This is a genomic window from Pseudomonas halotolerans (assembly GCF_039581215.1).
GTDB lineage: Bacteria > Pseudomonadota > Gammaproteobacteria > Pseudomonadales > Pseudomonadaceae > Aquipseudomonas > Aquipseudomonas tehranensis.
Window position 1 is genome coordinate 1 of record NZ_JBCNTJ010000007.1, and the last position, 111,602, is coordinate 111,602.

The 111,602-nt window shown below is 61.0% G+C and carries 106 protein-coding genes and 2 pseudogenes (1 of these 108 running past the window's edge); 53 read left to right on the forward strand and 55 right to left on the reverse strand.

Features of this window, described 5'->3' with window-relative positions:
- Window positions 1-171 precede the first annotated feature (171 nt).
- Window positions 172-555 (forward strand): helicase, encoded by a 384-nt coding sequence (locus AAIS01_RS11385; RefSeq protein WP_343469050.1) that lies wholly within the window; start codon window positions 172-174, stop codon window positions 553-555.
- A 196-nt stretch (window positions 556-751) separates the two neighbouring features.
- On the opposite strand, the gene AAIS01_RS11390 is transcribed toward AAIS01_RS11385, so the two are convergent.
- From AAIS01_RS11390 to exbB, 6 genes are all read right to left on the reverse strand, one after another.
- Window positions 752-2,152 carry an aminoacyl-tRNA deacylase and HDOD domain-containing protein gene (locus tag AAIS01_RS11390; protein WP_343469051.1) on the reverse strand — a complete coding sequence of 467 codons (1,401 nt, stop codon included), beginning with the start codon at window positions 2,150-2,152 and terminating at the stop codon, window positions 752-754.
- Between the two features lie 78 nt (window positions 2,153-2,230).
- Window positions 2,231-4,306 carry an ATP-dependent DNA helicase RecG gene (gene recG / locus AAIS01_RS11395; protein ID WP_214914000.1) on the reverse strand — a complete coding sequence of 692 codons (2,076 nt, stop codon included), beginning with the start codon at window positions 4,304-4,306 and terminating at the stop codon, window positions 2,231-2,233.
- A 9-nt stretch (window positions 4,307-4,315) separates the two neighbouring features.
- A complete protein-coding gene (locus AAIS01_RS11400; RefSeq protein WP_092394970.1) occupies window positions 4,316-5,236 on the reverse strand; it encodes a hydrogen peroxide-inducible genes activator in 921 nt (306 codons plus the stop codon).
- A gap of 228 nt (window positions 5,237-5,464) precedes the next feature.
- Window positions 5,465-6,220, reverse strand: coding sequence for an energy transducer TonB family protein (locus AAIS01_RS11405; RefSeq protein WP_343469052.1), 756 nt, complete (start codon window positions 6,218-6,220; stop codon window positions 5,465-5,467).
- Entirely contained in the window at window positions 6,217-6,645 is a 429-nt protein-coding gene (gene exbD / locus AAIS01_RS11410; RefSeq protein ID WP_186657878.1) for a TonB system transport protein ExbD, read from the reverse strand. Before exbD ends, AAIS01_RS11405 begins: the two co-directional genes overlap by 4 nt.
- Before the next feature lie 6 nt (window positions 6,646-6,651).
- Window positions 6,652-7,629, reverse strand: a complete 978-nt coding sequence (exbB, locus tag AAIS01_RS11415) for a tonB-system energizer ExbB (RefSeq protein ID WP_343469053.1) — start codon at window positions 7,627-7,629, stop codon at window positions 6,652-6,654.
- A gap of 188 nt (window positions 7,630-7,817) precedes the next feature.
- Between exbB and AAIS01_RS11420 the strand changes: the two genes are divergently transcribed.
- Entirely contained in the window at window positions 7,818-8,675 is an 858-nt protein-coding gene (locus tag AAIS01_RS11420) for an NAD-dependent epimerase/dehydratase family protein (protein WP_343469054.1), read from the forward strand.
- A 143-nt stretch (window positions 8,676-8,818) separates the two neighbouring features.
- On the opposite strand, the gene AAIS01_RS11425 is transcribed toward AAIS01_RS11420, so the two are convergent.
- The 6 genes from AAIS01_RS11425 to AAIS01_RS11450 all read right to left on the reverse strand — a co-directional run bounded on the left by AAIS01_RS11425 (window position 8,819) and on the right by AAIS01_RS11450 (window position 14,114).
- On the reverse strand, window positions 8,819-9,559 hold the full coding sequence (locus tag AAIS01_RS11425) for a hypothetical protein (RefSeq protein ID WP_343469055.1): 741 nt from the start codon (window positions 9,557-9,559) through the stop codon (window positions 8,819-8,821).
- A gap of 54 nt (window positions 9,560-9,613) precedes the next feature.
- The gene (locus AAIS01_RS11430) at window positions 9,614-9,994 is read right to left on the reverse strand and encodes a RidA family protein (RefSeq protein WP_003229509.1); all 381 of its coding nucleotides are present in this window, start codon (window positions 9,992-9,994) and stop codon (window positions 9,614-9,616) included.
- A 27-nt stretch (window positions 9,995-10,021) separates the two neighbouring features.
- The gene (spoT, locus tag AAIS01_RS11435; protein WP_047226172.1) at window positions 10,022-12,127 is read right to left on the reverse strand and encodes a bifunctional GTP diphosphokinase/guanosine-3',5'-bis pyrophosphate 3'-pyrophosphohydrolase; all 2,106 of its coding nucleotides are present in this window, start codon (window positions 12,125-12,127) and stop codon (window positions 10,022-10,024) included.
- A gap of 60 nt (window positions 12,128-12,187) precedes the next feature.
- A complete protein-coding gene (gene rpoZ, locus AAIS01_RS11440; protein WP_003177259.1) occupies window positions 12,188-12,451 on the reverse strand; it encodes a DNA-directed RNA polymerase subunit omega in 264 nt (87 codons plus the stop codon).
- Window positions 12,452-12,617: 166 nt separating this feature from the next.
- Window positions 12,618-13,238, reverse strand: coding sequence for a guanylate kinase (gene gmk / locus AAIS01_RS11445; RefSeq protein WP_047226171.1), 621 nt, complete (start codon window positions 13,236-13,238; stop codon window positions 12,618-12,620).
- A 12-nt stretch (window positions 13,239-13,250) separates the two neighbouring features.
- Window positions 13,251-14,114: a YicC/YloC family endoribonuclease gene (locus AAIS01_RS11450; protein WP_343469056.1), complete on the reverse strand. Its 864-nt coding sequence runs from the start codon at window positions 14,112-14,114 to the stop codon at window positions 13,251-13,253.
- 278 nt (window positions 14,115-14,392) lie between these two features.
- Here AAIS01_RS11450 and rph point away from each other — a divergent pair, with 278 nt between their 5' ends.
- Window positions 14,393-15,115 carry a ribonuclease PH gene (gene rph, locus AAIS01_RS11455; protein WP_343469057.1) on the forward strand — a complete coding sequence of 241 codons (723 nt, stop codon included), beginning with the start codon at window positions 14,393-14,395 and terminating at the stop codon, window positions 15,113-15,115.
- 30 nt (window positions 15,116-15,145) lie between these two features.
- On the forward strand, window positions 15,146-15,514 hold the full coding sequence (locus tag AAIS01_RS11460) for a DUF4870 domain-containing protein (RefSeq protein WP_343469058.1): 369 nt from the start codon (window positions 15,146-15,148) through the stop codon (window positions 15,512-15,514).
- A gap of 177 nt (window positions 15,515-15,691) precedes the next feature.
- On the opposite strand, the gene crc is transcribed toward AAIS01_RS11460, so the two are convergent.
- Complete coding sequence (gene crc, locus AAIS01_RS11465; protein ID WP_003177265.1) at window positions 15,692-16,471, reverse strand: catabolite repression control protein Crc; 780 nt, start codon at window positions 16,469-16,471, stop codon at window positions 15,692-15,694.
- Window positions 16,472-16,553: 82 nt separating this feature from the next.
- Between crc and pyrE the strand changes: the two genes are divergently transcribed.
- Window positions 16,554-17,198, forward strand: coding sequence for an orotate phosphoribosyltransferase (gene pyrE, locus AAIS01_RS11470; RefSeq protein ID WP_343469059.1), 645 nt, complete (start codon window positions 16,554-16,556; stop codon window positions 17,196-17,198).
- Between the two features lie 194 nt (window positions 17,199-17,392).
- Here pyrE and argB read toward each other — a convergent pair whose 3' ends face one another.
- From argB to coaBC, 4 genes and pseudogenes are all read right to left on the reverse strand, one after another.
- Entirely contained in the window at window positions 17,393-18,298 is a 906-nt protein-coding gene (argB, locus tag AAIS01_RS11475; RefSeq protein WP_092394989.1) for an acetylglutamate kinase, read from the reverse strand.
- A 26-nt stretch (window positions 18,299-18,324) separates the two neighbouring features.
- A pseudogene (locus AAIS01_RS11480) lies at window positions 18,325-19,728 on the reverse strand (phosphomannomutase/phosphoglucomutase); the annotation flags it as partial.
- A gap of 251 nt (window positions 19,729-19,979) precedes the next feature.
- Complete coding sequence (gene dut / locus AAIS01_RS11485; protein ID WP_092394996.1) at window positions 19,980-20,435, reverse strand: dUTP diphosphatase; 456 nt, start codon at window positions 20,433-20,435, stop codon at window positions 19,980-19,982.
- A gap of 5 nt (window positions 20,436-20,440) precedes the next feature.
- On the reverse strand, window positions 20,441-21,649 hold the full coding sequence (coaBC, locus tag AAIS01_RS11490; protein ID WP_343469060.1) for a bifunctional phosphopantothenoylcysteine decarboxylase/phosphopantothenate--cysteine ligase CoaBC: 1,209 nt from the start codon (window positions 21,647-21,649) through the stop codon (window positions 20,441-20,443).
- Window positions 21,650-21,794: 145 nt separating this feature from the next.
- On the opposite strand from coaBC, the gene radC reads away from it, so the two are divergent.
- Window positions 21,795-22,469 (forward strand): RadC family protein, encoded by a 675-nt coding sequence (gene radC / locus AAIS01_RS11495; protein ID WP_343469061.1) that lies wholly within the window; start codon window positions 21,795-21,797, stop codon window positions 22,467-22,469.
- A gap of 141 nt (window positions 22,470-22,610) precedes the next feature.
- Here the strand turns inward: radC and AAIS01_RS11500 are convergent, their stop codons facing one another.
- The gene (locus AAIS01_RS11500) at window positions 22,611-24,197 is read right to left on the reverse strand and encodes an ABC transporter substrate-binding protein (protein WP_343469062.1); all 1,587 of its coding nucleotides are present in this window, start codon (window positions 24,195-24,197) and stop codon (window positions 22,611-22,613) included.
- A 436-nt stretch (window positions 24,198-24,633) separates the two neighbouring features.
- On the opposite strand from AAIS01_RS11500, the gene rpmB reads away from it, so the two are divergent.
- Together rpmB and rpmG are read left to right on the forward strand one after the other, a co-directional pair.
- Window positions 24,634-24,867: a 50S ribosomal protein L28 gene (gene rpmB, locus AAIS01_RS11505; RefSeq protein WP_003177273.1), complete on the forward strand. Its 234-nt coding sequence runs from the start codon at window positions 24,634-24,636 to the stop codon at window positions 24,865-24,867.
- A gap of 11 nt (window positions 24,868-24,878) precedes the next feature.
- The gene (rpmG, locus tag AAIS01_RS11510) at window positions 24,879-25,034 is read left to right on the forward strand and encodes a 50S ribosomal protein L33 (protein WP_003177274.1); all 156 of its coding nucleotides are present in this window, start codon (window positions 24,879-24,881) and stop codon (window positions 25,032-25,034) included.
- 191 nt (window positions 25,035-25,225) lie between these two features.
- Here the strand turns inward: rpmG and AAIS01_RS11515 are convergent, their stop codons facing one another.
- Window positions 25,226-25,588 carry a cupin domain-containing protein gene (locus AAIS01_RS11515; RefSeq protein ID WP_343469063.1) on the reverse strand — a complete coding sequence of 121 codons (363 nt, stop codon included), beginning with the start codon at window positions 25,586-25,588 and terminating at the stop codon, window positions 25,226-25,228.
- A 243-nt stretch (window positions 25,589-25,831) separates the two neighbouring features.
- On the opposite strand from AAIS01_RS11515, the gene AAIS01_RS11520 reads away from it, so the two are divergent.
- Entirely contained in the window at window positions 25,832-27,325 is a 1,494-nt protein-coding gene (locus tag AAIS01_RS11520) for an aldehyde dehydrogenase (protein ID WP_343469064.1), read from the forward strand.
- A gap of 150 nt (window positions 27,326-27,475) precedes the next feature.
- The gene (locus AAIS01_RS11525) at window positions 27,476-28,618 is read left to right on the forward strand and encodes an MFS transporter (protein ID WP_343469065.1); all 1,143 of its coding nucleotides are present in this window, start codon (window positions 27,476-27,478) and stop codon (window positions 28,616-28,618) included.
- Between the two features lie 45 nt (window positions 28,619-28,663).
- Here the strand turns inward: AAIS01_RS11525 and AAIS01_RS11530 are convergent, their stop codons facing one another.
- Both AAIS01_RS11530 and AAIS01_RS11535 read right to left on the reverse strand, forming a co-directional pair.
- Entirely contained in the window at window positions 28,664-30,232 is a 1,569-nt protein-coding gene (locus tag AAIS01_RS11530; RefSeq protein WP_343469066.1) for a phospholipase D family protein, read from the reverse strand.
- A gap of 61 nt (window positions 30,233-30,293) precedes the next feature.
- A complete protein-coding gene (locus AAIS01_RS11535; RefSeq protein ID WP_343469067.1) occupies window positions 30,294-31,727 on the reverse strand; it encodes an aminotransferase-like domain-containing protein in 1,434 nt (477 codons plus the stop codon).
- A 179-nt stretch (window positions 31,728-31,906) separates the two neighbouring features.
- Between AAIS01_RS11535 and AAIS01_RS11540 the strand changes: the two genes are divergently transcribed.
- A complete protein-coding gene (locus AAIS01_RS11540) occupies window positions 31,907-32,152 on the forward strand; it encodes a DUF1127 domain-containing protein (protein ID WP_092395024.1) in 246 nt (81 codons plus the stop codon).
- Between the two features lie 116 nt (window positions 32,153-32,268).
- Here the strand turns inward: AAIS01_RS11540 and AAIS01_RS11545 are convergent, their stop codons facing one another.
- Complete coding sequence (locus AAIS01_RS11545; protein WP_343469068.1) at window positions 32,269-33,582, reverse strand: NAD(P)/FAD-dependent oxidoreductase; 1,314 nt, start codon at window positions 33,580-33,582, stop codon at window positions 32,269-32,271.
- A 146-nt stretch (window positions 33,583-33,728) separates the two neighbouring features.
- On the opposite strand from AAIS01_RS11545, the gene AAIS01_RS11550 reads away from it, so the two are divergent.
- The gene (locus AAIS01_RS11550) at window positions 33,729-34,082 is read left to right on the forward strand and encodes a YkgJ family cysteine cluster protein (RefSeq protein ID WP_003206850.1); all 354 of its coding nucleotides are present in this window, start codon (window positions 33,729-33,731) and stop codon (window positions 34,080-34,082) included.
- Window positions 34,083-34,095: 13 nt separating this feature from the next.
- Here AAIS01_RS11550 and AAIS01_RS11555 read toward each other — a convergent pair whose 3' ends face one another.
- Window positions 34,096-34,584, reverse strand: a complete 489-nt coding sequence (locus tag AAIS01_RS11555; protein ID WP_003206849.1) for an Lrp/AsnC ligand binding domain-containing protein — start codon at window positions 34,582-34,584, stop codon at window positions 34,096-34,098.
- Window positions 34,585-34,739: 155 nt separating this feature from the next.
- On the opposite strand from AAIS01_RS11555, the gene dadA reads away from it, so the two are divergent.
- The 6 genes from dadA (at window position 34,740) to AAIS01_RS11585 (ending at window position 40,868) form a co-directional block, all read left to right on the forward strand.
- On the forward strand, window positions 34,740-36,044 hold the full coding sequence (gene dadA, locus AAIS01_RS11560) for a D-amino acid dehydrogenase (RefSeq protein WP_343469069.1): 1,305 nt from the start codon (window positions 34,740-34,742) through the stop codon (window positions 36,042-36,044).
- Complete coding sequence (locus tag AAIS01_RS11565) at window positions 36,016-36,369, forward strand: RidA family protein (protein ID WP_092395033.1); 354 nt, start codon at window positions 36,016-36,018, stop codon at window positions 36,367-36,369. Before dadA ends, AAIS01_RS11565 begins: the two co-directional genes overlap by 29 nt.
- Before the next feature lie 94 nt (window positions 36,370-36,463).
- Window positions 36,464-37,537 (forward strand): alanine racemase, encoded by a 1,074-nt coding sequence (gene alr, locus AAIS01_RS11570; RefSeq protein ID WP_343469070.1) that lies wholly within the window; start codon window positions 36,464-36,466, stop codon window positions 37,535-37,537.
- Window positions 37,538-37,665: 128 nt separating this feature from the next.
- Complete coding sequence (locus tag AAIS01_RS11575; RefSeq protein ID WP_135847759.1) at window positions 37,666-38,214, forward strand: cupin domain-containing protein; 549 nt, start codon at window positions 37,666-37,668, stop codon at window positions 38,212-38,214.
- 182 nt (window positions 38,215-38,396) lie between these two features.
- On the forward strand, window positions 38,397-38,807 hold the full coding sequence (locus AAIS01_RS11580; RefSeq protein ID WP_343469071.1) for a c-type cytochrome: 411 nt from the start codon (window positions 38,397-38,399) through the stop codon (window positions 38,805-38,807).
- Window positions 38,808-38,942: 135 nt separating this feature from the next.
- Complete coding sequence (locus tag AAIS01_RS11585) at window positions 38,943-40,868, forward strand: acetyl-CoA hydrolase/transferase C-terminal domain-containing protein (RefSeq protein ID WP_343469072.1); 1,926 nt, start codon at window positions 38,943-38,945, stop codon at window positions 40,866-40,868.
- 34 nt (window positions 40,869-40,902) lie between these two features.
- Here the strand turns inward: AAIS01_RS11585 and AAIS01_RS11590 are convergent, their stop codons facing one another.
- Both AAIS01_RS11590 and rep read right to left on the reverse strand, forming a co-directional pair.
- Entirely contained in the window at window positions 40,903-41,475 is a 573-nt protein-coding gene (locus AAIS01_RS11590; protein ID WP_186655254.1) for a xanthine phosphoribosyltransferase, read from the reverse strand.
- Window positions 41,476-41,544: 69 nt separating this feature from the next.
- Window positions 41,545-43,554, reverse strand: coding sequence for a DNA helicase Rep (rep, locus tag AAIS01_RS11595; RefSeq protein WP_047226146.1), 2,010 nt, complete (start codon window positions 43,552-43,554; stop codon window positions 41,545-41,547).
- 275 nt (window positions 43,555-43,829) lie between these two features.
- Here rep and AAIS01_RS11600 point away from each other — a divergent pair, with 275 nt between their 5' ends.
- On the forward strand, window positions 43,830-45,500 hold the full coding sequence (locus AAIS01_RS11600; protein ID WP_343469073.1) for a putative bifunctional diguanylate cyclase/phosphodiesterase: 1,671 nt from the start codon (window positions 43,830-43,832) through the stop codon (window positions 45,498-45,500).
- A 108-nt stretch (window positions 45,501-45,608) separates the two neighbouring features.
- Here the strand turns inward: AAIS01_RS11600 and AAIS01_RS11605 are convergent, their stop codons facing one another.
- A complete protein-coding gene (locus AAIS01_RS11605) occupies window positions 45,609-47,003 on the reverse strand; it encodes a NorM family multidrug efflux MATE transporter (RefSeq protein WP_343469245.1) in 1,395 nt (464 codons plus the stop codon).
- Window positions 47,004-47,161: 158 nt separating this feature from the next.
- Here AAIS01_RS11605 and AAIS01_RS11610 point away from each other — a divergent pair, with 158 nt between their 5' ends.
- From AAIS01_RS11610 to AAIS01_RS11620, 3 genes are all read left to right on the forward strand, one after another.
- Entirely contained in the window at window positions 47,162-48,082 is a 921-nt protein-coding gene (locus AAIS01_RS11610) for a LysR substrate-binding domain-containing protein (RefSeq protein WP_343469074.1), read from the forward strand.
- Between the two features lie 188 nt (window positions 48,083-48,270).
- On the forward strand, window positions 48,271-50,247 hold the full coding sequence (locus tag AAIS01_RS11615; protein WP_343469075.1) for a methyl-accepting chemotaxis protein: 1,977 nt from the start codon (window positions 48,271-48,273) through the stop codon (window positions 50,245-50,247).
- Window positions 50,248-50,630: 383 nt separating this feature from the next.
- Window positions 50,631-51,845, forward strand: coding sequence for an aldose 1-epimerase family protein (locus AAIS01_RS11620; protein ID WP_343469076.1), 1,215 nt, complete (start codon window positions 50,631-50,633; stop codon window positions 51,843-51,845).
- 6 nt (window positions 51,846-51,851) lie between these two features.
- Here the strand turns inward: AAIS01_RS11620 and AAIS01_RS11625 are convergent, their stop codons facing one another.
- Both AAIS01_RS11625 and AAIS01_RS11630 read right to left on the reverse strand, forming a co-directional pair.
- Window positions 51,852-53,345, reverse strand: a complete 1,494-nt coding sequence (locus AAIS01_RS11625; protein WP_343469077.1) for a YifB family Mg chelatase-like AAA ATPase — start codon at window positions 53,343-53,345, stop codon at window positions 51,852-51,854.
- Window positions 53,346-53,501: 156 nt separating this feature from the next.
- A complete protein-coding gene (locus AAIS01_RS11630) occupies window positions 53,502-53,762 on the reverse strand; it encodes an accessory factor UbiK family protein (RefSeq protein ID WP_214913945.1) in 261 nt (86 codons plus the stop codon).
- Between the two features lie 412 nt (window positions 53,763-54,174).
- On the opposite strand from AAIS01_RS11630, the gene glnK reads away from it, so the two are divergent.
- The 4 genes from glnK to sutA all read left to right on the forward strand — a co-directional run bounded on the left by glnK (window position 54,175) and on the right by sutA (window position 56,936).
- Window positions 54,175-54,513 (forward strand): P-II family nitrogen regulator, encoded by a 339-nt coding sequence (glnK, locus tag AAIS01_RS11635; protein WP_002555808.1) that lies wholly within the window; start codon window positions 54,175-54,177, stop codon window positions 54,511-54,513.
- A 33-nt stretch (window positions 54,514-54,546) separates the two neighbouring features.
- The gene (locus tag AAIS01_RS11640; protein ID WP_343469078.1) at window positions 54,547-55,872 is read left to right on the forward strand and encodes an ammonium transporter; all 1,326 of its coding nucleotides are present in this window, start codon (window positions 54,547-54,549) and stop codon (window positions 55,870-55,872) included.
- A 213-nt stretch (window positions 55,873-56,085) separates the two neighbouring features.
- The gene (locus tag AAIS01_RS11645) at window positions 56,086-56,511 is read left to right on the forward strand and encodes a secondary thiamine-phosphate synthase enzyme YjbQ (protein WP_092395986.1); all 426 of its coding nucleotides are present in this window, start codon (window positions 56,086-56,088) and stop codon (window positions 56,509-56,511) included.
- Between the two features lie 101 nt (window positions 56,512-56,612).
- Window positions 56,613-56,936 (forward strand): transcriptional regulator SutA, encoded by a 324-nt coding sequence (gene sutA / locus AAIS01_RS11650; RefSeq protein WP_092395066.1) that lies wholly within the window; start codon window positions 56,613-56,615, stop codon window positions 56,934-56,936.
- Between the two features lie 209 nt (window positions 56,937-57,145).
- On the opposite strand, the gene AAIS01_RS11655 is transcribed toward sutA, so the two are convergent.
- The 6 genes from AAIS01_RS11655 to lptM are packed head-to-tail and all read right to left on the reverse strand — an operon-like array spanning window position 57,146 to window position 61,747.
- A complete protein-coding gene (locus tag AAIS01_RS11655) occupies window positions 57,146-57,850 on the reverse strand; it encodes an HAD family hydrolase (protein WP_343469079.1) in 705 nt (234 codons plus the stop codon).
- Window positions 57,847-58,746 (reverse strand): tyrosine recombinase XerC, encoded by a 900-nt coding sequence (gene xerC / locus AAIS01_RS11660; protein WP_343469246.1) that lies wholly within the window; start codon window positions 58,744-58,746, stop codon window positions 57,847-57,849. The genes AAIS01_RS11655 and xerC overlap by 4 nt, the downstream gene beginning before the upstream one ends.
- A 2-nt stretch (window positions 58,747-58,748) precedes the next feature.
- Window positions 58,749-59,471: a DUF484 family protein gene (locus AAIS01_RS11665; protein WP_092395072.1), complete on the reverse strand. Its 723-nt coding sequence runs from the start codon at window positions 59,469-59,471 to the stop codon at window positions 58,749-58,751.
- Window positions 59,472-59,484: 13 nt separating this feature from the next.
- Entirely contained in the window at window positions 59,485-60,315 is an 831-nt protein-coding gene (gene dapF / locus AAIS01_RS11670; protein WP_343469080.1) for a diaminopimelate epimerase, read from the reverse strand.
- 4 nt (window positions 60,316-60,319) lie between these two features.
- Window positions 60,320-61,567, reverse strand: coding sequence for a diaminopimelate decarboxylase (gene lysA, locus AAIS01_RS11675; protein WP_343469081.1), 1,248 nt, complete (start codon window positions 61,565-61,567; stop codon window positions 60,320-60,322).
- 9 nt (window positions 61,568-61,576) lie between these two features.
- Window positions 61,577-61,747 (reverse strand): LPS translocon maturation chaperone LptM, encoded by a 171-nt coding sequence (gene lptM, locus AAIS01_RS11680; RefSeq protein ID WP_047226132.1) that lies wholly within the window; start codon window positions 61,745-61,747, stop codon window positions 61,577-61,579.
- A gap of 202 nt (window positions 61,748-61,949) precedes the next feature.
- Here lptM and cyaY point away from each other — a divergent pair, with 202 nt between their 5' ends.
- The 3 genes from cyaY to rnk all read left to right on the forward strand — a co-directional run bounded on the left by cyaY (window position 61,950) and on the right by rnk (window position 63,138).
- Complete coding sequence (gene cyaY / locus AAIS01_RS11685) at window positions 61,950-62,282, forward strand: iron donor protein CyaY (RefSeq protein ID WP_047226131.1); 333 nt, start codon at window positions 61,950-61,952, stop codon at window positions 62,280-62,282.
- A gap of 4 nt (window positions 62,283-62,286) precedes the next feature.
- Entirely contained in the window at window positions 62,287-62,502 is a 216-nt protein-coding gene (locus tag AAIS01_RS11690) for a DUF1289 domain-containing protein (RefSeq protein ID WP_092395084.1), read from the forward strand.
- A 225-nt stretch (window positions 62,503-62,727) separates the two neighbouring features.
- On the forward strand, window positions 62,728-63,138 hold the full coding sequence (gene rnk / locus AAIS01_RS11695) for a nucleoside diphosphate kinase regulator (protein WP_047226129.1): 411 nt from the start codon (window positions 62,728-62,730) through the stop codon (window positions 63,136-63,138).
- 5 nt (window positions 63,139-63,143) lie between these two features.
- Here the strand turns inward: rnk and AAIS01_RS11700 are convergent, their stop codons facing one another.
- From AAIS01_RS11700 to AAIS01_RS11710, 3 genes are all read right to left on the reverse strand, one after another.
- Window positions 63,144-65,987: a class I adenylate cyclase gene (locus tag AAIS01_RS11700; RefSeq protein WP_343469082.1), complete on the reverse strand. Its 2,844-nt coding sequence runs from the start codon at window positions 65,985-65,987 to the stop codon at window positions 63,144-63,146.
- Window positions 65,988-66,166: 179 nt separating this feature from the next.
- Complete coding sequence (locus tag AAIS01_RS11705; RefSeq protein ID WP_047226127.1) at window positions 66,167-66,415, reverse strand: TIGR02647 family protein; 249 nt, start codon at window positions 66,413-66,415, stop codon at window positions 66,167-66,169.
- Between the two features lie 276 nt (window positions 66,416-66,691).
- Window positions 66,692-66,976, reverse strand: a complete 285-nt coding sequence (locus AAIS01_RS11710) for a hypothetical protein (protein WP_343469083.1) — start codon at window positions 66,974-66,976, stop codon at window positions 66,692-66,694.
- Window positions 66,977-67,101: 125 nt separating this feature from the next.
- Here AAIS01_RS11710 and AAIS01_RS11715 point away from each other — a divergent pair, with 125 nt between their 5' ends.
- Window positions 67,102-67,761 carry a glutathione S-transferase family protein gene (locus tag AAIS01_RS11715; RefSeq protein WP_343469084.1) on the forward strand — a complete coding sequence of 220 codons (660 nt, stop codon included), beginning with the start codon at window positions 67,102-67,104 and terminating at the stop codon, window positions 67,759-67,761.
- Window positions 67,762-67,897: 136 nt separating this feature from the next.
- On the opposite strand, the gene argH is transcribed toward AAIS01_RS11715, so the two are convergent.
- The gene (argH, locus tag AAIS01_RS11720) at window positions 67,898-69,292 is read right to left on the reverse strand and encodes an argininosuccinate lyase (RefSeq protein WP_343469085.1); all 1,395 of its coding nucleotides are present in this window, start codon (window positions 69,290-69,292) and stop codon (window positions 67,898-67,900) included.
- A 458-nt stretch (window positions 69,293-69,750) separates the two neighbouring features.
- On the opposite strand from argH, the gene AAIS01_RS11725 reads away from it, so the two are divergent.
- The 7 genes and pseudogenes from AAIS01_RS11725 to AAIS01_RS11755 all read left to right on the forward strand — a co-directional run bounded on the left by AAIS01_RS11725 (window position 69,751) and on the right by AAIS01_RS11755 (window position 76,173).
- Window positions 69,751-70,497 carry a LytR/AlgR family response regulator transcription factor gene (locus AAIS01_RS11725; RefSeq protein WP_305386801.1) on the forward strand — a complete coding sequence of 249 codons (747 nt, stop codon included), beginning with the start codon at window positions 69,751-69,753 and terminating at the stop codon, window positions 70,495-70,497.
- A 145-nt stretch (window positions 70,498-70,642) separates the two neighbouring features.
- Window positions 70,643-71,584, forward strand: a complete 942-nt coding sequence (gene hemC, locus AAIS01_RS11730) for a hydroxymethylbilane synthase (protein ID WP_343469086.1) — start codon at window positions 70,643-70,645, stop codon at window positions 71,582-71,584.
- Window positions 71,581-72,327: pseudogene (locus AAIS01_RS11735) on the forward strand (uroporphyrinogen-III synthase); the annotation flags it as partial. The gene hemC and the pseudogene AAIS01_RS11735, both read left to right, overlap by 4 nt.
- Before the next feature lie 36 nt (window positions 72,328-72,363).
- Window positions 72,364-73,494: a uroporphyrinogen-III C-methyltransferase gene (locus AAIS01_RS11740; protein WP_343469247.1), complete on the forward strand. Its 1,131-nt coding sequence runs from the start codon at window positions 72,364-72,366 to the stop codon at window positions 73,492-73,494.
- Window positions 73,491-74,738, forward strand: coding sequence for a heme biosynthesis protein HemY (locus tag AAIS01_RS11745; protein ID WP_343469087.1), 1,248 nt, complete (start codon window positions 73,491-73,493; stop codon window positions 74,736-74,738). The genes AAIS01_RS11740 and AAIS01_RS11745 overlap by 4 nt, the downstream gene beginning before the upstream one ends.
- Window positions 74,739-74,994: 256 nt before the next feature.
- Window positions 74,995-75,537, forward strand: a complete 543-nt coding sequence (locus AAIS01_RS11750) for a disulfide bond formation protein B (RefSeq protein WP_343469088.1) — start codon at window positions 74,995-74,997, stop codon at window positions 75,535-75,537.
- A gap of 177 nt (window positions 75,538-75,714) precedes the next feature.
- Window positions 75,715-76,173: an Rsd/AlgQ family anti-sigma factor gene (locus AAIS01_RS11755; protein WP_047226119.1), complete on the forward strand. Its 459-nt coding sequence runs from the start codon at window positions 75,715-75,717 to the stop codon at window positions 76,171-76,173.
- 60 nt (window positions 76,174-76,233) lie between these two features.
- Here the strand turns inward: AAIS01_RS11755 and AAIS01_RS11760 are convergent, their stop codons facing one another.
- Window positions 76,234-76,899: an FKBP-type peptidyl-prolyl cis-trans isomerase gene (locus AAIS01_RS11760; protein WP_343469089.1), complete on the reverse strand. Its 666-nt coding sequence runs from the start codon at window positions 76,897-76,899 to the stop codon at window positions 76,234-76,236.
- 193 nt (window positions 76,900-77,092) lie between these two features.
- Here AAIS01_RS11760 and AAIS01_RS11765 point away from each other — a divergent pair, with 193 nt between their 5' ends.
- Window positions 77,093-78,205, forward strand: a complete 1,113-nt coding sequence (locus AAIS01_RS11765; protein ID WP_343469090.1) for an AlgP family protein — start codon at window positions 77,093-77,095, stop codon at window positions 78,203-78,205.
- Here AAIS01_RS11765 and AAIS01_RS11770 read toward each other — a convergent pair.
- A complete protein-coding gene (locus AAIS01_RS11770; protein ID WP_343469091.1) occupies window positions 78,202-78,666 on the reverse strand; it encodes a TIGR02444 family protein in 465 nt (154 codons plus the stop codon). The genes AAIS01_RS11765 and AAIS01_RS11770 overlap by 4 nt on opposite strands.
- Window positions 78,667-78,716: 50 nt before the next feature.
- On the opposite strand from AAIS01_RS11770, the gene AAIS01_RS11775 reads away from it, so the two are divergent.
- From AAIS01_RS11775 to rhtB, 3 genes are all read left to right on the forward strand, one after another.
- Window positions 78,717-80,627 carry an ATP-binding cassette domain-containing protein gene (locus tag AAIS01_RS11775; protein ID WP_343469092.1) on the forward strand — a complete coding sequence of 637 codons (1,911 nt, stop codon included), beginning with the start codon at window positions 78,717-78,719 and terminating at the stop codon, window positions 80,625-80,627.
- A complete protein-coding gene (locus tag AAIS01_RS11780) occupies window positions 80,627-81,208 on the forward strand; it encodes a mechanosensitive ion channel family protein (protein WP_047226114.1) in 582 nt (193 codons plus the stop codon). The genes AAIS01_RS11775 and AAIS01_RS11780 overlap by 1 nt, the downstream gene beginning before the upstream one ends.
- Window positions 81,209-81,295: 87 nt before the next feature.
- Window positions 81,296-81,928, forward strand: a complete 633-nt coding sequence (gene rhtB, locus AAIS01_RS11785) for a homoserine/homoserine lactone efflux protein (protein WP_343469094.1) — start codon at window positions 81,296-81,298, stop codon at window positions 81,926-81,928.
- Between the two features lie 58 nt (window positions 81,929-81,986).
- Here the strand turns inward: rhtB and AAIS01_RS11790 are convergent, their stop codons facing one another.
- The 4 genes from AAIS01_RS11790 to AAIS01_RS11805 all read right to left on the reverse strand — a co-directional run bounded on the left by AAIS01_RS11790 (window position 81,987) and on the right by AAIS01_RS11805 (window position 85,306).
- On the reverse strand, window positions 81,987-82,730 hold the full coding sequence (locus AAIS01_RS11790; protein WP_343469095.1) for a penicillin-binding protein activator LpoB: 744 nt from the start codon (window positions 82,728-82,730) through the stop codon (window positions 81,987-81,989).
- Window positions 82,731-82,733: 3 nt separating this feature from the next.
- On the reverse strand, window positions 82,734-83,321 hold the full coding sequence (lpoB, locus tag AAIS01_RS11795) for a penicillin-binding protein activator LpoB (protein WP_343469096.1): 588 nt from the start codon (window positions 83,319-83,321) through the stop codon (window positions 82,734-82,736).
- 197 nt (window positions 83,322-83,518) lie between these two features.
- Window positions 83,519-83,890, reverse strand: coding sequence for a YcfL family putative periplasmic lipoprotein (locus AAIS01_RS11800; protein WP_343469097.1), 372 nt, complete (start codon window positions 83,888-83,890; stop codon window positions 83,519-83,521).
- Between the two features lie 18 nt (window positions 83,891-83,908).
- Window positions 83,909-85,306 carry a COG3014 family protein gene (locus tag AAIS01_RS11805; protein WP_343469098.1) on the reverse strand — a complete coding sequence of 466 codons (1,398 nt, stop codon included), beginning with the start codon at window positions 85,304-85,306 and terminating at the stop codon, window positions 83,909-83,911.
- Between the two features lie 312 nt (window positions 85,307-85,618).
- On the opposite strand from AAIS01_RS11805, the gene AAIS01_RS11810 reads away from it, so the two are divergent.
- Both AAIS01_RS11810 and AAIS01_RS11815 read left to right on the forward strand, forming a co-directional pair.
- A complete protein-coding gene (locus AAIS01_RS11810; RefSeq protein WP_343469099.1) occupies window positions 85,619-87,517 on the forward strand; it encodes an FTR1 family protein in 1,899 nt (632 codons plus the stop codon).
- A gap of 108 nt (window positions 87,518-87,625) precedes the next feature.
- The gene (locus AAIS01_RS11815; RefSeq protein ID WP_047226107.1) at window positions 87,626-88,081 is read left to right on the forward strand and encodes a YaiI/YqxD family protein; all 456 of its coding nucleotides are present in this window, start codon (window positions 87,626-87,628) and stop codon (window positions 88,079-88,081) included.
- A gap of 126 nt (window positions 88,082-88,207) precedes the next feature.
- On the opposite strand, the gene elbB is transcribed toward AAIS01_RS11815, so the two are convergent.
- On the reverse strand, window positions 88,208-88,876 hold the full coding sequence (elbB, locus tag AAIS01_RS11820) for an isoprenoid biosynthesis glyoxalase ElbB (RefSeq protein WP_343469100.1): 669 nt from the start codon (window positions 88,874-88,876) through the stop codon (window positions 88,208-88,210).
- Window positions 88,877-88,999: 123 nt separating this feature from the next.
- Here elbB and AAIS01_RS11825 point away from each other — a divergent pair, with 123 nt between their 5' ends.
- Entirely contained in the window at window positions 89,000-90,235 is a 1,236-nt protein-coding gene (locus AAIS01_RS11825) for a sterol desaturase family protein (protein ID WP_343469101.1), read from the forward strand.
- On the opposite strand, the gene AAIS01_RS11830 is transcribed toward AAIS01_RS11825, so the two are convergent.
- Entirely contained in the window at window positions 90,216-90,839 is a 624-nt protein-coding gene (locus AAIS01_RS11830; protein WP_343469102.1) for a DedA family protein, read from the reverse strand. The two genes, AAIS01_RS11825 and AAIS01_RS11830, sit on opposite strands and share 20 nt — an antisense overlap.
- A gap of 205 nt (window positions 90,840-91,044) precedes the next feature.
- Here AAIS01_RS11830 and hemB point away from each other — a divergent pair, with 205 nt between their 5' ends.
- Together hemB and ppk1 are read left to right on the forward strand one after the other, a co-directional pair.
- On the forward strand, window positions 91,045-92,058 hold the full coding sequence (hemB, locus tag AAIS01_RS11835) for a porphobilinogen synthase (RefSeq protein WP_343469103.1): 1,014 nt from the start codon (window positions 91,045-91,047) through the stop codon (window positions 92,056-92,058).
- 17 nt (window positions 92,059-92,075) lie between these two features.
- On the forward strand, window positions 92,076-94,298 hold the full coding sequence (ppk1, locus tag AAIS01_RS11840; protein WP_343469105.1) for a polyphosphate kinase 1: 2,223 nt from the start codon (window positions 92,076-92,078) through the stop codon (window positions 94,296-94,298).
- Window positions 94,299-94,489: 191 nt separating this feature from the next.
- Here the strand turns inward: ppk1 and ppx are convergent, their stop codons facing one another.
- From ppx to AAIS01_RS11865, 5 genes are all read right to left on the reverse strand, one after another.
- A complete protein-coding gene (gene ppx, locus AAIS01_RS11845) occupies window positions 94,490-95,992 on the reverse strand; it encodes an exopolyphosphatase (RefSeq protein WP_343469107.1) in 1,503 nt (500 codons plus the stop codon).
- Between the two features lie 260 nt (window positions 95,993-96,252).
- Window positions 96,253-96,987 carry an amino acid ABC transporter ATP-binding protein gene (locus AAIS01_RS11850; protein ID WP_343469109.1) on the reverse strand — a complete coding sequence of 245 codons (735 nt, stop codon included), beginning with the start codon at window positions 96,985-96,987 and terminating at the stop codon, window positions 96,253-96,255.
- On the reverse strand, window positions 96,974-97,624 hold the full coding sequence (locus AAIS01_RS11855; protein ID WP_343469110.1) for an amino acid ABC transporter permease: 651 nt from the start codon (window positions 97,622-97,624) through the stop codon (window positions 96,974-96,976). Before AAIS01_RS11855 ends, AAIS01_RS11850 begins: the two co-directional genes overlap by 14 nt.
- A complete protein-coding gene (locus tag AAIS01_RS11860; protein ID WP_092452819.1) occupies window positions 97,621-98,289 on the reverse strand; it encodes an amino acid ABC transporter permease in 669 nt (222 codons plus the stop codon). The genes AAIS01_RS11855 and AAIS01_RS11860 overlap by 4 nt, the downstream gene beginning before the upstream one ends.
- A 21-nt stretch (window positions 98,290-98,310) precedes the next feature.
- A complete protein-coding gene (locus tag AAIS01_RS11865) occupies window positions 98,311-99,096 on the reverse strand; it encodes a transporter substrate-binding domain-containing protein (protein ID WP_214913883.1) in 786 nt (261 codons plus the stop codon).
- Window positions 99,097-99,350: 254 nt separating this feature from the next.
- Here AAIS01_RS11865 and AAIS01_RS11870 point away from each other — a divergent pair, with 254 nt between their 5' ends.
- The 6 genes from AAIS01_RS11870 (at window position 99,351) to AAIS01_RS11895 (ending at window position 105,464) form a co-directional block, all read left to right on the forward strand.
- On the forward strand, window positions 99,351-100,058 hold the full coding sequence (locus tag AAIS01_RS11870) for a FadR/GntR family transcriptional regulator (RefSeq protein WP_214913881.1): 708 nt from the start codon (window positions 99,351-99,353) through the stop codon (window positions 100,056-100,058).
- Between the two features lie 121 nt (window positions 100,059-100,179).
- Complete coding sequence (gene trxA / locus AAIS01_RS11875) at window positions 100,180-100,509, forward strand: thioredoxin TrxA (RefSeq protein WP_343469111.1); 330 nt, start codon at window positions 100,180-100,182, stop codon at window positions 100,507-100,509.
- Between the two features lie 242 nt (window positions 100,510-100,751).
- On the forward strand, window positions 100,752-102,011 hold the full coding sequence (gene rho, locus AAIS01_RS11880) for a transcription termination factor Rho (RefSeq protein WP_025216061.1): 1,260 nt from the start codon (window positions 100,752-100,754) through the stop codon (window positions 102,009-102,011).
- Window positions 102,012-102,132: 121 nt separating this feature from the next.
- Window positions 102,133-103,599 carry a 4-hydroxy-3-polyprenylbenzoate decarboxylase gene (gene ubiD, locus AAIS01_RS11885; protein ID WP_343469112.1) on the forward strand — a complete coding sequence of 489 codons (1,467 nt, stop codon included), beginning with the start codon at window positions 102,133-102,135 and terminating at the stop codon, window positions 103,597-103,599.
- The gene (locus AAIS01_RS11890; protein ID WP_092395192.1) at window positions 103,599-104,567 is read left to right on the forward strand and encodes a CDP-6-deoxy-delta-3,4-glucoseen reductase; all 969 of its coding nucleotides are present in this window, start codon (window positions 103,599-103,601) and stop codon (window positions 104,565-104,567) included. Before ubiD ends, AAIS01_RS11890 begins: the two co-directional genes overlap by 1 nt.
- 228 nt (window positions 104,568-104,795) lie before the next feature.
- Window positions 104,796-105,464: a gamma-glutamylcyclotransferase gene (locus tag AAIS01_RS11895; protein ID WP_343469113.1), complete on the forward strand. Its 669-nt coding sequence runs from the start codon at window positions 104,796-104,798 to the stop codon at window positions 105,462-105,464.
- Here the strand turns inward: AAIS01_RS11895 and glpT are convergent.
- Window positions 105,440-106,789: a glycerol-3-phosphate transporter gene (gene glpT, locus AAIS01_RS11900; RefSeq protein ID WP_343469115.1), complete on the reverse strand. Its 1,350-nt coding sequence runs from the start codon at window positions 106,787-106,789 to the stop codon at window positions 105,440-105,442. The genes AAIS01_RS11895 and glpT overlap by 25 nt on opposite strands.
- Window positions 106,790-107,032: 243 nt before the next feature.
- The gene (locus AAIS01_RS11905; protein ID WP_343469117.1) at window positions 107,033-108,010 is read right to left on the reverse strand and encodes an NADPH:quinone oxidoreductase family protein; all 978 of its coding nucleotides are present in this window, start codon (window positions 108,008-108,010) and stop codon (window positions 107,033-107,035) included.
- Window positions 108,011-108,160: 150 nt separating this feature from the next.
- Between AAIS01_RS11905 and AAIS01_RS11910 the strand changes: the two genes are divergently transcribed.
- Window positions 108,161-108,568, forward strand: a complete 408-nt coding sequence (locus AAIS01_RS11910; RefSeq protein ID WP_343469118.1) for a flagellar basal body-associated protein FliL — start codon at window positions 108,161-108,163, stop codon at window positions 108,566-108,568.
- Window positions 108,569-108,632: 64 nt separating this feature from the next.
- Here the strand turns inward: AAIS01_RS11910 and AAIS01_RS11915 are convergent, their stop codons facing one another.
- Window positions 108,633-109,751, reverse strand: a complete 1,119-nt coding sequence (locus AAIS01_RS11915) for an ABC transporter permease (RefSeq protein WP_092452798.1) — start codon at window positions 109,749-109,751, stop codon at window positions 108,633-108,635.
- Window positions 109,751-111,602: the 3' portion of a ribosome-associated ATPase/putative transporter RbbA gene (gene rbbA, locus AAIS01_RS11920; protein WP_343469119.1), read on the reverse strand. The gene runs 872 nt beyond the window's last position; the window shows 1,852 of its 2,724 coding nt (coding positions 873-2,724); its start codon lies off the right edge, out of view; the stop codon is at window positions 109,751-109,753. Before rbbA ends, AAIS01_RS11915 begins: the two co-directional genes overlap by 1 nt.

Below are 111,602 nucleotides of genomic sequence, written 5' to 3' on the forward strand. Positions count from 1 at the left end.
ATTTCTGTAGGAGCTGCCGAAGGCTGCGATCTTTTGATTTTTGGTTTTATGACTTGGCAGTCATCTTTCGCGAAAACTAGCTTATCTTCCGCCAAAGCGATCCGATGATGGCGTTACGCCGAAGAATCGCTAAACTGCCAGCCATTGATCTTTTCTCACGAGGCCGTGCCCATGAAGTTTCGTTTTCTGCTGTGGATGCTGGGGTTGTTGATGGGCAGGGCCAGTCGGACCAATCCGGCGTTCCAGCAGCAGTTGGGCGATAAGGAGTTGGTGTTCCAATTGCAAACCCTGGACGGCAAAGTCGCCCGGCATTTCACTGTGAAGGACCAGCGCATTACCAGTCAGTCCGGCACCTACCCGACGCCGGCGTTCGCCATCGCCTTCAAGGACGCGGCCTATGGCTTCGCCACGATGCAGGCGAAGAACAAGCAACTGGCCTTCATGACCGGGATTCAGGACCAGTCGATCCAGATCAAGGGCAACCCGGCGTTGGTGATCTGGTTCCAGGGGTTGACCAAGTACTTGAAGCCGAAGAAGGCCAAGGCGAAGATCTGAGGCGCTACGGATACTTGTGGCGAGGGGATTTATCCCCGCTGGGCTGCGCAGCAGGCCCAAAAAGGCTGAGCGGTATTCAGCCTGCGTAACCAGGGAAGCAGTTTTTAGGGCTGCTTCGCAGCCCAGCGGGGATAAATCCCCTCGCCACAACGGCCTCGCCAGCCCGATTGCCAGGCTGGCTACCTCAGAGCTGGGTTTAGCTATGGCTGAACTGCGAAGCCAGTTCGCGCAACAACACCTCAGCCTCCAGCACTTTGCTGACCACTTCATTGGCTTTGTCGCGACTCAGGCCGACGCGTTCGAGCAGTGCGTCAGGGATTTCCTCGTCGGGGCCTGAGCCAATGCCACGGGCGCGCAGCAGGCGTACGGCCAGGCACACCAGGTTTGGGTAGGCGGCGTATTCGCCGTCGTAGTGCGGGTCGTGCTGGAAGCGCAGGGCGGTGGCCAGTTCGTCGGGCATGTCCCAGTAGCGCATCAGCCATGAACCGATCTGCTCGCGACTGATGCCCAGCAGATGCTGTTCCACGTAGCTGTGGCACAGATGCGGGTTGACCTCCAGATGCCGGCAGATCAACGAGAAGTGCGGCGGGAACACGTGGGCCAGCAACAGGTAACCGAAGTTGTGCAGCAGGCCGGATAGGTACGATAGGCCGCCTTCGGGGCGCTGGGCGCGGGGCATGGCACGGGTCAGGCCCTCGATGACGGCGGCGGTGTAGATGGACTGGTGCCAGTACGGCGTGGTGTGTTGCGGATGGTCCTTGGGTAGGCTCAGGGTCTTGCCCAGCGCCAGGCCCAGCGCCAGGTTGATCACCAGGTCGAAGCCCAGGACCCGGACGATGGCGTCTTCCACTGAACGGATCTTGCCGGGGGAGGCGTAGTATGGCGAGGCGGCCCAGCTCACCACTTGCGCGGCTAGGGCCGGGTCGGTTTCCACGACGCCGGTGATGTCATCAATGGTGGCGTCAGGGTCGACCCGCAGTTTGATGATTTTTTGCGCCGTTTCGGCCAGTGGCGGAATTTCGATGGTTTCTTCCAGCCGTTGCTGGATGCGCCGGGCGGTAAACGCCTGCACGGCCTGGGTGATTTCCGCGCGGTCGTCGTGCGGGCGATCCAGGTTGGGGGTGATGTTGCTCACGGCTTCGCCGAACGTCGCGGCGCTGGCCTTGGTGAGCATGGTCTTGAAGGCTTCGCTGGTGACTTCCAGCAGCAGCCCCGGCTCGCCCGAGTTGATCAGCAGCTTCGGCTCGCGCAGCAGGCTTTCTTCGTACAGGCAGGGGGAACTGGTCAGCGCCGGCAGGCCGGGCAACAGGCTCAGGTGGTGCTTGCCGAGCATGCGCTCCAGACGGTCAGTAGGCACCGCCGTGAGTTTGCGCCCGGTGAGTTCGGCCAGGCGGTTGAGGTCCAGCAGTTGGCTTTGCGGAAACAGCACCATGAGGGCGCCGACGGCATCGTGCAACAGAACGGCCTGCACTTTACGAGCGGGGTTCAGGCCTGGTCGTTCGATTACTTCGTCAAAGCCGATGCCCAGTTTCTCGAGCAACAGCCGAATAACAGACGGAGCGTGCGGGGTTTCGGGGGCGAGGGCAGCTTCTGTCATGGTCTGTATCCGTTTTCCTACAAGTTGAGCAGTATAACCAGCTTGCCGGGCTGGCGCGTTCAGAAACTGAGAGCGTGCTCACACTTGGCCGTATTGCTGCCCATGACGCAACCAGCGATCCAGCAGCGGGCTGACGTGATCCGGCCAGCGCTCCAGCAGTGCCTGGGCGGCGTCGCGTACGGCGGGGAGCAGGTCGGCGTCGCGCATCAGGTCGGCTACCTTGAATTGAAGCAGGCCGGTCTGGCGTGTGCCGAGCATTTCACCGGGCCCGCGCAGCTCCAGGTCCTTTTCGGCGATGACAAAACCGTCGTTGGTTTCGCGCATGATGCCCAGGCGCTGGCGACCGATCTGGGACAGCGGCGGGTGATACAGCAAGACGCAATGACTGGCGGCGCTGCCCCGGCCGACCCGGCCGCGTAGCTGATGCAACTGCGCCAGGCCCAGGCGCTCGGGGTTCTCGATGATCATCAAGCTGGCGTTGGGCACATCGACCCCGACCTCGATCACGGTGGTGGCGACCAGCAATTGCAACGCCCCGGCCTTGAATTCGGCCATGACGGCGGCTTTCTCGGCGGGCTTCATGCGCCCATGGATCAGCCCGACCTTGAGTTCGCCGAGGGCGGCGGTGAGGTCTTCATAGGTGGTTTCGGCCGCCTGGCAAGTCAGCTCTTCCGATTCTTCAATCAGCGTGCATACCCAATAGGCCTGGCGCCCTTCGGCGCAGGCACCGCGCACGCGCTCGATCACTTCGACGCGCCGGGTGTCGGTGACCAGCACGGTGTTGACCGGTGTGCGCCCGGGAGGCAATTCGTCGAGGATCGAGGTGTCGAGGTCGGCATAGGCGCTCATGGCCAGGGTCCGCGGGATCGGCGTGGCGGTCATGATCAATTGGTGAGGGCACATCCGCCCGCCGACGCCTTTCTGCCGCAGCGCCAGGCGCTGCTGCACGCCGAAGCGGTGCTGTTCGTCGATGATCACCAGCGCCAGGTTCTTGAACTGCACTTCGTCCTGGAACAAGGCATGGGTGCCGACCACCATCGGTGCGCCTTCGGCGATCTGCGCCAGGGCGGCTGCGCGATGCTTGCCCTTGAGCTTGCCAGCCAGCCACGCGACTTCGATCCCCAGTGGTTCGAGCCAGCGCTGGAAGGTGATGAAATGCTGTTCGGCAAGAATCTCGGTAGGCGCCATCAACGCCACTTGATAACCCGCCTCCAGAGCCTGAAGCGCGGCGAGGGCGGCAACCACGGTCTTGCCGGCGCCGACATCGCCCTGGATCAGCCGCAGCATCGGCTCGGGCTGGCTCAGGTCGTAGGCGATTTCGTTGCCGACCCGCTGCTGGGCCCCTGTGGGTTTAAAGCCCAGGTTAGCCAGGTAACGGGCGGGCAGGTCCTTGGCCTTGGGCATCGCCGGGGCTCGCAGGGAACGCAGGCTCTCGCGCAGGCGTTGCTGGGACAGTTGATGGGTCAGCAACTCTTCAAAGGCCAGTCGGTGCTGAGCCCAGTGATGCCCCAGGGCGAGTTCGTCGACATCGGCATCGGCCGGCGGGTGGTGCAGATAGCGAATCGCATCAGCCAGCGGCGCCAGTTGATAATCCCGGGCCAGTTCGTTGGGCAGCCAGTCGGGCAGGCTGCTGGGGCCGAGCAGGGTCAGGGTTTGCTGGCAGAGCTGACGCAGGCGCTGTTGGGTCAGGCCTTCGGTGAGCGGGTAGACCGGGGTCAGGGTTTCATCCACCGGCGGCGGCTCGTCGCCAGTGATGGCGCGGTACTCCGGGTGATAGATTTCCAGCCCGGACGCACCGGGCCGGGCTTCACCGTAGCAGCGCACGCGGGTGCCACGCTTGAGGCCTTCCTTTTGCGCATTGCTGAAGTGATAGAAGCGCAGGCTCAGGCCGCCGGTGCCATCCTGCAGGCGCACCACCAGGCTACGGCGCCGCCCCATGACCACGTCGGCGCCGCTGACGGTGCCTTCGATCACCGCGTCCTGCCCCGGCCGCAAATGACCGATGGGCACCACGCGGGTGCGGTCCTGGTAACGCAACGGCAGGTGGAACAGCACGTCCTGAAGGTTTTCCAGCCCGACCTTGGCCAGCTTCTCGGCCATGGCTTCACCGACACCCTTGAGTGCCGTGACCGGCACTTTCGACAGCTCAGTCATGGCAGCGGCTTACTTGGCGGTGGGCGGTTTGGCCACGGAGCACAGGCGGATCGAGTCAGCGAGGATCTCGATGGCCTTGGGTCGTGGGAAGCTGGCGCGCCAGGCGATGGCAACGGTACGAAACGGCACGGGCGGCGTCAGTGGACGAACCTCGATCACGCCGGGGGCGTAGTGGTGGCTGTCCACCGCCGACAGCGGCAAAATCGAAATGCCCAGGCCGGAGGCGACCATGTGGCGAATGGTTTCCAGGGAGCTGGATTCGACCGTGGTGTGCTTGGCGCCTTCGCTGCCCTTGGTCAGGGTCGGGCAGGCTTCGAGCACCTGGTCGCGGAAGCAGTGGCCTTCGCCGAGCAGCAGCAAGCTCTTGTCGTTGAGCAGGGCCGCGTCGATGGATTTTTTCTGGGTCCAGGGGTGCTGGGCCGGCATCAACACGTAGAACGGCTCGTCGTAGAGCGGCAGGGTCAGGACATCGGCTTCGTTGAACGGCAGGGCGATGATGATCGCGTCCAGTTCGCCGTTGCGCAGTTTGTCGCGCAGCACATGGGTGAAGTTTTCTTCGATGTACAACGGCATCTGCGGGGCGACCCGGTGCAGTTGCGGAATCAGGTGCGGGAACAGGTACGGGCCGACGGTGTAGATGGCGCCGACTTTCAGCGGGGCGGTCAGCTGGTTTTTGCCGGCCTGGGCCAGTTCACGGATGCCCTGGGCCTGTTCCAGGACTTTTTGCGCCTGGGCAACGATGCCTTCGCCCACCGGGGTCAGGCGCACGGCGCTTTTGCTGCGCTCGAAAATCAGTACGCCGAGCTCGTCTTCAAGCTTTTTCACGCCCACCGAAAGCGTCGGCTGGCTGACATGGCAACGCTCGGCCGCATGGCCGAAATGCTGCTCCTGGGCGAGGGTGACGATGTAGCGTAATTCTGTGAGGGTCATGGCGAGCGTCCGTGAAGTTGCAAGCCAAGCATACCGGCTGCAATCGATAGACGCACGTTATCAGAGTGGGGGCGCGGTGTGACACTGTCCAATGTGGGTGACAAGGGCTCTGTAGGAGCTGCCGAAGGCTGCGATCTTTTGATTTTTCGCCTGAGACTCAAGCATCAGGGAAAAGATCGCAGCCTCGCTCCGCTCGGCAGCTCCTACAGGCCCGGCAGCACGGTGTGGCTAACGTCGGCGCTTGTCGATGGAGTACACAAACGGCGCGACGATTTCGATGGAGCCGTTCACCAGCATGTCGGCCGGCGGCTTGGGCAGTGGTTGGGCGCGGCGAATCATTTCCAGGGTCGCCCGGTCCAGGGCGGCGTTGCCGGACTTGCTCACCAACTCGAAGGACAACACATTGCCTTCGGCGTCCACCACGAACCGTAAACGGTTCAAGCCTTCCTTGCCGCGCGACTGAGCACTGGCGGGGTATTTCTTGTATTTGCCCAAGTGCGCCAGCAAGGTGCCCTGCCAACTGGCCTTGGCCGCCATTTGCGCCGGTGAAGGGCCAGGCGCCGGTTGCGCGGACTTCTCGGTCGTTGCCTTGGTCGGTTGAGCGTCGCTGGGCTTTTGCTCCGACGGTTCTTCCTTGGGCGGCTCCGGTTTTTTCTCCACGGGCTTGGGTTTGGGCGGTTTAGGCTTAGGCTTGGGCTTGACCGGTTTGGGCACAGAAACTTCCGGTTTCTCGGCTTCGGCGATTTTAGGCAGCGGCAGTTCTTCGACCGGCTCCGGAGGTTGCGGTGGCGTGACGACTTTAGGCGGTGCAGGCGGTGGTGGGGCCGGAACCGGCGCCAGCTCGACCATCATCGCCTGGGGCGGCAATTCAATGGGCGGGTTTGACGTCCAGTTCAGCGCCAGGGCGATGGCGAGCGCATGCACGCCCAGCACCACGGCCAGGCTACCGCTGTAACGCGTCAGCTTTTGGCGCGTCGTGATCATTTCTTGGGCGCCGTCTCAAGTCCGACCAGGCCGACCTTCAAATATCCGGCGGCGCGCAGGGCGTCCATCACGTTCATCAGGTCGCCGTAATCCACGCCTTTATCAGCCTGGAAGAAGATCGTCGTGTCCTTTTTGCCCTGGGTCTTGGCGTCGAGGGTCGCGCCGAGGCTATCGGCCTTGACCTCGTCTTCGCCCAGAAACAGTCGCTGGTCGGCCTTGACGCTCAGGAACACCGGTTTCTCGGGCCGTGGCGATGGCTTGGCCGTCGAGGCCGGAAGGTCGACCTTGATGTCCACGGTGGCAAGCGGAGCAGCCACCATGAAGATGATCAACAGCACCAGCATCACGTCGATGAACGGCGTGACGTTGATTTCGTGGTTCTCGGCCAGATCGTCGTCTGCGCCTTCTTTCAAATGCAGGCCCATGGCCGATTACCCCACTTTCACCATGTGCGGTTGCGAGCCACGCTCGGGCGGCAGATGGTCGAGGTCGCGGCTGACCAGCAGCAGGACTTCGGCCGAAGCGTCGGAGACCTGGGCCTTGTAACCGGCAATGGAGCGGGCGAACACGTTGTAGATGACCACCGCCGGGATCGCTGCGACCAGACCCAAAGCAGTGGCAAGCAGGGCTTCGGCGATGCCGGGGGCCACGACAGCCAGGTTGGTGGTCTGGGTCTTGGCGATGCCGATGAAGCTGTTCATGATGCCCCACACGGTGCCGAACAGGCCGACGAACGGTGCGGTGGAACCGATGGTGGCGAGCACGCCGGTGCCGCTGCTCATGTTGCGACCGCAGGCCGCGACCAAGCGCTCGAGGCGGAAGCTCACGCGCTCCTTGATGCCTTCTTTTTCGCGGCTGTTGGCCGACAGGCGCATCTCTTCGAGGGCGTCGTGAACCAGCAGATTGGCCAGGGTGCCTTCTTTCGCCGCGGAGGCGCTGGCCTCTTTGAGGGTGGTGGCTTTTTTCAGGTTGGCGATTTCACCGCGCAAGCGGCGCTTGGCGCCCATCAGCTCGAAGCCTTTGGCGATCCAGATGGTCCAGGTGATGATCGAGGCGATGGCCAGGCCGATCATGACGATTTTCACGATAATGTCAGCGTTCTGGTACATGCCCCATGGCGACAGGTCGTGGGCCATGCCCAGCGTGTTGTCGGCTTCGAGCACTTCAGGGGTCTCTGCGGCATTGGCGTCAACGGCCTGGGCCGGATCGATGGCCGGGGGGGCGGCTACGGGCTGGGCGGCATCGACAGGCGTCTGGGTGGCAGCGGGGGCTTCGGCCGGGCTCGTGGCTGGCGCTTGTGCGTCGGCGAATGCTGTGGGCGCCAGCAGCAGGCTGAGCAGCAGGGCTGCCATGGCGCTCCAGGTGCGAGGTCGATTGGTTGGCGAAGCGGAGGGGAGATAGCGTGTCATGCTGGCCGGACCTGAGAGGATAAAGAAGGTTGATGTTCTTCCAGGCCTCGAGGGCCGAGAACAAAACTGGCGTGCATTATTGCAAGTAATTCTTGTTAACAAAAGTAATACAGTATCTTTTTTTCCTGCATTGCTAGCCGCTCGTCCCTTCTGGCAGCTAGTCTGCGGCTTTATGAGAGGAGATTTTGATGTCCGCGCCTTCTGTTTTGATCGCCGGCTGCGGTGATATCGGCGGCCGCCTGGCGAGCCAGTTGCTGGTCGACCAATGGCAGGTGTACGGACTGCGCCGCACGGTTTCGCACCTGCCGACCGGGGTCGTTGGGGTGGCGGGTGACCTGTTCAGCGAGCAGTGCCCTGCGGATTGGCCCACCGGTCCCCTGGATTATGTGGTGTACAGCGCCGCCGCCACCGAGCATGACGAGCCAGGTTATCGCGCCGCTTACATCGAAGGGTTGCAGCATGTGTTGGCCTGGCTGAAGCAGCACGGGCAGCGCCCCAAACGACTGCTTTTTGTCTCCAGCAGCAGCGTTTACGGGCAGCAGGGCGGCGAGTGGGTCGATGAGACCTCGCCCACCGTGGCCGGTGGCTATTCCGGCCGGCTGATGCTCGAAGCCGAACAGGTGGCGCTCGACAGCGGCATCCCGGCCAGCCGCGTACGCCTGACCGGCATCTATGGTCCGGGCCGCGAATGGTTGCTGAGCCAGGTGCGCCAGGGCTACAGCGTGGTGGAAGACCCGCCCCTTTACGCCAACCGCATCCACGCCGACGACGCGGCGGGCCTGCTGGCCTTCCTGCTGGAAGCCGACCGCCAGGGCAAGCCCTTGGAAGACTGTTACATCGGTGTCGACGACGCCCCCGCCGCACTGGCCGAGGTGGTGGGCTGGCTGCGCGACTACATGGGCATCACCCAATGGGCCGAAAACGCCAGCGTGCGCCGCGCCGGCAGCAAACGCTGCAGCAATGCCCGAGCCAAGGCCCTGGGCTGGACGCCGCAGTATCCGAGTTTTCGTGAGGGGTATGCGGCGATTCTGGAAGGGCGCTGCTGACTTTTTTTCAGGCATTCCAAAACAAACTGTGGGAGCGGGCTTGCTCGCGAAGGGGACCTGACATCCAACATCTTCGTTGACTGTCACGCCGCCTTCGCGAGCAAGCCCGCTCCCACAGGGTTTTAGGCGGTAGCTAAAGTGGACTATTGCTTCTCCAGCACCCACTGCCGGTCACCCGGCGTAAACGAGGGCATTTCATCCGCCAGTGCTGCATTGACGGTCTGGAAAATTTCCAGCTTCTTGCCGTCGCGGGAGAAGATCCAGGTGTTGCCCTGGCCGTTCTGTTGCAGCCAGATGTTGTCGTTGCCGCCGCTCATGGACGCACAGTCGCCGGCCAGGCACAGGGCGTAGCGGTCGGCGCCTGGCAGGCCGGTGACCTGGCCGTCGGGTTGGAACTGCACGCTGGCACCTTGGCCTGGGCCGTTGACGATGTTCCAGGTGCCGCCCAGGTAGGCGGTATACAGCGCCCGTTCGAAACTGGCGCCCAGCGGCGCTCCCTCCGGCACCTGGACCTGGGCGCGCTCGAACACCTGTTGCGGCTCGTTCTCGGTGGCGGTCTGGCTCAACTGGTCACCGTCGCGTTGCAGTTCGCTGGCGGAGCTGCCGTAGAAATCGACTTTCCACGCCCCGTCTTCTTCGCCCAGCAGCTTGCCTTCGACATTCTCGAAACCGTTGGTGTAGCGTGCCTGGCCGGCCCGGGTGTTGACGTCCCATTCCAGGTTCGGGCCATAGGCCTGCAGCGCTTCGCGCAGCGGGCCGCCCTTGGCGGCGGCGTCGATCGCCGCCTGGTTGATCCAGGTGCCGCTGATATCTCGGTCGGCAGGGTCGCTGGCGCAGCCGCCCAACAGCAGGGCGGCCAGCGAAAGAGCAAGCGCTTTGCGCATGGTGGAATCCTTAAACGAAAACGGCGCAGCGGGGGGAAGGCTGCGCCGGGCTTGTTACTCGATGACCAGGATGGCGTCCATCTCAACCTGCGAACCCTTCGGCAGGGCAGCCACGCCGATGGCGGCGCGGGCAGGGTAAGGCTGGTCGAAGTACTTGCCCATGATCTCGTTGACCTTGGCGAAGTGGCTCAGGTCGGTGAGGAAGATGTTGAGCTTGACGATGTCCTTGAACGAACCACCAGCGGCTTCGGCCACGGCCTTGAGGTTTTCGAACACCTGCACGGTCTGGGCTTCGAAGCCTTCGACCAGTTCCATGGTTTTGGGGTCCAGCGGGATCTGGCCCGACATGTAAACCGTGTTGCCCGCCTTGATTGCCTGGGAATACGTACCGATGGCGGCCGGGGCTTTGTCGCTGGTGATAACGGTCTTGGTCATGGATGACTCCTTGTAAGGGGTGGCGAGCTATGCGCGCATGCGAGTGATGCGGATGACGCCAGTCAGGGCGCGCAGTTTCTTGATCACGCGGGCCAGGTGCACGCGGTCGTGCACGCTGACCACCAGTTGGACGACGCTGATGCGGCCATCACGCTCGTCCATGCTGATTTTTTCGATATTGCCGTCGGCGGCGTTGACGCTGCTGGCCAGCAGGGCGATGAGGCCACGCTGGTGCTCCAGTTCGACCCGCAGCTCGACATTGAATTCGCCAGTGACATCCTTGGCCCAGGAGAGCTGGATGCATTTTTCCGGGTTATGACGGATTTCGCTGATGTTGCGGCAGTTGTCCAGGTGCACCACCATTCCTTTGCCGGCGGACAGATGGCCGACAATCGGATCGCCAGGGATTGGCGTGCAACACTTGGCATAACTGAGCACCAGGCCTTCGGTACCACGAATGGCCAGCGGACCTTCGGGGCTAGGCAGTTGTTCGCCTTCGCCGAGCAGGCGGCGGGCGACGACGTAGGCCATGCGATTGCCCAGGCCGATGTCTTCCAGCAGGTCTTCGATCAGTTCCAGGCGGTACTCGCTGAGCATGATCTGCACGCGCTCGGCCGGGATCTTGTCCAGGGAGCTGTCGAAGCCGTTGAGGACTTTATTGAGCAAGCGTTCGCCCAGGCTGATGGATTCGGAGCGGCGTTGGAGCTTCAGGGCGTGGCGGATGTGCGTGCGAGCCTTGCCGGTGACTACAAAGTTGAGCCATGCCGGGTTTGGCCGCGCGCCGGCGGCGCTGACGATTTCCACCGTGGAGCCGCTTTGCAGCGGTTCGGACAACGGCGCCAGGCGGCGGTTGATCCGGCACGCGATGCAGCTGTTGCCGACGTCGGTGTGTACCGCATAGGCAAAGTCCACCGCCGTGGAGCCTTTGGGCAGCTCCATGATCCGGCCTTTGGGCGTGAACACGTAGACCTCGTCCGGGAACAGGTCAATCTTCACGCTTTCGATGAATTCCAGGGAGTTGCCGGCCCGCTGCTGCATTTCCAGCACGCCTTTGACCCACTGGCGGGCTCGGGCGTGGGTGCTCTTGGGTTGTTCGTCGCCGCTGGACTTGTACAGCCAGTGCGCGGCGATGCCGTTGTTGGCCATTTCTTCCATTTCACGGGTGCGGATCTGGATTTCGATCGGTACGCCGTGCATGCCGAACAACGTGGTGTGCAGCGACTGGTAGCCGTTGGCCTTGGGGATTGCGATGTAGTCCTTGAAGCGCCCTGGCAATGGCTTGTACAAATTATGTACAGCACCCAATACGCGGTAGCAGGTATCGACCTTGTCGACGATGATTCGGAACGCATAGACGTCCATGATCTCGTTGAAGGCCCGACGCTTGCCGCGCATCTTCTTGTAGATGCCGTAGAGGTGTTTCTGTCGGCCACTGACCTCGCCTTCGATGCCGTCGATGGTCAGGCAGTGGCTCAAGGATTCTTCGATCTTGTTGACGATTTCCTTGCGGTTGCCCCGGGCGCGCTTGACGGCCTGGTTGATCCGCGCCGAACGCATCGGGTGCATGGCCTTGAAGCCGAGGTCTTCGAACTCGATGCGGATCGCGTGCATGCCCAGGCGATTGGCGATGGGCGCATAGATTTCCAGGGTTTCCTTGGCGATTCGCCGACGTTTTTCACCGGACAACACTTCCAGCGTCCGCATGTTGTGCAGGCGGTCGGCGAGCTTGACCAGGATCACGCGAATGTCGCGCGCCATGGCCATGGCCATTTTCTGGAAGTTTTCCGCCTGGGCCTCAGCCTTGGTCTCGAAGTTCATCTGGGTCAGTTTGCTGACCCCGTCGACCAGTTCGGCCACGGTTTCGCCGAACTGCGCTTGCAGCGCTTCCTTGGCAATTCCGGTGTCTTCGATCACGTCATGCAGCATCGCCGCCATCAGGCTTTGATGGTCCATGTGCATGTCGGCAAGAATGTTCGCCACCGCAAGCGGGTGCGTGACGTACGCCTCGCCGCTGCGGCGGCGCTGGCCGTCGTGGGCTTGTTCGGCGTAGAAATAGGCTCGGCGGACCAGGTTGACCTGGTCCGTGCCGAGGTAGGCCGATAAGCGATCGGCGAGGGCGTCTATGCTCGGCATGATAATGACTCCTGCCGTTTGCTGTGACCCCGCGCCGTGCTACGTCGACCAGGCATAGGCTTAGACCGCCTCGTTGGACTCGTCCTCGAACGCTGCGAACAGCGGTTCGTCTTCAACGATTTCAGCGTTGGCGATGAACTCGTAGCTCATCAGGCCTTCGGCGATTTCACGCAGCGCTACCACGGTAGGCTTGTCGTTTTCCCACTGGACCAATGGCTCTTTGCCGCCGGTGGCCAGTTGACGGGCACGCTTGGTAGAGAGCATGACCAGCTCAAAGCGGTTTTCCACGTGTTCTAGGCAGTCTTCAACGGTTACGCGGGCCATGGTATTCCTCGGAGCGAATGCAATATGCGCGCTGCCCGGTTGGGCGAGCGGACTCGACAGTTTAAAAAAACGCCAGCGTTTAGGGAAGCGCTGATTTTTTAACCAGCCCCTCGACCCGCTGCAAGCTCCAATGTAAAGCCGTCGCAGCGGTTTTGGGAAGGGCTGTTCAGCCCAGCAGTTCGGCCAATAATTTACCGAAACGTTGCTGCTGGCGTTTCTGTTGCAGCTGGCTGGCGCGGAAAATCGCCTTCAGATCGTCCAGTGCGTGGGCGAAATCGTCGTTGATGATCAGGTAATCGTAGTCGACGTAATGGCTCATTTCGCTGACCGCTTCGCGCATCCGGCCTTCGATGATGTCGTCGCTGTCCTGGCCACGATTGGTCAGGCGCTGGCGCAAGGCCTGTTGGCTCGGTGGCAGAATAAAGATCGAACGGGCCTGGGGCATCAGCTTGCGGACCTGCTCGGCTCCCTGCCAGTCGATTTCCAGGATCAGGTCGTGGCCTTCGTCCAGGGTTTGCTGAAGATAGCTTTGCGAGGTGCCATAGAGGTTGCCGAAGACTTCGGCGCGCTCGAGGAAGTCCCCGTGCTCGGCCATTTTCACGAACTGTTCGCGGTCGACGAAGTGATAGTTCACCCCGTCCACTTCGCCCGGGCGCATGGCGCGGGTGGTGTGCGAGACCGAGACGCGGATCTGCGGCTCGGCATCGATCAGCGCCTTGACCAGGCTGGTCTTGCCCGCGCCCGAAGGTGCGGAAATGATGTAGAGAGTGCCGGTGCTGTGGGTCATGTCGGGTTAGCCTTACTCAATGTTCTGTACTTGTTCGCGCATTTGCTCGATCAACACCTTGAGGTTGACCGCAGCCTGGGTGCTGCGCGGGTCGAAGGCTTTGGAGCCCAGTGTGTTGGCTTCGCGGTTGAGTTCCTGCATCAGGAAGTCCAGGCGGCGACCGGCCGCACCACCGGATTTGAGCACCCGGCGAACTTCAATGATGTGGGTGCTCAGGCGATCCAGTTCTTCGGCCACGTCGCTCTTTTGCGCGAGCATGACCATTTCCTGTTCCAGGCGCTGCGGGTCCAACTCGGCCTTCATGTCGACGAAGCGGTCGAGCACTTTCTGACGTTGGGTGGCGAGCATTTGCGGGACCAGCTCGCGCAGGGTGACGACGTCTTCCTCTATGGAAGTCAGGCGCTCGTTGATCAACCGGGCCAGCTCCGCACCTTCACGCTCGCGGCCTGCCTTGAGTTCTTTCAGGCCCTGGTTGAACAATGCCAGCGCTTCGGCATTCAGGGCCTGCGGGTCGCTCGCATCACCTACGAGCACGCCGGGCCAGGCCAGGACTTCCAGCGGGTTCAGGGGGGCAGGGTGCTTGATCAGGCTGGCGACGGATTCGGCGGCAGCCACCAGTTGCGCGGCGCGCTCGCGGTCCACCTGCAAGGCCTTGCCGGTGCTTTCTTCGGTGAAGCGCAGGGTGCATTCCAGCTTGCCCCGTGACAGGCCCTGGCGCAGGGCTTCACGCACGCTGCCTTCGAGATCACGAAAGGATTCGGGCAGACGCAGGTGCGGCTCCAGGTAGCGGCTGTTGACCGAGCGCAGTTCCCAGCTCAGCGTGCCCTGGATGCCGGCTTTCTCGACGCGGGCGAAGGCGGTCATGCTGTGCACCATGGGGATTCCTCGCAATGCAGGCGGTCGCCACGGGGAGTCGTAGCGCCTGGTATCTGTGGATAAAAGCCGAAGGGCAGCAAAGGCGCAGGATTGTAGCGCAGTGAGGCGCAGGCCCCCAAACCGTGCATGTGACAAAGCGCTGCGGCTCGTCGGTCCGGGGTAACGGGGGTGGCTTGTCGCAGCGATTTTTTGGAACTGCGCTACGTTTAAACTGCCCTATGGCGGCCCACGGTTCTATAATGCTCGGCAGTTTTCCGTCCTCTGTACAGGTGTTCCCTATGAAACGTCCAAGTGGTCGCGTTGCCGATCAGCTTCGCTCGATCCGCATTACCCGCAACTACACCAAACACGCCGAGGGATCTGTACTGGTCGAATTCGGTGATACCAAGGTCATCTGCACTGTCAGCGTCGAAAACGGCGTGCCACGGTTCCTCAAGGGCCAGGGGCAGGGCTGGCTGACCGCCGAATACGGCATGCTGCCGCGTTCCACGGGTGAACGTAACCAGCGCGAGGCCAGCCGCGGCAAGCAGGGCGGGCGTACCCTGGAAATCCAGCGCCTGATCGGCCGTTCGCTGCGCGCCGCGCTGGACATGTCCAAGCTCGGTGACGTGACGCTGTATGTCGATTGCGACGTGATCCAGGCCGACGGCGGCACGCGTACTGCGTCGATCACCGGCGCCATGGTCGCGCTGGCCGATGCCTTGAAAGTGATCAAGAAGCGTGGTGGCCTCAAGGGCGGCGATCCGCTCAAGCAGATGATCGCCGCAGTCTCCGTGGGCATGTACCAGGGCGAGCCGGTGCTGGACCTGGATTACCTGGAAGATTCCGCCGCCGAGACCGACCTGAACGTGGTCATGACCAGCGCCGGCGGTTTCATCGAAATCCAGGGCACCGCCGAAGGCGCGCCGTTCCAGCCGGAAGAATTGACCGCTATGCTGGAATTGGCAAAGAAAGGCATGAACGAGATTTTTGAACTGCAAAAAGCCGCATTGGCTGACTGACCGTTTTGCGCTTCAGACAAGGAGAACGTCATGAGTGATGAGCAAACCCTACTGCCTCAGCCCAGCAAGGAGGCGCGCCAATGGGCAATGTTCTGTCACTTGTCCGCCTTGTTGGGCATCTGGATTCCGTTCGGTACGCTGATCGGTCCGCTGGTGCTCTGGCAGCTCAAGCGCGAGTCTGACCCGTTCATCGATGCCCAGGGCAAGGAGGCGCTGAACTTCCAGATCACCGTGGCAATTGCCTCGGCGATCAGCCTGTTGCTGATGATCGTGGTGATTGGCTTCTTCCTGTTCGGGTTGGTGGCGATCGGTGCGCTGGTGCTGACCATCATTGGCGGGGTGAAGGCCAATGAAGGACTGCCGTATCGGTACCCGTTTACGTGGCGGTTGGTCAAATAACGATCAGCTAGCGCCTTCCCTGTGGGAGCGAGCTTGCTCGCAATTGCGGCTGTTCATTCAATATTGATGTTGGCTGATCCACCGTCATCGCGAGCAAGCTCGCTCCCACAGTTGATTTTCAGTGGCCACAAAAAAACCGACAGGGCTGTCGGTTTTTTTGTGGCTGCGAAACGACACTCAGATCGTCAGCGTCCAGTCGTAATCCACGATCAGTGGCGCGTGCTGCGAAAACCGTGGCTGGCGCGGCAGGCGAGCGCTGCGCACGAAGCGGCGCAGACCAGGCGTCAGCAACTGGTAGTCGAAACGCCAGCCGAGGTTGAGCATCTCGGCCTGTTCGTTGTCTGGCCACCAGCTGTACTGGTCGCCTTCACGGCTGACTTCCCGCAGGGCGTCAACATAGCCCATGTTGCCGACAATCTCGTCCATCCAGGCCCGTTCCGGCGCCAGAAACCCCGGGGATTGCTGGCTGTCGCGCCAGTTCTTGATGTCCAGCTTCTGTTGCGCCACGTACAGCGAGCCACAATAAATGTACTCGCGACGTTTGCGCCGCTGTTTGTCCAGATAACGGGCGAAGTCGTCCATTAACTTGAATTTCTGATTCAAATCTTCATCGCCGTTCTGCCCCGAAGGGAGCAGTAAGGTCGCGATGCTGACCTTGTCGAAATCGGCTTGCAGGTAGCGCCCGTAGCGGTCCGCCGTCTCGAAACCGAGACCGTTGATGACAGCCTTCGGTTGCAGCCGCGAATACAAAGCCACGCCACCCTGGGCGGGGACTTCGGCATCGCAGGCATAAAGGAAGTAACCATCCAGTTGGAAGGCTGCATCGTCCAGTTCAAAGGCGGAGGCGCGGGTGTCCTGCAGGCAGATGACGTCGGCATTCTGTGCTTGCAGCCAACTGAGCAACCCACGCTCCACTGCAGCCTGAATACCATTGACGTTCACACTGATGATCCGCATAAATGGCCCCAAAAATCACGTGCGTGTATGATACACGGCGTGTACCTATTTAGCTAAATCCGTGGTATTTGGGGCTTTTTTCATGCAAGCGTATCAGCGCGATTTCATTCGTTTTGCCATCGATCGCGGCGTTTTGCGCTTCGGTGAGTTCACCCTCAAGTCCGGCCGCACGAGCCCGTACTTCTTCAATGCCGGCCTGTTCAATACCGGCGCCGCCCTGGCGCAACTGGGCCGTTTCTACGCGGCGGCCATTGTCGAGAGCGGGATTGCGTTCGACGTCCTGTTCGGCCCGGCCTACAAAGGCATTCCTCTGGCCGCCGCCACCGCCGTCGCCCTGGCCGAGCACCACGACCGCGACCTGCCCTGGTGCTTCAACCGCAAGGAAGCCAAGGCTCATGGCGAAGGGGGCAGCCTGGTGGGCGCGCCGCTGACCGGTGAAGTGCTGATCATCGACGACGTGATCACCGCCGGCACCGCCATTCGTGAAGTGATGCAGATCATCGGTTCCCAGGAAGGCGCCAAGGCCGCCGGTGTGCTGATCGCCCTGAACCGCCAAGAGCGCGGCAACGGTGAGTTGTCGGCGATCCAGGAAGTGGAGCGTGACTTCGGCATTCCGGTGGTCAGCATCGTGTCGCTGAATCAGGTCCTGGAATTCTTGGCCGACGACCCACAGCTCAAACAGCATTTGCCGGCGGTTGAGGCTTACAGGGCGCAGTTCGGCGTTTGAAATGACGCTTGGTTTTGATCTTGTGGCGAGGGAGCTTGCTCCCGCTGGGCCGCGTAGCGGCCCCAACATTTTGGCGATCGCTGCGCAATCGAGCGGGAGCAAGCTCCCTCGCCACAAAAGCATCATCTGAAAAAGTGGTGTAAAAAAAGACCCCGCTCAACCAGGTTGAACGGGGTCTTTTTTATGGGTGTCGCTTACGGACGCTTGCGATTGCTGATCAACGTACCCACGCCGGTATCGGTGAAGATTTCCAGCAAAATTGCATTCGGGACGCGGCCGTCGATGATCAAGGAGCTGCCGACGCCGCCCTGGACCGCTTCCAGTGCGCAGCGGATCTTCGGCAGCATGCCGCCGTAGATGGTGCCGTCGGCGATCAGTTCATCGACCTGTTGAGTCGACAAGCCGGTCAGGACCTTGCCGGTCTTGTCCATCAGGCCGGCGATGTTGGTCAGCAGCATCAGCTTTTCGGCTTTCAATGCTTCGGCAACCTTGCCCGCCACCAGGTCGGCGTTGATGTTGTACGACTCACCGTTGGCACCGACGCCGATGGGCGCGATGACCGGGATGAAGTCGCCCTTGACCAGCAGGTTCAGCAAGTCGGTGTTGATGCCGACGACTTCGCCCACATGGCCGATGTCGATGATTTCCGGCTGGGTCATCTCCGGCGTCTGGCGGGTGACGGTGAGTTTCTTCGCCCGGATCAGCTCGGCATCCTTGCCTGTCAGGCCGATGGCACTGCCGCCATGACGGTTGATCAGGTTGACGATGTCCTTGTTGACCTGGCCGCCGAGGACCATCTCCACCACATCCATGGTCTGCGAGTCGGTGACGCGCATGCCGTCGATGAAGTGGCTCTCGATCGACAGGCGCTTGAGCAGGTCACCGATCTGCGGGCCGCCACCGTGAACGACCACCGGGTTGATGCCCACGGCCTTCATCAGCACGATGTCGCGGGCGAAGCCGGTTTTCAGCTCCTCGCTTTCCATCGCGTTGCCGCCGTATTTGATCACCAGGGTCTTGCCGACATAGCGTCGGATATAAGGCAACGCTTCGGACAGGACCTTGGCGGTATTGGCGGCGGCTTCGCGTTCGAGGGTCATTCAGGGCTCCGGTGGTGCTTCAAAAATCAGAACGGTAGTTGAAGATCAGGTGCAACACGTTTGAGTTGGGTGTGGAACACATCCTTGATGCGCTGCAGTTCGGCTTCGTTGTCAGCCTCGAAACGCAGGACCAGCACCGGCGTGGTGTTGGACGCGCGAACCAGGCCCCAGCCTTGGGGATAGTCGACCCGTACACCGTCGATGGTGGTCAGTTCGGCCCCTTCGCCCCATTGAGCGTCATGCAGTGCATCAATGATGCTGAATTTGCTCTCTTCGGTCACATGGATATTGATTTCCGGCGTAGAAATATCGTTAGGGAAGGTCGCGAAGAGCTCTTCGGCCGTGGATTTCTCTTTGCTGAGGATTTCCAGCAGGCGCGCGGCGCTGTAAATGCCGTCGTCGAAACCGAACCAGCGCTCCTTGAAGAAGATGTGGCCGCTCATCTCGCCGGCCAGCAGGGCGCCACTCTCTTTCATTTTCTTCTTGATCAACGAGTGGCCGGTTTTCCACATGAGTGGGCGACCGCCGTATTCCTTGATCAGCGGCACCAGGCGCCGGGTGCATTTAACGTCGAAGATGATTTCGGCGTTCGGATTGCGCGCCACCACGTCGCGAGCGAACAGCATCAGCAGGCGGTCCGGGAACACCACGCTGCCGGTGTTGGTGACCACGCCCACGCGGTCGCCGTCGCCATCGAAGGCCAGGCCCAGGTCGGCGTTGGTTTCCTCGACCTTGGCGATCAGGTCTTGCAGGTTCTCCAGCTTGCCCGGGTCCGGGTGATGGTTGGGGAAGTTGCCGTCCACGTCGCAGAACAGCGGGATGACTTCGCAGTTCAGGGCTTCGATCAGTTGTGGGGCGATCACGCCGGCCGCGCCGTTGCCGCAATCGACCACCACTTTCAGGCGACGGGCGAGCTTCACATCCTTGACGATTTCATCGTTGTAGCGCTCCAGGATGTCCACCTTGGTGACGCTGCCCTGGCCGCTGCTCAGGTCGTTGGTCTTGAGGCGGGTGTGCAAGGCCTGGATCTGCTCGTTGGCGAGGGTGTCGCCGGCGATGACGATCTTGAAGCCGTTATAGTTCGACGGGTTGTGGCTGCCAGTGAGCATCACGCCGGATTTACCGGCCAGCACGTTGGCGGCGTAGTACAGCGCTGGCGTCGGCACCAGGCCCACGTCGCTGACATGGCAACCGCTGTCGGCAACCCCTTTGATCAATTGTTCAACCAGCTCGGGGCCGGACAAGCGACCATCGCGACCGACGCACACGTTCGGTTCACCTTGGGCCAGGCTCTGGGAGCCGATGGCGCGGCCGATCCAATAGGCGGTTTCGGCGGTGAGGGTCTCCGGCACCACGCCACGGATGTCGTAGGCACGGAAGATGCTGTCAGGGAAGATCGGGGCGATTGCGGCTGGGGTGTTCATGGGCGGGGCGCTCTATCAGGAAGATGACTGGACAGGCCGGCGGTTCGCGTCGGCAGGCTCAAACTGAAGGGTATGACGGCGTTTTTGACAGAGAGTTCGCGGTGGGAAAGTGCCATGAGACAGCGTTACCTGGCCTCTATCGCCTAATACATTGATTCCGGGTGGGAAACCTTGCAGCCAGCCTGTGCGCATTTTTCGTCCTGAAACAGAAGCTTAATAAATGGGCCGGGCGAGACGCCCGGCCTGAAACAGCGGGATCAGTGGCTGCCGGAATGCCCGAAGCCGCCAGCGCCACGCTGGCTCTCGTCGAATTCTTCCACCAGTTCGAAGTGCGCCTGGACTACCGGTACCAGCACCAGTTGGGCGATGCGCTCGCCCACGGCGATGTTGAACGCCGTTTGACCACGGTTCCAGCACGACACCATCAGTTCGCCCTGATAATCGGAGTCGATCAGGCCCACCAGATTGCCCAGCACGATGCCATGCTTATGGCCCAGGCCCGAGCGCGGCAGGATCAGCGCAGCCAGGCCCGGGTCGCCGATGTACACCGACAGGCCGGTTGGGATCAGCAGGGTCTGGCCTGGTTCCAGAACGGTGTCCTGCTTGAGCATGGCCCGCAGATCGAGGCCGGCGGAACCCGGTGTGGCGTATTGCGGCAGCGGGAATTCGGTGCCGATGCGAGGGTCGAGGATTTTGGCTTGTAGAGCGTGCATGTCAATTAAACCTGGTTCAGCCGTTCGGCGATAAAAGTGATCAGCTGGCGGGCAATCTTGCTCTTGCTGGTCTGGGCGAAAAGGGTGGCGTGCAACTGGCGGTCGATCACGCTGCAGGCGTTTTCTTCGCTGTTGAAGCCAATGCTCGGGTTGGCGACGTCGTTGGCGACGATCAAGTCCAGGTTCTTGTCCTTGAGCTTGCGCGCGGCGTAATCGAGCAGGTGCTCGGTTTCGGCGGCAAAGCCGACACTGAACGGACGGTCCGGGCGGGTGGCGATGGTCGCGAGGATGTCCGGATTGCGCACCATTTGTAGTAGCAGGCCGTCGCCGCTCGTAGGGTCTTTCTTCAATTTTTGCGGGGCGACGACTTCGGGGCGGTAGTCCGCCACCGCCGCCGAGGCGATGAACAGGTCGCACGGGATGGCCGCTTCGCAGGCCGCCAACATGTCCCGGGCGCTGACCACGTCGATGCGGGTGACCCGATCAGGGGTGGGCAAATGCACAGGGCCGGTGATCAGGGTGACCCGGGCGCCGGCTTCCACGGCGGCTTCGGCCAGGGCGAAGCCCATTTTCCCGGAGCTGTGATTGGTGATGTAGCGCACCGGGTCGATGTTTTCCTGGGTCGGACCGGCGGTGATCAGCACATGCTTGCCGGTCAGCGCCTGGCGCTGGAAGCAGTCGGCGGCGCACTGGGCCAGGTCGTTGGCTTCGAGCATGCGCCCCATGCCGACATCGCCGCAGGCCTGGCTGCCGGAGGCGGGGCCGAAGACTTTCAGGGCGCGGCTTTCGAGCAATTGCAGATTGGCCTGGGTGGCCGGATCGCGCCACATGGCCTGGTTCATGGCCGGCGCGACGGCGACCACGGCGTCGGTGGCGAGCACCAAGGTGGTCAGTAAATCATCCGCGATGCCTTGGGCCAGGCGGGCGATCAGGTCAGCCGTGGCCGGGGCGATCAGCACCAGGTCGGCCCACTTGGCCAGTTCGATATGACCCATGGCGGCTTCGGCCGCCGGGTCGAGCAGGTCCAGGTGAACCGGGTGCCCGGACAGGGCCTGCATGGTCAGCGGGGTGATGAATTCACTGCCGCCGCGGGTCATGACGACCCGTACTTCCGCGCCCTGGTCGATAAGCCTGCGGACCAGCTCGGCGCTCTTGTAGGCGGCAATGCCGCCGCCGACGCCCAGAACGATGCGTTTCCGATACAGCCGCTGCATAGGCCTGCCTTTCGATTTCAATGGTCAGTGCAGGGCGAACCCCTCGGCAGCAGCCTGCCTGGGTGCAAATCGCCTGCAAAAAAGATGGGCTACGATATCACAGCGACCGCTACGGAACAGCGGCGCCCACAATCAGGGAGATGCTATGAGTATTCGCGATTGGCCGGTGGCCGAGCGACCACGGGAGCGGTTATTGGAGTTGGGGTCGGCGAGTCTTTCGGACGCCGAGCTTTTGGCGATTTTCTTGCGCACGGGTGTGTCGGGTAAAAGCGCGGTGGACCTGGCGCGACATCTGCTGCATCAATTTGGAGGCCTGCGGGTTTTGCTCGAGGCTGATCTGCATACCTTCAACGCACAGCTGGGGCTGGGCCCGGCGAAATTCGCGCAGTTGCAGGCTGTGCTGGAGATGGGGCGTCGGCATCTGGCCGAAAATCTGCGGCGCGATTCGGTGCTGGAGAGTCCACTGGCCGTGCGGGACTACCTCAAGGCCATGTTGCGTCACGAGCCTCATGAAGTGTTTGGATGCCTGTTCCTCGATTCCCGGCATCGGGTGCTGGCATACGAGGCCTTGTTTCGCGGTTCCATCGACAGCGCGAGCGTCTATCCGCGGCAGGTGGTCAAGCGCGCCCTGGCTCATAACGCCGCAGCGTTGATCCTGTGCCACAACCACCCCTCCGGCAACACCGAGCCCAGCCAGGCCGATCGGGTGCTCACCGAGCGGCTCCAGGAGGCCCTGGAGCTGATCGACGTGCGGGTGCTCGACCATTTCATTGTTGGCGATGGGGAGCCGCTGTCCATGGCGGAGTATGGGTGGATGTAGGCGCGGTCAGGCTTGAGTAATCCCTTGTGGGAGCAAAGCTTGCTCGCGATAGCGGTTTTACTGACAACAGAAGTGTTGTATGTAACGACGTCATCGCGAGCAAGCTTTGCTCCCACAAGGGGGGGCTCTGTGGGGCAGTGGTCACTTGAGGCTGACCTTGGAGTAATCCTGCCGGCCAAACGGGCTCACCGCATAACCCTGCACATCCTTGCGGGTCAGCGCGAAGGCGGTGGGGTGCGCCAAGGGCAGCCACAGGGCCTGTTGCTGGATCTGCGCCTGGGCCTGCTCATAGAGTTTGGTGCGCACGCCCTGCTCGCTCGTGGTCTTGCCGGCGCTGATCACTTTATCCAGGTCCGGGTTGCAGTAGCGGGCGAAGTTGGTGCCGGACTTGACCGCCGCGCAGGAAAACTGCGGCGTGAGGAAGTTGTCCGGGTCGCCGTTGTCGCCGGCCCAGCCCATGAACAGCAAGTCATGTTCCCCGGCCTTGGCGCGACGGATCAGTTCGCCCCATTCGATCACCCGGATCTCGGCCTGAATGCCGATCTGCGCCAGGTCGGCCTGCAGCAGTTGCGCGCCCAGGCTGGGGTTGGGGTTCAGCAGACTGCCGGAAGGGCGGGTCCAGATAGTGGTCTGAAAGCCGTCCTTCAAACCGGCCCTGGCCAGAAGATCACGGGCCTTGGCCGGGTCATGGGCGTAGCCGGGCAAGTTTTTGGCGTAGCTCCAGGTGTTCGGTGGGTAGGGGCCCTTGGCCGCTTCGGCGGTGCCCTCGAAAACGGCCTTGAGGTAGCTGGCCTTGTCGAAGGCCAGATTGACGGCTTGTCGAACCTCGGGCTTGTCGAAGGGCGGGTGTTGGCTGTTGATCGCCACGAATGCGGTCATGAAGGCGTCGGTCTGCGCCACTTTCAGCGTCGGCTCCTGCCTGGCGGCCTGGACGTCCTGCGGCTTGGGTGACAGGGCGATCTGGCATTCGTTGCGCCGCAGTTTTTGCAGGCGCACATTCGCGTCCGGCGTGATGGCGAAGATCAGCGGATCCACTTGGGGCTTGCCGGCGAAATAGTCGCGGTTGGCCTTGTAGCGAATCGAAGCGTCTTTCTGGAACCGGTTGAAAATGAACGGGCCGGTGCCGATGGGTTGGTTGTTGAGTGCTTTTGGTGTGCCGGCTTTCATCAACTGATCGGCGTATTCAGCCGAATAGATGGAGGCAAAGCCCATGCTCAAGGTGGCCAGGAAGGTCGAATCCGCATGATCGAGGATAAAGCGCACGGTCAGCGGGTCCAGCGCGTCGATTTTCTTGATCAGGCTCGGTAGCTGCATGGACTGGGCGTGGGGGTAACCGCTCTGGGCGATCTTGTGCCAGGGGTTCGCCGGGTCAAGCATGCGTTCGAAGCTGAACTTGACGTCCTCGGCGGTCAGATCGCGGCGCGGCGTGAAGTATTCGGTCCGGTGGAATTTGACCTGTGGGCGCAGCTTGAACACGTAAGTCAGTCCATCGGACGAGACTTCCCAGCTCTCGGCGAGGCTGGGGATGACCTTGCCGCTGGCGGTGTCGAAATCTACCAGCCGATTCATCAGCACGTCGGCGGACGCATTGGTGGTGGTCAGCGAATTGTACTGAACGACATCGAATCCTTCCGGGCTGGCCTCGGTACAAACGCTCAGGGCAGCGGCCTGGGCCAGCGGGCTGATCAGCAGAGGGGCGAGCAACAGTGGGAGGGCAGCGAGGCGCATGGTCGGTTTCCTGTGCAAGTCGAAGGCCCATCTGCATGTGCAGTCTGGAAAAGACCTACCCTAGTGGCCTCGCTGGAAAATGACTATCCCCTTTTTGCATTTTCCGGCACTCTGCGGCGCTGTATTGACGGCTCAGGCTCGGCATCGGTTAAAAAAACCGGCCTGCAGCGACGAGCGGTCAAAGGCGGCGGCAGCCTGTGCCCCAGCCGTTCGGGGGCGCTGATCGGCGCTTTCCTATGAAGACAAATCACACCGGCTGTTGTTGCGCTGTGGTCTTTCTGGTATAAAGCAGCGCTCTTTTCTAGGGGCCCGGTTCCTTCACTGTAGGTGTAGCCGGTAAGACCCTTAAAGAAACGCGGCGCCTGGCGCCAAATGACTGAGAGATTAAGCGGCCAACCCATGCCGGGTTGGGCATGTGGTTTTAGAGGGCTGAGGCATGTCGAGAGTCTGTCAAGTTACCGGTAAGGGTCCGGTGACTGGGAATAACATTTCCCACGCAAACAACAAAACCCGTCGTCGTTTCCTGCCGAACCTGCAGCATCACCGCTTCTGGGTTGAAGAAGAGAAACGTTTTGTGCGTCTGCGCGTATCTGCCAAGGGCATGCGTATCATCGACAAGCGTGGCATCAGTGTCGTGCTGGCCGAACTTCGTCGCGATGGCAAGGTTTAAGGGAGCTAATCATGCGTGAATTGATTCGTTTGATCTCGAGCGCCGGTACTGGTCACTTCTACACTACCGACAAGAACAAGCGTACTACCCCGGACAAAATCGAGATCAAGAAATATGATCCGGTTGTTCGCAAGCACGTGATCTACAAGGAAGGCAAAATCAAGTAATTGATTTTCCCCGACTTACGAAAAAGGCCCGTATCGCGAGATACGGGCCTTTTTTGTTGTTGTGTTGTCAGGTTTGGCCTCATCGCGAGCAAGCTCGCTCCCACAGGAATTGGTGGTGCCTCAGGCATCACACAGCGTCCATGTGGGAGCGAGCCTGCTCGCGATATGGCCAGCTCTAACAATGCAAATCCTCAAGCCTTCTGTTCAAACACCACATAAATCTTGCGGCAAGGCTCCAGCACTTCCCAAGTGCCCTGGAAACCCGCCGGGATCACGAAGCGGTCGCCGGCCCGCAGGGTCTTGGCATTGCCATCGTTGTCCCGCAGCACGGAAACACCCTGGACGATTTCGCAGTACTCATGTTCGGTGTAGTTGACCGTCCACTGGCCGACCGCACCTTCCCAAACGCCTGCATTCATTTGCCCGCACGGGCTGCTGTAGTGGTTGATCACCGTTTGTTCGGGATCGCCCTTGAGCACCTTGGCCGGGTCCGGGCGATAGCGTTCGGCGGTGGTACTGGCCTGGCTGAAATCGACGATGTCCTGGATGCTCATGCGGTAATACCCCGGTTATGAAGGCGCGAATGGCTGGAAGAGCCAAAGTCTATGTTTATTAAAACGAACATCGCAAGGCTGTTTGCCCGCGTTGTGTCAAATATATTGAAACATTACGGGTCGCTGGTTTAGGGTGGCGGGTGCCCTGTGCCAAAAACAGCGCCAAAACAGGCTGGCCGGGCAGAATTCTTGGAGCGCTGCGCATTGCGTGGCGTTCATTCTCAATAAGAGGAGGACACACGCATGACCACCCTGACTCGTGCCGACTGGGAACAACGCGCCCGCGACTTGACCATTGAAGGCCGTGCCTTCATCAACGGTGAGTACACCGATGCGGTGTCCGGCGAAACCTTCGATTGCCTCAGCCCGGTGGATGGCCGTGTGCTGGGCAAGATTGCCAGTTGCGATGTCGCCGACGCCCAGCGCGCCGTCGAAAACGCCCGTGCCACCTTCAATTCCGGCGTCTGGTCGCGCCTGGCGCCGAGCAAGCGCAAAGCTACGATGATCCGTTTCGCCGGCTTGCTCAAGCAGAACGCCGAAGAGCTGGCCCTGCTTGAAACCCTGGACATGGGCAAGCCGATCAGCGATTCCCTGAACATTGACGTTCCCGGCGCGGCTCAAGCGTTGAGCTGGAGCGGTGAAGCCATCGACAAGATCTACGACGAGGTGGCCGCTACCCCCCACGATCAGTTGGGCCTGGTAACCCGTGAACCGGTGGGCGTCGTCGGCGCGATCGTGCCGTGGAATTTCCCTTTGATGATGGCGTGCTGGAAGCTCGGTCCGGCGCTGTCCACCGGTAACTCGGTGGTGCTCAAACCATCGGAAAAATCCCCACTCACCGCCATCCGCATTGCCGCACTGGCAGTCGAGGCTGGTATTCCCAAGGGCGTGCTCAACGTGCTGCCTGGCTACGGTCATACCGTTGGCAAGGCCCTGGCTCTGCACATGGACGTCGATACCCTGGTGTTCACCGGTTCCACCAAAATCGCCAAGCAATTGATGGTTTATTCCGGCGAGTCCAACATGAAGCGTGTCTGGTTGGAAGCCGGCGGCAAGAGCCCGAATATCGTGTTCGCCGATGCCCCGGACCTGCAAGCCGCCGCCGAGTCCGCCGCCAGCGCCATCGCCTTCAACCAGGGCGAAGTCTGCACCGCCGGCTCGCGGCTGTTGGTGGAGCGTTCCATCAAGGACACCTTCCTGCCGCTGGTGATTGAAGCCCTCAAGGGCTGGAAACCTGGCAACCCGCTGGACCCGGCCACCAATGTCGGCGCCCTGGTGGATACCCAGCAGATGAATACCGTGCTGTCCTACATTCAGGCCGGTCACAGCGACGGCGCCAAGCTGGTAGCCGGCGGCAAGCGGATCCTCGAAGAAACCGGCGGTACCTATGTCGAGCCGACGATTTTCGACGGGGTGAGCAATGCCATGAAAATCGCCCAGGAAGAGATTTTCGGTCCGGTGCTGTCGGTCATCGCTTTCGATACCGCCGAAGAGGCCATCCAGATCGCCAACGACACGCCGTACGGCCTGGCTGCGGCGGTATGGACCAAGGATATTTCCAAGGCTCACCTGACCGCCAAGGCGCTGCGTGCTGGCAGCGTATGGGTCAACCAGTATGACGGCGGCGACATGACCGCGCCGTTCGGGGGCTTCAAGCAGTCGGGTAACGGCCGCGACAAGTCGCTGCACGCGTTCGACAAGTACACCGAGCTGAAGGCGACCTGGATCAAGCTGTAACCGCGTCAAACCTGTGGGAGCGGGCTTGCTCGCGAAAGCGGAGTTTCAGTCAACTTAGTTGTTGAATGCGAAACCGTCTTCGCGAGCAAGCCCGCTCCCACATTTGCTTTGCGCAGGGCTTGAAATGTAACCATCCACAGGAGTGTGGAAATGCGTTGGGCGACCTATTTCGCCGTGTTGGCATCTGTCCTGAGTGTTGGTTTGGCCCTGGGCGTGAGCATGCCGCTGGTGTCGCTTCGTCTGGAAGGCTGGGGTTATGGTTCGTTTGCCATCGGGGTGATGGCCGCCATGCCGGCTGTTGGGGTGCTGGTCGGGGCCAAGGCGTCGAGCCGGCTCGCGGCGCGGTTCGGTACGGCGGCGTTGATGCGCCTGTGCCTGTGGGGTGGTGCGGTGTCCATCGGGTTGCTGGCGCTGTTGCCCAGTTATCCGGTCTGGTTGCTGCTGCGGCTGATGATCGGCGTCGTCCTGACCCTGGTGTTCATCCTTGGTGAAAGCTGGATCAACCAGTTGGTGATCGAACAATGGCGCGGACGGTTGGTGGCGCTGTACGGCAGCAGCTACGCCCTGAGCCAGTTGTCTGGCCCGTTGCTGCTGGGCGCGCTGGGGACTGATCACGATTACGGCTTTTGGGTGGGTGTCGGTCTGTTGCTGGTTGCGCCATTGCTGTTGCTCGGTCGCAGCGGCGCGCCCACCAGCGAAGCCTGCAGCGTCACTTTCAAGGATCTATGGGCGTTCTGCCGGGGGTTGCCGGCCATCGCCTGGGCGGTGTCGTTGTTCGCGGCGTTCGAGGCAATGATCCTGACTTTGCTGCCGGTTTACTGTTTGCGCCAGGGCTTCAGCGCCGACATTGCGCTGGCGATGGTCAGTACGGTGGTGGTCGGCGATGCCTTGTTGCAGTTGCCGATTGGTGCTCTGGCGGACCGCCTGTCACGCCGGTCGTTGTTCACGGGATGCGCGGTGGCGCTGATGGTGTCGAGCCTGGCGGTTCCACTGCTGATCGATACCTTGCTGATCTGGCCATTGTGGGTGCTGTTTGGCGCCAGCGCAGGCGGGTTGTTCACCTTGTCACTGATCCTGATCGGCGAGCGTTACCGCGACGATGCCTTGGTGCGGGCCAACGCCCACATTGCGCAACTGTGGGGGATCGGTTGCCTGATCGGTCCGTTGGCGGCGGGGGCGGGCAGTCAATGGATCAGCGGGCATGCACTGCCCTTGTTCATGGCGGCGGGCGCGTTCGGGTTGGTGATTCTGTTATTGCGCCAAGGGGCGTTCGGGGCCACCCAAACGGCCTGAGCACACCCAAATCCCGTGGCGAGGGAGCTTGTTTCCGCGGGACCTCTAAAGCATCTGTTCCAAGCCAATGGTCATGGCGAACCAGGTGTTGAACCGGCGCCACCAACTGCCGGGTTCGCGGTCCAGATCGTGCAGTTTGCCGTTGTCTTCGGTGGTCCATATCAGCTTCCCGTCCTTCAGGCGGGCCTGGTAACTCAGGGCCGGGGCCATGCCTTGCAAGGCCAGTTCGCGCACTTGACTGGCGAGTTCGGGACTGTCGACCAACACCCCCACTTCGGTGTTCCACAGCACTGAACGCGGATCGAAATTGAACGAGCCGATGAAGGATTTCTGGCGGTCAAAGATTATCGCTTTGCTATGCAGGCTGGAGTTCGATTCACCGTAGGACTTGCTGTAGAACAGATGTGGGCTGCTGCCGCCAGTGTCCCCGGGTTGGCGGCGTAACTCGTACAGCCGCACGCCATGTTGCAGCAACGCTTTGCGATACGGCGCATAACCGCCGTGCACCGCCGGCACATCGGTGGCTTCCAGGGAGTTGGTCAAAAGACTCACCGCCACCCCGGCATCGGCGCGGCTGGTCAGGTACACCAACCCTGGCTGGCCGGGCACGAAGTAAGCGGAAATCATGATCAATTCCTCACTGACCCCCGTTAGCTCCGGGCCCAATTGCGTGGTCAGCAACAGCTGCGGATCAGGCTCATCCTTGGCCAGTACTTTGCTGGGGGCATCCCACAGCGCCTGATTCCAGGCCCAGATCAACTGCCGGCGCCAGATGTCCAGGCGCGGTTGGGTCCGGTAGGAGGTCAACTGCTGGTAAAGCGCATGATTTTCCTTGTGCGTCTGCTCCAGTGACTCTTGCAGGCGCAGCCGACTGTTGGCCAGATCCTTGGAGGTTGGCCGATGGGACAGGAATTGTTCGATGGGTTTGCTCAGGGCGCTGTTCCAGTATTGGTCGAAGCTGTGCCCCAATTGTTCGGCCACCGGCCCAACGCCCAGCAGGTCGATGTCGGTGAAGTTCAGGTTGGGTTCGGCGTCGAAATATTCATCCCCCAAGTTGCGCCCGCCGACGATGGCCATGCTGTTGTCCGCCAGCCAGAGTTTGTTGTGCATGCGTCGATGTTGCAGTGACAGATTGAGCAGCCGTCCCAGGCTGCGGGTTACCCCGGTGGCACGCCCCAGATGGAGTGGGTTGAACAAGCGTATCTGGATCCGCGGATGAGCGGCGAGGGTCGCGATGGTCTGATCCTGGCCATCGCTGGTGGTGTCATCCAGCAGAATGCGCACGCGCACGCCCCGATCGGCCGCCTTGAGCAGTTCATCCACCAGCATGCGCGTGCTGATGCCGTCGTGAACGATGTAGTACTGCAAATCCAGGCTGCTTTGGGCGTTGCGGATCAACTCGGCCCGGGCGGAGAAGGCGTCGGTACTGTCAGAGAGCAGGCGGAAGCCTGAGCGTCCCTCGTGGGGAGCGGCCTGGGCCTGTACCGAGCGGCCGAACGAAGAGTCGGTTGCCGGGAGCGCCTGGGAGGGCTCGCGGGTGATATCAAAACTGGCGCAGCCGCCCAGCAGCGAGGCGATTAGCAAGAGCGCAGGCAGGATGGGTCTGGATCTCACGTAGGCTCGTTCCGCTTGTTTGCGTTGATCGGCTTGTGGGTGCTGCTTCCCTGAGTAAAGCTCAGACGGCGTCGAGTCGGGTTTCGTTCAACAACGCAATGGCCGCGGCGCCGACCTTGCGTACGGCGTCCTCGATCTGTGCCGTTGGTTTGGCAGCGTAGTTCATGCGCAGGCAATTGCGGTACTTGCCCGAGGCAGAAAATATGCTGCCGACCGCGACCTGCACGCCTTGGTCATGCAGGACCCGATTGAGCTTGAGTGTGTCGAAGCCTTCGGGTAGCTCGACCCAGAGCATGAAGCTGCCTCGCGGGCGGCTGGCGCGGGTACCCGCTGGAAAATAGCGGCTGACCCAGTCGATCATGACGTCGCGATTGCGTTGGTATTGGGTGCGCATCCGGCGCAAATGCGGTTCGAAATGTCCGCCCTTGAGAAACTCCGCAATGGCAATCTGCGGTTGCGGTGCGGTGGAGCCGGTGCTGATGTATTTCATGTGCAGCACCCGTTCCAGATACCGGCCTGGTGCGACCCAGCCAATCCGCAAGCCCGGTGCCAGTGTCTTGGAAAAAGAACTGCAGAGCAGGACGCGGCCATCGTCGTCGAAGGATTTGATCGTACGGGGCCGCGGGTAGGTGTAGGCCAGTTCCCCATACACATCGTCCTCGATAATCGCCACGTCGAAACGTTGCGCCAAGGTCAGCAACGCGCGTTTGTTGGCCTCGGGCATGATGTAGCCCAGCGGGTTGTTACAACTGGGCGTCAACTGTATGGCCTTGATGGGCCACTGTTCCAGCGCCAGTTCCAGTGCCTCCAGACTGATGCCGGTGAGCGGGTCGGTGGGAATTTCCAGGGCCTTCATGCCCAGGCCCTTGAGGGTTTGCATGGCGCCGTGAAAGCTGGGTGAATCCACAGCGACGATATCGCCCTGCTCACAGGTAGCGCGGATGCTGACCGACAGCGCTTCGTGACAGCCGGTGGTGACGATCAGGTCGCCGGCTCCCAGTTTGCAACCAGAGTCCAGCGACAGGCGAGCGATCTGTTCGCGCAACGCGAGGTTGCCGTAGATGTTGTCGTAATAAAGCCCCGGCATGTCTTGCCGGCGGCTGATCTGCGCCAGGCTGCGCAACAGGGGTTTCATGGTCGGCGAGTTGATATCCGGCATGCCCCGGCCCAGTTGCACCACATCCTTGCGCGGCACCGCGCGTATCAGTTCCAGCACCTGGTCCCATTGCGAGATGTCTACCGGTCGCTGGGCCGGGCGACCCACTACCGGCAGGTCCGGCAATTCGCGGCTGGCCGGTACGAAATAGCCGGATTTGGGTTTTGGCATCGCCAGCCCGCTGTCCTCCAGCACGCGATAGGCCTGCTGTACGGTACTCAGGCTGACGCCGTGCTCCATGCTCAGTGCGCGCACTGACGGCAGCCGGTCGCCGGGGCGGTAGAAGCCCTGTTCGATGCGGGTGCCGAGCAATTCGGCGAGGTTCACATAAAGGGTCATGGCGCGCTCTCGATGAAGTGGACAACGGTAACCAATACAGTTGCGGCGGAAAAAGACAATTCAGTGTCGAAAAGCCGCAATCTGTATGTATATAAAACACATTGTTTGAATCTGTATTGATTATGGCCGTCCGCGCATCATGAAAGCTCTGGCTACCCAAGTAAACAGGAGCGATCAAAATGAACGGCTTGAGCGATGTGCGGCTGACGTTACACAGCCAGGAACTGGCGGCGGGGCAGGAAAAGGAGCTGCGCAATGCGATGTTGCCCAGTGCTCCGTCCGGCCTGAGCCGCTGGGCCCTGTTCTGGCGTCGCCTGCATACACGCAAGGCCTTGTTGGAGCTTACACCCGAACAGTTGCGTGATATTGGGCTGAGCCGGGAGCAGGCGCGGGCGGAGGCGCTCAAGCCGTTCTGGCGGCTTTGAAGCAATAGGAACCCGGTGGCGAGGGAGCTTGCTCCCGCTGGGCTGCGTAGCAGACCTTCTTTTTGCGGTTGCTGCGCAACCGAGCGGGAGCAAGCTCCCTCGCCACGGATCCGGGACTAAACCAACTCTTTCAACCGATGCCACAGCATCCCCAGCGCCAACAGTGGCGAGCGCAGATGCTTCCCGCCCGGGAAGGTCATGTGCGGCACCTGGGCGAACAGATCGAAACCACCACTCTGTTGCCCACTGATGGCTTCGGCCAACAGCTTGCCGGCCAGGTGCGTGGCATTCACCCCATGACCGGAGTAGGCCTGGGCGTAGTACACGTTGGGCTGATCCTTGAGTCGGCCGATCTGCGGCAAGCGGTTGGCGCCGATGCCGATCATCCCGCCCCATTGAAAGTCGATTTTCACCTGTGCCAGTTGCGGGAACACCTTGAGCATTTTCGGGCGCATGTACGCGCCGATGTCTTGCGGGTCGCGCCCCGAATAATGACAGGCTCCGCCGAACAGCAAGCGTCGATCCGCGGAAAGCCGGTAGTAATCCAGCGCCACCCGTTGATCGCAGACCGCCATGTTCTGCGGCAACAACGCCTGGGCCTGAGCCTCGCTCAAAGGTTCAGTGGCGATGATGTAGCTGCCGGCGGGCAGCACTTTGCCGCTGAGTTCCGGGTTGAGCCCATTGAGGTAGGCGTTGCAGCCCAGCACCAGGGTCTTGGCCCGGACCGCGCCCTGTTGGGTGTGCACCTTCACTTCCGGGCCGTAATCAATGCGGGTGACCGCCGATTGCTCGAACAGCCTGACCCCCAGTTGCTGCGCGGCGCAGGCTTCGCCCAGGGCCAGGTTCAGCGGATGCAGATGGCCCGAGCCCATATCGACCAGGCCGCCGACGTAGCGATCCGAGCCCACCACACTGTGCATCTCGTGGGCTTGCAGCAGCCGGGTCTGATGGCGATAACCCAGGCTGCGCAGTTCTTCGGCGTCTTGCGCGAAGCCTTCCAGGTCGCCTGGCTTGTTGGCGAGGTCGCAGTAACCCCAGGTAAGGTCGCAGTGGATCTGAAAACGCTCGACTCGTTGTCGGACAATTTCCACGGCTTCTAGGCCCATGAGTTTCATCTGGCGTACGCCGTCGGCACCGATCACCGGGGCGAACTGTTCGAGGCCATGACCGACGCCGCGAATCAGTTGACCGCCGTTGCGCCCGCTGGCCCCCCAACCGATCTTGTGCGCTTCCAGCAGCACTACGCTCATGCCGCGCTCGGCCAGTTCGATCGCTGTGTTCAATCCCGAGAACCCGCCACCGACCACGCAGACATCCGCCACCAGCTCGCCCTGCAGCAGCGGATGATCCGGTTGCGGCAGGCTGCTGGCGGCGTAGTAAGAGGCGGCGTGCGAATGGCTCGGAACAGGTTGCTGAACACGGGCGTTCATGTGCGTAATCCTGATTATTGTGTTTGAGAAATTTTACGGAGCATAAGCCGGGGATTCGTCCATGGGCAACACCGGTCGGTTGGCGCTGTCTGGGATAAGCCTTTTCGTGCAGAATCCTGCCTTGTCCCGTCTCGGTAGCCGCTTCGATGAGCTGCAACAGTCAAAAAATCCGCACGTTGCGCCAACAGATTCCCTCGTTCGAGTGCGTACCGGGCTGCCATGACTGCTGCGGACCAGTGACCACCTCGCCGGAGGAAATGGCCCGCTTGCCGCGCAAGACCCGCGCCGAACAGGACGCGGCCATGGAAGCGCTCGACTGCGTACACCTGGGACCCAATGGCTGCACGGTCTATGACGAGCGGCCGCTGATCTGTCGGTTGTTCGGCACCACCGCCACCCTGCCGTGCCCAAACGGGCGACGGCCAGTGGAGTTGATCCATCCCCGGGTCGAGAAGCAGATTCACGAATACATGGCCAGCACCCGGCAGGTGTTGGTGTAGCCAAGAACGCCCCTCAATCCGGAATTGGCAGGTTCAAGCTCTCCTTCACTTCTTCCATCACGATGTAGCTCTTGGATTCGCGCACGTGGGGCAGCTTGAGCAGGATGTCGCCCAACAGCTTGCGGTACGACGCCATCTCGGAAATCCGCGCCTTCACCAGATAGTCAAAGTCGCCTGACACCAGATGGCATTCGAGCACGTGAGGCAATTTCAGCACCGCGCGCCGGAATTCTTCAAAGGTGTCGCCGGACTTGTAGTCGAGGCTGATTTCGACAAACACCAGCAGACTCCCCTTCAAATGCTGCGGATTGAGCCGGGCGTTATAACCCATGATGATGCCCTCGCGCTCCAGGCGACGAACCCGCTCGGTGCAAGGCGTGGTGGAGAGGCCGACCTTTTCCCCAAGCTCTGTAAAGGAAATCCGTCCATCCGCCTGGAGGATGCGCAGGATGTTGCGGTCGATCTTGTCCAGCTCACGTTTGGTCTGAGTGTTGGTCCGCACAGGTGATGCGCCTCCATGAAAAGGGTTTTTGCCGAGAATTCTCGCCAAATATAGGCATTTATATAGTGAAAAGCACTGGCTGATCTTTTCTAAACTGCGCACATAACGGTCAGTACAACAAAACGTCAGCGGTTATCCGCGATGAGGGCTTCAACATGCGCGTTCTGGTTTTAGGTAGCGGCGTCATCGGTACCGTCAGTGCTTACTACCTGGCCCGCGCCGGGTTTGAAGTCGTGGTGGTTGACCGTCAGCCGGCGCCAGCCATGGAAACCAGTTTTGCCAATGCCGGCCAGGTGTCGCCGGGTTATGCCTCGCCGTGGGCCGCGCCAGGTGTGCCACTCAAGGCCATCAAGTGGCTCCTGCAACGCCACGCACCGTTGGCGATCAAAGCCACCGCCGACATCGACCAGTACCTGTGGATGGCGCAGATGCTGCGCAACTGCACCGCCAATCGTTATGCCGTCAACAAGGAGCGCATGGTGCGCCTGTCCGAGTACAGCCGCGACTGCCTCGACGAATTGCGCGCCGAAACCGGGATTGCCTACGAAGGCCGCAGTCTGGGGACTACACAATTGTTCCGTACCCAGGCTCAGGTTGATGGCGCGGCCAAAGACATCGCCGTGCTGAAAGAGTCCGGCGTGCCCTTCGAAGTGCTGGACCGTGAAGGCATCGCCCGCGTCGAGCCGGCGTTGGCCAATGTCACTGACATCCTGGCCGGAGCCTTGCGTCTGCCCAATGACCAGACTGGCGACTGTCAGATGTTTACCACGCGTCTGGCGGAAATGGCCGTGAAGCTTGGGGTAGAGTTCCGCTTTGGCCAGGATATCCAGCGCCTTGACTACGCCGGTGATCGCATCAACGGCGTCTGGATCGACGGCAAGCTGGAAACCGCCGACCGCTATGTCCTGGCTTTGGGCAGCTATTCGCCGCAATTGCTCAAGCCGCTGGGCATTCGTGCACCGGTGTATCCGCTCAAGGGTTATTCCCTGACCGTGCCGATCACCAACCCTGCGATGGCTCCGACCTCGACCATTCTCGACGAAACCTACAAGGTCGCGATTACCCGGTTCGATAACCGCATCCGCGTGGGCGGCATGGCGGAAATCGCCGGTTTTGACCTGTCTCTCAACCCGCGTCGGCGTGAAACCCTGGAGATGATCGTCAACGACCTTTATCCTCAGGGCGGCGATCTGGCCCAGGCCAGTTTCTGGACCGGCCTGCGTCCGACCACCCCGGATGGCACGCCGATCGTGGGCGCCACCCCGTTCAAGAACCTGTTCCTGAACACCGGCCACGGCACCCTTGGTTGGACCATGGCCTGTGGTTCCGGGCGCTTGCTGGCGGACCTGATGGCGAAGAAAAAACCACAGATCAGCGCCGAAGGCCTCGATATTTCCCGTTATGGCAGTAAACACCAGGAGTCTGCAAAACATGTCAATCCAGCGCCAGCTCACCAATGACCGCATGAGTCAGGTCGTCCTGCACAACGGCACCGTTTACCTTGCCGGGCAGGTTGGCGACGACATGAGTGCCGGTATCGAGCAGCAGACCCGGGAAACCCTGGCCAATATCGAGCGTTTGCTGGACCTGGCCGGGACCGACAAAAACCACCTGCTGTCGGTGACGATTTACTTGAAAGACATCGACGCCCATTTCGAAGGCATGAACGCGATCTGGGACAAATGGCTGCCCAACGGCGTCGCGCCAGCCCGGGCTACTGTGCAGGCCAAGCTGTGCGAACCGGAAATCCTGGTGGAGCTGTCCGTCGTGGCCGCGCTGCCCTAAACCCGGAAAACGATCCCTCTTGCGGTGCTGTTGGTGGTTCGTGCCGTCAGCCAGCGCCGTTTTTTTTACCTCGTCCGCCTAGAAGCCTGCCGCCATGCGTCCTGCCCGTGCCCTGATCGACCTTCAAGCCTTGCGTCACAACTACCAATTGGCCCGCGAAGTGACGGGAGCCAAAGCCCTTGCGGTGATCAAGGCCGATGCCTATGGGCACGGCGCGGTGCGCTGCGCCGAGGCTTTGCAGGACACGGCCGACGGTTTCGCCGTGGCCTGCATTGAAGAAGCGCTGGAACTGCGGGCCGGCGGGATTCAAGGGCCGGTTTTGTTGCTGGAAGGTTTCTTCGAGGCCGATGAACTGTCGCTGATCGTCGAACACGATTTCTGGTGTGTAGTGCATTCGTTGTGGCAGCTCGAAGCGATTGAAAACGCGACCCTGAACAAGCCGATTACGGTCTGGCTCAAGCTCGACTCGGGGATGCATCGGGTGGGGCTGCATCCGGCGGATTATCAGGCGGCCTATCGTCGACTGCTGGCCAGCGGCAAGGTGGCGAAGATTGTGTTGATGAGCCATTTCGCCCGTGCCGATGAGCTGCACGATCCCAGCAGCACCGAGCAACTGGCCGTGTTTGAGGCGGCCCGCCAGGGGTTGGCGGCGCAGATCAGTTTGCGCAACTCCCCAGCCGTGCTGGGCTGGCCGCAAATGCCCAGCGACTGGGTGCGGCCAGGCATCATGCTGTACGGTGCGACACCCTTTGAGGAAGCCAACGCCGTTGCCGCGCGGCTGCAGCCGGTCATGACACTGGAGTCGAAGATCATCAGCGTGCGTGAATTGCCCGTCGGGGAGCCGGTGGGCTATGGCGCCCGTTTTGTCACCGCGCAACCGACGCGGGTCGGCGTGGTTGCCATGGGCTACGCCGACGGTTACCCGCGCCAGGCGCCGAACGGTACGGCAGTGCTGGTGGATGGACAGCCAAGCCAACTGATCGGGCGGGTGTCGATGGACATGCTGTGCGTGGATTTGACTGATATCCCCCAGGCCGGGCTCGGTTCGACCGTGGAGCTGTGGGGCAAGACTATCCTGGCCAGCGATGTCGCGAAGGCGGCCGGCACGATCCCTTATCAGATTTTCTGCAACCTGCGCCGGGTGCCACGGCTCTATTGCGGGGGCTGACGCAAAGCGCAACCTACCGAAAGTCGCTTCACCGCACGGGATTGAGGTCAAAGTGTTGTAAATACTGAACGCTGTCGCCATGATAACGCTCACTTTCCACACAACCTGATTCCCTGGAGGCTCCAGCATTGGACGTCGGTGAACGACTGCAATCCATTCGTAAACTCAAAGGCCTTTCCCAGCGTGAACTCGCCAAGCGCGCGGGCGTCACCAACAGCACCATTTCGATGATCGAGAAAAACAGCGTCAGCCCCTCGATCAGCTCGCTGCGTAAGGTCCTTGGCGGGATTCCCATGTCCATGGTCGAGTTTTTCTCCGAAGAGATCCTTCAGGAGAAACCGACTCAGATCGTCTACAAAGCCAATGAACTGATCGACATTTCCGACGGCGCCGTCACCATGAAGCTGGTGGGCAGGGCGCACCCGAGCCGGGCGATTGCCTTTTTGAACGAAATCTACCCGCCTGGCGCCGACACCGGTGACGAGATGCTTACCCATGAGGGTGAGGAGACCGGGATTCTGGTGGAGGGGCGGCTGGAATTGGTGGTCGGCGTCGAAACCTTCGTGCTTGAAGCGGGCGATAGCTATTATTTCGAGAGCACCAAGCCACACCGTTTCCGTAATCCGTTCGATGTGCCGGCGCGACTGATCAGCGCAGCCACACCGGCCAACTTCTAGAAAAGAGGCGCCAGACCCGGACGACAAAGGCGCCCGAAGGATGAGCTGTCATGACAAACAAGACCCTTGCGACTTTGGGGTTGTTTCAGTGTGACGGCCTTCCCGCTATACTTGCGCCCGCCTGCAAACCGTGGCCGCAGGCGTGACTAGCCACCATTGAGGGTGTACGCGTGAACCTAATTATGAAAATGCTGGCTGCACCAGCAACCGTATTGGCCCTATGGGCGGTCAGCGCCCAAGCGGCGACCAACGACGAAATCGCCAAGCGCCTGGAACCGGTCGGCCAGGTCTGCGTTCAGGGGCAGGAATGCAAAGGCATGGAAGTCGTGGCTTCGGCTGGCGGCGGCGGTGCCAAGACGCCGAAAGACGTTATTGCAAAACACTGTAATGCTTGCCACGGTACCGGCCTGCTGAATGCTCCGAAGATCGGCGACGCGGCAGCCTGGGGTGAACGAGCCAAGAAAGAAGGTGGCCTTGATGGGCTCCTCGCTAAAGCGATCTCCGGTATCAATGCCATGCCGCCTAAGGGCACTTGCGCCGATTGCTCGGATGATGAGCTCAAGGGTGCCATCAAAGAGATGTCGGGTCTGTAAACACCAGCATCTTCGACAAAAAAGCCGCTTGCGAGCGGTTTTTTTGTGCCCGGTGGTTTTACAAAGCTGTTCATCGCAACCAAGACCCGGCAAGCTCGGTCCAACCCACATTCATGGAATGTCCAGGAGGGTCGGATGGTGCAGTTGTGTTCAATCGAACAGGCGGTGGATGACGTACTCGCGCGCCTGCCAGCGCACATTCATCTGGGGATGCCCCTGGGGTTGGGCAAACCCAATCTGTTCGCCAATGCGCTGTACCGGCGTATCGCGCAACTGCCCGAGCGCCAACTGACCATCTACACGGCCCTGAGCCTGGGCCGACCCAATCTGGGCGAAGGGTTGCAGAAGCGCTTTCTCGAACCTTTTATCGAGCGGGTTTTTGGTGATTATCCGGAACTGGATTACCTGGCCGATCTGCACCGCGACAGCCTGCCGGCCAACATCCGCGTCCAGCAATTCTTCCTGCAACCGGGCAGTCTGTTGCACAGTGCGTCGGCCCAGCAGGATTACGTCAGCAGCAACTACAGTCATGCCGCGCGGGACATCAATGCCGCCGGCTTGAACCTGATTGCGCAATTGGTGGCCAGTGATCCGCAGCATCCTGACCGTCTGAGCCTGAGTTGCAACCCCGACATCACCCTCGACCTGTTGCCGATGATCGCCAAGCGGCGTGCGGCGGGGGAGACCATCCTCATGGTGGGCCAGGTTCACAGCGATCTGCCCTATATGCCCGGCGACGCGGAAGTCGGCATGGACACGTTCGACCTGTTAATCGATGAAAAGGACAGCCACACGCTGTTTTCCACGCCGAACATGCCGGTGGGGTTTCAGGACCATATGATCGGCTTGCACGCCAGTGCCCTGGTGCGTGACGGCGGTACGTTGCAGATCGGCATCGGCTCCATGGGCGATGCGTTGACGGCGGCGCTGCTGGCGCGTCAAGCCGACAATGATGCTTACCAGGCGTTGCTGGCGGAGTTGAATCTCAGCCAGTGGGCGCAGTTGATCGAACGCGAGGGCGGGGTCGAGCCCTTTGCCAAAGGGTTGTACGGTTGCAGCGAAATGTTCGTCAACGGTTTGCTGGTGTTGGCGGAGGCCGGAATTATCCGGCGCAGGGTCTATCCCGACGAGACGACCCAGGAACGGGCCAACGCCGGCACCCTCGACGAGGCGGCGCAACCCGATGGCATCTGCATCCATGGCGGATTCTTCCTCGGCCCTCGCAGTTTTTACGAACGCTTACGCGAGGTGCCCCAGAGTCGGCGCCTCGAATTCAACATGACCCGCATCAGTTACATCAACGAGCTGTACGGCCAGGAACGACTCAAGCGCCTGCAGCGACTCGACGCACGCTTCATCAACACGGTTTTCACCATGACCTTGCTGGGCGCCGGGGTGGCGGATCAACTGGAAGACGGTCGCGTACTCAGCGGCGTGGGCGGGCAGTACAACTTCGTTGCCCAGGGCCATGCGCTGGAGGGCGGCCGTTCCATTCTGCTTCTGCGCAGTTGGCGCGAGGCGGGGGGCGAGATCAGTTCGAACATCGTCTGGGAATACGGCCATTGCACCATTCCCCGGCACCTGCGAGACATCGTGGTGACTGAATACGGTATCGCTGACCTGCGGGGCAAGACTGATGCTGCGGTGATCGAGGCGCTGCTGAACATCAGCGACTCACGCTTCCAGCCGGAGCTGATCGAGCAGGCGCAAAATGCCGGCAAGTTGCCGAAGGATTTCCGCCTTGATCCGCGGTTCACCGACAACACCTCGGAACGCTTGCAGGCCATCCAGGCGCGGCATCCGAATTTGTTCCCGGAGTATCCACTGGGCTGCGATTTCGACGGGGTGGAGCGAGACCTGTTGCGTGCGCTGAACTGGCTCAAGAGCAAGTTCAAACTCACCGAGATGTTGGAGCTGGGCAAGGCGGCACTGGATGCGCCGCCGCCGTCGGAGTTTCCCGGGCATTTGGAGCGGATGCAGTTGGCGAGCCCCGAAGGGCTGAAAGAAGAGCTGGGCCAGCGCTTGTTGCTCGCGGGTCTCAAGATCACCGCTATCCAATGACCGCCGCAGATCCCTTGTGGGAGATCGGTGCTGATCAATCGATAAAGGTCACGACGCCACCGGCCAGCGATTGCACCCGGGCCAGGGACTCAACCCGATACCCCTGGGCATCCAGCTCCGCACGACCGCCCTGAAACGATTTCTCGATCACGATCCCCAGGCCAGCCACGGTGGCGCCGGCCTGCTTGATGATGGAGATCAGCGCCTGGGAGGCCTTGCCGTTGGCCAGGAAGTCATCAATGATCAGTACCCGGTCGCTGCTGGTCAGGTGGCGCGGGCTGATGGCCACGGTGCTTTCGGTCTGTTTGGTGAACGAATACACGGTCGCTGACAACAGGTTCTCCGTCAGGGTCAGGGAGTGTTGTTTGCGGGCAAAAATCACCGGAACGCCCAGGTTCAGGCCGGTCATGATCGCCGGGGCAATGCCCGAAGCTTCGATGGTGACGATCTTGGTGATGCCCGAATCCTTGAACAGCGCGGCAAATTCGTCGCCGATCAGTTTCATCAATTGCGGGTCGATCTGGTGGTTCAGAAAAGCATCGACTTTCAGAACCTGATCGGAAAGTACGATGCCGTGTTCACGAATTTTCTGCTGCAGGGCTTCCATCAAGCCTCCTTTAATGACGCCTTCGGCGCCCCTGGAAATGGGTAAAAGTTCGCTGAAAAGTAGTCGATTCTAGCGCTTGAGCATCGCTCGTATATCGGCCAGGGCGCTATTGCCGCGAACGGCCTTGACCTCGGTCGGTGTGTCGTCATTGCCTTCCCAGGCCAGATCGTCCGGCGGCAGCTCATCGAGGAAGCGGCTCGGGGCGCAGTCGATCACCTCGCCGTATTGCTTGCGCTTGGCGGCGAAGGTAAAGGCCAGCGTCTGACGTGCGCGGGTAATACCGACGTAGGCCAGGCGCCGCTCTTCTTCGATGGTGTCGGCTTCGATGCTGGAGCGGTGGGGCAGGATCTCTTCTTCCATGCCCATGATGAACACGTAGGGGAATTCCAGCCCCTTGGAGGCGTGAAGAGTCATCATCTGCACGCCTTCGGCGCCGTCCTCTTCTTCCTGCTGGCGTTCAAGCATGTCCCGCAGCACGAGCTTGCCGATGGCGTCCTCGACAGTCATGTCACCGTCTTCGTCCTTTTCCAGGGTGTTTTTCAACGCCTCGATCAAGAACCAGACGTTGCCCATGCGATAGTCCGCGGCCTTGTCACTGGAGCTGTTGGTGCGCAGCCAGTTCTCGTAGTCGATGTCCATGACCATGCTGCGCAACGCCGAGATCGGGTCTTCGCCAGCGCATTGTTCGCGCACCTTGTCCATGAAGCGTTTGAAGCGCGCCAGACGGTCGGTGAAGCGGCTGTCCAGATGCTCGCCCAGGCCGATTTCGTCGGTGGCGGCGTACATCGAGATTTTGCGCTCGGTGGCGTAGTTGCCGAGTTTTTCCAGGGTGGTCGAGCCGATTTCCCGGCGCGGGACGTTGATCACCCGCAGGAAGGCGTTGTCGTCGTCCGGGTTCACGATCAAGCGGAAATAGGCCATCAGGTCCTTCACTTCCTGACGGCCGAAAAAGCTGTTGCCCCCCGACAGGCGATACGGGATTTGGTGATGCTGCAACTTCAGCTCGATCAGCTTGGCCTGGTAGTTGCCGCGATACAGGATCGCGAAGTCGCTGTACGGCCGGTCGGTGCGCAGGTGCAGGCTGAGGATTTCCATGGCCACGCGCTCGGCTTCGGCGTCTTCGTTGCGGCAGCGGATCACGCGGATCTCGTCGCCGTGGCCCATCTCGCTCCACAGTTGCTTTTCGAACTCGTGGGGGTTGTTGGAGATCAACACGTTGGCGCAGCGCAGGATGCGGCTGGTGGAGCGGTAGTTCTGCTCCAGCATCACCACTTTGAGCGACGGGTAGTCTTCCTTGAGCAACATCAGGTTTTCCGGCCGCGCGCCGCGCCAGGCGTAGATCGACTGGTCGTCGTCGCCCACCACGGTGAACTGGTTGCGGATGCCGATCAGCAGCTTCACCAGCAGATACTGGCTGGCGTTGGTGTCCTGGTATTCATCCACCAGCAGGTAGCGGACCTTGTTCTGCCACTTTTCAAGGATGTCGGCGTGGTCCTGAAACAGCTTGACCGGTAGCAGGATCAGGTCGTCGAAGTCCACCGCGTTGAACGCCTTGAGCGTGCGCTGGTAATGAGCGTACACGATGGCGGCGGTCTGTTCCTTGGGATTACGGGCGTTTTCCAGGGCCTGGGGCGGCAGGATCAGGTCGTTTTTCCAGGCGCCGATCATGTTCTTGATCTCGTCCACGCCGTCGTCGCCCGAATATTCCTTTTGCATGATGTCGGTCATCAGCGCCTTGACATCGGTCTCGTCGAAAATCGAGAAACCCGGCTTGTAGCCCAGCCGTGCATGTTCCTTGCGGATGATGTTCAGGCCCAGGTTATGGAAAGTGCAAACCGTCAGACCACGGCCTTCGCCGGCGCGCAGCAGGCCGCCGACGCGCTCTTTCATTTCCCGGGCGGCCTTGTTGGTGAAGGTCATGGCGACGATATACTGGGCGCGAATACCGCAATTCTGGATCAGGTGCGCGATCTTGCGGGTGATCACACTGGTCTTGCCGGAGCCTGCACCGGCGAGCACCAAAAGAGGGCCGCCGACATAGTTCACGGCTTCTTGCTGCCGGGGATTGAGTCGGGACATGACAGGGTCAGGGAGTCGTTTGCGAAATGGGCCGGCATTTTAACAGGCTCAGAGAATTGTGCTGCTCTGTCCGACTTGTGACGTAACACAGTATTGTCATTTGCCGCTTTTGCTACTTTCACGCAGGATGTGGGGCGAATTTGCCTCTAACGTTCGACTTCGAGTGTAAAAAAGCCGTCTAAAGCAAGTGTTTGAGAACCATTGGCATTGGTCATTAGCGGTCAGCAGGTCATAATGCCCGGCGCCTATTACCTTGCAGAGTCTAGGGAGTCAGCTTGTCAACGTCTGTCGAACCCTTGCGTTTGCTGCTATTGGCCGAAGAGCCGGTATGGTCAGCGATTTTGCGCGAGTGCCTGACCCCCATGGGGCCGTCGGTCGTGTTGATCAGTGCCCCGAGCTGGGAGTCGGTCAGCAGCCTGTTCGAAGACACCCACAACGCGGTACTGCTGACTGTTGCGGCGCTGCAACCGGCACCCGGTCGTTGTCGTTTGCCGACTGTCCTGTTGCTTGAGCACGAACCTGCGAACCCGCCTGATGGCGTCAGCGATTGGCTGGTGCGTGATGTGCTTGATGCGGCCACTCTGCGCCGTTGCCTGCGCCATGTGCGCGAGCGTGGGGTGCTGGAAAACACGCTGCAGCGTCTCGCCGAACAGGATCCGTTGACCGGCATCGCCAATCGCCAGGGCTTCCAAACCCTGCTGGCGGCGCGCCTGGCTGAAAACGAAGGTCGTGGCCTGGCGCTCGGTCATCTGGATCTGGATAACTTCCGTCACGCCAACGATGCCCTCGGCCACCAGGCCGGTGACCGCTTGATCCTGCAAGTCGTGTCGAGGCTCAAAGGTTCGCTTGAGGCCGGTGATCAACTGGCACGCCTGGGCAGCGACGAATTCGCCCTGCTGATCGACACCCGCCGGGCGCCTCAGCGGGCTGAATGGATGGCCGAGCGCATCACCGAAGCCATGGCCGAACCCTATTGGGTCGATGGTGAAAGCCTGCTGATCGGTTGCAGCCTGGGGATCGCCCACGCGCGCGCCCAGGCCGGTGCGGACCCGCTGATGTGGCACGCTCATATCGCCATGCAGCAGGCCAAGAGCACACAGGGTTGCACCTTTCATATCTTCAACGAACGCATCAATCGCAATGCCCGCAGCCTCGCTGACCTGGAGAGCGAATTGCGCCGGGCGCTGCGTCGCGACGAGCTGGAGCTGCATTACCAGCCGCGATTGGACCTCGTGGGCGGCAATATTGTCGGCCTCGAAGCCCTGGTGCGCTGGCGCCACGGCGAACGCGGGCTTCTGCCACCCAGTGAGTTCGTCCCGCTGGCCGAACAGAGCGGGCTGATCGTGCCGTTGGGCTACTGGGTGATTTCCCGGGCGTTGCGGGACATGCAATCGCTGCGCGAGCGGGGGTTGGCGCCGTTGCACATGGCGGTCAACCTGTCGTTCCGGCAGTTTCAGGACAGCCAGTTGCTGCCGACCCTGAGCCGCTTGATCGCCGAGCGGGGCGTCGAGGCTCAATGGTTGGAATTCGAACTCACCGAAACCGCCGTCATGCGCCGCAGCGAATTGGTCAAACAGACCATGGATGCCCTGGGTCGTCTGGGGGTGCGCTTTTCCCTGGATGACTTCGGCACCGGCTTCTCCTCGTTCGTGCACCTCAACAGCTTGCCCATCGCCTTGCTCAAGATCGACAAGAGCTTCGTGGGTGGCATGGAGCAGCGCGAGGAAAATCGCAAATTGGTCCATGCGATGATCAACCTGGCCCACAACCTCAACCTGGAAGTAGTGGCCGAAGGTGTAGAAACCCAGGAACAACTGGACTTGCTACGCGGCTTTGGTTGCGACCAGGTGCAGGGTTTCCTGATCAGCAAGCCGTTGCCGTTTCCGGAGTTGGTTGAGTACTTGACGTTCGAGGGTGATCAGCAGTCGATGCTGGAAATCAGCTGACACAAAACCCTGTGGGAGCGGGCTTGCTCGCGAAGACGGTGGATCAGTCGATATATTTCTGGCTGATACACCGCCTTCGCGAGCAAGCCCGCTCCCACATAGGGAACCTCAGTCGGCTTGGATGCTTTCGAAACGCCTCAGCCCAGGCTCACTGCGGATCATCCGCTTCATCTTCCACTCAAACGCCGCCGTCAGGCTCACCGCCGCGCAGGCCAGACCCAGGGCCAAGCCCCACCAGACGCCGGTCGGTCCCCAGTTCAGGTGGAAGGCCATCCACCAGGCCGCCGGTGCGCCAATCAGCCAATAACAACCCAGGCCCACCAGGAAGGTGGTCTTGGCGTCCTTGAGCCCACGGATACAGCCCATGGCAATGGTTTGCGCGCCGTCGAACAGCTCGAACCACGCCGCTACCGCCAACAGGCTCACTGCGAGCTCGATCACCCCACGAAACGCCGGGTCGTCGTGGTCCAGGAACAAGCCGACCAAGGGGTTTGGCAGCAGCCAGAACACCATGGCGAACGCCAGCATGACCGCTGCGCCGAAGCCGATGCCCACCCGACCGGCCAGCCGTGCCATCAGCAGTTGCCCGGCGCCATAGTGCTGGCCGATGCGCATGGTGATTGCATACGACATTCCCGCCGGAACCATGAACGCCACCGAGACGATCTGCAGGGCGATCTGGTGCGCTGCCAAGGGGGTGCTGCCCATGGTGCCGATGCACAGCGCGGCGAACGCGAACAGCCCGACTTCCACCGCGTAAGTGCCGCCAATGGGTAGGCCCAGGCGCCACAGTTCCTTGAGGTAGTGACGGTTGGGGCGCGACAGACCCTTGAGCAACGGATAAGCGCGGTAGGCGTGATGCCGGTGAATATGCCAGGCCAGCGCCAGGGCCATGCAGTTGGCAACGATGGCTGTGACCAGGCCGATGCCCATCAGCCCCAGTTTTGGCAAGCCGAACATGCCGGTGATCAGTGCGTAATTGAGCAGGAAGTTGGCCACCGTGCCGCCAAGGCTGATCACCATCACTGGCGTAGCCCGGCCGATGGCGCTGGTGAAGCCGCGCAGGGCCATGAAGCTCAGATAGCCGGGCAGGGCGAATGGCAGGGCCAGCAAGAACTGGCCGGCGGCCAGGACGTTGGTTTCAGTCTGGCCGAACAGCAACAGAACCGGCTTGAGGTTCCACAGCAGGAGCCCGGCCACCAACGCCATCAACCAGGCCAGCCACAACCCGGCCTGAGTCAGTCGGGTGGCGCCTTCGACATCACCGGCGCCCTGCCGAATCGCCACCAACGTGCCCACTGCGGCGATCACACCGATGCAAAAAATCGAGACGAATGAATAGCTCGCCGCGCCGAGTCCACCGCCGGCCAGGGCTTCGGGGCTCAGGCGCGCCATCATCAGGGTATCGGTCAGGACCATCAGCATGTGCGCCAACTGCGAGGCAATCAACGGCCCCGCCAGCCGCAGGATAGCCCAGAGTTCGATTCGCACCGGATGCTGCATGATCATCACACTCCATGTTCAAACAAGGCTGTAAAACGGTGATTCTCGGCGCTCTCAGCGGTTTGCACAAAAGGATAAAAGCGATCACTGGCATGATTAAAACTCATGCTGAAAACTTTCTGATAGGGTGCGTAACTATCGCCATAGGAGCTTTCCCGATGTCTCGTCGTCTCCCTCCTCTTTATGCGTTGCGGGCATTCGAAGCGGCGGCGCGATACAGCTCGTTCACCCGGGCGGCCGAAGAGCTGTCGATTACTCAAAGTGCCGTCAGCCGGCATATTCGTACACTCGAAGAGCACTTCGCCTGTCGGCTGTTCCAGCGCAGTGGCCGCAACTTGCAGTTGACCGAGGCGGCGCGGTTGCTGCTGCCGGGCGTGCGTGAGGGTTTCATGGCGCTGGAACGGGCCTGTCATACCTTGCATGGCGAAGATGGCATCCTGCGCATGAAGGCGCCGTCCACACTGACCATGCGTTGGCTGTTGGCGCGCCTGAGCCGCTTTCGGCATCTCCAGCCCGGTAACGAAGTGCAACTGACCAGCGCCTGGATGGACGTCGACTCGGTGGACTTCAACACCGAACCTTTCGACTGCGCGGTATTACTGGGTAACGGACATTTTCCTACTGACTGGGAGGCAAGCCTGCTGTTTCCCGAGGAACTGATACCGGTAGGCGCGCCGAACCTGTTGAACGATCAGCCTTGGGATGTGGCGCGGTTGGCCAGCGCAGAATTGCTCCATCCCACACCGGACCGTCGGGACTGGCGCAACTGGCTTTTGCGCATGGGCTTGTCCGATCAAGTCTCGCTCAAGGGCGGGCAGGTGTTCGATACGCTGGAACTGGGCATGATCGCGGCGGCGCGTGGTTACGGCGTGTCCATGGGTGATCTATTGATGGTGGCCGAGGACGTGGCCCAAGGGCGCTTGAGCCTGCCCTGGCCTACTGCCGTGGCCAGCGGCGAGCACTATTACCTCGTCTGGCCAAAAACCCGGCCAGGAGGTGAACGTTTGCGCCGTCTGAGCGATTTTCTCCAGAACGAAGTGAAGGCCATGCAATTACCTGACGTAAAGCGTCTTGGCTGAATCGTTGAAGCGCCCGTACTGGCCACCGGGCATTATTCCTTCCAAACCGCTCAAGTATTCGGTTTCGCCGCCGAATGTGTGGAAGTAGTACTTTCGTATTGGAAAGGGACTGCCTACATATCACCCGAATAAAATTGCCGAGTGTGCGACGTGATCAGGATGATCCGGTCACTTGGCCAGGAGCCGTCATGTCTCAACCTCGTGCCCGAATCGCCTCACAGCTGGGCCTTGCCCTCGCCGTGATACTGGCGATCGTGATCTCCGGCAGCACCGTCTTTGCCTTGCGCTCGCTGGACTCCGCCAACCTCGCGACCCGTGAAGAGCACCTGGCCAGCGAAGCGCGCCTCATGGCCGACCAGCTCAATACCTTCCATGGCACCCTGCGTGAAAGCACGCAGCGACTGAGCGGGCTGTTCGATAAACGTTTCAGCGTGGGCCTGAGCGTGCACCCGGATGAGCCGGTCGCGGTGGCAGGTGTGCAAGCTCCAACCCTGAGATTGGGCAGTGAAGTGTTGAACAACAACTTCAAGGAAGTTGATGAGTTCAAGCAGACAACCGCCGGGGTGGCGACGGTGTTCGTGCGCAGCGGCGACGATTTCATCCGCGTGAGCACTTCGTTGACCAAGCAGGACGGTACGCGGGCGATCGGCACTGTGCTCGACCGTGCTGGCCCGGCTTATGCCCCGGTAATGAGTGGGCAGAGCTATATTGGTCGGGCCTTGCTCTTCGGGCGCTTCTACATGTCGCAGTACACACCCGTACGCGATAGCAGCGGCAAGATCATTGCCGTGCTGTATGTGGGATTCGATTACACCGACGCGCAGAACGCCCAGTTCGAGAACCTCAAGCGCTTCCGTATCGGCCAGACCGGTTCGCTGGCCGTGCTGGATGAGCAAAACAAATGGCTGGTTCCGCCAGCGGGTGTGCAAGCGCTGGAGCAGGCGACCGCGACCATCAAGGAACTGGTCAAGAAGCCGGGCAAAGGTGCGTTCTGGAGCGATACCGCCGAAGACTTCTACAGCGTCGCCGTGCCGTTCGAGGACGGCCCATGGGCGGTGGTGGCGAGCATGCCGAAAGCCGAGATTCGCGCCGTGACCTGGAGTGTCGGTACGCAACTGGCTATCGGCAGTTTGCTGGCCATGTTGCTGGCCGTTGGCTCGGCCGTGTGGCTGCTGCGCAGCAAACTGGCTCCACTGGGCGATCTGGTGCGTCAGGCCGAGGCGCTGGGCGCCGGCGACCTGAGCGTGCGTCTGAACGTGTCGAGCCACGACGAAATCGGTCAGTTGGCCCGTGCTTTCAACCAGATGAGCCAGGCCCTGTCGACCATGGTCGAGCATATCCGCAAGGCCTCTCAAGAGGTCAATAGCCGAGCCCAGGCCCTGTCCGGATTATCCAGCGGGGCGTATGAGGGGATGGAGCAGCAGTCCGGCGAAATCACCAGCATGGCCGGTGCAGTGGAAGAATTCAGCGCTACCTCGTTGAACATCGCCGATAACATGGGCAACACCGAGCGCCTGGCCCAGGATAACGCCCAGCAAACTCGCATTGGCCGCACGTCGATGGATGAAGCGTCCTCGTCGCTGGAGCAAATTGCTGGCGCGCTGAACAGCACGGCCACGGTCATCAACACCTTGGGCCAGCGGTCCCAGGAAATCGGTGGCATTGTCGGGGTGATCACCTCGATCGCTGAACAAACCAACCTGCTGGCGCTCAACGCGGCCATCGAGGCCGCCCGTGCGGGCGAGCAGGGGCGGGGTTTTGCCGTGGTGGCTGACGAAGTCCGTAGCCTGGCCTCCCGTACCCGTCAGGCTACTGACGAAATTTCCGGCATGATCAACAGCATCCAGCAGGAAACCGGTAACGCCATCAGCACCATGGAAAAAGGCAACTTGCTGATGCAAGAAGGCTTGTCGCGCAATGCCAACGTGGCCTCGGCCCTGGCGCGCATCGACGAGCAAAGCCGTTCGGCCGGCCAGCAATTCGCGGCGATCACCACCGCCACTCAAGAGCAAAGCAGCACCGCCACCCTGCTCAGCAGCAACCTGCAAAGCATCGCCATGGCCAACAGCGAACAGCGCGAAGTGGTCTCGAACCTGGCGATCACCGCCAAGGAACTGGAAAAGCTGGCGCAGGACCTGCGCAAAGAGGTTGACCGGTTCCGCTGATACTCCTTCTGCCGATCCCGTCGCGAGCAAACTCACCCCAGAACCCTCTGGGAGCGAGTTTTCTCGCGAAGGCGGCGGCCTAGCCAACATCATCGCAACTGACCCACCGCTATCGCGAGCAAGCTCGCTCCCACAGGGGCTTGGCGGCGAACGGACATTTTGCGGCCATCCCCGATCAATGTGGGAGCGGGCTTGCTCGCGAAGAGGGCCTTAGGGCCAGCATCCCTGTAACTGACCCACCGATATCTAAAAGCAAACCTGTTTGCGCTAAGGCCGGTTGCTCCAGCACTGCGTCTTTTCAAGGTATTCGCTGTTTTTAAGCTTGCTGAAACGTTTCTTCAAGTCTATAAAAACCGCACAACTCCAAGAAAAGGCTGCCCCTTATGAATGCGCTCAAACTTGTCATCGCCCTCAGCGCCCTGGGCGCTACGTCCCACGCCATGGCCTGGGATTACGTCCTGCTCGACACCGATAAAGCTGCTCAGCCCTGGACAATCACCAGCCAGCAGCTCGGCGTGAAAACCGACAAGCCCTTCTCCGTGACGATGCGCACCCTGCATGGCGGTCGGCAAGAAGGCGTCAGCATCGTCGATATCGACAACGGCACGATGAAGCTCTCGGTCGTCCCGACGCGGGGCATGAACGTGCTGCAGGCCTCGGTCGGTGAAGTGCGTATGGGTTGGGATTCGCCGGTCAAGGAAGTGGTCAATCCGTCTTTCATCGAACTCAACGGCCGCGGTGGGCTGGGCTGGCTCGAAGGTTTCAACGAACTGGTGACCCGCTGTGGCTACGAATGGGTCGGCCATCCCGGCATGGACAACGGCGAGCTGCTGACTCTGCATGGCCGCGCCGCCAACATCCCGGCCAACAGAGTGACGCTGCACATCGATGAAAAGCCGCCTTATGCAATTACTCTGCGGGGCGAGCTGAAGGAGCAAGCCTTCAAGAAGGTCGATTTCTCGGTACAAACCGAACTGCTGACCGAGCCCGGCAGCGTGACCTTCGCGCTCAAGGACACACTGATCAACAATGGCGACTACCCGAAGGAATACCAGGCCCTCTACCACAGCAATTTCAGCACACCGTTCCTGGAACAGGGGGCTCGTTTCGCTGCACCGGTCAAGCAGGTCTCGCCGTTCAACGACAAGGCCAAGGGCGATCTGGCGGATTGGCAAACCTACCGAGGGCCAACCAAGGACTACGACGAAACCGTCTATAACGTTGTGCCTTATGCCGATGCCAAGGGCGACACGCTCACCGTGCTGCACAACAAGGCCGGTAGCCTCGGTGTATCGGTGGGCTTCAACACTGGTACGCTCCCGGTGTTCTCCCTGTGGAAAAACACTGACACCCAAGGTCAGGGTTACGTGACCGGGCTGGAGCCGGGCACCAGTTTCTCCTATAACCGCCGTTACCAGCGTCCCCTGGGCCTGGTGCCCACGATCGGACCAAAGGAGCACAGGCAATTCCAGATCCACTACAGCCTGTTGGCGGATAAAGGTGCCGTGGATAAAGCCCTCAAACGTATCGATGAAATCCAGGGCGCCCAGCAAACCGAGGTACGAAATACGCCGCTGGTGGACCTGAGCAAGCCATGATGCCCATCAGGGCGTGGCGGGCCGGTATTGCAATGCTTCGGCCAAGTGCTCCCGGCTGATTCGATCCACCCGCTCAAGGTCCGCCAGCGTACGGGCGACCTTGAGCAGGCGGTGGGCGGCTCGCAGCGACAGGGTCAGTCGTTCGCAGGCGGTTTCCAGCCAAGTCTCATCGGTTGTGGATAACGTGCAATGCCGACGCAAACCCGGCAGATCCAGGAACGCGTTGGCGCATCCCTGGCGCTGTTGCTGGCGTTCGCGGGCCTCGGCCACTTGCTCGGCAACGGTAGCCGTATCGTCACCGGGTTCGCTTTTCGGGCTCAATGCCGTGGCTTCCCGGGCGACGGTCAGGTGCAGGTCGATGCGGTCCAGTAAGGGCCCGGAGAGTTTGTTGCGGTAGCGCTGCACCATGTCTGGCGTGCAGGAGCATCGGCCGCTGGCCTCGCCAAGGTATCCACAGGGGCAGGGATTCATCGCCGCCACCAGTTGGAAGCGCGCCGGAAAGCGCACCCGGTCACGGGCGCGCGAAACCACAATGTGGCCCGATTCCAGTGGCTCCCTCAAGACCTCAAGAACCTTGCGGTCGAACTCCGGCAGTTCATCGAGAAACAGCACGCCATGGTGGGCGAGGGTGATTTCCCCGGGTTGCGGTTTTGAGCCGCCACCCACCAGCGCCGGGCCGGACGCCGAGTGATGTGGTTGGCGAAACGGGCGCTGTGGCCAATGGCTCAACGGCACGCAACTGGCCACCGACTGGATCGCGGCGACCTCCAGGGCCTCACATTCAGCCAGTGGCGGCAACAATCCCGGTAAACGGCTCGCCAGCAGTGTCTTGCCGGTGCCTGGTGGCCCGCTTAACAACAGGTTATGCGCCCCCGCAGCGGCAATCAGCAATGCGCGCTTGGCCCCGACCTGGCCTTGTACCTCATTCAGGTCGGGATAGGGCTTGCTCGCCGAGAGCAATCCATTGGAAGCATAAGGCTGCACAGGGGTGTGGCCGTTGAAGTGCGCCACCGCTTCGAGCAAATGATCCACGGCGATCACCTTCAGCCCCGACGCCAGGCAGGCTTCCTCGGCATTCGCCCGCGGCACCAGCAGTGTACGCCCGGCCTTGCGCGCGGCCAGCGCCGCGGGCAACACACCGCGCACCGGGCGCACCGCGCCGGACAACGCCAGCTCGCCGAGGCATTCCACATCGTCCAGCATCAGGGTCGGCACTTGTACGCTGGCCGCCAGGATCCCCAGGGCAATCGCCAGGTCGAACCGCCCGCCGTCCTTCGGCAGATCCGCTGGCGCCAGGTTCAGCGTGATGCGACGCGCCGGGAAATTCAGGCCCGAATTGATGATCGCGCTGCGCACCCTGTCCTTGCTTTCCTTCACTGCCGCTTCAGGCAAACCGACCATCGTCAGCGACGGCAAGCCATTGGCCAGATGGACTTCAACGGTAACGGCAGGAGCCTCCACCCCCACTTGGGCGCGGCTATGGACAATGGCGAGCGACATGCAATCGTTCCTTGAGTGAATAAGGGGCCGCGTCCTGCGGCTCTTGAAGGTTAGTCGTGGGGGAGATCCTGGGCGCGGAATTTGAATGAGGGAATTTTGGCAGGATGTTGCGGGGTGTGGCTGAGGCCAGCCTGCATCCACTGTTGGCGAAAAGCCTTACTCGGCGTTAGCGCCAAGCTTGGCTTCCAACTCCGCCACCTTCGCCTCCAGACTCTCCAACCGCGCCCGGGTCCGGGCCAGTACGACCATCTGGCTGTCGAATTCTTCCCGGCTCACCAGGTCCAGCTTGCTGAAGCCGCTTTGCAGCAGTGCCTTGAACTGGCTTTCTATTTCGCTTTTGGGCAGTGGCGTGTCGCCGCTCAAAAGGCGGGAGGCATGGCCGCTCAGGGCGTCGAGGAGGTCTTTGGGCGCAAGCATGGCAGGTGTCCTGAAAACGATGAGGGCAGTGTATCACGCAGCGTCTATATTCAATTGGCGAGCAAGGAGTGCACGCTTTTCGCGCACTGGACCGGGCATCGTCGCACTGTTGTTGTGCGTAATGTTCCGGTTCGGGGTGCGGCGCAAGCCGGCACAGTGGATAAGAGGCTGAAATCAGAAGGTTTGGGCACAGATGGCAAGGTTTCTGCTTAGTGGCTGATGACCCATGCACTGATGCAGTCGCTGTGACGAATGCAGTGCAGCCGACGAGGCGGGGAGCTTCGTCAGAGTGGTTAGCTGGCACCGGTCGGGCAACTTGGGCCGACGATGCGTTACAAAGCCAGGCACTGCGCTTAGACTTGAGTCGGGTTTGTTTTCCTGGGGCAAGTCCACCAATTCGGGAGAAAGTTTCATGAAGCTAGTCACTGCCATCATCAAGCCGTTCAAGTTGGACGACGTGCGCGAGTCGCTGTCCGAAATCGGCGTGCAGGGCATTACCGTTACTGAGGTCAAAGGCTTCGGTCGGCAGAAAGGTCATACCGAGCTGTATCGCGGCGCGGAATACGTGGTTGATTTCCTGCCCAAGGTGAAGATCGATGTCGCCATTGACGACAAGGATCTGGACCGGGTTATCGAAGCGATCACCAAAGCCGCCAACACCGGCAAGATCGGTGACGGCAAGATCTTTGTGGTCAATCTGGAACAGGCTATTCGCATCCGTACCGGCGAAACCGATACCGACGCTATCTAAGCCGCCAAACCCAACGCCCCAGGAGAAAACAATATGACTCTGCGTAAATTCGCAGGGCTAGGAGCCCTGTTGTCCTTCGTAACGCCTGGCCTGGCCATGGCAGAAGAAGCGGCAGCCCCAGTCCTGAACTCCGGCGACACAGCCTGGATGCTCACTGCCACCATTCTTGTACTGTTCATGACCATTCCCGGCCTGGCGCTGTTCTACGGCGGTATGGTTCGGTCGAAAAACATTCTGTCGGTGATGATGCAATGCTTTGCCATCACCGGCCTGATCAGCATCCTGTGGGTCATTTATGGCTACAGCATCGCGTTCGACACCACGGGAATGGAGCAGGGCGTCGTCAACTTCAATTCGTTCGTCGGCGGTCTGAACAAGGCATTCCTGGCGGGCCTCACCCCCGCTAGCCTGACGGGCCTGTTCCCTGAAGCGGTGTTCATCACCTTCCAGATGACGTTCGCCATCATCACTCCGGCCCTGATCGTTGGTGCCTTTGCCGAGCGGATGAAGTTTTCCGCGATGCTGATCTTCATGGGCGTGTGGTTCACCCTGGTTTATGCACCGATTGCGCACATGGTCTGGTCCGGCAACGGCGGCCTGATGTGGGACTGGGGCGTGCTGGACTTCGCTGGCGGCACCGTGGTGCATATCAATGCCGGTATTGCTGGCCTGGTGGCGTGCCTGGTACTGGGCAAGCGCAAAGGCTTCCCGACTACGCCGATGGCGCCGCATAACCTGGGTTACACCTTGATGGGCGCGGCCATGCTGTGGGTAGGCTGGTTCGGCTTCAACGCCGGTTCCGCCATCGCGGCCAACGGCACCGCCGGTATGGCAATGCTGGTGACCCAGATTGCAACCGCTGCTGCGGCGTTGGGCTGGATGTTCGCCGAGTGGATCACCCACGGTAAGCCAAGCGCACTGGGCATTGCCTCGGGTGTGGTGGCGGGTCTGGTTGCGATTACGCCGGCTGCCGGCACCGTGGGCCCGATGGGCGCCCTGGTCATCGGCTTGGCGGCGGGCGTGGTGTGCTTCTTCTGCGCCACGACCCTCAAGCGCAAAATGGGCTATGACGACTCCCTGGACGCCTTCGGCGTGCACGGCATCGGCGGTATCCTGGGCGCGATCCTGACCGGTGTGTTCGCAGCGCCGGCCCTGGGTGGCTTCGGCACCGTGACCGATATCGGCGCGCAAGTGTGGATTCAGCTCAAGGGTGTAGGCTTCACGGTGATCTACACCGCGATCGTCACCTTCATCATCCTCAAGGTCCTGGACGCTGTCATGGGCCTGCGTGTCTCCGAGGAAGAAGAGGCGGTCGGCCTGGATCTGGCCCAGCACAACGAACGTGGCTACAATCTGTAAGCACACGCAATAAAAAAATGCCCGGTTCGCCGGGCATTTTTTTGTCTGGAATTTGTCATTGCTCACAGGAAGGGCCGGTTTTTCCGACGTCTTTTGTTATGGACGCGACATGGGTTTTTCTACGGCCATAGGCTTACACCAAAGCAGGCGTATTAGGCCCTTTGTTTTTTCCCAGAGCGCGCTAGAATGCGCGCCGAACGTGCGGAGATCTGTATGTGGCAACAGACGCTGATAACCCTGCGGGCAAGGCCTCGGGGCTTTCATCTGGTAACGGACGAGTTGCTCGCCGGCCTGCCTGAACTCCGGGCATGTCGTGTCGGTCTGTTGCATCTGTGGCTGCAGCATACCTCGGCCTCGTTGACCATCAACGAGAACGCCGATCCGGCGGTACGTCGAGACTTCGAACGATTTTTCAATCGGCTGATCCCACAAGGAACCGCCGATTATGAGCACAACGACGAAGGCCTGGACGACCTCCCGGCGCACTTCAAGGCCAGCGTGCTGGGGTGTCAGCTGAGTCTGCCGGTCACGGCGGGACGGTTGGCATTGGGTACCTGGCAAGGTGTTTATCTGGGCGAGCACCGTGATCATGGCGGTGCTCGTAAGGTCCTCGCCACTTTGTACGGTGATGGGGCGTAACCGCTGATTGCCGGCGGATGTTGAATTTTTTCTGGCAGCCTTCGACAGACGGCGAAGCTGGGCTATAACTAATCTGCTTTTCGCAAGTCATGAGGTAGAACATGAGCGACGATGATCTGGAAAACGACGACCTCGAAGTCGGTGACGAAGACGAGGCCGAAGAAGGCCTGGAAGCGGCGGCTGAAGACGTCGCCGACGATGATGGGGCCGATGTACCGGCGCCAACCGCCAAAGGCAAGGCCAAAGCGGCGGTGTCGGTCGACGAGTTGCCGAGCGTAGAGGCCAAGAACAAGGAGCGTGATGCGCTCGCCAAGGCCATGGAGGAGTTCCTGGCCAGAGGCGGTAAAGTGCAGGAAGTGGAGGCCAACGTTGTTGCGGATCCGCCCAAGAAACCGGACAACAAGTACGGCAGCCGCCCGATCTGAGCATCTGCTTCTTGCTTGCTGAAAAAGCCCGCCGTCGCTGCGGGCTTTTTCATGGGCGTGATTCTATTTCCAAGCCAGACACGGTTCTTGTGGGAGCGAGCCTGCTCGCGATAGCGATCCATCTGTCACATTGATGCTGGATGTGCCATTGCTATCGCGAGCAGGCTCGCTCCCACAATTTGAGTTTTGGTGGCCACAAAACAGGCGGCTCAGGATTGGCTATGCCAGCCCGCCAGCAACCCCGGCAGCTCGGTCAGGCTGCGAATCTCTGCATCCGGTGCATGCTCGGCATCCCAGGCTTTACCCGCCGGATTGAACCAGATGGCCCGCAAGCCGGCCTGTTGGGCGCCGGCGATGTCGTCACCTGGATGATCGCCAATGTGCACGGCGGTTTGCGCCGTGGCGCCGCCGCGTTGCAAGGCTTCGTGGAACAGCCTGGCGTCAGGCTTGGCGATGCCGATGTCCTCGGCGCACAGGGCGAACTTGAAATAATCCGCCAGTCCCAGGCGACGTACATCGGCGTTGCCATTGGTGACCACGCCGAGGGCGAAATGGTTGGCCAGAATTTCCAGGGTAGGCTGTACCTCGGGAAAGATTTCCAGTTGATGACGGGCGTGCAGGAACGTTTCGAACGCTTCGTCCGCCAGTTCCGAAGCTTGCCACTGGTCATAACCGGCGTCCTGCAAGGCACGGAACAGCACTCGTCGGCGCAGTGCGCTGATGCGGTGCTTCAGACCGGGCTCTTCGCGCAACACTTGCTCGCGAAGGGAAAAAAGATGCTCCACCGGCACGCTGCCCAGGTTCGGGGCGTTGTCGGTCAGCCACTGGCGTAATATGGCCTCGGCACTGGCAATCACCGGTGCGGTGTCCCATAGGGTGTCGTCGAGGTCGAAAGTGATGAGCTCGATGGTCATGATTCGTCGCCCTTGATTCGTTTGGCCCTGGGGTGGGCACTGTCATAGACCGTCGCCAGGTGCTGGAAGTCCAGGTGGGTATAGATCTGTGTGGTCTTGATGTCCGAGTGGCCGAGCAGTTCCTGGACGGCGCGCAGGTCCTGGGAAGACTCCAGCAGATGGCTGGCGAAGGAATGCCTGAGCATGTGGGGGTGCAGGTTCTGTCCCAGCTCGCGTTCACCGGCGGCCTTGACCCGCACCTGGATCGCCCGCGGGCCGAGGCGTCGGCCTTGCTGGCTGACAAATACCGCGTCGTCGGCCGGGTTGGTCAGCGCCCGCAGCGGCAGCCACAGCTCCAGGGCCTCACGGGCTTTGCGGCCAACGGGCAGCAAGCGTGTCTTGCTGCCCTTGCCCAGCACCTGGACCATGCCATCGGCCAGGTCCAGTTGGTCCAGGTTAAGCCCGGTCAGTTCGGAAAGCCGCAGGCCGGAGGAATAGAACAATTCAAGAATCGCCTGGTCTCGTCGCGCCAGAAAGTCATCCTCGACGGCGCCTTCCAGCAATTGCAGGGCCCGATCGGTGTCCAGGGTCTTGGGCAGCCGGCGTTCGCCCTTGGGCGGCGCCAGGCCGGTGGCCGGGTCGTGATCGCACAGCCCTTCGCGGTTGAGGTAGTGGTACAGGCCCCGCACGGCTGATAACAGTCGCGCCAGGCTGCGGGAAGACTGCCCTTGTTGATGAAGGCGGGCGACCAGGCTGCGCAGGCGCTGGATATCCAGGGCTGCCCAACTGCCGATGTTTTGCTTCTGGCACCAGGCCAACACTTTTTCCAGGTCGCGGCGATAGGCCGCCAGCGTGTGAGGCGACACCTGGCGCTCACTGCGCAGGTGTTCGCAGTAGGCATCCAGCTGCCGTTCCATCATCAGCGTACCGAGCGCAGTGAACCCGTCATGCGCGGCAGGACCCGGCCGGTGACTTCGGCGATGTAGCTCAAGAACAACGTGCCCACCGAGCTTTTGTAGTGTTGCGGATCACGACTGGCAATGGCCAGCACGCCATGTACGCCCTGGTGGGCGATGGCCACGACAGCGGTGGAGCCGATCTGCTTGCGCTGTTCTTCGCCGAAGAGGAAGTCCAACTCATGTTCGCGCAGGCTGCCACTGACGCTCTTGTTTTCCGTGAGCAAGCCGCCGATGGCTGTCTGTGCGTCGGCGTGGGTGACCCAGCGCCCCACTGGCATGGCGTTATCGCCAAACAGGATCAGGCTGACAAAAGGCACCTGGAAATCCTGACGCAGACTGTCTTCGACACTCATCACCAGGTCTTCGAGGGTGTTGGCATCCATCAGCGCCAGGATCAGGCGACGGGTCTTGTCGAAGAGCCTATCGTTATCCCGGGCGACGTCCATCAGGTGCGAAAGACGATGACGCATGTCGATGTTGCGCTCGCGCAGAATCTTCATCTGATGCTCCACCAGCGACACGGTGTCGCCGCGGCGGTGGGGGATGCGCATCGTCGCCAGCAGTTCTTCATGCTCGACGAAGAAGTCCGGGTGAGCCTCCAGATACGCGGCCACGGCTGCGGCGTCCGGATGACTGGGGGATTCGTCGGGCTGCGGGGCTGGAACCTGTGGCTTGTCGGTCATGGGTTTGACTCACTCAAAGACGAACTTGTCCTTCGTATACACGTACTGCCGGGCCGGTCATCAGTACCGGTTCGCCGGGGCCTGCCCATTCGATGGACAAGCGTCCGCCGGGCAGGTCGATCAGCAAAGGTGAATCCATCCATCCCTGACTGATCGCGGCGACGGCCGCTGCGCAGGCGCCGGTGCCGCACGCCTGGGTCTCCCCGGCACCGCGCTCCCAGACGCGCAATTGCGCACGGTGGCGATCGATGACCTGCAGGAAACCGACGTTCACCCGCGCGGGAAAGCGCGGATGATTTTCGATTTTCGGCCCCAGCTCATGCACTGGCGCGCTGTTGATATCGCTGACTCGCAAGACGGCATGGGGGTTGCCCATGGACACTGCCGCCAGTTCCACCGTGGTGCCGTCGACCTCCAACGGATAGCTCAAGGCCTGGGCCGACGCTTGGAACGGAATGTCCGCCGGTGCCAGGCGTGGGGCACCCATGTTGACGCCGATCTGGCCATCGTTGCGCACATCCAGTTCGATGATGCCGCTTTTAGTCTCGACGCGAATCTGCCGTTTGGCGGTCAGGCGCTTGTCCAGCACGAAGCGGGCGAAGCAGCGGGCGCCGTTGCCGCACTGTTCAACTTCCGAACCATCGGCGTTGAAGATCCGGTAACGGAAGTCCACGTCCGGGTTGTTGGGCGCCTCGACGATCAGCAATTGGTCGAAACCGATACCGGTGTGCCGATCGCCCCATTGTTTGGCATGCTTGGGCAGGATGTGCGCGTGCTGGCTGACCAGGTCGAGGACCATGAAGTCATTGCCCAAGCCGTGCATCTTGGTAAAACGCAGCAGCATGGTTTTACTCCGGCAGCAGGCTTTCGCCGGCAAACAACTCGGCTACCGTCTCGCGGCGACGCACTTCAAACGCCTGATCACCGTCCACCAGCACCTCGGCGCAGCGGCCGCGGGTGTTGTAGTTGGAACTCATGACAAACCCGTAGGCCCCGGCCGAATGCACAGCCAGCAGATCGCCTTCTTCCAGCGCCAGCTCCCGGCCCTTGGCCAGGAAGTCGCCGGTTTCGCAAATAGGGCCGACAATATCGTAGCGGCGGGCGGCGGTATCACGAGGGCGCACCGCGGTGACGTCCATCCATGCCTGGTACAGCGCCGGGCGGATCAGGTCGTTCATCGCCGCATCGACGATGGCGAAATCCTTGTGCTCGGTGTGCTTGAGGTATTCGACCCGGGTCAACAGCACGCCGGCATTGGCAACGATGTAGCGGCCCGGCTCGAACATCAGCGCCAGGTCACGACCTTCGAGGCGTTCACGCACAGCCTTGATGTAGTCGGCCACCAGCGGCGGCTCTTCATCGCGATAGCGCACGCCGACGCCGCCGCCCAGGTCGATGTGGCGCAGGTAGATGCCGCAGTCGCCGAGACGATCCACCAGCGCCAGCAGGCGGTCAAGGGCATCGATGAAGGGTTCGAGCGTGGTCAGCTGCGAGCCGATGTGGCAATCGACGCCCAGTACTTCCAGGTTCGGCAGCTGGGCGGCACGCACATACACGTCTTCGGCGTCGGCAATGGCGATGCCGAACTTGTTTTCCTTGAGGCCGGTGGAGATGTACGGGTGGGTGCCAGCGTCGACGTCCGGGTTCACGCGCAGGGAGATCGGCGCGCGGACACCCAGCTCGGCGGCGACCATTTGCAGGCGCTCCAGCTCATCGGTCGATTCGATGTTGAAACAGTGCACCCCCACTTCCAGGGCGCGGCGCATGTCTTCACGGGTCTTGCCGACGCCGGAAAAAACGATCTTGTCGGCGCTGCCGCCGGCGGCCAGCACGCGTTCGAGCTCACCACCGGAAACGATGTCAAAGCCGGCGCCCAGGCGTGCCAGGACGTTGAGCACACCGAGGTTGGAGTTGGCTTTTACGGCGAAACACACCAGGTGCGGCATGCCGGCCAAAGCATCGGCGAAGGCCAGATACTGGGCTTCGATATGTGCACGGGAATAAACGTAGGTTGGCGTGCCGAAACGTTCCGCGAGCGCGGACAGGGCAACCCCTTCCGCGAACAGCTCCCCGCCACGGTAGTTAAAAGCGTCCATGGCGTTCCCTTAATAAGTGGTGTGGGTATCGTGCGCGTGGGACTTGGACTGCGACGATTTGGCCTGTTCTTCAGGGGATTTGCTGTCATCGGGCAGGTACAGCGGACCTTTTTGACCACAGGCTGTCACAAGGCAAGCAACCGCGACGAGCGCAGCAAGGGAAGAGATCAGGCGCTTCATGGCGAAATCCTTGAAAATGCGTTAATTGCGCCGGAGTATACCGGCCACCCGGCAGCTTGCCTATGCAACGGGGTTCCCGTCCGGCGCCGGGGGGCTTTTCACAAAGCTGGCTGTCGTCGGTCGGTATATCCTTTGCAATCGCCGGGAAGCGTCCGTATCTTGCGGCGCTTGAGCATGAGCAGACATTTTCGAGGTTGCCGCAATGAGTTTGACTGAAGCCCGTTTCCACGATCTGGTCGATGCGACCCAGCAAACGCTGGAGGATGTATTCGACGAAAGCGAGCTGGACATCGACCTGGAAAGCTCCGCCGGTGTGCTGACCGTCAAGTTCGAAAATGGCAGCCAGTTGATTTTCAGCCGCCAGGAGCCGTTGCGCCAGTTGTGGCTGGCAGCGGTGTCCGGCGGTTTCCACTTCGACTATGACGAGGAAAGCGAGCGCTGGATGTGCGACAAGAGCGAAGAGCAACTGGGCGAGATGCTCGAACGCATCGTCAAGCAGCAGGCCGGGGTGGAACTGGATTTCGAAGGCCTTTGACAGCGTGAGCCAGAACACCCCGGCGCGGCCGGCCAAGCCGCTCTACAGCAACGTCAGCCCCGCCGTGCCATCGCCTTGCACTGGCGTGTGCAAACTCGATGAGCAGAAAGTCTGCCTTGGCTGTTTCCGACATGTGGAAGATATTCGCCAATGGCGGTCGGCCGATGATGAGCGCAGGCGGGTGATCTGTGCCCAAGCGCTCAAGCGTAGATCCCCGTAAGCGTTGCCGAAGGCTCGGGCCGCGTTCGGACGATCTTTTGATCTTGATCTTGGGGCTTTCGCATAAGGCTCAATTGCCTGGGGCAAGATCGCAGCCTCGTTGCACTCGTCAGCTCCTACTGATAGTGTCCAGCTACGCCTCAACTCATCGAGGCCCGTGAAAACCCCGTCTTTTTGTGGCGGGGTTTTGCTTTTTTCGTGCAGAACAAAGGAGTCTGCCTGAATCATGACCGTACCTTCCATCACCCTTACACGTCTGGACGTACAGCGTCTGGAGCGCCTGATCGATAGCCTTGATGAAACGCTGCCGGGCGTGATTGCGTTGCAAACCGAACTGGATCGTGCCGACACCGTGGTAGGCCACGATGAAGTGCCCGCCGATGTCGTGACCATGAATTCGCGTGTGCACTGCCGCGAAGAAAGCAGCGGCAAGGACTATCATCTGACCCTGGTTTATCCACAGGACGCCAATGCCGACGAAGGCAAGATCTCCATCCTTGCTCCGGTCGGCAGCGCACTGTTGGGCCTGAAGGTTGGCCAGCACATCGACTGGCCGGCGCCGGGCGGCAAGACGCTGAAACTGACGTTGCTGGCCGTGGAATACCAGCCGGAAGCGGGCGGCGATTTCCACCTCTAAGCGCTTCAGACCAAGGCCAGCGCCTCGTTCAGGGCGCGTTCCAGGTCAGCCTTGTAGCGCAGGTACAAATTACTTGAGCAGGCCCCATCACCCACAAGACCCGAGAGGTCCAGGTCGGTGATGTAGCAGCGATAGCGTTCGGCCTCACGGCGCTGTTCGACGATCTCCCTGGCGACCACGCGGAACAACTGGTCGCCATGTTCCAACTCCGAAAACTCTCGCTGATCGCAATACAGGGTGACGTGCACCTGCCCATGGGTGGCTTTGCCGATGATTGCCTGCACGTCATAGAACGGCTTGTTCACTGGCGTTTGCGGCGCCTGCCGCGCCTCGATCCGCCGTGCCCGCCCGCTGCCCGAGGGCAGGAGCTGGTAGTACAGGGTTTCCAGGGGCAGTGGCTGGGTGGCATCCATCGGCAGTAACGCGTCGCGGCGGTACAGCACCGATTGCAGGAAGCGCTGCAATGGCACCAGCAGGCTGTGGTCGTCGTGATAAGGCAAGCGCTGTTGCCACAGGGCATTGAGCTCATCGAGCACGTACAGCTCAGCGTCGTCCTCGTTGACCCGGTAGAACACCTGGATGCACTCGGGCTGCCCCATGGGCAGGATCAGCGCCAGGTCGTGGTCCTCCAGAGCCATTGGGTCCAGGTGCAGCGGGCTGTAGGCCGTCAGCTCCTCTCCCAAGTAATCCATCAGCGCCGACAGGCTGCCCAGGGCCACGTGATTGACCTGGCCCGGCACCAGTTCCAGCACGTGGTAGTGCTGCTGAACCTGGAGCAGATAGCGGTGGTTGAGCCTGCTTAACAGCAGGGTCTGGGCCGTTTCGATGACTTCCTCGACCCGTCGGGCAATGAACTGCGCGCGGTTGTGGCAGAAACAGCGTACCTGCAAGCGCGGCTGGCGCTGCGTGACGGGCAGGTCGTTGAGGTAATCGCGTAGACAGTCGAGCAGGGCATGCTCGCCGTCGAAACGGTTGACCAGCACTTCGTTCCAGCTGTTGAGCGTGACCTGATCCAGGGTCAGCACCAGGTTCTCCCGAACCCCGGCGTAGCTCAGGGAGTCGGTACGCTCGGTGGTCATCAGGATATTGAGGTCGCGATGATGCTTGAGCGGGTCGACGCCGACGTTCACCAGTATCAACACTTCGCTGGGCACGCTGGCGCGCAACAGCTGTTCTTCATCTACCGTGCCCAGCGGCAGGGCGATGGACTGTTGCAGGCTGCCCAGCAGGTTGAACAGTTCGAACTCACTCAGGTCGCTGCTACCTGGGTGCAGCGCCAAGCGCGTACTGCTGTCGATCACGCCGTTGCGATGACACCAGGTCAGCAACTCCAGCAACTCGCGGCAGCGTTTGATCGGTGCGAAGTTTTCCCACTCCAGGGCGTTGAGGCTGCCGTTGTACAGGCCCCACTGGTTCTGCCCGGGTTCTTTCTTGTTCGGTGACTGCACCAGGGTCAGGGTGTCTTCGGCCAGGTCCGGGGCGATGCCGGGGTTGATGAACTCGACTTTGTCGGCTTTGCGTTCGAACGCGGCATACAACCGCCGGCCCAGGACGTTGAGGTCGCGCTTGTTGATCAGGCTCACGGTTTTTTCGGTGCGGGCGAACTGGGTCAGGAAGCGGTAGCTGTAGGTCAGCTCGTTGACCAGCGCACGCCGTTCGTTGCTGACCTGACGCACTTTCCACTGGCTGCGGCTGTCCAGCAGCGCCAGTTGCCGTGGGTCCCAGCCCCATTCCCGGGCCAGACGCTCAAGCAGAACCCGTTGCCAGCCGGAGCTGCGCCCTTGGCCGGTCAGCTTGCGATTGACCTTCAGGTAAAGCGCTCTTCGCACCAGTTCCAGGCGTTCGGATTCACCGCGGGCGTTGAGGTATTCCTCAATGCGACGGTAAACCACCATGTATGGATCGAGCTCTTCCAGGTCCAGGCGGTTGGCGAACACCGCCTGCTTGAAGCGCAGGCTCAGGCAGCGAACGTTCGGATGTTCGCTGGCGTAGACTTCGATCAGTAGCAGCTTGAGCACTGATTTGTAGGGTGACTCAATGCCCTTGAACAATTGCCAGAGGCCGGCGCCGATGAATTCTCCCGGCGGGATATAGGCCAGGTGCCCCAGATTGAGCGTTTCATCGGCGCGGATGAAGCGTTTGGAAATCAGCGTGTGGGTGTACTGCTCATAGTTTTCTTCTTCATACACCGGCACCAGCCACCAGATCGGCGTGCGTCCGGCCAGCCAGATGGCCGTGCGGTAAAACTCGTCCAGCAGCAGGTAATGCTGGGTGGTGCCGCAATCGTCGGAACTGAGTTGAGTGTCCCGGTCGCCGCGGACGAACCGCGCCGGGTCGATCAGGAAAAAATGCGCTTCAGCACCCTGGGTCGCCGCCCAGGCTTCCAACAGCAGACATTTCTTGCGCAGTTCGGCCAGTTCGTCCTCGCTCAGGTCTGGACCATGGCAGACCCACACATCCATGTCGCTTTGATCCGCTTGGGCGAGGGTGCCGAGGCTGCCCATCAAAAACAGACCCAGAATCGGTCGCGGCGGATTGCTGCCGTGGCGGGGTTTGTAGGAGAACGAGCGGGTCAGTCGCTGGGCTTCGGCGAGGACGCTGGCGTCGGGCTCGTAGTTGGACAACCCGGCAGGCGTGCTGCTCGAGACATAGCCGGGCAGTAGCGGGTGGTTGACATGGAAAAACAGCGGCAACAGCGTCAGCACGCTTTGCTGGCGGGTCGACAGACCTTCCAGGGCGCGATCCATCCGCACGGTGTTGAGTTTGAGAAAACGTGCGCGCAACTGGCTCAGGACCTTGCGGTCGATTCCCTCGTCCAGATCGGGGCGTATTTCGTGATTGCGGGTCATGTCAGCTCAAACCGGCTCGCGGTGTCGAACGTGGGAGTTCACAGGTGGTGGCAGTTTAGCGCCTGAACCCCGGATTTCTTAAGCTGAAAGTATGATTTTGACGTCAGAATTTTTACGCAAGACGCCAGGGCGCCTGCGGAAACCTCGATGGAGGAGATTTCCGTGGGCGACCGGAGGAATCAGGCGGCTTCTTTGACGACGTTGAGAATGGTCAGCAGGCTTTGCACATGCTCGGCGGCATCCCGGCCCAGACTGGTCAGGTAACCACCGTCAGATTGGGTAATCAGGTCTTTTTCGAACAAGCGTTTAGCGGCAGCGATGGCAGAGGGGGCAGCGGTCTGATGGATTTTCAGGCCTTCCTGGGAACTGTCCAGGTTGAAGAGTGCAAGGATTTCCAGTTCGGCAACCAGCTCAGGGGTAAGCGACATAAGGACTCCAGACTTTCTAGGAATTTGGACGACAGCGCCACTAAAGTGAGCGCACTCGGCCGAGCTGTCCAGTGTCAGCGTCATGCTTTTTTTGTTTTGGGGGGCAGAGCCACCCTGATCTGTGATGGCCGGAGCAGGCAAGCCCCTGTGGCGAGGGGATTTATCCCCGTTGGACTGCGTAGCAGGCCCAGAAACCAAATATCACTACTCTTTGGGCCGCTTCGCAGCCCAGCGGGGATAAATCCCCTCGCCACAGGAGCAACTTCGCCTCACGGTTTATTTCTTTTCCGGCGGCAACTCGGGAAGAGCGCGCAACGCTGTTTCGTACCACTGAGTATTGAACGCTCGGTCCTCTTCCAGGATCGCGTCAATTTCCACTGCCAGCACATGGGCCATCAGGTTGAGAATCTCTTCGCGCTCGTAACCCACCAGGGTCAATTTATTGAAAATGGCCTTGGCCGCTGGCGGGTTGTCACTTTCGATCTGGTTTTCGATAGCCTGGATCAGCGTGTTCTCGACGAACTCTTCTTCGTCGTTGTCGATGTCAGTTGGCTCGCTCATGGCAGGCTCCTTGGAGAAAGGTCGCCAGTTTACCTGCATTCAGCGCAGTGATGCGTCTGGCAAGAAATGGCTCGACGGTCTATAACGCAAACCTGCCCACCCCCGCACGGCCTGGAGGCTTTGTGATGCTCAAGCTTTACGGTTTCGCTGTCAGTAATTACTACAACATGGTCAAGCTGGCGCTGCTGGAGAAGGGCCTGCCCTTCGAAGAAGTGCCGTTCTACCCCAGCCAGACCCCCGAAGCACTGGCCGTCAGCCCCCGCGGCAAGGTCCCGGTGCTGAAGACCGCACAAGGGTTTATCAACGAAACCAGCGTGATCCTCGAATACATCGAGCAAACCCAACCCGGTAAAGCCCTGCTGCCCAGCGAGCCGTTCGAGCGTGCCCAGGTGCTGGCTTTGTGCAGGGAGATTGAGCTGTACATCGAGCTGCCGGGGCGGGCCTGCTACGCCGAGGCGTTTTTCGGCATGTCGGTACCTGATGCCATCAAGGAAAAGTCCAAGGCCGAATTGCTCTTGGGCTTCGCTTCGCTCGGCCGGCACGGCAAGTTCTCACCCTACGTGGCGGGCGACAGCCTGAGCCTGGCTGATCTGTGTTTCCTCTACAGCGTATCGCTGGCGTGCCAGGTGGGCCGGAAGGTGTTCGATATCGACTTGCTGGCGGATATGCCGGCGGCCAAGGGGCTGATGGAGCGATTGGAGCAGAACCCGCACGTGCAGCGGATTGCGGCGGACAAGGACGCAGCGATGCCGGCATTTTTGGCGATGATTGCGGCCAAGAAGTAATTTTTTCGGCGCCTTGAAGGACGCCTTCGCGAGCAAGCCCGCTCCCACAGTAGGTCTTCAATGAACCCAAAATCTTTTGGACATGGAGAACCAATGTGGGAGCGGGCTTGCTCGCGAAGCTTTTAGCTTTTAGCTTTTAGCGGCTGGCGAGCAACGCCTGGCCCCGCACCACGGCGGCCTTGACCTGGGCAGGCGCTGTGCCGCCGATGTGGTCGCGGGCATTGACCGAACCTTCCAGAGTCAGCACAGCAAACACGTCCTGCTCGATCTGGTCGCTGAACTGGCGTAGTTCGTCCAAGCTCATTTCTGCCAGGTCCTTGCCGTTGTCCACGCCGTACTTCACGGCATGGCCGACGATTTCGTGGCAGTCACGAAACGGCAGGCCACGGCGTACGAGGTAATCAGCGAGGTCGGTGGCGGTGGAGAAGCCGCGCAAGGCCGCTTCGCGCATCACTGCATGCTTGGGTTTGATCGCCGGGATCATGTCGGCAAAGGCCCGCAGCGAATCACGCAGAGTGTCGGCGGCGTCGAACAGCGGCTCCTTGTCTTCCTGGTTGTCCTTGTTGTAGGCCAGCGGCTGGCCTTTCATCAGGGTCAGCAGCCCCATCAGCGCGCCGAACACCCGACCACTCTTGCCGCGTACCAGCTCCGGTACGTCGGGGTTTTTCTTTTGCGGCATGATCGAACTGCCGGTGCAGAAGCGATCCGGCAGGTCAATGAACTGGAATTGCGCGCTGGTCCACAGCACCAGTTCTTCGGAGAAACGCGACAGGTGCATCATCGCGATGCTCGCGGCGGCGCAGAATTCGATGGCGAAATCGCGGTCCGAGACGTTATCCAGCGAGTTGCCGCCCACGGCGTCGAAACCCAGCAACTGTGCGGTGTATTCACGATCGATAGGGTACGTGGTGCCGGCCAGCGCGGCGCTGCCCAGGGGCATGCGGTTGGTGCGCTTGCGGCAGTCCACCAGGCGCTCGTAGTCGCGGCTGAGCATTTCGAACCAGGCCAGCATGTGATGCCCAAACGTTACAGGTTGAGCGGTTTGCAAGTGCGTGAAGCCCGGCATGATGCTCTCGGTTTCGCGCTCGGCCTGCTCCAGCAAGCCTTTTTGCAGGCGGGTGATTTCGCCCAGGATCAGGTCGATTTCGTCGCGCAGCCACAGGCGAATGTCGGTGGCCACCTGGTCGTTCCGGCTGCGGCCGGTGTGCAGTTTCTTGCCGGTCACGCCGATGCGATCGGTCAGGCGCGCTTCAATGTTCATGTGCACGTCTTCGAGATCAACGCGCCAGTCGAACTGGCCGGCCTCGATTTCAGTCTGGATGGTCTTCAGGCCATCGATGATGCTGTCGCGCTCGGCATCGGTCAGTACGCCGACCTTGGCCAGCATGGTGGCGTGGGCGATCGAGCCCATGATGTCGTGGCGATACAGGCGCTGGTCGAAGTTGACGGAGGCGGTGAAGCGGGCGACGAAGGCGTCGACGGGTTCACTGAAGCGGCCGCCCCAGGACTGATTGGTCTTGTCAGTGCTCATGAATTCGCTCGTGATCGGCTGTGGAAAAAGTAGCGGTTAAGGCTGCGGCGGATGATAGCAGGGTTGCCGGGACTGGCGCTGGCACTGGTCGGCAGGTTTTTTGCGCAGTGCCCGAGCTTTTAATGGGGTTTTCGCACAACGATATTTTTCGATTGAGCAATATCGGCGCGGCAACCGTCTACAGTGGACTGTAGGACTTTTACTTTTTCATCCACGGAGCATTGGACGAATAGAAGAGGGGGGCTCGTATTGGTCAGATGGAGTGTTAACAATTCCTACGACGACGCCGTGCGACAACAGGCCTCGAGCATCGATCGGCAGGCGCGGGTAAAGATAGACAACCGCCTCGCGGCACTTTTTGGCCCTCGAACGAGTCTTAGCGTGGATCGCGGTGACGGATGTCACTTCCCCTGTCTACGCTATCCTTGTGCGAGACTCACGCAGGAATCCAGCGCAATATGAATGTCCTGATCGTTGATGACGAACCACTGGCCCGTGAGCGCCTGAGCCGAATGGTTGGCGAACTCGAGGGTTACAGTGTCTTGGAGCCGAGCGCCACCAATGGCGAAGAGGCGTTGGCCCTTATTGACAGCCACAAGCCGGATATCGTGCTGCTCGACATTCGCATGCCTGGCCTGGACGGTTTGCAGGTCGCGGCGAAGTTGTGCGAGCGCGAGTCACCGCCCGCGGTGGTGTTCTGCACCACTCGGGACGACTTCCCGCCGGAGGTGCTGCAAGCCGGCGCCGTGGGCTATCTGATCAAGCCGGTCAGTGCCGAGGCGCTGGTCGAGGCCTTGCGCAAGGCCGAGCGGCCCAACCGCGTGCAACTGGCGGCGCTGACCCGTCCGGCGGCCGAAAGCGGCAGCGGCCCGCGCAGCCACATCAGTGCGCGCACTCGCAAAGGCATCGAACTGATCCCGTTGAATCAGGTGGTCTATTTTATCGCCGATCATAAATACGTGACCTTGCGCCACGAGAGCGGCGAGGTGCTGCTGGACGAACCACTCAAGGCCCTTGAAGACGAGTTCGGTGAGCGTTTCGTGCGCATCCACCGCAACGCCTTGGTAGCTCGTGAGCGCATCGAACGTTTGCAGCGCACACCCCTTGGGCATTTCCAGTTGTTTCTCAAAGGCCTCAATGGCGACGCGCTGATTGTCAGCCGGCGGCACGTGGCCGGTGTGCGCAAGATGATGCAACAGCTTTAGCTTGAGGTTCCAAGGCGTCCAAGCCGTTAGCGCGTTCATTTCCAGGACATTGACGGCCAGGGAGGCCTTGGGGTCGTGATTCAAGTCAAAGCGAATTTGGCTGAGCTGTTATTATCCGCCGTATCTTTTAAGTACGGATTGATCCATGTCCCCTCGCGAGATCCGCATCGCCACCCGTAAAAGTGCCTTGGCCCTCTGGCAGGCCGAATACGTCAAAGCCCGTTTGGAAGAGGCCCATCCCGGCCTGATCGTGACGCTGGTGCCCATGGTCAGTCGCGGCGACAAGCTGCTGGACTCGCCGCTGTCGAAAATCGGTGGCAAGGGTCTGTTCGTCAAGGAGCTGGAAACCGCGTTGCTGGACAACGAAGCCGATATCGCCGTGCACTCGATGAAAGATGTGCCCATGGACTTTCCTGAAGGCCTGGGCCTGTTTTGCATCTGCGAGCGAGAGGATCCGCGCGACGCGTTCGTTTCCAACGCGTTTGCAAGCCTTGATGCGCTGCCCGCCGGGAGCGTGGTCGGCACCTCCAGCCTGCGTCGCCAGGCGCAGTTGCTGACCCGTCGTCCAGACCTGCAAATCCGTTTTCTGCGAGGCAACGTCAACACCCGCCTGGCCAAGCTTGATGCCGGTGAGTACGACGCAATCATCCTTGCCGCCGCTGGCCTGATCCGCCTCGGCTTTGAAGAACGCATCACGTCGGCCATCAGCGTCGATGACAGCCTGCCGGCCGGGGGGCAGGGAGCGGTGGGTATCGAATGTCGCAGCGCCGACAGCGAAATCCATGCCCTGCTGACGCCACTGCATCACGACGATACCGCCACTCGGGTCTTCGCTGAGCGCGCCCTCAACAAACACCTCAATGGCGGTTGCCAAGTGCCGATCGCCTGTTATGCCGTACTCGAAGGCGAGCAGGTCTGGTTGCGCGGTCTGGTGGGGGATCCGAACGGTGGCCGACTGCTCAGTGCCGAGGCCCGGGCGCCGCGCCGCGATGCCGAAGCACTGGGTGTCCGGGTAGCCGAAGACCTGCTCAACCAGGGCGCTGACGACATTCTCAAGAAGGTCTACGGCGAGGCGGGCCACGCGTGACGGGCTGGCGACTGCTGCTGACCCGGCCGGTTGACGAGTCGTCGGCCCTGGCGGCTGTCCTGGCCGAGGCCGGGGTGTACAGCAGCAGCCTGCCGTTGCTGGATATCGAGCCGGTCCCCCTGTCCGATTCCGGGCGGGCTATCTTTCAAAGTCTGGACCAGTACTGTGCCGTGATTGTGGTCAGCAAGCCCGCCGCACGTTTGTGTGTGGAGCTGCTGCGCCAATATTGGCCCCAGCCCCCGGACCAGCCCTGGTTCAGCGTGGGGGCGGCGACCGGGCAGATTCTGATCGATGCCGGCCTCACTGTGTTTTATCCCGATAATGGCGACGACAGCGAAGCCTTGCTGGAGCATCTGGTGTTACGCCAGGCCATCACCCGGCCCCATCCCAAGGTTTTGATTGTGCGCGGCGAGGGTGGACGCGGCTTGCTGGCGGAGCGCTTGCGCGAGCAAGGTGCTAGTGTCGATTATCTGGAACTGTACCGACGCAGCCTGCCGCATTACCGGGAAGGTGAGTTGGCGGCAAGAGTCAAAGCGGAACGCTTGAACGCGCTGGTGGTCAGCAGTGGGCAGAGCTTCGAGCATCTGCAGCGGTTGGCCGGCGACGCGTGGCCTGCGTTGGCACGGTTACCGTTGTTTGTTCCAAGCCCGAGGGTTGCCGAGATGGCCCGCGCCGCCGGAGCCCAAACAGTGGTGGATTGCCGTGGCGCCAGTGCCGCGGCTTTGCTGGCGGCGTTACGGAATCAGTCCGTGCCGTTTTCTAATGCAAAGGATGGATACGTGAGCGAAACAGCCTTGCCAAAAGATCAAGACCAACCAGCGATTGATACGCCGGTTGAAACCCCGGCTCCGAAGGCGCCGCGTCGCGGCAACGGGCTGGCCATTGTCGCGTTGTTGTTGGGCGCCGCTGGCGTGGCGGTGGGGGGTTGGGGCGTGTGGCAGGTGCGTCACCTGCAGGCCAATAATCAGCAGCAGTCCACCCAGGTTCAGGCGCTCAATGATCAGGCCCAGGCCCTCAAGCTCAATGAGCAACGCCTCAGTGAGCGTCTGGCTCAATTGCCTGCGGCGCAAGAGCTGGAAGAGCGTCGGCGTCAGGTTGCCCAGTTGCAAGGCGATCAGCAGCGGCTGAACCAGCGCCTGGAAACCGTGCTTGGCGCCAGCCGTAAGGACTGGCGCCTGGCCGAAGCCGAGCATCTATTGCGCCTGGCCAGCCTGCGCCTTTCCGCCCTGCAGGACATCAGCAGTGCCCAGGCGCTGGTCCAGGGTGCTGACGAAATCCTGCGTGAGCAAAACGACCCCGGCTCGTTCGCCGCTCGCGAACAGTTGGCCAAGACCCTTGCGGCGTTGCGCAGTACCGAACAGCCGGATCGTACCGGGCTGTTCCTGCAGTTGGGGGCCTTGCGTGACCAGGTGCTGCAACTCACCGAGCTGGCGCCCGAATACAAGGACCGTGGCGAGTCGTTGCTGGGCTTGACTGCCGATGGCGACGGCGCCAGTCGCTGGGCACAGTGGTGGGAGCAGATATCGCGCTATATCCGTATCGATTTCAACGCGGATGAGAATGTCCGTCCGCTCTTGGCCGGGCAGAGTCTGGTGCAGGTGCGCCTGGCCTTGAGCCTGGCCCTGGAGCAAGCGCAATGGGCCGCTCTCAATGGCCAGGCCCCGGTGTACACCCAGGCACTGGCTCAAGCGCAGGACGTGCTCAAGAACAACTTCAACCAGGACAATCCGCAAAGCAAAGTCATGCTCGAGCGCGTGGCCGAGCTGGCTGAACAGCCGGTGACGGTCGTCACGCCGGACCTGACCGGGACCCTGAGCAGCGTTCAGGCCTATCTGGAACGCCGCAACCTGAACGCCGAAGAGTCGGTCAAGCCGCTGGCCAAACCTGATGAGCAGGAGGCCACGCCATGAAACGCCTCTACGTGATTATGTTCGTGGTCATCGCTGTTGCTGCCGTGCTGGGCGTGGCGATCGCCGAACATTCGGGTTACGTACTGGTGGCCTATAAAAACTTCCGATACGAGGCCGGCCTTTGGGTCACCCTGGCGCTGGTGGCGGTGCTCTGGCTGGTGTGGTGGGGCGTGAGCGCCTTGATCGGGCTGGTGACCACCTCCACGGGTGTGGTCAACCCATGGTCGCGACGCAACCGCAGTCGGCGGGTGCAGGTGGCAATCGAGCACGGTCAACTGGACCTGGCCGAAGGTCGCTGGGCCAGTGCCCAACGGCACCTCCATCGTGCCGCCGAAGCCGAGCGCCAACCATTGCTGTATTACCTTGGCGCTGCCCGTGCGGCCAATGAGCAAGGTCTTTACGAGCAGAGCGACAGCCTGTTGGAGCGTGCCCTCGAACGCCAGCCCCAGGCCGAGCTGGCGATTGCCCTGACGCACGCACAATTGCAGATGGACCGCGGCGACACTGACGGTGCGTTGAGTACGCTGCAAGCCATGCATGATCGCCATCCGCATAACGCCCAGACCCTGCGTCAATTGCAACGTCTGCATCAGCAGCGCGGGGATTGGTCGGCGGTGGTCCGGTTGCTGCCGGAACTGCGCAAGGACAAAGTCCTGCCGCCGGCTGAGTTGGCTGAACTGGAGCGTCGGGCCTGGGGCGAAAACCTCACCCTGGCGGCCCACCGTGACGAAGACGGCAGTGTCGGCTTGCAATCGCTTAACCGTGCCTGGCAACAACTGTCGTCCGCACAACGCCAGGAATCGGCGCTGGTGCTGGCCTACGCCGAGCAACTGCGGCAGCTCGGGGCGCAGGCCGAGGCTGAAGAGGTCCTGCGGGCGGCGCTCAAGCGTCACTATGACAGTCACCTGGCGCGCTTGTACGGGTTGGTCCGTGGCAATGATCCAGGCCGCCAACTGCAAGCGGCGGAAGGCTGGCTCAAGGATCATCCGACCGACCCTGGGTTGCTGCTGACGCTGGGGCGGCTGTGCCTGCAAAACAGTTTGTGGGGCAAGGCACGTGATTACCTGGAAAGCAGTTTGCGCATCCAGCGCAATCCCGAGGCCTGCGCCGAACTGGCGCGATTGCTGGCGCAATTGGGGGATGCCGAGCGCAGTAACCAACTCTTCCAGGAAGGGTTGGGATTGCTGGATGAGCGCTTGCTGGCGGCACCGCTGCCGGTCCCGGCTCAGGTCCTGGCCACTTGAGAGGGGCTTGAGTTGTTCTTGAGGTCGGTATGAATCATTGTGGCGAGGGAGCAAGTGCCCTCACCACATGTTTATTGAAGTCCTAGGGGCTTTGGCAAATGCCTTCGGTAAAGTCCTACAGTAAACTGCACTTAATCTTCTCTTGCTTGTCGGGAATTCCCTACACCCCTGGTGAAGTGTCTGCACGGGCCCGCCTTGAAAGGCCAGAGGGCTTTCCTCTACCGTAACTGCCTGTCTCTTCTGTTACGGAACTGCCATGTCCTTGGCTTGCTCACGCTTCTTGTTTTTCATGGCTTTCATCGCCGCCGCCCTGGTTTTGGGTATCGCCTGTTATCTTGAATATGCGGTAGGTCTGACGCCCTGCAGCCTTTGTGTTTTGCAACGGTTGTGCCTGACACTGTTTTTGATGAACTGCCTGGCCGCCTGTCTGCATGGTCCTGGTCAGAAGGGCAGCATCTTCTACGGGGTGCTGGGGCTGGTTTTCGCGTCGGCTGGTTTGACGCTGGCATGGCGTCAGGTCCTGGTGCAAAGCGATGCGCTCGAGCAGTTGCCCGATTGTATCGCTCACCTGAAGGCGGTGAATTCGTGGTGGGGCGCCGTGCATCGTGTGCTCGACGGGGCGACTGACTGCGCGAGCATCACCTGGACCCTGTTCGATCTGAGTCTTCCCGAATGGAGCCTGTTGTTTTTTCTCGCCGTGTCTTTTGTGATGTCCTATCTGCTGTTGCGCCTTGTCTGGAAGGCTCTGATACGACCGCTCAGCGGCACAACGTCGCAACTGGCCCGGGCCATGGATTAAACACTTGTATGAACTTTATCTCCTGCGTACCTTGAAGCAGTTGTCGTGCGGGCATAATCTGGCCCGCACGTGTTATCGGAATTATGCCGCTCGATCATGTTGTGTCTGGCCTGTCCCTGATCATTTCAGGCGCTGCGCAGGCTGCGAGGGGCATGACTCACAAGGGAAGAAATCACCATGCTCGAAAGTTGTCAGAATGCTCAGGAACGCTGGGGTGGGGTGCATCTGCTGATCGACCGCTGGTTGCAGGAGCGTCACGAACTGGTTCGGGCCTATGATGCTCTCGGCGACAGGCCTGAAGCGCTCAGTGAAAGCCGCAAGCCGTTGCAGGAGTTCTGCGGTGTGCTGGTCGATTACGTGTCTGCCGGGCATTTCGAGATCTACGAACAACTGACGAGCGAGGCCAAGGCCTTCAACGACAAGCGTGGTCTGGAGCTCGCCGAGCAAATCTACCCGCGCATCGACGTCATCACCGAAAAACTGCTGGCCTTCAATGATCTGTGTGATGAAGGCAAATGCGTCGCGGAAAAATTCAAGGAACTGGGTGGCTTGCTGCACGAGCGTTTCGAACTGGAAGACTGCCTGATCGAAGTGCTGCACAACTCCCACAAGGAAGAGGCTCCAGCCCAGGCTTGAGGATTTTGCGGTGTTAAAAGAACGGTGCGCATTGCGCACCGTTTTTCGTTGGGGGTCGCGTCAGGTCGTTGCGCCCAGCAACTCGATTTCAAACACCAGCGGTGTGAACGGGGGGATGACATCCCCGGCTCCTTCGGCACCGTAGGCCAGGGTCGAAGGAATCACCAGCCGCCACTTTGCGCCCACCGGCATTTGCGGCAACGCACTGCGCCAGCCGTCAATTACGCTGTCGAGACTGAACCATTGGGCCTGGCCGTTGGAATCAAATACGGTGCCGTCCGGCAATCGACCGACATACAACACCTGGACCTTGCCGTGAGGACCTGCCTTGGCGCCATGGCCGGGTTTGAGTTCGGTCAGCAGAATTCCATCTGCCAGCTGTTGCGCGCCGGGCCGGGCTTTTTCCTCATCAAGAAATTTCTGCTCGTTTTTCAGGGCCGCTTCGATCTGCGGCGTCGCTGGTGACGACGTCAGCTGTGCCTGATGGTCGGCCAGTATCTGTTCGATGCGCTCATCCTTCAGGGCCAGCGGTTTGCCCAGGTAGGCCTGTTGCAGGCCCTCGACCAACGCCTGGATCTGCAGGTCGGGCACATCCTGGCGCAGACGTTCACCCAGGCTTGCCCCCAGGCTGTAGGCCAGGTCATGAGCGTCGTTTGCGCTGGTTTTTTCTGCGGCCTGAGCCATGGAGCAAACCATGCACAGGAATAAAAACAAGTGACGCGACATGCAGTGCTCTCCGGCCTCGAATCGAGGGGATTATGCCAGTGCCGATATCGGCCAGGGTGGTTTGCCCCGGCCGCGGCGTAGAAGTTTTTTTGTCCCTTGCAACGCAACGTCTTGTGTACTGTCAACATGCCCTAGCGGCGGTTGCAGCAGAGGTCTAGTATGAGCCGCACTCACGTCAGTCAGGAGGTAAACCATGTCGGCCACCAAGAAGCCAGTAAACACTCCGTTGCACTTGCTCCAACAACTTTCGGGCAGCCTGCTCGAGCATCTGGAAAACGCCTGCTCCCAAGCCCTGGCTGATGCTGAAAAACTGCTCGCCAAACTGGAAAAACAACGCGGCAAAGCGCAGGAAAAACTGCACAAGTCGCGCACCAAACTGCAAGACGCGGCCACCGCTGGCAAGGCCAAGGCACAAGCCAAGGCCAAAGACGCTGTGAAAGAACTCGAAGACCTGCTCGATGCCTTGAAGGATCGTCAGTCCGAAACCCGCGCCTATATTCTGCAACTCAAGCGTGATGCCCAGGAAAGCCTGAAACTGGCCCAAGGCGTCGGTCGTGTGCAAGAAGCCGTGGGTAAGGCACTGAGCCTTCGTGCTGCCAAGCCTGCCGCTGTATCGGCCAAAAAGCCGGCCGCTAAACCTGTCGCGACAAAAACACCGGCCAAAGTAGCTGCCAAGCCTGCCGCAAAAGCGCCGGCCAAAGCGGCGAGCAAACCAGCCGCCAAACCCGCTGCGAAAAAACCGGTTGCGGCCAGCGCTGCAAAACCCGCTGCGAAAAAAACCGCCGTCAAAGCTGTCGCCAAGCCGGCAGCCAAAGTGGCGGCCAAGCCAGCGGCTAAACCTGTTGCCAAGAGCGTCGCCAAGCCAGCCGCTAAAACAGCCGCCGCCAAACCCGCCGCGACAAAAACCGCTGCGGCTAAACCGGCTGCCAAGCCAGCTGCTACAAAAACGGCGGCTGCCAAGCCCGCCGCTGCCAAAGCGCCCGCTAAAGTTGCAGCTAAACCGGCTGCCAAGCCAGCCGCTGTCAAAGCGCCCGCCAAAGCTGCGGCTAAACCGGCTGCCAAACCGGCTGCTGCCAAACCCGCCGCCAAGCCTGCCGCCGCCAAGCCTGTGGCCAAGCCCGCTGCGAAACCCGCCGTGAAAAAGCCTGCTGCCGCCAAACCTTCGACTGCTCCGGCGGCCAAGCCTGCGACATCGACTCCGGCTCCTGCAGCGACCCCTGCGCCAACCGCCAGCACTGCGGCCCCGGCGCTGAACCCGGCCGCCACCCCGGCACCGAGCAGCAACACCCCAACCCGCGCTTCCTAAGTGCCGGACGCCGCGACGCGTAGCTGATGCAGCGCGTCGCGGTTCCCTTGGTCGCCGCTCGCCGCTAACCCTTGCAACCACTGCGCTGTATCTGTGGGTTGTGCCTCAGGCCAGTCCTGGGTCGCAGTCTCCAGTCGTTCCAGTAATTGTCGCTCGGCTTCCAGCTCCAGTCGTTTGACCTGCTCGCGCAGGCTATCGAGTGCCGGGTCTTGAAGGGCGCGGGCTTTCCATTGGGTACGAAGGGTGCGCAATGGCTGCACGACTTCGGTGTCCCAGGGGCCAAGCAATTGCTGAAGCTGTTGCAGTCTTTGTTCAGTAAAGGCTACCCCGCGCTGTTCCAGCCACAGCCCGCAAAGCAGCAGGCAAACATTGCCGCCGGCGTTCTGTAGCGTCAGACAGGCTTGCTCCACGCCAGGCTTGGCGTAGAGGTCGAGGGAAAAGCTCCATAGATCAGAGGACATCGTGCTACTCGCGCCAGTTGCGAGCGAAGCTGGTAGACTCCGCCGCCATTATGATTCGACTTCAGAACCTGACTTTACAGCGTGGCCCGCAACGTCTGCTAGAAGACGCCGAGCTGACTCTGCACGCCGGCCACAAAGCTGGCCTCATCGGTGCCAACGGCGCTGGCAAATCGAGCCTGTTCGCCCTGCTTCGAGGTGAACTGCACCCGGACTCGGGTGATTGCCTGCTGCCCGCCGATTGGCGTATCGCCCACATGCGCCAGGAGGTCGACACCCTTGAGCGCCTGGCGGTGGACTATGTGCTGGACGGCGACCTGCGCCTTCGTCAGGTCCAGCGCGACCTGGCGGCGGCCGAGGCGGCCCACGACGGCGCCGCCCAGGCCCGTCTGCACTCGGAACTCGACAGCGCCGACGGCTACACCGCCGATGCCCGCGCACGCAAACTGCTGGCAGGCCTAGGCTTTACCAATGAGCAGATGGACCGTGAGGTCGGGGCCTTCTCCGGTGGCTGGCGGATGCGCTTGAACCTGGCCCAGGCGCTGATGTGCCCCTCGGACCTGCTGCTGCTCGATGAGCCCACCAACCACCTGGACCTCGACGCCATCATCTGGCTCGAAGACTGGCTCAAGAGCTATCCCGGCACACTGCTGCTGATTTCCCATGACCGCGATTTCCTCGACGCGGTGGTGGATCATGTCGCCCATGTCGATCAGCGCAAGCTCACCTTGTACCGCGGTGGCTACAGTGCCTTCGAGCGGGCCCGTGCCGAACGCCTGGCCCAGCAACAGCAGGCCTACGAGAAGCAGCAGGCGCAGCGTGCGCACATGGAAAGTTACATCGCCCGCTTCAAGGCCCAGGCCACCAAGGCCCGTCAGGCCCAGAGCCGGATCAAGGCACTGGAGCGGATGGAAGAACTCTCGGCGGCTCACGTCGATTCACCGTTCGATTTTGTCTTCCGCGAATCGACCAAGATTTCCAGCCCGTTGATCGACCTGTCCGATGCGCGCCTGGGTTATGGCGACAAAACCGTGCTGGAAAAGGTCAAGCTGCAACTGACCCCTGGCGCGCGCATTGGCCTGTTGGGCCCGAACGGTGCCGGTAAGTCGACCCTGATCAAAAACCTCTCCGGCGAGCTCGAACCCCTGGCCGGGCGGCTGACCCGGGGCGAGAACACCGTGGTGGGTTACTTCGCCCAACATCAGCTCGATTCTCTCGACGCCAAGGCTAGCCCGCTGCTGCATTTGCAGCGTCTGGCACCGAACGAACGCGAGCAAACCCTGCGTGATTTCCTCGGTGGTTTCGACTTTCGTGGTGCGCGCATCGACGAGCCGGTGTTGAATTTCTCCGGTGGCGAAAAGGCCCGCCTGGCGCTCGCCCTGATCGCCTGGGGCCGGCCGAACCTGTTGCTGCTCGACGAACCGACCAACCACCTCGATCTGGAAATGCGCCTGGCCCTTACCATGGCCTTGCAGGAATTCAGCGGCGCGGTGCTGGTGGTGTCCCACGACCGGCATTTGCTCAAGAGCACCACGGACAATTTTTTCCTGGTGGCCGACGGCAAGGTCGAAGAGTTCGACGGTGACCTGGAAGACTATGCCCGTTGGCTGGTGGAGTACCGTCAGCGCAACGCCCCGGTCAGCACCACGCCGGTGAACCCGGACAAGACCGACAAGAAAGCCCAGCGCCAGGCCGCCGCCGCATTGCGTCAGCAGTTGGCGCCCCACAAGCGCGAGGCCGACAAGCTCGAAGTCGAACTGGGCAAGCTGCATGAAAAACTGCAGAAGATCGAAACCAGCCTCGGCGACAGCGGTCTCTACGAAGCGGCGCGCAAGGATGAGTTGCGTGATCTGCTGGCCGAACAGGCCAGGCTGAAGGTTCGGGAAGCGGAGCTTGAGGAGGCGTGGATGCAAGCCCTGGAACTGCTGGAAAACCTGCAAGCGGAGCTGGAGGCGCTGTCCTGATGGAAGCCTTGGCTTTGCCTATACCCGTCATGTGGGTCGAGCCGATCTGGCTCGGTGTGCAAATACTGCTGATCCTGCTGGCCGGTTATATTGCGCAACGTTGCGTGGCGCGGGCCCTCACGGGCCTTGCCGAGCGCTACCCATTACCGTCCCAGTTGGTGATCATCCTGCGGGGTGTGCTGCGCTGGCTGATCATGGGCAGTGCGGTGCTGGTGGTGCTGGAACGCCTGGGTGTCTCGGCCACAGTGCTGTGGACGGCGCTGTCGGGTTTCGTCGCGGTGGCGGCGGTGGCGTTCTTTGCCATCTGGAGCGTGCTGTCGAATCTGTTGTGCGCCATCCTGATCTACACCGTCGGGCCATTTCGTCTGGGCGATGTGGTTGAACTGGTGGAGTCCACCGACAAGCCCGGCATCAAGGGGCGGGTGGTGGCCATCAACCTGCTTTACACCACCTTGATCGAACCCGAGGAGCTCGGTACGGGCAGTTCCATGGTGCAAGTGCCCAACAGTCTGTTCTTCCAGCGTTCAGTTCGACGCTGGCGCGGCAACGAGGCGTTTCCAGTCGGTGGCTTCGTCGAGTAAGCGGATCGCGATCATTAAATATCTGTGGTCAACTGTCCGGCGGCGCATTAGCTTAGTGACTTCAACGAATCTGAGCCGAGGTGTGCAATGCTGCTGGAAACATGGCTGGCGTTTTTCGCCGCTTGCTGGGTGATCAGTCTTTCGCCGGGCGCCGGTGCCATCGCATCGATGTCCAGTGGTCTGCAATACGGTTTCTGGCGCGGCTACTGGAATGCCCTGGGCCTGCAATTGGGCCTGGCGTTGCAAATCGTGATTGTCGCCGCCGGTGTCGGTGCGATCCTCACCGCCTCGGCGACCGCGTTTTATGCGATCAAATGGTTTGGTGTGGCCTATCTGGTTTACTTGGGCGTCAAGCAATGGCGAGCCATCCCGGGTGATATCAGTGACGATGCGGCCGTGCGGCCGATCGGCAAGCCCTTGGCGCTGGTGTTTCGCGGCTTTCTGGTCAACATCAGCAACCCCAAGGCATTGGTGTTCATGCTTGCGGTGTTGCCACAATTCATCGACCCCCATGCCCCGTTGATCAAGCAATACCTGATCCTGGGCGTGACCATGGTTTGCGTCGACCTCATCGTCATGGCCGGGTACACCGGGCTGGCATCCAAAGTCCTGCGTCTGCTGCGCACTCCGAAACAGCAGCGTCGAATGAACCGCACCTTTGCCGGGTTGTTCATTGGTGCGGCAGGGCTGCTGGCGACGATTCGCAAAGCCTCGGTGTAACCCGACGGTTCTGATGTGGCGGGGAAATTCCCTCGCCACACAATAATCGCTGAACCGCTTAGCGCAAAATGACCGGCGCGGTATCCCGTGGCAGGTTATTGCGCGGCGCCGGCTCGCCGGCTTGTTCGTAATTCGGCCCACCGAGTTGTTCGCTCAGTTGCCGTGCCACGTCCTCACCCAGAGCCTTGGACACCTCGCGCACGACCCGCGGGCGGTTGAGGTTGATGCGCACGTCCCGGTGATTCAACAGCTTGGTGTCCTGGCCTTCACCCATGGCGGTAAAGGCCGAGGTGATTTCGTAGGTCTTGGTGTTGATCAGGCTGAAGTCCGCCACCAGGGTCAAGGCGAGCACCGCCGAGTAGCTGTTGGTATTGGCCAGTTCATTGATGTCGCGGGTGAAGTCGATGTCCGATACGGTGCCGAACAGCACGTAATCGGCGCCCTTGAAGTGCCCGGCCTTGATTCGCTTGATCACGTCATAGACGTCGCCCGTGGACGAAGCGGTGTGGGGCGTGCCTTGCACGAGCTGGAACATCCCGCTGCGCAGGATTTCGCCCTTGATGTCGCCGGTGAATTTGCGCAGTTCGCCCTGCTCGATATAGCTGGTGGTGGCTTCCATCTCGTCGTAGCTCGACGAAGCGCTGGCGCTATAAGGATTCGCCTGGAAGTTACTCTGGGCCGAAACGGTGTGGATGTATTCCTCCACCCGTTGCTGGTACGCGAGGTCAGTGACCGCGACTTTCGGGGCCGCCTGCGCGCTGAACGCGCAGGCCAGGGCCATGATGCCGATCCATGTGCGCATGGCTTAGCGCTCCGTGGTCTTGCGGATTTCTTTCTCGTCCATCCATTCGGCCAGACCGCTTTCGACGTCGATCAATTGCAGGCTGAATTTGTAGAAGACGTCCTTGTAGTCGCTGCTGCGCTTGACGATCGAACTGATGGAACCCTCGAGGCGGTATTTGGCCGCGATCATGTTGCCGGTCTTGGCCACGGTGCTTTTCTTGTACAGGCCGCTCTGGTTTTGCAGCTTGAGCTGGTCAACCTGGCTGTCCATTGCGTTGTTGTCACTGGCGAAACGTGCCGCACCGGTCTTCATCAACTGAGTCTTGATGCTGGTGGTGATCTCGCGGGTATCGATGTACTCGCTGGTCTTGTTCTTCACGTCATAGACCTGAACCACCGGGCGGCCCTGCAAAATGCCGGACTGGGCCAGGGAGCGGGTCATGGATTCGGCGATCATTTGCAGGTCGGTGGAACCGAATTCGTTGGTTACGGTTTCCACGGCCTTGGTGTCGCCGTAGCTGATGTTCTTGCTGCCCAGGACTGGAGCGTTGTTGGCGCAGCCGCTGACCAGTAGGGCGGCCAGGGCGAGGGAAGAGATGCGTAGGAACATGTGGGGACTCTCAAATTGCTGCATAAAGGGTTTGTGTGGCGAGGGGATTTATCCCCTTTGGGCTGCGCACTGTAGGAGCTGCCGAAGGCTGCGATCTTTTGATTTTTCGCTTGCGACTCAATTGTCTAGGACAAGATCGCAGCCTCGTTGCACTCGTCAGCTCCTACATCAGCGCCTATGGCCCAGCGGTGCGTGGCTCAAGGCGTATTGATTTCCAACCGGAAATCCACAGCCTTGGGTGTCGGTGCAATGGCCGGCAGGAAACTGGTTTGTTCGCCGTACAGCGTCAGGCTTTTCCAGGTTTCTGGCTCGGCGATCGGAAAGCCTTCCGGCCCCAGCCAGGCAAAGCGGTAGTACATCGTCTTGTTGTTGAAGCTGGTGTTGCTCAACTGCACATTGACGGTCAGGTAGCCGTTTTCCCGGGCTACGCGCATGGCGCCGACCACGATGTTTTTCTGTTTGCCCATGGCCACGACTTTGCTGGCGGCGCTGCCCGGCTCCGGCGGCGGTGGGGTGGCGCAACCGGCCAGCAAGGCCAGGACACCGACGGCGATCAGTTTTAAACGCATTTGAACAAGACTCCGTTCTTAAGGTTGCTTGATGCTGGCGACGGCGGTCGGGTGGGTGCTCGGGATCACTTGGGCGGCCAGGCCACCGGCGAAGACCTGATTGCCCACCGCCCGCAGGCTGATGACCTGGTAGCGCTGATCGACGGTGACCTTGACCACCGAGCCGCCTAATGCACTCGGCAAGGTGACCTGGTGCTCACCTTTTTTCAGGCGCAGGCGCACCACTTGGGTGTAGTCCGGCAGGGTGCGCCAGGTCCGGGTGTCCGCGCCTTCGAGCACGGCCGAGGTCAGGCCCACCGCGAGGCCGGCCAGGGGATTGGTTTCGTTGATCTGTTTTTGCGCCACGCCACGGGTGATCGCACGCACGGTCGTGCGCAGGATGATGCCGGGCATGTCGTCACGCAGGGCGCGGCGGGACATGGCTGTGGTGCTGTTGAGCTGGGTCAGGTCCAGTTGACGACCGTCGATACCGATTTGGGTGAACGTGGCGGTGGAGGTGTCAGGCTTGATCAGGGGAAAGGAAAGTGGCGTGATCACCACATTGCCGCTGATGGGCAAGGGCAGGGGAATGCGGATCGAGTCCCGGGACGGCGCCAGACCGCTCTGCACCACAATCAGGATGTCGCTTTCATCCTTCTTGTCGGCAGGCTTGTCGAGATTGATCAGTGCCTGCTCCAGCAGCGGTGTGTTCGGACGCAGTTCGGCGGCTTTGCGATAGCCCGGCGCGGCCAGGTCTTTTTCGCCCAAGGCTTCATAGACGAACCCGGCCAGATAATGGCTGAACGCACTTTGATAGCTGTTTTTCAGGCTGACCACTTCCGGCGCGTCGAGGCTGGCCACCGGGTAGCCCTGCAGGTCTTTGTACTCGGTCTTGACCCCTTGCTTCTCGGCGTCTTCCTCGCGCTTGAGGTACTCCTTGTCCCGCAGGTCGGCAATCACCGCTTCGCGCTCGTGGGTCTTCTTGATCTGCATCCGCGCGCCGTCGAAGTCGTTCACGGCCAGCAGGTTCAGGGCCATCTGGGTGGTCAGCATGACCTTTTCATAGTCGTAGCCTTCGTAGCGCCGAACTTTATCGTTGACCAGAAAGCTGCCGAACTGCGCGAGATACTTGCCTGTGTCGAGTTTGACCGCATCTTCCCACTGGCCCACCTGCTGGTCAGCGCTGGACCAGGCAGCCTGGCTGCCGGGCAGGTCGCCCTTGGCGCGCAACAGCTCGCCTTTTTCAAAGAAATACAGCAGGTCTTTGTCTTGGCTGGTGTTGTTTTTCTCCAGCAGGGTCAACGCCGCGTCGACATTGCCGGAAGCCAGTTGCTGATTGGTCTGGGCCAATTCACTGTCGTAGTTGCGAAACGCAGAGCAGCCAGACAACAAGGTGACCGCGCCGAGGGCGATCGAAAGAGCGGCACGGGATGCCATGAATACTTCTTCCCTGAGGTATCAGCCGGGGGTGCGGGTCGGGCTGGGACGATCCACGGACGAGCGCCAGGCGCTGTCGGTTCCTCATAACTGGAGGAGCTTTTATGCCATCGAACAATAAGAAGGCGGCGCGATTATAAACATGGCCGCTGGCCATGTAATGGCTTTTTAATCTCGCAATGCCTTTTTTGTGGCATCACTTCCTCAGCATGAAAATCCAATGAAATTTGCTTCATAAACACAACAGCCCTTGAGCCCAGGTCATTGGAAGTGAACAATGTGTTACTTCTTATTTCCAATTGAGAGTCATTCATGTCTGCCCCGTACCGTTTTCTGGCCTGGCTTGCACTGCCGTTTTTGGCCCTGTGCAGCGCCAATCTGTTGGCCGAAACCCTTGAAGGCGCCCCTCAGGCGCTGCATTTGCTGGATTACATTGGGGCGGATTATCCGGCGACGGTGCAGGCGGGGCAGGTTGTCGACGAGTCTGAGTACCGTGAGCAACTGGAATTTACCCAGCTCCTGGAAGGGCTGATCGTTGCGCTGCCAGCCAAACCTGAGAAAGCAGAATTGACACAAGGCGTCGGCGCCTTGCGCAGCGCCATCACCGAACATCAGGATGGCGATGAAGTCGCCCGCCTGGCGCGGCAGCTGGGGGCCAGGCTGGCGGTGGCGTATGAGGTCAGTCAGGCGCCGGTCATCACCCCTGACCCGGCCCGCGGAGCGCCACTGTATGCGCAGAATTGCTCGGTGTGCCACGGTGACAGCGGAGCCGGCGACGGTCCCGCCGGTGTCGGTCTGGAGCCAGCGCCCGCCAACCTTCGCGACGGTGCGCGCCTGGATCATCTGAGTCTCTACGCGATCTACAACACACTTGGCATGGGCATTGAGGGCACTGACATGCCGGCCTTCGCCGATCAGCTCGATGACCGTCAGCGCTGGGACCTGGCGACGTACATCGCCAGTTTCAGCGCCGATCCGGCGGCCGCTAAAAGCGCACAGACCTTCAATCTCGCTGATCTGACTCGCCAGACTCCGGCCGAAATCCTCGCGGCGCAGGGCCCTGAAGCGGCTGCCACCTTTCGCGCTCAGCGTGCCCAGCCGCCACAGGTGCAGCGTGGCCCGGCGCAGTTGCTCGACTACACCGCCACCACCCTGGACAAGAGCATCGCGGCGTATCGCGTCGGTGATCACGACCAAGCCTATGACTTGTCGGTAGCGGCTTACCTGGAAGGCTTTGAGCTGGTGGAAAGTTCGCTGGATAACGTCGACGCCAAGGTGCGCAAGGACACTGAAAAAGCGCTGATGGCCTACCGTCAGTCCTTGCAGGATGGTTTGCCGGTCGAGCAGGCCGAGCAGCGTCTGGACGCGGCCAAGGCCAAGCTGACGGAGTCGGCGGGTCTGCTGGGTGGCGACGGTTTGAGCTGGACGCTCAGTTACATCTCGGGCTTGCTGATTCTGTTGCGCGAAGGGCTGGAAGCGATTCTGGTGCTGGCGGCGATCCTGGCGTTCCTGCGTAATACCGGTCAACAGTCAGCGGTTCGCAGCGTCAACGTCGGTTGGGGGCTGGCGTTGCTGGCTGGCCTGGCGACCTGGGGGCTGGCCGCCTATGTGATTGACGTCAGCGGCGCCCAGCGCGAACTGCTCGAAGGTGCAACGGCATTGTTCGCCAGCGTGATGGTGCTGTGGCTGGGAGTGTGGATGCACGACCGGCGTCACGCGGCGGCCTGGCAGGATTACATCAAGAGCAGCCTCGTGGGCGGTGGCGGACGTTTCGGTTTCGCGATCCTGGCGTTTTTCTCGGTCTATCGCGAGCTGTTTGAAGTGATCCTGTTCTACGAAACCCTGTGGCTGCAAGCCGGCCCCGCCGGGCATGATGCCGTGTTGGCGGGCGGCGCCACGGCGTTGGTGCTGTTGGTCGGGTTGGCCTGGGTGATTCTGCGCGGCTCGGCGAAACTGCCCCTGGCGCTGTTTTTCAGCATCAATGCCGGGCTGCTCTGTGCGCTGTCGGTGGTTTTCGCTGGCCATGGCGTGAAGGCGCTGCAAGAGGCCGGGATTTTCGGAACCCGTCCGGTGGCGTTCTTCGATTTCGATTGGCTGGGCATTCATGCCGATGCTTATTCCTTGGCCGCCCAAGGGGTGGCGATCGTGGCTATTGTGGTGTTGTACGGGCGCAGTTGGGTGGCGGAGAAGCGTAGGGTGCAGGTTTCCTGAACAGCATTCGCTGCGCTCATAATCGCGGGCAAGGCTTGCTCCTACAGTCAGTATTCGCCTGTGGGAGCAAGGCTTGCCCGCGATGCTTTTAATTAGAGGAAAAACTCAATGCGTGTATGGATCGACGCCGACGCCTGTCCCAAAGCCGCGAAGGAACTGGTGGTCAAGTTCGCCTTGAAACGCCGCTTCGAAGTGGTGCTGGTGGCCGGCCAACCGCAGATCAAGCCGGCCCTGGCCTGCGTGAAGTTGATCGTGGTGCCCAGCGGGCCTGACGCGGCGGACGATTACCTGGTGGAGCATGCCGTACCGGGTGAGCTGGTGATCTGCAGCGACGTACCGTTGGCTGACCGGCTGGTGAAGAAGGGTGTCGCGGCACTGGATCCGCGGGGCAAGGAGTTCGATGCGCAGAACATGGGCGATCGGCTGGCGGTGCGCAACCTGTTCACCGACTTGCGTGAGCAGGGCCACATGGGCGGCGGACCGGCAGCGTACAGCGAGCGGGACAAGCAGGGGTTCGCCAATGCGCTGGATCGGATACTGACGCGGTTGGCTCGAACCTCCTGACTCTTTCCCGCACCCCTGTGGGAGCGAGCCTGCTCGCGATGGCGGTGTGTCAGCCAACAGATATGCCAACTGAACCGACGCTATCGCGAGCAGGCTCGCTCCCACATTGGGTGGACGGTGTTGCGGTCACTCATCGTTTTCGTGAGTCAACTCCAATACCCGGTCCACCAGTTTGTTGATCCCCGACGCCGCTTCACTGATGTTCTGCGCCAGCATGTAGGCCGGAGTACTGACCAGCTTGCGTGCAGTGTCTTCGACGATATCGGTGACAGCGCAGTCTTCGTGGATGCCGCCCATTTTGGTTACGGCGGCGGCAGTGTCGGTATCTGTGCCAATGGTGCAGGTCACCCCCGGTCCATAGATTTTTGCCGCCAGGGCGGGGGAAATGCAGATGAGCCCCACCGGCTTTCCCGCTTCGGCAAAGGCTTCGGTCAGCGCCAGAACCTGCGGCTGGACGGTGCAACCCGCGCCTTCAACGGCAAAGTTGGAGAGGTTCTTCGCCGTGCCGAAACCGCCAGGCACGATCAGCGCGTCGAAGTCCTCAACGTTGGCTTCGCGCAAATCCTTCACGTTGCCCCGGGCGATTCGGGCGGACTCCACCAATACGTTGCGGCTCTCGGGCATTTGCTCGCCAGTCAGGTGATTGATGACCTGCAACTGCGCGATGTCGGGGGCGAAACACTGCACCTGTGCGCCGCGCTGGTCGAGGCGCAGCAAGGTGATCACGCTTTCCTGGATCTCTGCACCGTCATACACGCCACAGCCGGAAAGGATCACTGCAACTTTTTTGCTCATGGGCTTTTCTCCAGATTCATGGCGTTAAATGTCCACTAATTTGTCACTCGTTGCCATAGGGTTATCGAGCAGCTACACCTAATCTGCCGACTATCTCCCTGCTTTGTCTGCTCGGGTCGCATCATGAATTTCATTCTGTATGCCGTGCCGTTTTTCTTTGTGTTGATTGCCATCGAGTTGCTGGCCGATCGGTGGCGGGGTGTGAGCCACTACCGCGTGGCTGACGCCATCAACAGCCTGAGCACCGGCGTGCTCTCCACCACCACCGGTTTGCTGACCAAGGGTGTGGGGTTGGTGACCTATGCCTTCGCGCTGGAGCATTTGGCCGTTATCCATTTGTCTGCCGACCAGGCCTGGGTCTGGGTGTTTGCTTTCGTGTTCTATGACTTCTGTTATTACTGGCTGCACCGCATGGGCCATGAGCGCAATATCCTCTGGGCGGCTCATTCGGTGCATCATCAGAGTGAGGACTACAACCTCTCCACTGCATTGCGCCAGACCAGCACCGGGTTTGTGTTGAGCTGGATTTTCTACCTGCCGCTGGCCGTGGCCGGCGTGCCGCTGGTGGTGTTCGTCAGCGTGGCGGCGTTGAATTTGCTGTATCAGTTCTGGGTTCACACCCAACACATCCCCAAACTCGGCTGGCTGGAGTGGTGTTTCGTCACGCCGTCCAATCATCGTGCCCACCATGCACAGAACCCTCTCTACATGGATCGCAATTACGGCGGGGTGTTCATTATTTGGGACCGTCTGTTTCGCACCTTTCAGGAAGAAGACGATAACGAACCGGTGATTTTTGGCGTGACCACGCCGCTGGCGAGCTGGAATCCGTTGTGGGCCAACCTGCAGTTCTATGCGCAATTGTGGGCAGATGCGCGACGGGCAGAGCGCTGGCCAGACAAGCTGCGGATCTGGTTTATGCCCACCGGTTGGCGGCCGGCGGACGTGGCGGCGCGATACCCACTGAGCAAACCGGATCTGAGTCAGTTCCGCAAATTCGAGGTGCCGCTGGACGGGCGTCAGCAGTGGTACGTGGCGTTGCAGTTCTGCACCTACATTGCGCTGGGCAGCTACTTGATGAACCTGGAGGGCAGCCTGTCGGTTGCTGCCCTGGTGTTGGGTTGGGGCGCGGTGGCGCTGGGTTTGTTTGTCTTGGGCGTGGCCCTGGAGAATCGCCCGTGGGCCCTGAGGCTGGAGCTGTTGCGGCTGGTCTTGAACCTGCCGCTGGTGTGGCTGGCGCCATTGGCGGGGTTGTGGCCGGCCAGTCCCGTGGCTTGGGTCGGGCTGCTCAGCTACAGCCTGCTCAGTGGTATCGGGTTGTATTGCTGTCGCAGTCGGGTCACTCGGCTGGCGTCGTAGGCTCGTGGGGCCTGGCTTGTTCCAGTCGTTCGGCTGCGAGGACTTTGCGGGCCAGGCGTGCATTCTTGATACGCCGACGCAGCCACAGGCACAGCCCCAGCACCAGCAGGGCACCGAGTACCCACAATTCATATTTCTTGATGCTGCCCAGCATGCCTTCGAGCACCGCGCCGAAGTGGTACGCGGCGGCGGCCAGGGCAGTGGCCCAGATCGCCGCGCCGATGCCGTTGAGCAACAGATAGCGGCCCGGCGGATAGCCTGACAGCCCGATGGCCACCGGCATTACCGTGCGCAAGCCGTAGACGAAGCGAAAACTCAGCACCCAGATATCCGGATGCCGACGAATGTGTTCCAGCGCCCGATCGCCCATCAACTGCCAGCGAGGTTTTCGCGCCAGTAGCCTGCGGCCGTGCTTGCGCCCCATGAAGTACCACAATTGGTCGCCCGCGTAGCTGCCGCAGAACGCCACCACCACCACCAGATTGATATCCATGTAGCCACGGAACGCCAGGAAGCCTGCGAGCACGAGGATGGTTTCGCCTTCGAAGAACGTGCCAATAAACAAGGCGAGGTAGCCGAAGTCATGGAGAAATTGCTGGAGCATTGTCTGGGTGCTGGCGAAATGAACGCGCAGCCTACCCCTTCAGGCACATTCAGGAAAGTATCGAGATGTGTCTCGACGTGAACATTTCCTGCAACGACAATGACTGCGACGACGGGACGCAGGTGCACATATCTGTCATCTGTTCGTCATAATGGCCGTCTATAACTGTCACGCTCGCCCGTCAGCGCGGGCTCAGGAGTCTGCCGTGAGCTTTACCCCCGCCAATCGTCTGTTCCCCGCTACCCGTCTGCGTCGCAATCGCCGTGATGAGTTCTCTCGTCGGCTGGTACGTGAAACCGTGCTGACCACCGATGACCTGATCCTGCCGGTGTTCGTGCTGGACGGTGAGAACCGCCGCGAGGCCGTGGCATCGATGCCCGGGGTAGAGCGCCTGACCATCGACCTGTTGCTTGAAGAAGCCGCCCAGTGGGTCGAGTTGGGCATTCCGGCGCTGGCGCTGTTTCCGGTCACGCCTGCCGAGCTCAAGTCCCTGGATGCCGCCGAAGCCTGGAACCCCGATGGCATCGCCCAGCGCGCGACCCGTGCCCTGCGTGCCCGTTTCCCTGAGCTGGGGGTGATCACCGATGTGGCGCTGGACCCGTTCACCACGCATGGGCAGGACGGCATTCTCGATGAAGAAGGCTATGTGCAGAACGACATTACCGTCGATGCCCTGGTCCGGCAGGCGTTGTCCCATGCCGAGGCCGGTGCTCAGGTGGTGGCGCCGTCGGACATGATGGATGGCCGGATCCAGGCGATCCGTGAAGCGCTGGAGGTGGCCGGTCATGTCAATGTGCGGATCATGGCCTACTCGGCCAAGTACGCCAGTGCCTATTACGGCCCGTTCCGTGATGCGGTCGGCTCGGCGCTGAACCTGGGCAAGGCCAACAAGGCCTCTTATCAGATGGACCCGGCCAACAGCGAGGAAGCCTTGCACGAAGTGGCGGCGGACTTGTCAGAAGGGGCTGATATGGTCATGGTCAAGCCGGGTATGCCTTACCTCGACATTCTTTGCCGGGTCAAAGACGAATTCAAAGTCCCGACCTTTGTCTATCAGGTCAGCGGCGAGTACGCCATGCACATGGCGGCCATCCAAAACGGCTGGTTGGGCGAAGGGGTGATCCTTGAGTCCTTGACCGCTTTCAAACGTGCAGGAGCTGATGGCATCCTGACTTACTTTGCTGTGCGCGCCGCCCAATTGTTACGAGAGCAGAAATAGCCTCCCAGGAACTTGCGATGAATACCGAAGGACTTTCTGAAGTTGCCGTAAAAGACGCTCAGCCCGTGGTCGAGCAGGTCGCCGAAACACCGCCGGAGCATGAGGCTGCGCCTACGCCGCCGGTGGTGGCCGAGGCCCCCGTGGCCCCTGCGATTGTCATTCCCAACCTGGATGACAGCAGCCTGTACATCCATCGCGAGCTGTCGCAACTGCAGTTCAACATCCGCGTGCTGGAGCAGGCGCTGGACGAGTCCTACCCGCTGCTGGAGCGGCTGAAGTTCCTGCTGATCTTTTCCAGCAACCTGGACGAGTTCTTCGAAATCCGCGTCGCCGGCCTGAAGAAGCAGATCACCTTTGCCCGCGAGCAGGCCGGTGCCGATGGCTTGCAACCGCATCAGGCCCTGGCACGGATCAGTGAGCTGGTCCACGGCCACGTGGACCGCCAGTACGCGATTCTCAATGACATTCTGTTGCCCGAGCTGGAAAAACATCAGGTTCGCTTCATTCGTCGGCGCAACTGGAACACCAAGCTCAAGACCTGGGTTCGCCGCTATTTCCGGGACGAGATCGCACCGATCATCACCCCGATCGGCCTCGACCCGACGCACCCGTTCCCGCTGCTGGTCAACAAGAGCCTGAACTTCATTGTCGAGCTCGAAGGCATCGACGCCTTCGGTCGCGACTCCGGCCTGGCGATCATCCCCGCGCCGCGCCTGCTGCCGCGCATCATTCGTGTGCCGGAGGACGTCGGCGGCCCTGGCGACAACTATGTGTTCCTGTCGTCGATGATCCACGCCCATGCCGATGACCTGTTCCAGGGCATGAAGGTGAAGGGTTGCTACCAGTTCCGCCTGACCCGCAACGCCGATCTGTCGGTAGACACCGAAGACGTCGAAGACCTGGCCCGCGCCCTGCGCGGCGAGCTGTTCTCGCGCCGCTACGGTGATGCGGTGCGTCTGGAAGTGGCCGACACGTGCCCCAAACACCTGTCCGACTACCTGCTCAAGCAGTTCAACCTGCATGAGACCGAGCTGTATCAGGTCAACGGTCCGGTCAACCTGACCCGACTGTTCAGCATCACCGGTCTGGACAGCCATCCGGAACTGCAATATTTGCCGTTCACGCCGCAAATCCCGAAGTTGCTGCAAAATAGCGAGAACATCTTCAGCGTGATCAGCAAGCAGGACATTCTGCTGCTGCACCCTTTCGAGTCGTTCACGCCGGTGGTCGACCTGCTGCGCCAGGCGGCCAAGGATCCCCATGTATTGGCGGTGCGCCAGACCCTGTATCGCAGCGGCGCCAACTCGGAAATCGTCGACGCCCTGGTGGACGCGGCGCGTAACGGCAAAGAGGTCACGGCGGTGATCGAGTTGCGGGCGCGCTTCGATGAAGAGTCCAACCTGCAACTGGCCAGTCGTCTGCAAGCGGCCGGTGCGGTGGTGATTTATGGTGTGGTCGGCTTCAAGACCCACGCCAAGATGATGCTGATCCTGCGGCGCGAAGCCGGCGAAATCGTGCGTTACGCCCACCTGGGCACCGGCAACTACCACGCCGCCAACGCCCGTCTGTACACCGACTACAGCCTGCTGACCTCCGACGATGCCCTGTGTGAAGACGTCGGCAAACTGTTCAGCCAGTTGATTGGCATGGGCAAGACCCTGCGCATGAAAAAGCTGCTGCACGCTCCCTTCACCTTGAAGAAGGGCATGCTCGACATGATCGCCCGGGAGACGCAGTTCGCCCTGGACGGTAAACCGGCGCACATCATCGCCAAATTCAACTCGCTGACCGATCCGAAGATCATCCGTGCGTTGTACAAGGCCAGCCAGTCGGGCGTGCGCATCGACCTGGTGGTGCGCGGCATGTGCTGCCTGCGTCCGGGCATCCCGGGGGTTTCCCATAACATCCACGTGCGCTCGATCATCGGCCGCTTCCTGGAGCATACGCGGGTGTTCTACTTCCTCAACGGTGGGGAGGAGCAGATGTTCCTGTCCAGCGCCGACTGGATGGAGCGCAACCTCGACAAGCGCGTCGAGACCTGCTTCCCGGTGGAAGGCAAGAAGCTGATCCTGCGGGTCAAGAAGGAGCTGGAAAGCTACCTCACCGACAACACCCACAGCTGGAGCCTGCAGTCGGACGGTCGCTACATCCGCAACACGCCGACCGGCAACCAGAATGCACGCAGCGCCCAGGCCACGTTGCTGGAGCGCTTGGGCAGCCCGTTGTTGACGGTTCGTTAAGGTTGGGGTGATGCAGTTCTGATGGTTTAGGGATATCTGTGGCGAGGGGATTTATCCCCGCTGGGCTGCGAAGCAGCCCTGAAACCTGCCAGCCAGTTGTGTCAGGTTGATTACCTTCCAACTCTTTGGGGCCGCTTCGCGCCCAACGGGGATAAATCCCCTCGCCACAGAGATCTGTGTTGTGGCGGGGCTCAGTGGATGTTCAGCGCAATCCCGACTCGGGTGAGCCATTCGGCTTCCTGGGCGAAGTCAGCCTGGGTCAGTTGGTTCTCTTGCAGCCAGCCTTCGGGAAACAGCACATCCAGCTCAGCTCCATCGGCGCGCAGGACCACCTGGGGCATTTCCTGGGTACCGCGGATGTGGTGGAACAGGATTGCAAAGCGCAGCAGCACGCACAGACGAATCAGTTTGATGCCGTCATTGCCGAATTCGGCGAATTTATCCCTGGGAATATTGCGCCGGTGACCACGCACCAATAGTGCAAGCATCTGCTGGTCTTCGCGGGAGAAACCCGCCAGGTCCGAATGTTCGATCAGATAGGCGCCGTGCTTGTGGTAGTGATAGTGGGCGATGTCCAGGCCCACCTCATGCACCTTCGCGGCCCAGCCCAGCAGCTCGCGCCAGACCCCGTCGTTCAGGTCCCAATCGTCGGCCACCTGGTCGAAAGCGTGCAGCGCCTTGCGCTCGACCCGTGCGGCCTGTTCCTGATCGACGTGGTAACGCTCCATGAGCGAGCCCAGGGTGCGCTCACGGACGTCTTCATGGTGATGGCGCCCGAGTAGGTCATAGAGCACGCCTTCGCGCAGGGCGCCCTCGCAGTGGTCCATGCGTTGCAGTTCGAGGGCGTCGAAAATCGCTTCGAGAATCGCCAGGCCCGCCGGGAAAATCGCCCGGCGGTCGGGCTTGATCCCTTCAAAATCGATCTTGTCCGAGTCGCCGAGCTTGAACACCTTGCGCTTGAGCCATGCCAGGCCTTCGGCGTTGACCTCGCCAGTGCCGTGGCCGCCTGCCTTGAGGGCCAGGCCAATGGCGCGAATGGTGCCTGAGGAACCGATGGCTTCATCCCAGGTCAGGCGGTGCAAAGCATGTTCGATGCTCATGATTTCCAGACGCGCCGCCGTATAGGCCTGGGCATAGCGCGCCGGGGTGATCTTGCCGTCGCGGAAATAGCGCTGGGTGTAACTGACGCAACCCATTTGCAGGCTTTCGCGCAGCAGAGGCTCGAAGCGCTGGCCAATGATGAATTCGGTACTGCCACCGCCGATATCCGCCACCAGGCGTTTGCCCGGGGTGTCGGCCAGCGTATGGGAGACGCCGAGGTAGATCAGACGGGCCTCTTCACGCCCGGAAATGACTTCCACCGGGTGGCCGAGGATCTCTTCGGCGCGGTGGATGAATTCACCCCGGTTGCGCGCCTCGCGCAAAGCGTTGGTGCCCACGATCCGCACCGCGCCCAGGGGCATGCCGTTGATCAGTTGGGCGAACCGCTTGAGGCAATCGAGCCCGCGCTGGATGGATTCTTCGCTCAGTTGGCGCTCTTCGTCGATGCCGGCGGCCAGTTGGACCTTCTCGCCGAGCCGCTCAAGAATTCGGATTTCCCCGTTCTGGGCCTTGGCAACGACCATGTGGAAGCTGTTGGAGCCCAGGTCTATGGCAGCGATCAGGGACAGATTCTTGGCTTGGGATGGCGGCATGTTCAAAAAGTCTCGGTCGATAACCTCGCCATCCTGCCACGATCAACCGCTTACGCCAACGCGCCTGATCCAAACCCTTGAGCCAGAGCAGCTTGCAGGGTGCCCTTGTGGCGAGGGGATTTATCCCCGCTGGGCTGCGCAGCAGCCCTAAAGCTGTGAACTCAATCATCCTGGCACGCCGAGTTGCCTGGTTTGGGGGCCGCTTCGCAGCCCAACGGGGATAAATCCCCTCGCCACAGAGTGTTCCTTGGCTGAGAAAATCAGGCGGGCTCGACCGTCCCAATGAAATTCGCCAGCTCTACGGTCTGCGGATCGGCGAACAACACCTTGGGATCCCCCGTCTCATGCACCTTGCCCTGGTGCATGAACACCAGTTTGTCCCCGACTTCCCGGGCAAAGCGCATTTCGTGGGTGACCATGATCAGGGTCATGCCGTCCTTGGCCAGCTGGCGCACCACGCCGAGCACTTCATTGACCAGTTCCGGGTCCAGGGCGGAGGTGATTTCGTCGCACAGCAGCACCTTTGGCGACATCGCCAGGGCGCGGGCGATGGCGACCCTCTGTTGCTGGCCGCCGGACAGGCGGTCTGGAAAGGCGTCGAACTTCTCCCCGAGTCCGACTCGCTCCAGCATCTGGCGTGCCAGTTCAGCCGCTTTGGCCTTGGGTACTTTTTGTACAACCTGCGGCGCGAGCATCACGTTCTCACCGACGGTCAGGTGCGGGAACAGGTTGAATTGCTGGAACACCATCCCGACTTTCTGCCGCAGGCTGCGCAGGTCGGCGCGGGCGGCGTCGAGGTATTCACCATCCACTTCGATCACGCCGTCGTTGATCGACTCCAGTCCGTTGAGGGTGCGCAGCAGGGTGGATTTGCCCGAACCGCTGCGGCCGATGATCGCCACGACCTGGCCTTCCTCGACGCTCAGGTCGATGCCTTTGAGGACATGGTGATCGCCGTAGTATTTATGCAGGGCGGAAATTCTAAGCAGAGGCATGCAGTCTCCTTTCCAGGTAGCGCGCACTGAGGGACAAGGGGTAGCAGAGCAGGAAATAACCGAGGGCGACCAGGCCATAGACCATGAACGGCTCGAACGTGGCGTTGGCGAGCATGCCGCCGGTCTTGGTCAGTTCGGTAAAGCCAATGATCGAAGTCACGGCTGTGCCTTTGACCACCTGCACGGAAAAGCCCACGGTCGGCGCTACGGCGATGCGCAGGGCCTGGGGCAGGATCACGTAGCGCAACTGCTCCAGTGGGTTGAGGGCCAGGCTCGCCGAGGCTTCCCATTGGCCGTTGGAAATCGAGTCGACACAACCGCGCCAGATCTCCGCCAGGTAGGCGCTGGTAAACAGCGTCAGGGCAATGGCCGCCGCCATCCACGGGGAAATCTCCACCCCGGCCAGGGCCACTCCGAAGAACACCAGAAACAGCTGCATCAACAGCGGTGTGCCCTGGAACAGCTCGATGTAGGTGCGGGCGATGTTGCGGGGCAGGGCGTTTTTGGAGATGCGCAGCACCATGACCAGTAAGCCGATTACGCCGCCGCCGATAAACGCCACCAGCGACAGCGCCAGGGTCCATTGCAGGCCGGTGAGCAGATTGCGCACCACGTCCCAGAAAGTGAAATCGCTCATTGGCTGCTCCTGGCAATGTAGCGGCGACCTACCCAATTCAGGAACTGGCGGATCAACAGCGCCATGCACAAGTAGATCAGCGTGGTCAGTGCATAGGTTTCGAACGCGCGGAAATTACGGGACTGAATGAAGTTGGCGGCAAAACTCAGCTCTTCGGTGGCGATCTGCGAACAGACCGCCGAGCCGAGCATCACGATGATGATCTGGCTGCTCAGGGCCGGCCAGACCTTGCCCAGCGCCGGCAGCAGCACCACATGACGGAAAGCTTCGAAACGGCTCATCGCCAGGGCTGCGGCGGCTTCCAGTTGCCCCCGCGGGATGGCCTGGATGCCGGCGCGGATGATCTCGGTGGAGTAGGCGCCGAGGTTGATCACCATGGCCAGTACCGCTGCCTGCCATTCGGATATCTGCAAGCCCAAGGACGGCAGGCCGAAGAAAATGAAAAACAGTTGCACCAGGAATGGCGTGTTGCGGATCAGCTCCACGTACACGCCGAAGATCGCCGCGAACGGACGAATATGCCACGCCCGCACCACGGCCCCGACGATGCCCAGGCCCACCCCGAGCAGCGCGCCGATGGCCGTCAACTCCAAGGTGAACAAGGCACCGCGCAACAGCAGCTCGGTGTTCTGCACCACCGGCATAAAATCGAACTGATAAGCCATGCTCAACCTCTCAAGCGACGGTCAGAGATCGGCCGGCAGCGGCTGCTTGAGCCAGGTCTGGGAGTTTTTCTCCAGGCTGCCATCGGTTTTGGCAGTGGCCAGGATCTGGTTGACCTTGTCCAGCAGCGCCGGCTCGTTCTTGTTCACGCCCACATACACTGGCGAATCCTTGAGTTTTACTTTCAGCGCCGGGACGCGCTTGGGGTTGCGTTCGCTGATCGCAACCATGACCACGTTGCCGCTGGCGATCAGGTCCACCTGACCGGCCAGATAGGCGGCGATGGTCGAGTTGTTGTCTTCAAAGCGCTTGATCGTGGCGCCCTGGGGAGCGACCTTGGTCAGCTCGATGTCTTCGATGGAGCCACGGGTGACGCTGATGGTCTTGCCCTTGAGGTCGTCCAGGCCATTGATGGCGGCGTCGGGCGGGCCGAATACGGCGAGGTAGAACGGCGCGTAGGCACTGGAGAAGTCGATGACTTTTTCACGCTCGGGGTTTTTGCCCAGGCTGGAGATCACCAGGTCGACCTTGCCGGTGGTCAGGAACGGAATACGGTTGGTGCTGTTGACGGGGGTCAGTTCAAGCTTGACCTTGAGCTGGTCGGCCAGCAGCTGCGCGGTGTCGATGTCCAGGCCGCGAGGTTTCATGTCCGGGCCTACCGAGCCGAACGGTGGGAAGTCCTGGGGCACTGCGACCTTGAGGGTGCCGCGCTTGACCACGTCTTCCAGGCCGTCTGCTTGAGCGGGCAGATGAGTGAGCATCAGGCTGGCGAACAAGGCGGTAAGCAGGGCGCTGTAACGCTTAATCATGGCGAATCTCCGCATCGGTGATGTGATTTCTGCGTTCGGACAGAGCACAGGCCATGCCAAGCTGGTTTTTAATCTGCCAAAGCCACGGTTTTACTGGCGGAATGAGGTCTTACTGGTCTGAACAGTTGCGCCGCGTTTCGCACCGTTATCGGGCGTCGGTATTTGCCGTCGAACCCAACTGGAGCACGACTTGCCGGGCGCCGCGTTTAGCTTTACAACTAGCCGCTCACTGGCCCGGTTCATCTGAAAAAATCATGAATTCCATCGCTCGCGCCGTTCCCGAAGTGGCCCTGCAAGCCATCCGTAAACTGATCGTCGATGAAGGCTTCGCTCCCGGGGATGCGCTGCCGTCACAACGGGACCTGGCGTTGCAACTGGGGGTGAGTCGAGCCTCGCTGCGTGAGGCGCTTTCATCGCTGAGTGCATTGGGAGTGATCAGCGTGCAACCGGGCAAGGGTGTGTTCGTGCAGTCGGCGGTGGAGGTTTCGCGCAGCGAGCTGGCCCCGGGTTGGCCGTTCGCGGCCCAGGCTTCGCCGGTGGATATCTTCCAGCTGCGTTATGCCCTGGAAGGTTTCGCGGCCGGGTTGGCGGCGGTCACGCTGAGCGCCGATGAACTCGACACACTGGAGGACAACGTCGAGGCCATGCGCCGGGAGCTCAAGTCAGGGGATTTCGATGCCGCAGCGCGGCTGGATTTCGAGTTCCATCGGCGAATCCTGCAGGCCAGCGGCAACCAGGCGATGCTGAGTATTCTCACCGCCAGCGCCGACATCTTTCTGGAAAGCCAGAAGCTACCGTTCATCCGAGCGGAACGGGCAATGGAAACGTGGCAGGAGCATCGCAAGATCCTTCGGGCCCTGGCCCGTCGTGCTTCGGGTGGGGCGCAAAAAGCCATGCAGGAACATGTACGTAACGCCGCGCTGCGCACCGGAATTTCCTTCGTGGCCCCGGCTGCTCCATGAGGGGCATCATACCCAAATACATCGGACACCATAGCGAGACTCAATCAACTGCGGCTTCCTGAACCCGGTAAGGGCAGCTATGATGGGCCACGTTTTTTTGCTGACAATCCCGGAGATTTCAATGAGCAGCGATCTGATCAAACACGTTACCGACGCTAGCTTCGACGAAGAAGTACTTAAGTCCGAAGGCCCGGTACTGGTCGACTATTGGGCTGAGTGGTGCGGTCCGTGCAAGATGATCGCGCCGGTCCTGGACGAAATTGCCCAGACCTACGAGGGCAAGCTGACCGTTGCCAAGCTGAACATCGACGAGAACCAGGAAACTCCGGCCAAGCACGGCGTGCGTGGCATCCCGACGCTGATGCTGTTCAAGAACGGCAACGTCGAAGCCACCAAGGTGGGTGCGCTGTCGAAGTCGCAACTGGCCGCGTTCCTCGACGCCAACATCTAAGCGCCGAATGCTGTTGAAAAAGCCCCGCTAATCGCGGGGCTTTTTTCGTTACTCGGGGCTAGACGCTCGCAAACCCAGGTGTTACATTCGGCCCCGCACTGGTTTCTCCTTTGCCCCCTGCAAGCCGTCGCCGACGCACTCCTTTCGAATAAGTACGCGATCCTGTCGCCTTCTCCGCGGCGCGGCCTCATTAAGCCAAAAGCTTAATTTCCCCCCTCCATAAATGATTACGTCATTCCTATATGAATCTGACTGAACTCAAGCAAAAGCCGATTACCGAACTGCTCGAATTGGCCGAACAGATGGGCATAGAAAATATGGCCCGTTCGCGCAAGCAGGACGTGATTTTCTCCCTGCTCAAAAAGCACGCGAAAAGCGGCGAGGAAATCTCCGGTGATGGCGTGCTGGAGATTCTCCAGGACGGCTTCGGCTTTCTCCGCTCCGCAGACGCTTCCTATCTTGCCGGCCCAGACGATATCTACGTCTCGCCGAGCCAGATCCGTCGTTTCAACTTGCGCACCGGTGACACCATCGTTGGCAAGATCCGCCCTCCGAAGGAAGGCGAGCGTTACTTCGCACTGCTCAAGGTCGACACGATCAACTTCGACCGTCCGGAAAACGCGAAGAACAAGATTCTCTTCGAGAACCTGACCCCGCTGTTCCCGACCGTGCGCATGAAGATGGAAGCCGGTAACGGTTCCACCGAAGACCTCACCGGCCGGGTCATCGACCTGTGCGCACCCATCGGCAAGGGCCAGCGCGGTCTGATCGTGGCGCCGCCGAAAGCGGGCAAGACGATCATGCTGCAGAACATCGCGGCCAACATCGCTCGTAACAACCCTGAAGTTCATCTGATCGTGCTGCTGATCGACGAACGCCCGGAAGAAGTGACCGAGATGCAGCGCACCGTGCGCGGCGAAGTGGTTGCCTCGACGTTCGACGAGCCGCCGACCCGCCACGTGCAGGTTGCCGAAATGGTGATCGAGAAGGCCAAGCGCCTGGTCGAACACAAGAAGGACGTGGTGATCCTGCTGGACTCTATCACCCGTCTGGCCCGTGCCTACAACACTGTGATCCCGAGCTCCGGCAAGGTGCTGACCGGTGGTGTCGATGCCCACGCCCTGGAGAAGCCGAAACGTTTCTTCGGTGCTGCGCGCAACATCGAAGAAGGCGGCTCGCTGACCATTATCGCCACCGCACTGGTTGAAACCGGTTCGAAGATGGACGAAGTGATCTACGAGGAATTCAAAGGCACCGGTAACATGGAACTGCCTCTGGATCGCAAGATCGCTGAAAAGCGCGTCTTCCCGGCCATTAACATCAACCGTTCCGGCACCCGCCGCGAAGAGTTGCTGACCGCCGACGACGAGCTGCAGCGTATGTGGATCCTGCGCAAGCTCCTGCATCCTATGGATGAAGTCGCTGCCATCGAGTTTCTGGTCGACAAGTTGAAGCAGACCAAGACTAACGATGAGTTCTTCCTGTCGATGAAACGCAAGTAATCGATCAGGCAGGGCAGCAAAGCCGGGGAAACCCGGCTTTTTGCTATCCGTGCATTCACTATTTTGAACGGGCGGCGTTAAACTCGGGCCCCCGACGCCCCGGCTACCATGAGGCTTTTGCATGCAGTATCGCGACTTGCGCGACTTTATCAGCGGTCTGGAACAGCGCGGCGAACTCAAGCGCGTCCAGGTGCCGGTGTCCCCCGTACTGGAAATGACCGAGGTCTGCGACCGTACGCTGCGAGCCAAAGGCCCGGCGCTATTGTTTGAGAACCCGACTGGCTATGACATCCCGGTGCTGGGCAACCTGTTCGGCACGCCGGAGCGCGTAGCGCTGGGCATGGGCGCCGAAGCCGTGAGCGAATTGCGCGAAATCGGCAAGCTGCTGGCGTTTCTCAAGGAGCCTGAGCCGCCCAAAGGCCTGAAGGACGCGTGGTCCAAGCTGCCGATTTTCCGCAAAATCATTTCCATGGCGCCGAAAGTCGTCAAGGACGCCATCTGCCAGGAAGTGGTGATCGAAGGCGACGATGTCGACCTGGCAATGTTGCCGGTGCAGACCTGCTGGCCGGGCGACGTGGGGCCGCTGATTACTTGGGGCCTGACCGTCACCAAAGGTCCGAACAAGGATCGTCAGAACCTCGGTATCTACCGTCAGCAGGTCATTGGCCGGAACAAGGTCATCATGCGCTGGCTGAGCCACCGTGGTGGTGCGCTGGATTACCGGGAATGGTGTGAAAAACATCCTGGGCAACCTTTTCCGGTGTCCGTGGCCCTGGGCGCGGACCCGGCGACCATTCTCGGCGCTGTCACGCCAGTGCCTGACAGCCTTTCCGAATACGCATTCGCCGGGCTGTTGCGCGGCAACCGCACCGAACTGGTGAAATGCCGTGGCAACGATCTGCAAGTCCCGGCCACGGCCGAGATTATTCTTGAAGGCGTGATCCATCCCGGCGAAATGGCCGATGAAGGTCCGTACGGCGACCACACCGGCTACTACAACGAAGTCGACAGCTTTCCGGTGTTCACCGTCGAGCGCATGACGCATCGGATCAAGCCGATTTACCACAGCACCTACACCGGCCGTCCACCTGATGAGCCGGCCATTCTCGGGGTGGCGCTGAACGAGGTGTTCGTGCCAATCCTGCAGAAGCAGTTTCCCGAAATCACCGACTTCTACTTGCCGCCGGAAGGTTGCTCTTACCGCATGGCCGTGGTGACCATGAAGAAGTCGTACCCAGGGCACGCCAAGCGGGTCATGCTGGGGGTCTGGTCGTTTTTGCGACAGTTCATGTACACCAAGTTCGTTATTGTCACTGACGACGATATCAACGCACGGGATTGGAACGACGTGATCTGGGCCATCACCACGCGCATGGACCCCAAGCGTGACACGGTGATGATCGAGAATACGCCGATCGATTACCTCGACTTCGCCTCGCCGGTGTCCGGCCTGGGCTCGAAGATGGGACTCGATGCCACGCATAAATGGCCCGGTGAAACCACCCGTGAATGGGGCCGGGTGATCGTCAAGGATGAAGCCGTTACCCAACGGGTCGATGCCATCTGGAATCAGTTAGGAATAGATTGATGCGTGTAACCTTGCAGCCTTCCGGGGCGGTGTTGGATATCCGGCCCGCCGAGCGGATTCTCGATGGCGCGCGACGCCTGGGCTATGAGTGCCCGCAAAGCTGCCGCAATGGCAACTGCCATGTCTGCGGTGCGCTGCTAGTGGAAGGCCGCGTGGAGCAGGCGGGAGAAGTGCGCGATCACGGTGAGATTTTCACCTGCATTGCCGAGCCTCTGGAGGACTGCGTGGTGCTGTGGGATGGCGTGCTGTCACCGGGTGAGTTGCCCGTGCGCAGCCTGGCGTGCCAGGTCACTGAATGCGCCGACGTGGGCGGTGATGTCTGGCGAGTACGCCTGCGCGCACCGGCGGGCAAGCCGCCGCGCTATCACGCGGGGCAGTACCTGATGATCGAGCGGGAGAATGGCGAGAAATCGGCGTTTTCCCTGGCCTCGGCGCCGCATTCGGGGCGCGAGCTGCAATTGCATGTATTAGTGCGCGAAAACAGTGCGCAGACGCTGTTGGAGCAACTTCAGCGTAACCCCAATGTGCGCATCGAAATGCCCTTTGGCGACACCCATTTGTCCGAGTTGCCGGAGGGTCCGCTGGTGTTGATTGCCGCCGGTACTGGCATGGCGCAGATGCACAGCCTGATCGAGCATTGCCGCGCAGCGGGTTTCAAGCACCCGGTGCATCTGTATTGGGGCGTGCGGCGCCCGGAAGATTTCTATGAAATCGAACATTGGGACGAGTGGAAAACGCTGCCTAACCTGTTCCTGCACAAAGTCGTCAGCGACTTGTGTGGCTGGGAAGGGCGCTGTGGGATGCTTCACGAAGCCGTGTGCGAGGACATCAGCGATCTCAAGGGCGTGCATGTCTACGCCAGCGGCTCGCCGGCCATGATCTATGCCACCCTCGACGCGTTGGTCGATGCCGGAATGGACGCCCACCAAATGCGCGCCGATGTATTTGCCTATGCACCGCGGGCGTAGGCGCTGTCGAGCGAAGCGAGGCTGCGATCTGTTGATCTTTCGCTTGAGATTCAACTGTCTGGGGAAAGATCGCAGCCTCGCTTCGCTCGACAGTTCCTACGCAATATCAGAATTCCCTCGTTCATGGGCATTCATGGCATTTAATTTGCCTTGCTCCTGACAAGCGTCAGTGTCATGACGGCGCATCATCCAGCTTCATGAACCGCGAGGAGCCAACCGCTACCGGCCATGACCGTTATCGAATCCGCCTTTACTTGTGCGCCATACCCGCCACGCCTCGACCTGGGGGCGCCGCTGACCCGTGAGCAATTGCTCGCCTCGATGCAATTGACCATGAGCCTGCATCAAGGCGGGCCGGTCTGGTTGTTTGCGTACGGTTCGCTGATCTGGCGGCCGGAATGCACGGCGGTAGAGCGGGTGCGCGGCCGGGTCCACGGTTATCATCGCGGTTTGTATTTGTGGTCTCACGAACACCGTGGCACCCCCGAGTTGCCGGGGCTGGTGTTTGGGCTGGATCGCGGCGGTTCGTGCAGCGGTTTTGCCTATCGATTGCCGCAGGACAATCTTGAGGATTCGCTGTTCGCCCTGTGGCAGCGCGAGATGCCTTTCCCGTCCTATCGTCCGCACTGGCTCAGTTGTCGTCTCGAGGATGGCAGCCGGGTGCAGGCCTTGGGGTTTGTATTGGAGCGGCACCTGCCCAGCTATGCCGGCAACTTGCCGGACCATGTGCTGAGCCAGGTGTTCGAAAGCGCCTGTGGGCGCTATGGCACCACTCGCGATTATGTCGAGCAGACCATCCACGCCCTGCGCAGCCACGCCATGCCAGACCGGAATCTGGAGGCGCGGCTCAAACGCTGCAAATCAGCCCTGGATCAGGCCACCGCTTCGCGGCGCTGACTGGCGATTTGCTTGTGCCACAAGGTTGGCGCGAGGAACGCCATCGCCAACAGGCAAGCACCCACTAGCAACACAAACCCACCGTCCCAGCCGAAATGGTCCACCGTGTAGCCCATGGCAGCACTGGCTGCGACTGAGCCGCCCAAATAGCCAAACAACCCGGTGAAACCTGCCGCAGTGCCGGCGGCTTTCTTCGGTGCCAGTTCCAGGGCCTGCAAACCGATCAGCATGACCGGGCCGTAGATCAGGAAGCCAATGGAAACCAGGGCGACCATGTCCACGGTCGGGTTGCCGGCCGGGTTCAGCCAGTACACCAGCGTCGCCACGGTCACCAGCGCCATGAACACCATGCCCGTCAGGCCCCGGTTGCCGCGGAAGATTTTGTCCGACATCCAGCCGCACAATAACGTGCCGGGGATGCCTGCCCACTCATACAAAAAGTACGCCCAGGAGGTTTTATCCACGGTGAAGCCTTTGGCTTCCTTGAGGTAAGTGGGCGCCCAATCCAGCACGCCGTAGCGCAGCAGGTAAACAAAGACGTTTGCCATGGCGATGTACCAGAGCATTTTGTTACGCAGCACGTACTTGACGAAGATTTCCTTGGCGCTGAACTCGTTTTCGTGACTGGCGTCGTAGCCTTCCGGGTAATCGTTCTTGTATTTTTCGATCGGCGGCAGGCCTACCGATTGCGGGGTGTCGCGCATGGTCGCGAAGGCAAACAGCGCCACCAGTAGCGCCACGGCCGCCGGTACATAAAACGCCGCATGCCAGTCATTGAACCAGCCCATCCCCAGCAGGAACAACGGCCCGATCAAGCCCCCGCCGACGTTATGCGCCACGTTCCAGACCGACACCACGCCGCCGCGTTCTTTCTGCGACCACCAGTGCACCATGGTCCGCCCACTGGGCGGCCAACCCATGCCCTGAGCCCAGCCATTGATGAACAGCAGGATGAACATCATGGTGACGCTGGAGGTTGCCCAAGGCGCGAAACCGAAAATGAACATCACCCCCGCCGACACCAGCAAACCGAACGGCAGGAAATAGCGCGGGTTGGAACGGTCGGACACCAGGCCCATCAGGAACTTCGAAAGCCCGTAGGCGATGGCGATGGCCGACATGGCCAGGCCCAACTGACCTCGGGTGTAGCCCTCGTCGATCAGGTACGGCATGGCCAGGGAGAAGTTTTTGCGCAGCAGGTAATACCCGGCGTAGCCGATGAAGATACCGGCGAAAATCTGCCAGCGAAGGCGTCGGTAGGTGCTGTCTATTTTTTCTTCAGGCAGGGGCGCCTGATGTACGGCAGGACGAAAGAAAGCAAACATTCAAGGGCTCCAGATTCTTGTTATGACTGCGGATGCGAATGTTACAGTTTCGTTACCGAAAATAGCACCGCTTCTCATCGTCAAAACAGTGGAAATTCCCCTTGATGAATGTTCTTAAATGAACATGTCGCTCAGGCATACGCTGATGGCGCTGTCGGAATTGCCTTGTGGCCAGGTTCAACGTGGCCAGGTTCAACAATCATGCGGTCCGCAGCCTCCGGCACCCGGACCGCTTGATTGGCTTCAACGCACCTGCACCACGACCTTCCCCACAGCCTTGCGCTGGCCCAGGTCGTTGATCGCCTGGGCGGCGTTGCTCAGTGGATACACCTGCGAGACCAGCGGCTTGAGCTTGCCTTCGGTAAACCAGTCGAACAATTGCTGGAAGTTGGCGGCGTTGTCCTGGGGTTGGCGTTGGGCGAAGGAGCCCCAGAACACACCCACCACGGCGGCGCCCTTGAGCAAGGCCAGGTTCACGGGCAGCTCGGGGATGCGCCCGCTGGCAAAGCCGACCACCAGCAGCCGGCCATTCCAGGCGATGGCGCGAATGGCCTGGTCGAACAGGTCGCCGCCCACCGGGTCGTAGATCACGTCGGCGCCTTGGCCGTCGGTGAGGCGTTTGATTTCATCCTTGAGGTTGGTTTCGCTGTAGTTGATCAGTTCGTCGGCGCCGGCGGCCTTGGCCACGGCCAGTTTCTCTGCGCTGCTGGCGGCGGCAATCACCCGGGCGCCCATGGCTTTGCCGATCTCCACCGCCGCCAGGCCGACGCCGCCGGATGCGCCGAGCACCAGTAGGGTTTCGCCAGGTTGCAGGTTGGCCCGTTGCTTGAGGGCATGCATCGAGGTGCCATAGGTCATGCTGAAGGCGGCAGCGGTGTTGAAGTCCATGGACGCCGGGATCGGCAACACGTTGTAGCCAGGCACCGCCACCTGTTCGGCAAAGCTGCCCCAACCGGTCAGCGCCATCACCCGGTCACCGACCTTCAGGTGGCTGACTTTTTCACCCACCGCGCTGACCACGCCCGCTGCTTCGCCGCCAGGGGAAAACGGGAAGGGGGGCTTGAATTGATATTTGCCCTCGATGATCAGCGTGTCAGGGAAGTTCACCCCGGCGGCATGCACGTCCAGCAGCACTTCGTTCTTCTTCGCGACGGGGCTGGCGACGTCTTCCAGCACCAGCGATTCGGCAGGACCGAATTCTTTGCACAGCACGGCTTTCATCAGGGCTATTCCTTTGGGAGTGATGGCCGATAAGTGTAGGTGTGAGAGTCAACGGGTCAACGAGCATGCCCCGCCCTGATAGCCGGCCATAAGCTTGTGCTTGAACGGCGGGTCGGTATGCTGGGCCGCAAACCGTATGAGGAGTCGAATGTGAAAGCGTGGATCATGTTGATGCTGGCTCTGTCGTTGCCTGTGACGGCGATGGCCGAAGAAGCCAAAGAAGGCGAGGCGCCGAAGGTCAGTTACATCACCCTCAGCCCGCCGTTCGTGGGCAATTATGGCCTGGACGGCTCGGCGAAGCTGAGGGTGTACAAGGCCGATGTGGCCCTGCGTGTGACCGGTGACGCAGCCGCTGCGGCAGTCAAGGCCAACGAGCCATTGATCCGCAACCAACTGGTGGCGTTGTTCGCCCAGCAGACCACCGAGGCGATGAACAACCTCGAAGCCAAGGAAAAACTGCGTCAGGAAGCCTTGAAGCAGACGCAGCAGGTGATGAACGACGAGACCGGCAAGCCGATGGTGGATGATCTGTTGTTCAATAACCTGATCATTCAATAAATCGGCTGGATCGTAGCCCCGACAGCGCCACGAATCGGTAGGCGCTGACGAAGGCTGCTTTTTATCAGGACGCCAGGCTTTTGCGAAACCGTCCCAGGGCGATGAAAAAGAACAAGAGCCCGATTGCCGCCAGTGCCAGCAGGTCTGGCCATACCACGCTAACGCTCGCATCCCGGAATAGAATCGCCGCGCTGAGGCTGACGAAATGGGTCGAAGGCGAACCTTGCATCACCCATTGCAACCATTGCGGCATGCTATCGAGCGGCGTGCTGCCGCCCGACAACAGCAGCATCGGTATGATGACCGGGATCGACAGTAGACCGAACTGCGGCGTTGAGCGGGCCAGGGTGGCGAGAAAAATGCCCAGGGCGGTGCTGGCGAACAGGTAGAGCGCGGTCACCAGCAGAAATAGCAACATGGAGCCGGCAAGCGGCACGCCCAAGGCGACCTTGACGATTATTTCCAGCGAGGCCCAGGTGCATAGCACCACCACCAGCATGTTGCTCCAGATTTTCGCCAGCATGATTTCCAGTGCTGTCAGCGGTAGCACCAGCAGGTGATCGAGGGTGCCGTGCTCGCGCTCGCGCAGCAGCGCGGTGCCCGTCAGGATGATGGCCAGGATCGTGATGTTGTTGACGATCTGGATCACAGCCAGAAACCACCCGCCCTCAAGATTGGTGTTAAACAGCGCTCGGGTGGTCAGCTTCACGGGCGTTTGTGCGCTTGCTTGTGCCTGCCCGCTGTAGGTCAGCAGTTCCTGTTGGAAAATCCGCCCGATGTAGCCGGCGCCCATGAACGCCTGGCTCATGGCTGTGGCATCAACGTTGAGTTGCAGCGCAGGCTCTCGTCCGGCGAGCAGATCGGCCTGAAAGTTGGCGGGCACATTGATGACGAAGGTGTAGCGGCCACTGTCCATGACCTTGTCCAGCTCGGCATAGGGCAAGGCCACTGGGCTTTGGAATTCCGGCGGTTGCAGCGCCTGGATCAATTGACGTGAGAGATGGCTTTGGTCTTCATCCACCACCGCCACGCTGGCGTTGTGGACGCCGATCACCGAGCCTGCGGCCGGCATGTAGATCGCCACGGTGAATGCGTAGCCCAAAAACAGCAGCAGGACGGAGTCATACCGCAGGCTGGTCAGTTCCTTGAGGCCAAGACGCCAGATATGCGAAAACTTGTGCATCAGGCCTCCTGTTTTTTCAGCATGACCAGGCTGAGCCCGGTGAACACCAGAAAAAAGCCCAGTAGCGCCAGGCATTGCGGCCATAGCTGGCGCAGGTCCAGGGCCTTGGTGAAAGTGCCGACGGCGATGTCCAGGAAATAACCGGCGGGAAACAACTGGCCCATCACCGAGGCTGCCCCGTCCAGGGATGAGCGCGGTACGATCAGCCCTGAGAACTGGATGGTCGGAAGACTGGTGATGATCATGGTGCCGAGGATCGCTGCGATCTGGGTGCGGGTAAACGCCGAGATCAACAACCCCATGCTGGTGGTTGCCAGTACGTAGAGCAGCCCGCCCAACGCCAGCGTCAGGCCGCTGCCTTTGAATGGCACGCCGAACAGCCAGCGATTCATCGCCGTCAGCAGGGCCAGATTGATCAGGCTGACCGCCAGATAGGGCGCCTGTTTGCCCAGCAGGAACTCCAGGCGGGTCAACGGTGTGGCGTAGAAATTGGTGATTGAGCCCAACTCCTTTTCCCGCACGATCCCCAGGGCCGTCAACATGGCCGGAATGAACGCGAGGATCAACGCCATCACGCCTGGACCGATAGCGTTCACGCTGACCACGTCCTGGTTGTAGCGGAACCGGGTCTCCAGGCTGGCTGCGCTTTGCTGGTTTAGCGCCGAGCTGCTCTGTTCAACCCGTTGTTCGAGATTGGCCTGATGCACCGCCTGGACGTAGTTGCGACTGGTTTCGGCGCGAAACGGCATGCCGCCGTCCAGCCAGGCGCCAACGGTGGGTTGCCGACCGGCATACAGGTCACGGCCGAAACCGGGTGGGATTTGCAGGGCCAGTTTGATTTCCGAACGTTGCAAGCGCCGATGCAGCGCGTTCGCGTCCTGGATAACCGGCTGCTCCTCGAAATAGCGCGAGCTGCGAAAAGCTTCCAGATAAGCGCGACTTTGCGGGCTTTGATCCTGATCGAACACGGCGAAGGCGAGCTTTTCCACGTCCAATGAAATGCCGTAGCCGAAGATCACCATCATGAACAGGGCTCCCAGCAAGGCGAAGGCCATGCGTACCTTATCTCGCAGCAGCTCCTTGCCTTCCCGGCTGGCGACGGCCCACAGGCGCCCGAGGCTGAAGCCGTGCCGGTCCTGCGGCGTGCCGGCATTGTCGAGGGGCACGGGGGCGGTGTCTTGCTGTGCTTCACCCTGGGCCTGTTCCAGGCAGGTGACAAACGCAGCCTCCAGCGTCTGACCGTTGAACTGCGCCTGTAGGGCTGCTGGTGTGTCGCAGGCCAGGACTTTGCCGGCGTGCATCAGCGAAATGCGATCACAGCGTTGGGCTTCGTTCATGAAATGCGTGGAAAGAAATATCGTCACGCCCTGTTCGCGGGACAGCTCAATCAGCAGTCGCCAAAAGTCGTCCCGCGCGGCCGGGTCAACGCCTGAGGTCGGTTCATCGAGGATCAGCACTTCCGGGCGATGCAGCACCGCCACGGCGAGGGACAAGCGCTGACGCAGGCCCAAAGGGAGCGCGCCGCAAGGTTGGTCGGCGAGGCTCTGGAGATTGAAGCGCTGGATCAGCTCGTTGATGCGCGCGTCGCTTTCGGCCTTGGGCAGATCGAACAGCTTCGCATGCAAGGCCAGGTTCTGGCGCACGCTCAGTTCGCCGTACAGCGAGAAACTCTGAGACATGAAGCCCACCCGTTTGCGGGTGGCCAGGTCCTTGGCGTTGACCGGGTTGCCCAGCAGCCGGGCACTGCCTTCGCTGGCGGGCATCAGCCCGGTCAACACCTTCATGGTGGTGGTCTTGCCGCAACCGTTGGAGCCCAGAAAGCCAAAGATCTCACCGCGACCGATCGCGAAG

Coding starts and splice junctions, on each gene's coding strand:
- AAIS01_RS11790 (WP_343469095.1), bottom strand. CDS start 82,730: ATGCGCACATGGATCGGCATCATGGCCCTGGCCTGCGCGTTCAGCGCG.
- AAIS01_RS11755 (WP_047226119.1), top strand. CDS start 75,715: ATGCTCGAAAGTTGTCAGAATGCTCAGGAACGCTGGGGTGGGGTGCAT.
- elbB (WP_343469100.1), bottom strand. CDS start 88,876: ATGAGCAAAAAAGTTGCAGTGATCCTTTCCGGCTGTGGCGTGTATGAC.
- coaBC (WP_343469060.1), bottom strand. CDS start 21,649: ATGCAGCGGCTGTATCGGAAACGCATCGTTCTGGGCGTCGGCGGCGGC.
- AAIS01_RS11765 (WP_343469090.1), top strand. CDS start 77,093: ATGTCGGCCACCAAGAAGCCAGTAAACACTCCGTTGCACTTGCTCCAA.
- AAIS01_RS11500 (WP_343469062.1), bottom strand. CDS start 24,197: ATGCGCCTCGCTGCCCTCCCACTGTTGCTCGCCCCTCTGCTGATCAGC.
- AAIS01_RS11545 (WP_343469068.1), bottom strand. CDS start 33,582: ATGAACGCCCGTGTTCAGCAACCTGTTCCGAGCCATTCGCACGCCGCC.
- AAIS01_RS11625 (WP_343469077.1), bottom strand. CDS start 53,345: ATGTCGCTCGCCATTGTCCATAGCCGCGCCCAAGTGGGGGTGGAGGCT.
- AAIS01_RS11590 (WP_186655254.1), bottom strand. CDS start 41,475: ATGGAAGCCCTGCAGCAGAAAATTCGTGAACACGGCATCGTACTTTCC.
- dadA (WP_343469069.1), top strand. CDS start 34,740: ATGCGCGTTCTGGTTTTAGGTAGCGGCGTCATCGGTACCGTCAGTGCT.
- rpmG (WP_003177274.1), top strand. CDS start 24,879: ATGCGTGAATTGATTCGTTTGATCTCGAGCGCCGGTACTGGTCACTTC.
- crc (WP_003177265.1), bottom strand. CDS start 16,471: ATGCGGATCATCAGTGTGAACGTCAATGGTATTCAGGCTGCAGTGGAG.
- trxA (WP_343469111.1), top strand. CDS start 100,180: ATGAGCAGCGATCTGATCAAACACGTTACCGACGCTAGCTTCGACGAA.
- argH (WP_343469085.1), bottom strand. CDS start 69,292: ATGAGCACTGACAAGACCAATCAGTCCTGGGGCGGCCGCTTCAGTGAA.
- AAIS01_RS11640 (WP_343469078.1), top strand. CDS start 54,547: ATGACTCTGCGTAAATTCGCAGGGCTAGGAGCCCTGTTGTCCTTCGTA.
- AAIS01_RS11915 (WP_092452798.1), bottom strand. CDS start 109,751: ATGCACAAGTTTTCGCATATCTGGCGTCTTGGCCTCAAGGAACTGACC.
- rpmB (WP_003177273.1), top strand. CDS start 24,634: ATGTCGAGAGTCTGTCAAGTTACCGGTAAGGGTCCGGTGACTGGGAAT.
- AAIS01_RS11665 (WP_092395072.1), bottom strand. CDS start 59,471: ATGACCGACAAGCCACAGGTTCCAGCCCCGCAGCCCGACGAATCCCCC.
- AAIS01_RS11865 (WP_214913883.1), bottom strand. CDS start 99,096: ATGATTAAGCGTTACAGCGCCCTGCTTACCGCCTTGTTCGCCAGCCTG.
- AAIS01_RS11385 (WP_343469050.1), top strand. CDS start 172: ATGAAGTTTCGTTTTCTGCTGTGGATGCTGGGGTTGTTGATGGGCAGG.
- AAIS01_RS11810 (WP_343469099.1), top strand. CDS start 85,619: ATGTCTGCCCCGTACCGTTTTCTGGCCTGGCTTGCACTGCCGTTTTTG.
- argB (WP_092394989.1), bottom strand. CDS start 18,298: ATGACCCTCGAACGCGAAGCCGCCGCCAATACCGCCAAGGTCCTGTCC.
- AAIS01_RS11805 (WP_343469098.1), bottom strand. CDS start 85,306: ATGGCATCCCGTGCCGCTCTTTCGATCGCCCTCGGCGCGGTCACCTTG.
- radC (WP_343469061.1), top strand. CDS start 21,795: ATGAGTATTCGCGATTGGCCGGTGGCCGAGCGACCACGGGAGCGGTTA.
- cyaY (WP_047226131.1), top strand. CDS start 61,950: ATGAGTTTGACTGAAGCCCGTTTCCACGATCTGGTCGATGCGACCCAG.
- AAIS01_RS11460 (WP_343469058.1), top strand. CDS start 15,146: ATGAGTGATGAGCAAACCCTACTGCCTCAGCCCAGCAAGGAGGCGCGC.
- lptM (WP_047226132.1), bottom strand. CDS start 61,747: ATGAAGCGCCTGATCTCTTCCCTTGCTGCGCTCGTCGCGGTTGCTTGC.
- AAIS01_RS11540 (WP_092395024.1), top strand. CDS start 31,907: ATGAACGGCTTGAGCGATGTGCGGCTGACGTTACACAGCCAGGAACTG.
- AAIS01_RS11855 (WP_343469110.1), bottom strand. CDS start 97,624: ATGAGCGATTTCACTTTCTGGGACGTGGTGCGCAATCTGCTCACCGGC.
- ppx (WP_343469107.1), bottom strand. CDS start 95,992: ATGCCGCCATCCCAAGCCAAGAATCTGTCCCTGATCGCTGCCATAGAC.
- AAIS01_RS11710 (WP_343469083.1), bottom strand. CDS start 66,976: ATGAGCGAGCCAACTGACATCGACAACGACGAAGAAGAGTTCGTCGAG.
- exbB (WP_343469053.1), bottom strand. CDS start 7,629: ATGACACGCTATCTCCCCTCCGCTTCGCCAACCAATCGACCTCGCACC.
- AAIS01_RS11580 (WP_343469071.1), top strand. CDS start 38,397: ATGAAAATGCTGGCTGCACCAGCAACCGTATTGGCCCTATGGGCGGTC.
- AAIS01_RS11610 (WP_343469074.1), top strand. CDS start 47,162: ATGTCTCGTCGTCTCCCTCCTCTTTATGCGTTGCGGGCATTCGAAGCG.
- AAIS01_RS11520 (WP_343469064.1), top strand. CDS start 25,832: ATGACCACCCTGACTCGTGCCGACTGGGAACAACGCGCCCGCGACTTG.
- gmk (WP_047226171.1), bottom strand. CDS start 13,238: ATGACCCACAGCACCGGCACTCTCTACATCATTTCCGCACCTTCGGGC.
- AAIS01_RS11390 (WP_343469051.1), bottom strand. CDS start 2,152: ATGACAGAAGCTGCCCTCGCCCCCGAAACCCCGCACGCTCCGTCTGTT.
- dut (WP_092394996.1), bottom strand. CDS start 20,435: ATGCACGCTCTACAAGCCAAAATCCTCGACCCTCGCATCGGCACCGAA.
- rep (WP_047226146.1), bottom strand. CDS start 43,554: ATGTCCCGACTCAATCCCCGGCAGCAAGAAGCCGTGAACTATGTCGGC.
- spoT (WP_047226172.1), bottom strand. CDS start 12,127: ATGCCGAGCATAGACGCCCTCGCCGATCGCTTATCGGCCTACCTCGGC.
- AAIS01_RS11430 (WP_003229509.1), bottom strand. CDS start 9,994: ATGACCAAGACCGTTATCACCAGCGACAAAGCCCCGGCCGCCATCGGT.
- AAIS01_RS11535 (WP_343469067.1), bottom strand. CDS start 31,727: ATGACCCTTTATGTGAACCTCGCCGAATTGCTCGGCACCCGCATCGAA.
- AAIS01_RS11420 (WP_343469054.1), top strand. CDS start 7,818: ATGTCCGCGCCTTCTGTTTTGATCGCCGGCTGCGGTGATATCGGCGGC.
- AAIS01_RS11725 (WP_305386801.1), top strand. CDS start 69,751: ATGAATGTCCTGATCGTTGATGACGAACCACTGGCCCGTGAGCGCCTG.
- ubiD (WP_343469112.1), top strand. CDS start 102,133: ATGCAGTATCGCGACTTGCGCGACTTTATCAGCGGTCTGGAACAGCGC.
- AAIS01_RS11705 (WP_047226127.1), bottom strand. CDS start 66,415: ATGTCGCTTACCCCTGAGCTGGTTGCCGAACTGGAAATCCTTGCACTC.
- glpT (WP_343469115.1), bottom strand. CDS start 106,789: ATGTTTGCTTTCTTTCGTCCTGCCGTACATCAGGCGCCCCTGCCTGAA.
- AAIS01_RS11750 (WP_343469088.1), top strand. CDS start 74,995: ATGTCCTTGGCTTGCTCACGCTTCTTGTTTTTCATGGCTTTCATCGCC.
- AAIS01_RS11450 (WP_343469056.1), bottom strand. CDS start 14,114: ATGGTGCACAGCATGACCGCCTTCGCCCGCGTCGAGAAAGCCGGCATC.
- AAIS01_RS11905 (WP_343469117.1), bottom strand. CDS start 108,010: ATGAAAGCCGTGCTGTGCAAAGAATTCGGTCCTGCCGAATCGCTGGTG.
- AAIS01_RS11775 (WP_343469092.1), top strand. CDS start 78,717: ATGATTCGACTTCAGAACCTGACTTTACAGCGTGGCCCGCAACGTCTG.
- AAIS01_RS11550 (WP_003206850.1), top strand. CDS start 33,729: ATGAGCTGCAACAGTCAAAAAATCCGCACGTTGCGCCAACAGATTCCC.
- AAIS01_RS11815 (WP_047226107.1), top strand. CDS start 87,626: ATGCGTGTATGGATCGACGCCGACGCCTGTCCCAAAGCCGCGAAGGAA.
- hemC (WP_343469086.1), top strand. CDS start 70,643: ATGTCCCCTCGCGAGATCCGCATCGCCACCCGTAAAAGTGCCTTGGCC.
- AAIS01_RS11405 (WP_343469052.1), bottom strand. CDS start 6,220: ATGATCACGACGCGCCAAAAGCTGACGCGTTACAGCGGTAGCCTGGCC.
- AAIS01_RS11780 (WP_047226114.1), top strand. CDS start 80,627: ATGGAAGCCTTGGCTTTGCCTATACCCGTCATGTGGGTCGAGCCGATC.
- AAIS01_RS11770 (WP_343469091.1), bottom strand. CDS start 78,666: ATGTCCTCTGATCTATGGAGCTTTTCCCTCGACCTCTACGCCAAGCCT.
- AAIS01_RS11565 (WP_092395033.1), top strand. CDS start 36,016: ATGTCAATCCAGCGCCAGCTCACCAATGACCGCATGAGTCAGGTCGTC.
- pyrE (WP_343469059.1), top strand. CDS start 16,554: ATGCAAGCGTATCAGCGCGATTTCATTCGTTTTGCCATCGATCGCGGC.
- rpoZ (WP_003177259.1), bottom strand. CDS start 12,451: ATGGCCCGCGTAACCGTTGAAGACTGCCTAGAACACGTGGAAAACCGC.
- alr (WP_343469070.1), top strand. CDS start 36,464: ATGCGTCCTGCCCGTGCCCTGATCGACCTTCAAGCCTTGCGTCACAAC.
- AAIS01_RS11655 (WP_343469079.1), bottom strand. CDS start 57,850: ATGACCATCGAGCTCATCACTTTCGACCTCGACGACACCCTATGGGAC.
- glnK (WP_002555808.1), top strand. CDS start 54,175: ATGAAGCTAGTCACTGCCATCATCAAGCCGTTCAAGTTGGACGACGTG.
- AAIS01_RS11760 (WP_343469089.1), bottom strand. CDS start 76,899: ATGTCGCGTCACTTGTTTTTATTCCTGTGCATGGTTTGCTCCATGGCT.
- AAIS01_RS11830 (WP_343469102.1), bottom strand. CDS start 90,839: ATGCTCCAGCAATTTCTCCATGACTTCGGCTACCTCGCCTTGTTTATT.
- AAIS01_RS11620 (WP_343469076.1), top strand. CDS start 50,631: ATGAATGCGCTCAAACTTGTCATCGCCCTCAGCGCCCTGGGCGCTACG.
- exbD (WP_186657878.1), bottom strand. CDS start 6,645: ATGGGCCTGCATTTGAAAGAAGGCGCAGACGACGATCTGGCCGAGAAC.
- AAIS01_RS11860 (WP_092452819.1), bottom strand. CDS start 98,289: ATGGCTTATCAGTTCGATTTTATGCCGGTGGTGCAGAACACCGAGCTG.
- ppk1 (WP_343469105.1), top strand. CDS start 92,076: ATGAATACCGAAGGACTTTCTGAAGTTGCCGTAAAAGACGCTCAGCCC.
- rnk (WP_047226129.1), top strand. CDS start 62,728: ATGACCGTACCTTCCATCACCCTTACACGTCTGGACGTACAGCGTCTG.
- AAIS01_RS11645 (WP_092395986.1), top strand. CDS start 56,086: ATGTGGCAACAGACGCTGATAACCCTGCGGGCAAGGCCTCGGGGCTTT.
- AAIS01_RS11745 (WP_343469087.1), top strand. CDS start 73,491: ATGAAACGCCTCTACGTGATTATGTTCGTGGTCATCGCTGTTGCTGCC.
- rph (WP_343469057.1), top strand. CDS start 14,393: ATGAAACGTCCAAGTGGTCGCGTTGCCGATCAGCTTCGCTCGATCCGC.
- lpoB (WP_343469096.1), bottom strand. CDS start 83,321: ATGTTCCTACGCATCTCTTCCCTCGCCCTGGCCGCCCTACTGGTCAGC.
- AAIS01_RS11525 (WP_343469065.1), top strand. CDS start 27,476: ATGCGTTGGGCGACCTATTTCGCCGTGTTGGCATCTGTCCTGAGTGTT.
- AAIS01_RS11800 (WP_343469097.1), bottom strand. CDS start 83,890: ATGCGTTTAAAACTGATCGCCGTCGGTGTCCTGGCCTTGCTGGCCGGT.
- dapF (WP_343469080.1), bottom strand. CDS start 60,315: ATGCTGCTGCGTTTTACCAAGATGCACGGCTTGGGCAATGACTTCATG.
- rho (WP_025216061.1), top strand. CDS start 100,752: ATGAATCTGACTGAACTCAAGCAAAAGCCGATTACCGAACTGCTCGAA.
- AAIS01_RS11515 (WP_343469063.1), bottom strand. CDS start 25,588: ATGAGCATCCAGGACATCGTCGATTTCAGCCAGGCCAGTACCACCGCC.
- sutA (WP_092395066.1), top strand. CDS start 56,613: ATGAGCGACGATGATCTGGAAAACGACGACCTCGAAGTCGGTGACGAA.
- lysA (WP_343469081.1), bottom strand. CDS start 61,567: ATGGACGCTTTTAACTACCGTGGCGGGGAGCTGTTCGCGGAAGGGGTT.
- AAIS01_RS11715 (WP_343469084.1), top strand. CDS start 67,102: ATGCTCAAGCTTTACGGTTTCGCTGTCAGTAATTACTACAACATGGTC.
- AAIS01_RS11850 (WP_343469109.1), bottom strand. CDS start 96,987: ATGCCTCTGCTTAGAATTTCCGCCCTGCATAAATACTACGGCGATCAC.
- xerC (WP_343469246.1), bottom strand. CDS start 58,746: ATGGAACGGCAGCTGGATGCCTACTGCGAACACCTGCGCAGTGAGCGC.
- AAIS01_RS11630 (WP_214913945.1), bottom strand. CDS start 53,762: ATGCTTGCGCCCAAAGACCTCCTCGACGCCCTGAGCGGCCATGCCTCC.
- AAIS01_RS11400 (WP_092394970.1), bottom strand. CDS start 5,236: ATGACCCTCACAGAATTACGCTACATCGTCACCCTCGCCCAGGAGCAG.
- AAIS01_RS11425 (WP_343469055.1), bottom strand. CDS start 9,559: ATGCGCAAAGCGCTTGCTCTTTCGCTGGCCGCCCTGCTGTTGGGCGGC.
- AAIS01_RS11615 (WP_343469075.1), top strand. CDS start 48,271: ATGTCTCAACCTCGTGCCCGAATCGCCTCACAGCTGGGCCTTGCCCTC.
- AAIS01_RS11890 (WP_092395192.1), top strand. CDS start 103,599: ATGCGTGTAACCTTGCAGCCTTCCGGGGCGGTGTTGGATATCCGGCCC.
- recG (WP_214914000.1), bottom strand. CDS start 4,306: ATGACTGAGCTGTCGAAAGTGCCGGTCACGGCACTCAAGGGTGTCGGT.
- AAIS01_RS11825 (WP_343469101.1), top strand. CDS start 89,000: ATGAATTTCATTCTGTATGCCGTGCCGTTTTTCTTTGTGTTGATTGCC.
- AAIS01_RS11605 (WP_343469245.1), bottom strand. CDS start 47,003: ATGCAGCATCCGGTGCGAATCGAACTCTGGGCTATCCTGCGGCTGGCG.
- AAIS01_RS11895 (WP_343469113.1), top strand. CDS start 104,796: ATGACCGTTATCGAATCCGCCTTTACTTGTGCGCCATACCCGCCACGC.
- AAIS01_RS11585 (WP_343469072.1), top strand. CDS start 38,943: ATGGTGCAGTTGTGTTCAATCGAACAGGCGGTGGATGACGTACTCGCG.
- AAIS01_RS11700 (WP_343469082.1), bottom strand. CDS start 65,987: ATGACCCGCAATCACGAAATACGCCCCGATCTGGACGAGGGAATCGAC.
- AAIS01_RS11870 (WP_214913881.1), top strand. CDS start 99,351: ATGAATTCCATCGCTCGCGCCGTTCCCGAAGTGGCCCTGCAAGCCATC.
- rhtB (WP_343469094.1), top strand. CDS start 81,296: ATGCTGCTGGAAACATGGCTGGCGTTTTTCGCCGCTTGCTGGGTGATC.